Raw genomic sequence first — 112,493 nt, forward strand, 5'->3', positions numbered from 1 at the left:
CGATCGAGCTGCGCTACTACCTCGTCCAGTCGCACTACCGGTCGGTGGTGGAGTTCTCGTTCGAGGCGCTCGACGAGGCGGCGAAGAGCTTCCAGCGGCTGGAAGGGTTCGTCGACCGGGCGAGCGAGGTCACCGGCGGGGTCGAGCCCGCGGCCGAGCTGCCGTCGGACTTCGTCGCCGCGATGGACGACGACCTCGGTACTCCGGCCGCTGTCGCGGTCCTGCACAACACCGTCCGCGACGGGAACAAGCTGGTCGCGGACGGTGATTCCGAGGCGCTGCGGGAGGCGCTCGCTTCGGTTCGTGGGATGCTCGGCGTGCTCGGGCTGGACCCGCTGGCCGAGCCGTGGGTCTCGCGTGCCGGTGGCAGCGACGAGCTGACCGAGGTCGTCGACGGGCTGGTGAAGGCCCTGCTCGACCAGCGCCAGGCCGCCCGGGAGCGCAAGGACTTCGCCGCCGCGGACGCCGTCCGCGACCAGCTGAAGGCCCTCGGCGTCGTCATCGAGGACACCCCTCAGGGACCCCGGTGGTCCCTCATTTCTACAGAAGGAAACTGACGTGCCAGGCAGTAGCCAGCGCAAGGGAGCCGTCCGGAAGAAGCCGCGGGGCAACCCGACGGCCGGTTCCGGCGGCCGGGTCCGCCGCGGACTCGAGGGCAAGGGCCCGACGCCGAAGGCGGTCGACCGGGTCAAGCACCCCGCGCACAAGCGGGCGAAGGCGGCCGAGCGCGCCAAGGAACGCGAACAGCGCGGGCGTCGGCCGGCCCGCAAGGACGCCGACTCGACGGTCGAGTGGGTGTACGGGCGGAACCCGGTCGTCGAGGCGCTCCGGGCCGGCGTACCGGCGTCGGCGCTGCACGTCGCCGAGGGCACCGAGCGGGACGCCCGGCTGCGCGAGGCGCTGCTGGTCGCGGTCGAGACCGGTGTCTCGGTCCTCGAGGTGCCGCGCACCGAGCTCGACCGGGTCACCGCGGGCGGCGCGCACCAAGGTGTCGCGCTGCAGATCCCGCCGTACGAATACGCCCACCCCGACGACCTGCTCCAGCGGGCGTACGACGCCGGCGAGGTGCCGTTGATCGTGGCGCTCGACGGGGTGACCGACCCGCGCAACCTGGGCGCGATCACCCGCTCGGCGGCCGCGTTCGGCGCGCACGGCGTCGTCGTACCGGAACGCCGTACGGCGTCGATGTCGGCGTCCGCGTGGAAGACCTCGGCCGGTGCCGCGGCCCGGATCCCGGTCGCCCGCGCGACCAACCTGAACCGGGCCCTGAAGTCCTACAAGGACGCCGGCCTGCTGGTGATCGGCCTGGACATGAACGGCGCCGTCGACCTCCCCGACTTCGAGGCGGCCACCGAGCCGATCGTCCTGGTCATCGGCTCCGAAGGCAAAGGCCTGGCCCGCCTGGTCCGCGAGAACTGCGACCTGATCGTCTCCATCCCCATGACCAGCGCCACCGAGTCCCTGAACGCCGGCATAGCCGCCGGCGTAACCCTCTACGAAATCTCCCGCCGCCGCGGCTGAGCGCTTCCGGACGTAGATCGTCCGGAACATGCTCTAACGTCTCGGCTATGGAGAACTTCGAGCAGGCAGATCTGTCCGGGGCGCGCTTCCGTCAGGCGCGCCTCAACGAAGCACGATTCCACGAGGTGTATCTCAACGACGCACGCTTCCGGCTTGTCGACCTGTCCGGAGCCGTCCTCCGCCAGGTCCGCCTCACCGGCGTCTCGATCGACGGTGCCGACCTGCGCGGCTTGACCATCGACGGCGTCGCGATCGGCCCGCTCGTCGAGGCCGAACTGGTTCGCCGCCAACCGGCCAGGGCCCTTCGTCGCTCGACCGACCCCGCCGACCTGGGCAAGGCGTGGACGCTGATCCAGGAGGCGTGGCAGCAGACCTACGACCACGTGGCCACCCTTCCCGAAGGCACCACCGACATCTCGGTCGACGAGGAATGGAGCTTCACCCAGACGCTCCGCCACCTGGTCTTCGCCACCGACGCCTGGCTGGGCGCCGCCAAGCAGTCCACCGACTACCACCCCGCGGGCCTTGCCTTCACCGAGTTCGACGACCCCGCGTCGCTGGGCCTCGACCTCACCGCCACGCCGCCGTACGACGAAGTCCTGAAGCTCCGCGCGGATCGCGCCGCTGCGGTCCAGGCCTTCCTCCGCGACGCGACCCCAGCTCTCCTCGCCGAACCCCGCCAAGGCCCACCCTGGGCCGACGAACCCCTGACCACCCTCGCCTGCCTCCAGGTCATCCTCGACGAAGAACTCGAACACCACCACTACGCCACCCGAGACCTCACAGCAATCCACGCCCGATCTTGATGTAGCTACAAGATGTAGTTACATTGGAGCTATGAGAACAATCGGGCTGCGGGAGCTCAATCAGAACCCGTCGAAGGCGGTGGCTCGGGTGCGGGCCGGCGAGACGATCGTCGTCACCGACCGGGGTCGTCCGGTCCTTCGACTGGTGCCCGAAGATGCGCGGCCCGGTGTCCTGCAGCACCTGCTGGACTCGGGTGAAGTGAGTCCCCCCGCTGAGCTCGGGATGCCGGACCTGATGCTTGAGCTGGCGCCCGGGGTCGACAGCCTGTCCGACCTGCTGATCGAGGATCGCGACAAGGAGCGGCGCAGGTGATCTACCTGGACTCCTGTGCGCTGCTCAAGTTCATCAAACCCGAGGCCGAGTCGGCTGCGCTGCGTGCGTGGCGTACAGAGTTGTCGGAGGACACGGAACTGGTCACCAGCGAACTGGCGAGCCTGGAGATCACCCGGACCCTTCTCCGTGCCGGCGTCGACCATCAGCAGGTGCCGTACTTCGCCGCACAGGCGGTCCGCGGCGTGTATCTGGCCGATCTGACCTCGACGGTCCTCGGGCGCGCGATGGCTTATCGGACGGCGAAGCTCGGCTCCCTTGATGCAATCCACCTGGCGAGCGCGGAGCCATTCCGGCCCGAGCTGACCGAATTCGTCACCTATGACAAGGAACTGGGCGCGGCAGCCGAGGAACTCGGATTCCCGGTCCTGTCACCCACCTGACAGCAACTGCGGGCCCGGAGATCCAGGCCCGCAGCTGTCTGGATCAGTAGACGCTGACGCCGTAGCGGGAGAGGGCTTCGGTTACGGGTTGGAAGTAGGTGGTGCCGCCGGAGGAGCAGTTGCCGGAGCCGCCTGAGGTCAGGCCGAGGGCTACGGTGCCGGCGAAGAGGGCTCCGCCGGAGTCGCCGCCTTCGGCGCAGACGTTGGTCTTGATCAGGCCGGTGACGGTGCCTTCGGCGTAGTTGACGGTCGCGTTGACCGCCGTGACGGTGCCGCTGTGGACGCCGGTGGTGCTACCGCTGCGCTTGACCGCCTGGCCGACCGACGCGTTGCCGGCGGACGTGATGTCCTGCGAGGAACCGTTGTACAGGTCCACGGTCCCGGGGTGGTTCGTGTACGACGAGCTGTACTGCACGATCGCGTAGTCGTTGCCCGGGAAGCTCGACCCGTAGGTCGTCCCGAGCAGCGTGGTCTTGCTGGAGTTCGCGTACCAGCTGGACGCGATGTTCCCGCAGTGCCCTGCGGTCAGGAAGTAGTACGTGCTGCCGCTGCGCACGTTGAAGCCGAGCGAGCAGCGGTACTGCCCGCCGTAGATGGCGTCGCCGCCGGCGATGTACTTCGTCAGCTTGCCGGACATCTTCTCGAGCTTGATCCGGTCGCCGAACTGCTTGGTCACACGCGTCAGCTGCGCGAGCTTCGCGCCGGTTACGGTGCTGTCGTACGACACGATGATCCGGCCGTTCGGATCGGTCTCCCACGCCGTTCCCGGAATCGTCGCGTTCTCACTCAGCGTGGACGTGATCGCAGCTGTCGACAATTTGGACAGGGTGGACGGGTTGACCGGTGCGGCCGAGGCCTGGGTCGCCAGAAGTCCGGCGGCGGCAAGCCCGGCCGCGGCCAGGAGTGCGATGGTACGGCGGATTGGGGACAGGTTCATGGTTCAGCCTCCTCACGATGAAGACGCCTTCGGGGCGGGGCGTCCTTGACTTCACCGTGAGCCTGTCCTACCCACAATCTCCGTGAGTATTCAGTCAATCTCGGAGCGTAGGGGAAACCCTCACTCAGTAGATCGACACCCCGTACGCGTTCAGCGCCGCCACGACCGGCTGGAAGTACGTCACGCCACCCGACGTGCAGTCGCCGGAACCACCGGACGTCAGACCGAACGCGTACTGCCGGTAGAACAGCGGACCGCCCGAGTCGCCCGGCTCGGCGCACACGTTCGTCCGGATCAGGCCGACCACGCGCCCGTCGCCGTAGTTCACCGTCGCGTTCAGCCCGGTCACCCGGCCGCTGTGCAGACCACTGGTCGCGCCCGAGCGGTACACCAGCTGCCCGATCCCCGGGTTCATCGCACGGGTGATGTCCTGCGAGCGCTTGTTGTACAGGTACACGCTGCCGCCAGGCGGCTTGGTCTTGATGTCGGTCCGGTACACGACGAGGGCATAGTCGCGGTACGGGTACGTCGCGTTCCAGACCGCGCCGGTGTAGACGGCGTGATTCTGGTCCTGGTACCAGCGGGCCGCGGCGACCCCGCAGTGACCCGCGGTAAGGAAGTAGTACTTCCCGCGGCGCTGCACGTTGAAGCCGACGGAGCACTTGTACTCGCCGCCGTACGTCGCCATCCCGCCGCTGATGTACTTCTGCAGCTTGCCGGGCAGCTTCTCCATCGTGACGTTGCTGCCGAGCTGCTTGGTCAGGCCGGTCAGCTTGGTGAGCTTCGTGCCGGTGACTGTCGGGTCGTACGAGACGACGACGGTGCCGTCCGGCTTCGTCATCCACGCCGTACCCGGAGTGTGAATCTGGTCGTTCAGCGTTTCGGTGATCGCCTTCGCCGACAGCCGCGGCGGCTTCACCGGATCCGCCCCGGCCGGCGCGGCGGCACCGAGCGCGAGCGCGGCGGCCGTCACCACGGCAGCGGATCGTCGGAGGTATTTCATGGTCATCAGCCTTCCGGGGGCGTACGGCTCTGATGCACGAATCTGCAGCAAGAGGACGGAGCAACCCTAAAGGGCGCCCCGGTTCAGTCGAGCCGCAGGGAGTGCAGGACGAACGACGCGAGTTCGCGGTAGGCCTCGGCGTCGCTCAGCCCGGTACGGCGGGCGATGTCGCCGCGCTGGATCGCCTGCATCGTGTGCGCGATCATCTCGGCCGCGAACGCGATGTCGACCTGCCGGAACGTCTTGTGGTTGATGCCGTCCTCGATCAGCTGCCGGACCCGTTCCGCGGCGATCCGGGTGTTCCGCTCGTACACCGAGCGGGCCGGCGCGAACGTCGCGACGTCGTCGAGGAACGTCCGGCTGGCCGGCCGGAGCGCGTCCGCGACCGCGCCGAGGTACGCCGCGATCCGCCGGTCGTGCCGGGTCTGCCGAACGACTGCCGACTCCACCTGGGCGGTGGCATTCTTGAAGTAGTGCTTGACCACCTCGACGGCGAGCTGCTCCTTACTCGGCGCCAGCGCGTAGAGCGTCGTCTTGCTGCAGCGCAGCTCGGCGGCGAGGTCGTCCAGGGTGAACCGGCTGAACCCCTGCTCGAGGAACAGGGACAGCAGCCGGTCGAGCAGCTCGGACTGCCGGCGGGTACGTCGCCCCGGAACGACTGTTGTCATATCGAGACAGCATAGAACGATACTGCGTTAGGTGCTGCAGTATCGTTCGGAGTATCATCTGGGCAGCTGTTGAGAGGGGGTTCCTGATGGCTGTCGACCGGCTGCTGCCGACTGACGAATCCGAGGACCTGCTGGCCCTGGTGCGGGACCTGTGTGAGCACGAGCTCGCCCCGCATGCCGCGCACGCCGAAGAGACCGAGACGTTCCCGCGGGCCGCGTTCCGGACACTCGGCAAGGCCGGCCTGCTCGGCCTGCCCTATCCGGAGCAGTACGGCGGCGCCGAGCAGCCGTACGAGGTGTACCTGCAGATGCTCGAGGAGATCGCGTCCGCGTGGATGTCGGTCGGCGTCGGCGTCTCCGTGCACACGATGACGTCGTACGCGCTGGCCACCTTCGGCACTGCCGAGCAGAAGGACCGGCTGCTGCCGGACATGGTCGGCGGCGAGCTGCTCGGCGCGTACGCGCTGTCCGAGCCGCAGGCCGGCTCCGACATCACCTCGATGACCACCCGCGCGGTCCGCGACGGCGACTCCTACGTCCTGAACGGTACGAAGGCCTGGATCAGCCACGGACCGCACGCCGACTTCTTCACGACCTTCGCCCGTACGTCGGACGACCGCACGCACGGGATCTCCGCGTTCCACGTGCCGGCCGGCGTCGACGGCCTGAGCTTCGGGGCGCCGGAGCGGAAGATGGGCCTCACCGGGTCGACCACCACGCTGGTGAACTACGACGGCGTCCGGATCCCGGCGGCGAACCTGATCGGCGCGGAGGGTGACGGGATGCGGATCGCGCTGTCCGCGCTCGACTCCGGGCGGCTCGGGATCGCGGCGTGCGCGGTCGGCCTGGCGCAGGCGGCCCTCGACCTCGCGACGTCGTACGCGAAGGAGCGGCAGCAGTTCGGGCAGTCGATCGCGGACTTCCAAGGCGTGCAGTTCCTGCTCGCCGACATGGCTGCGGCGGTCGAGTCCGGGCGGGCGACGTACCTGCACGCCGCGCGCCGGCGCGACCTGGGCCGGACGTTCACCCGGCAGGCCGCGATCGCGAAGCTGGTCTGCACGGACGCCGCGATGAAGGTCACCACCGACGCGGTCCAGGTGCTCGGTGGGTACGGTTACACCCGGGAGTTCCCGGCCGAGCGGTACATGCGCGAGGCCAAGGTGACCCAGATCTTCGAAGGTACGAACCAGATCCAGCGACTGGTGATCAGCCGCGACTTGCTCAGGAGCGTGTGATGAAGTTTGGCCCGGCCGATGTCGCTCTCGTCACCGGTGGTGGTTCCGGGCTTGGGGAGGCGACCGTGCGGCGGTTGGCGGCGGACGGGCTCGGCGTGGTGATCGTCGACCTGCCGTCCTCGGCGGGCAAGGCGATCGCGGAGGAGCTCGGCGACCGGGTGGTGTTCGCGCCGGCCGACGTGACCGACGAGGCCGCTGTCTCGGCTGCCCTGGACGCCGCTGCTGAGCTCGGCACCTTGCGCGTTGCGGTGAACTGCGCGGGCGTCGCGACGCCCGGCCGGGTCGTGGGCCGGAAGGGCCCGTTGCCGCTGGCAACGTTCCGGCAGGTGATCGAGATCAACCTGATCGGCACCTTCAACGTACTACGGCTCGCCGCCGAGCGGATGATCGCGTCCGAGCCGACCGAGGACGGCGACCGCGGGGTCGTGGTGATGACCGCGTCGATCGCGGCGTACGACGGCCAGGTCGGGCAGGCGGCGTACGCGGCCAGCAAGGGCGGCATCGTCGCGCTGACGCTGACCGCCGCGCGGGACCTGGCCGACAAGGGCATCCGGGTGATGACGATCGCACCGGGAACGATGGAGACGCCGATGCTCGCCGGTCTCCCGGAGGAGACGCGGACCGTGCTCGAGCAGCAGGTCCCGCACCCGTCGCGGCTCGGCAAGCCGTCGGAGTACGCCGCCCTGGTCCGCCACATCCTCGACAACCAACTCCTGAACGGCGAAGTCATCCGCCTGGACGGCGCCCTCCGCATGCCACCCCGCTGATGCGTCCCGCCGCGATTTTGCTCCGCGCGGGATCGCCGTTCCTTCAGCTGTGGTGGCGGGTCCGCAGGCCCACGACCTTCGGAGTCAAAGCTCTGCTCCGGCTGCCGGACGGCCGGTTCCTGGTCGTCCGGCACTCCTATGCCGACACCCGCCGCTGGTCGCTCCCCGGCGGCGGCTACCGCCCGGCCCTCGAAACCCCCGCCCAAGCCGCCGCCCGCGAAGTCCGCGAGGAACTAGGCCTGGCCGTACCCCCAGAAGCCTTCACCGAGCTGACCACTGCGGTCACCACAGTGGAAGGCAAACACGATACCCTCACCATCCTCACCGCATTCACCACCGACGACCGATTGATCCTGTCGCCGGAGATCGCCGAAGCCCGCTGGGTGAAAAACCTTCAGGAACTCGGCGATTCGCCGCTCTCGAAGTGGTTGCTTTCGGCCCTCATCGAATAGCCGCGGGCCCTTTCGGGTGCTCCCGAAAGGCGGTGCGGGGTCGTGGTCGGACCGGCATGCTCGAAGTGTTCGGCCAAACCACGAAAGGTACGGATCATGAACATTCGCAGGGTTTTCTACGGTGTCCTGGCCGGTGGCGCGATCGCGGCCGGCGGCTTCGCCGTCCCCGCTGCTCAGGCAGTCGAAGCACCGGTGACCTCAACGGTTGTTGCCGCCGACAACTGGGAGTACGTCGGCGACTTCTTCTGGCAGTCCGACTGCCATGCCGCCGGTGCGGCCGGCACCAAGTGGACGAAGTACAAGTGCATCAACGGCTCGGCGTTCCCGGGTGACGACTACGAGCTGTGGGTCGTCTACAAGTAGGCCGTGCCGAGTCCCAGGTCCTGCTCGGACCCGGGACTCATCAGCTGAACTTCAACCAGCGCACCCCGTGTGCCGGCACGGGCGCCCCATCCGGCTTACCCCACAGGTCGTGTGGAGAACCGTGTGCGGCAAGGGATTCCAGCGGCACCGACACCTCGCGCGGTGCCGCTCCGGTCCAGAAGATCGCCGCGTACGAGCAGTTGTCTCCACGCGCCGTCCAGACGATCAGCTCGCCGTCGTCGAGCGGTTCGCGGATGATCTCGCGACCGTCGTACGAGGTGTTGAGCAGCTCGGCCAACGCCGGATTCTTCAACAGCGCAAGGGTTTCCGGTGAGCTCGTCGGCAGGTCGCCACCCATCATCAGCGGCGATCGGGCCATCGCCCACAGCGTGAGCAGCGTCTTCTGCTCGTCGAGAGTGAGCCGGCTATCCCGGTCGTCGCCGCGCTCGGCGCGGATGCCGATGTGACCGAGCGGCAGCATGTCCGCATCCGCCCAACCGCCGTCCTGCTGGAACGGAGCCCACCGCGCCAGCCGCGCGAACTGGGCGTGCACGTCCTCCCAGCGGTCCCACAGATCGTCCGAGATCCGCCACAGTTGCGCGTTCGCGCGCAGGTGATCGAGGTGATGCGTGGACAGTTGCGTGCCGGGCGACAACGACAGCACGATGTCGCGTCCGCTGCGCTCGATCGCCCGCGCGTACGCCGCGATCTCCCGGCCGTGGTACGGCGCGAGCATGTCGTCGGCCTTGACGAAATCCACACCCCATTCGGCGAACTGCGCCACTTGGGCGTCGTAGTACGCCTGCGCGCCGGGGTGGTCGTGGTTCAGCCCGAGGTTGTCCGGGTTCCACGGGCAGACGTGGTCCGGGTCGGCGACGTCGCGCGCCGTCCACTCGGTGCCGAACACGGGCAGATCGAGCTCGACCGCCCGGCGCGGGATCCCGCGCATGATGTGCAGCCCGAACTTCAGCCCGAGGCCGTGTACCTGCGCGGCGAGTGGCCCGAAGCCGGCGCCATCTGCGGCGGAAGGGAACCGTAAGGGCGCCGGCAGTTGACGGCCGTGGTCGTCCAGGACGACCGGGGCGTTCTCGTTGTAGCCGTGCGAGCGCGCGGTCGGGTCGTACCAGGCGATGTCGACGACGACCGTGTCCCACCCGAACGGCAGCAGCTCGTCGTGCATGACCCGGGCGTTGGCCAGCACCTCGGCCTCGGTGACGGTGGTGCCGAAACAGTCCCAGCTGTTCCAGCCCATCGGTGGGTTCACCATTCGGCGAACGATCCGTCGTCGTGCCGCAGCACGGGTGATCGCCAGCGGTGCGGCTCCGCGGCCGCTGCCCGGACGACGTCCTCGTTGATCTCGATGCCGAGCCCCGGACCGGTCGGCCGCAGCACGTGCCCGTCGGTGAACGCGAACACTCGCGGATCCACCAGGTAGTCGAGCAGCGCGTTGCCGCCGCCGTACTCGATGCCGAGGCTCTGCTCCTGGATCAGGAAGTTCGGGATCGCGAAGTCGATCTGCAGGCTGGCGGCCAGCGTGATCGGTCCGAGCGGGCAGTGCGGGGCGACGCTCACGTCGTACGTCTCGGCCAACGCGGCGATCCGGCGGACCTCGGAGACGCCGCCGGCGTGCGAGATGTCCGGCTGCGCGACGCCGATGCCAGTGGGCAGCACGTCGCGGAAGTCCCAGCGGGAGAACAGCCGCTCGCCGATCGCGATCGGGATACTCGTCGACTCGGTGATCCGGCGCAGGTCGCGGGAGTACTCCGGGGTGACCGGCTCCTCGACGAACATCGGCAGCAGCGGCTCGAGCAGCGGCAGGATCTGCCGGGTGGCCGCCGTACTGAACCGGCCGTGGAAATCGAGGGCGATGTCGATCCCGTCGCCGAGTGCCTCGCGGAGCACCTCGACCCTGCTCACCGCGGCCCGCAGCTGAGCCGCCGAGGGAATCGGCGGCAGCGCCTCGGACAGGTTGAGCTTCACCGCGGTGAAACCGCTGGCGACCTTGGCCTGCGCCTCGTCGACGAGCTCTGCGTTGTCGCGACCGTGCACCCAGGTGTAGACCCGTGCCTTGTCGCGCACCGGTCCACCGAGCAGCTCGTGCACCGGAACGTCGTGGAACCGCCCCTTGATGTCCCACAGCGCCTGGTCGATCCCGGCGAGTGCGCTCGAGAGCACGGGCCCGCCACGGTAGAAGCCGCCCTTGGCCATCACCTGCCAGTGCTCCTCGACCCGCAACGGATCCTGGCCGACCAGATACTCCATCAGGGCCGTGACTGCACCCTGCACAGCCTCCGCGCGCCCTTCGACGATCGGCTCACCCCACCCGCTGATCCCTTCATCGGTATCAACCCGCAAGAACTGCCACCGCGGCGCCACGAGAAACGTTTCGTAACCGACGATCTTCACACACCCTTTTACAACGATTACCGTTCACCGCGCCAGCGGGGTGATGGGTTTGGCCGGGTCGAACGTGGCGGCCGGCTCGAACTGCTGGTGCGGACCGAGCCGCAGCAGAGCGAGCGACCGTGGCAACAAGTGGGTGCAGACCGAGTAAGGGATCGTGAGCATCCACGTCTTGTCGCCTCCGTGGAGGATGACGACGTACGTACGCGCAGACGGGTCCTGACATCCGAACCCTGGCCCTACCGTGATCCCCGGCGGGATGAATACCTGGCTCGCCAACGTGAGCACCTTGTCGTCCGGGACGCTCGAGCCGGCGATCAGCGAACCCTGCCAGTACTCGCAGACCGAGGCGGAGGTGATCTGGACAGTCGGTGTGGTGGTCGGCGTCTTCGCGGGCTCCTCGGGTGTGCAGCCGTAGTGGTCGGTGCCGGTGATCGGCTGCGCGGAGTCGAGGATCCTCCGGCGGAGCGTGTCGTCCTTCGTGAGCACGCTGAGCTTCACGCCGCCGACCACGCGGGTCTCCTCGGTCCAGCCGCCGTCGTACTGCTTGATCCCCGGCGCCTGCGTGTCGTTGAACCAGAGGTACGGCTGGCGATGGGCGAGTGGGATCACCGGCGTCGTGCAGGTGTACTCGCGGCTCGCCGACCACCCGTTCACGCGGCCGATCGTCGGCACGGCCGTGTTCGCGAACGTCGTACAGGGCGCCGGGCCGGAGATGTACCGCGTCCAACTCGAAGGGACCTGCACCTGCACGGTTCTGAACGACTCCCAGCGCCAGGCGGAAGCCGCCCCTTGGGAGACCGGCGGAGAAGTAAGCCCTTGCGACGCGATGAGAACCGTGGCGACAGCCGCGGCCGCGACGAGGGCGCCGATCGTGCGGTGGGAGCGGCGGCGCAGGCGGGCGTGGACGATTACCAGCAGGCCGCTGTCCGTCGGGGCGTCCGCCGCGTGTTTTGCCAGACTCTCGGTGAGGGATCGTTCCTCCACACCCAGTTCACGCTGGTGAGGGGCGGAACGTTGCAGCTGTCAGTCGGGTTCGGACACCGGTGCTGTCGGCAGGGCGAGTTTTTCGTCGGGTTTTGCGGCGAGCACGTCGTTCACGTACGAGCGGGCCGCTTCCATCGTGTCGACCTCGTGGCCGGCCTCCTCGGACAGGAACCAGCGGTGTTCGAGTACCTCGTGGAAGATCTCCGCGGGCTCGAGCTTGCGGCTCAGGTTCCGCGGGACCGAGCGGACGACGGGCTCGAACACGTCGGTCAGCCACTGGTGGGCGACGATCTCCTCGTCCTCGTTCTGCTGGTCGGTCGCGGCCGCGAACGAGTCCAGGTCGTTGAGCAGCCGGCGCGCCTGGTTCTCCTCGACGTCCAGACCGGTGAGCCGGAGCAGCCGCCGCGAGTGGTGGCCGGCGTCCACGACCTTCGGCTGGATCCGGACCTGGCTGCCGTCCCAGTCGGTGATGATGTCGATCTCGGCGACGTCGAAGCCGAGCTCGTTCAGCCGCCGGATCCGCGAGTCCAGCCGGTGCATCTCGTCCCCGCCGAACTCCTCCGGCGCGGTCAGCTCGGCCCACAGCGCCTCGTACCGCTTCTGGATCGACTCGACGGTCTCCTGCGGGTCGATCGACTCGTCGAGCAGCCCGCCCTCCTGCAGGTCGAGGAGTTCGCCGAACAGGTTGATCTCCGCGGTGTACAGGTCGTGCGCGCGCTGCCCGTCGGAGATGTCCTGGTGCAGCTCGCCGGTCTCGGCGTCCACGAGGTACGCCGCGAACGCACCGGCGTCGCGCCGGAACAGCGTGTTCGACAGCGAGCAGTCGCCCCAGAAGAACCCGAGCAGGTGCAGCCGGACGATCAGCGCCACCAGTGCGTCGATCAGCCGGTTCACGGTGTCCGGGCGCAGGGTGCTGGAGAACAGGGCCCGGTACGGCAGTGAGAACTGCAGGTGCCGGGTGATCAGGATCGAGTCGATCGGCTCGCCGTCGCGATCGACGCGGTCGGTGATCACGCCGACCGGTTCGACCGACGGGGCCTCGAGCCGTTCGAGGTCGCGGAGCAGGCGGTACTCGTGCATCGCGAGGTGCTCGAGGACCTCCTTGATCGCGTACACGCTGCCGTTGACCCGGACGAAGCGGACCACGTGCCGCGAGATACCGCGCGGCAGCGCGACCAGCTGGTCTTCGGGCCAGTCTTCCAGCGGGATGTCCCACGGGAGCGACAGCAGTCCGGTGTCCGGGCGGGTGGCGACGAATCGAGGCACGGGTACCAGTCTGGCAGCAAGCTGACCTCGCAGGCACTCCCTCCGCATCGCGAACGGCGCACGCAAGTCCTTGCAAGAACTTGCGTGATCTGGCGTAGAGTTTGCGCCATGACACGACGACTTGCAGAGGTGGCCAAGAAGGTCGGCGTCAGCGAGGCCACCGTCAGCCGGGTGCTGAACGGGAAGCCCGGCGTGTCCGAGGCCACCCGCGAAGCCGTGCTCACCGCGCTCGACGTCCTCGGGTACGAGCGCCCGACCCAGCTGCGCGGCGACCGGGCGCGGCTGGTCGGCCTGGTGCTGCCGGAGTTGCAGAACCCGATCTTCCCGGCGTTCGCCGAGGTCGTCGGCGGCGCGCTCGCCCAGCAAGGTTTCACCTCCTTGCTCTGCACCCGGACGCTCGGCGGCGTGTCCGAGGCCGACTACGTCGACCTGCTCCTCCAGCAGCAGGTATCGGGCGTGGTGTTCGCCGGCGGGTTCTACGCACAGGCGGACGCGCCGCACCAGCACTACGAGCTGATCCAGGAGCGGAAGCTCCCCGCCGTACTGGTCAACGCCGCGGTCGACCACCTCGGGTTCCCGCAGGTCTCGTCGGACGACTATGTCGCCGCGGAGATGGCGATCGGGCACCTCCGGGCGCTCGGGCATCGCCGGATCGGCATGGTTCTCGGACCCCGCGACCACATCCCGTCGCGGCGGAAGCTGGACGCCTTCCTGGCCGCCGAGGAGGCGGATCCGGAGCTCGTCGAGCACGCGATGTTCTCGCTCGAGGGCGGGCACGCGGCCGCCACCAAACTCGTGAACCGCGGCGTCACCGGCATCGTCTGCGCCAGCGACATCCTTGCGCTCGGCGCGATCCGAGCGGTCCGGCGGGCCGGGCTGAGCGTGCCCGACGAGGTGTCGGTGATCGGGTACGACGACTCCGCGATGATGAACTGCACCGATCCGCCGCTGACCACCGTGCGGCAGCCGATCGACGCGATGGGCCGGGCCGCGGTCGACATGCTGGTCGCGCTGATCGAGCGCGCCGCCGTACCGGCCGACGAGCTGCTGTTCGAGCCCGAGCTCGTCGTCCGCGCCTCCACCGCCCGAGCCCGCATCTAACTGCGGCCACCCCCGAGCAGCCGCTGACCGACCAGGTCAGCGGCTGCTGTCGTTTGCCCGATAGCAGGCAATCTCCCATGAGCAGTCACGTTTTTGCAATCTCAGATCGAAGTATTGCGTTCATGGGTCCAATTCCCTACGGTGTCGGGCACCAGGGAAAGGGAGAGGGTGGAAATGACCACAGCGCGCCGCGGGCTCAGCCTGCTGCTGGTGATGGGACTCGGTCTGGCGGCCGCGTCCTGCGGTACGGACGACAAGAAGCCGGCGGGGGACGCGGCCGGCGGTCCGGTCACGATCACGGTCGGCTGCGAGCCGCCGAAGAGCAACCCGAAGGAGCGCGAGGCCTGGGAGGCCGACGTCGCCACGTTCCAGAAGGCGCATCCGAACATCACGGTCCAGGGCAAGGACGCCTTCCCCTGTATCAACCCCGACACGTTCCAGGCCAAGCTGGCCGGCGGGACGCAGGAGGACGTGTTCTACGTCTACTACACCGACGTCCGGAAGATCATCGAGAAGAAGCAGGGCGCCGACATCAGCCAGTACGTCGGCAGCGTGGGCGCGGTGAAGGACCTGCGGCCGGACGTGATGGGTGTGTTCAGGGACGGCGACAAGACGTACGGGCTGCCGCGGAACAACTACAACATGGGCCTGGTCTACAACCGGAAGCTGTTCACGCAGGCCGGTCTCGACCCGGACAACCCGCCGAAGACATGGGACGACGTACGGGCGGCCGCGAAGAAGATCGCCGCGCTCGGACCGGGGTACGTCGGGTTCGGCGAGTATTCGGCCGGGAACACCGGCGGCTGGCACTTCGCCGCGGAGCTGTACGCGCGCGGCGGGTCGATGGTGAGCGACGACGGCAAGACCGCGGCGTTCAACAGCGACCAGGGCCGGGCGGTGCTGGAGAACCTGAAGAAGATGCGCTGGGACGACAACTCCATGGGCAGCAAGCAGCTGCTGCAGTGGGCGGACCTGATGCGCATGCTGGGCGGCGGCAAGCTCGGCATGATGATCGGTGCGCCGGACGTCGTGCAGTCGGTGAACAACGACTTCAAGGGCAAGTTCGAGGACTACGGCGTGACCGCCGTACCGGAGTCGGGCGGGCAGTCGTCGCTGAGCGGTGGCGACGGGTACATGTTCAACCCGAAGGCGTCGCCGGAGAAGATCAAGGCGGGGCTGCAGTGGCTGGAGTTCCACGAGCTGACGCCGGGGCAGGGGCAGTTCAACTACCAGCGCGCGAAGGAGCAGGGCCGTCCGGTGGGGCTGCCGATCCCGGATCTGTACGGGAACAGTGCCCCGGGCAACCAGATCAACGCACTGCGGAAGCAGTACGCGACGGTGCCGGTGGACAACTTCGCACCGTACGTCGCTGCCCAGGGCAACATCACCAACAAACTCGAACCGCCGAAGGCGCAGGAGCTGTACGCGGTCCTCGACGTCGCGATGTCCGCGGTTCTGACCCGCAAGGACGCCGACATCAACAAGCTGCTCGCGGACGCAGAGTCCAAGGCCAACAAGATCCTCGCGAAGAACACGTAATGACGGTGACCGAGGAGCAGGTCCGTCGCCCCCAGGCTCAGGGGGCGACGGGCCCGCGATCGTCAGACGATCACGGCGCACTGCGGCGGGCGGTCGGGCGAAATCTGACTGCGTACGGCTTTCTGTGTGGGGCTTTGATCTGTTTCGCGCTGTTCTCCTGGTATCCGATGGTGCGGGAGATCGTGCTCAGTTTTCAGCAGAACAACTTCGTGGATCCGGGGAAGTGGGTCGGGTTCGAGAACTTCAGGACCGTGTTCGCGGACCCGGCGTTCGCGGCGGCGTGGTTGAACACAGCGGCGTTCAGTGGGTTGGCGTTGGTGATCGGGTCTGCCGTGCCGTTCGTACTGGCCGTCGTACTCAACGAGCTGAAGCACGCGAAGGCGTACCTGCGGTTCGTGGTCTACCTGCCGGTGATGCTGCCGCCCGCAGTCGCCGTCCTGCTGTTCAAGTGGTTCTACGACCCAGGATCGGGCCTGTTCAACCAGGCCCTGGACGTCGTACACCTCCCGCCGTTGAGCTGGCTCGACTCCACCAGCACCGCGCTGATCAGCCTGGTGATCGTGTCGACCTGGATGAACCTCGGCACCGGGACCTTGATCTACCTCGCCGCACTGCAGAGCATTCCGGGTGACCTCTACGAGTCGGCCGAACTCGACGGCGCCGGTCTGCTCAGGCGGGTCTGGCATGTGACGATCCCGCAGACCAAGCTCATCCTGCTGGTGATGCTGCTTCTGCAGGTCGTCGCGACCATGCAGGTCTTCATCGAGCCGTACCTGCTGACCGGCGGCGGGCCGGAGAACGCGACGGTGACGGTCGCGTACCTGATGTACCAGTACGCCTTCAACTTCGGCGACTTCGGCGGCGGCTCCGCCCTCGGGCTGATGCTGATGATCGTGCTGCTGGTCTTCTCCGCCGTCTACCTGCGGATCTCGCGCGAGGAGGCGGAACGATGAGAACCCTCGTGTCACCGCTGGCGCTGCGCACCCCACGCGGCCGGATCGTCTACTGGACGGTCCTCACGGTCACAGTGATCTGCTTCACCGGCGCCTTCGTGTTCCCGCTGTACTGGATGGTGACCGGCGCGCTCAAGTCGCCGGACGAGCTCGCGCAGATCCCGCCGAGCTTCTTCCCGAAGTCGTTCGACTTCCACGTGTACGCCGACGCGTGGGAACAACTGCAGCTCGGGGTGTTCCTGAAGAACACCGCGTTGTACGCCGGCGGTGCCTGGTTGTTCACGTTGGCGGTCGACGTCACCGCGGCGTACGCGCTGTCGAAGCTGCGGCCGGTACTCGGGAAACTTGTACTCGGTGCCATGTTGGCGACGTTGATGATTCCGCCGATGGTGCTGTTGCTGCCGACGTACCTGGTCGCGAAGGATCTGCCGATTCTGCATGCCGATCTGCTGAACACCCCGTGGGCGATCTGGTTGCCGGCGGCGGCCAACGGTTTCTTCGTGTTCCTGTTGAAGCGGTTCTTCGACTCGATCCCGAAGGAGCTGCTGGAAGCCGCGGAGATCGACGGCGCGTCACCGCTGCGCATCCTCTGGTCGATCGTGCTGCCGGTGTCCCGCCCGATCATCGGCGTGGTCTCGATCCTGTCGGTGGTCACCGTCTGGAAGGACTTCGTCTGGCCGCTGCTGGTGCTTCCGGAGACCGACAAGATGTCGATCAGCGTCGGCATCGCGTCGCTTTCCGCCCAGATGCCGCAGAACGTCCTGATTGCGTCGCTGGTGATCGCCAGCCTGCCGACAATCCTTGTTTTCTTCGTATTCCAGCGCAGCATCATGGCCGGCCTCACCGCCGGAAGTCTGAAGGGTTAAGGAGATTTGATGGCGGACGAGTGGTGGCGTGGGGCTGCGATTTATCAGGTGTATCTGCGGAGTTTCGCCGATGGGAACGGGGACGGGATCGGGGATCTGGCAGGTCTGCGGGAGAGGTTGCCATATCTGGCCGAGCTGGGTGTCGACGCGATCTGGTTGAACCCGTGGTACCCGTCGCCGATGGCCGACGGCGGGTACGACGTGGCCGACTACCGGGCGATCGACCCGGCGTTCGGGACGCTGGCGGCGGCGGAGACCTACATCGCGGAGGCGCACGCGCTCGGCATCCGGACGATCATCGACATCGTCCCGAACCATGGGTCGGACCAACAGGACTGGTTCCTCCAGGCACTCCAGGCCGGCCCCGGTTCCCCCGAACGCGAACGCTTCCTGTTCCGCCCCGGCCGCGACGACGGTCCGCCCAACGACTGGCAGTCGATCTTCAACGGACCGGCCTGGACGCAGGTCGAGGACGGCGAGTGGTACCTGCACCTGTTCGCCCCGGAGCAGCCCGACTTCAACTGGCGCAACGCCGAGGTCGTGGAGGAGTTCCACGACATCCTCCGGTTCTGGCTGGACCGCGGCGTCGACGGCATCCGGATCGACAGCGCCGCCGTCCTGTTCAAGGATCTGGACAGCGTCGAGGAGTCGTACACCGACCACGACGAGGTGCATGAGGTGTACCGCGGCTGGCGGCGGATCTCCGACCAGTACCAGGACCGGTTCTTCGTCGGCGAGATGTGGATGCCGGACCAGGAGCGGTTCGCGCTGTACCTGCGCCCGGACGAGCTGCACACCGCGTTCAACTTCGACTTCCTGTCCCGCCCGTGGGAGGCGGGCGAACTGAAGGCGTCGATCGACCTGACGCTGTCGACGCACGTGCCGATCGGTGCGCCGCCGACCTGGGTGCTGTCGAACCACGACGTGACCCGACCGGTGACGAAGTACGGGCGTGCGGACACGTCGTTCTCACATCAGGATCGCAAGCACGGGATGCCGACCGATCTCGTGCTGGGGGAGCGCCGCGCGCGGGCCGCTGCGCTGCTGGCGATGGCGTTGCCTGGTGGTCTGTACGTCTACCAGGGTGAGGAGCTGGGTCTGCCCGAGGTAGAGGATCTGCCGGACGACCTGCTCCAGGACCCGATCTTCACTCGCTCGAAGGGCGCCGATCGCGGACGGGATGGTTGCCGTGTGCCCCTGCCGTGGTCCGGGAAGGAGCCGCCGTTCGGGTTCGGGGACGGTACGCCGTGGTTGCCGCAACCGGCGGACTGGAAGAACCTGACGGTCGAATCGCAGTTCGATGATCAGAACTCGATGTTGGCCCTGTACCGCACCGGACTGCGGTTGCGGCGCGAGTTGCTCGGGGACGGGACTTTGTCCTGGGTGGACTCTGCTGCTGACGTGCTGGTGTTCCGGCGGGAGCGGTTGACGTGTGTCACCAACTTGAGCGCCGACGCGGTCGACCTGCCGCCGTACGAGGAGGTGCTGATCTCCAGCATTCCTCTCGACGACGGCAGGCTTCCGAGCGATGCGACCGCCTGGATCAGGTGAGCGGCTTGAACCGCCGTAGCCGCAGGCTGTTCGAGACTACGAAGACCGAGCTGAACGCCATCGCGGCGCCGGCCAGCATCGGGTTGAGCAGGCCGGCGGCGGCCAGCGGTAGGGCGGCCACGTTGTAGGCGAAGGCCCAGAACAGGTTGCCCTTGATCGTGCGGAGCGTGCTGCGGGAGAGCCGGATGGCGTCCGCAGCCGCCCGCAGGTCACCGCGTACCAGGGTCAGGTCGCTCGCCTCGATTGCGACGTCGGTACCGGTACCCATGCTCAGCCCGAGGTCGGCCTGGGCGAGGGCGGCCGCGTCGTTCACGCCGTCGCCGACCATCGCGACGACCCGGCCCTGGTCCTGCAGTTGCTTCACCGCGTCGACCTTGCCGGCCGGCAGCACCTCGGCGATCACGTCGTCGATGCCGACCTCGGCGCCGACCTTCGTCGCGACGGCCTCGTTGTCACCGGTCAACAGCACCGGCCGCAGCCCGAGGGACTTGAGTTGCCGGATCGCCTCGACGGACGTCGGTTTCACGGTGTCCGCGACCACCAGTACGGCTCGTGCTTCGCCGTCCCAGCCGACGGCGACCGCCGTACTGCCCTCGGCCTCCGCGTGCTCCTTCGCATGCGCCAGTTCGTCCGGCAGGTGCTGGCTCCACTCCTCCAGCAACCGCGTGCGCCCGACGAGTACCGCGTGCCCGTCGACGATCCCTTGCACACCAAGGCCCTCGACGTTCCCGAAGTCCTCGACGTCGGGCAGCCCGCCCTCGGCCGCAGCGGCCCGCGCCACGGCCTGCGCGATCGGGTGCTCACTCGAATGCTCGAGCGCGCCCGCCAACCGCAGTACCTCGGAACGCTGCTGACCGGGCGCCAGCAGTACGTCGACCAACTCCATCCGGCCCGTGGTGACCGTGCCCGTCTTGTCGAGTACGACGGTGTCGACCCGCCGCGTGGACTCCAGCACCTCCGGCCCCTTGATCAGGATGCCGAGCTGTGCGCCCCGGCCGGTACCGACCATCAAGGCCGTCGGCGTGGCCAGGCCCAGCGCACACGGGCAGGCGATGATCAGTACGGCGACCGCGGCCGTGAACGCGACCTCCACCGGCGAACCGTTGCCCAGCCAGAACCCGAGCGTGGCCAGCGCTAGGCCGATCACGATCGGTACGAAGATGCCGGACACCTTGTCGGCGAGCCGTTGGACGGCGGCCTTCCCGTTCTGCGCGTCCTCGACCAGGCGGGCCATCTGCGCGAGCTGCGTGTCCGCGCCGACCCGGCTCGCCCGGACCACCAGCCGGCCGCCGGCATTGACGGTCGCACCAACGACCGCGTCGCCTTCGCCGACCTCGACCGGTACGGACTCACCGGTCAGCATCGACGCGTCGACGGCACTGCTGCCGGTCACGATCACGCCGTCGGTGGCGATCTTCTCGCCGGGCCGGACGACGAACTCGTCACCCACGACGAGCTGATCGGCGGGGATCCGGGTCTCGGTACCGTTCCGCAGTACGGCGACGTCCTTCGCGCCGAGCTCCAGCAAGGCGCGCAGCGCGGCGCCCGAGCGGCGCTTGGCGCGTGCCTCGAAGTACCGGCCGGCGAGGATGAACGTGGTGACACCGGCCGCCACCTCGAGGTAGATCTCTTCGGCGCCGCCGCCCCGGGACGGGATCAGCGTGAACGGCATCTTCATCCCGGGCCGGCCGGCGCCGCCGATGAACAGCGCGTACAGCGACCAGAGGAACGCGCTCACCACGCCCAGCGAGATCAGCGTGTCCATCGTGGCGGCGCCGTGCCGCAGGTTCGTCCAGGCGGCCTTGTGGAACGGCCAGGCCGCCCACGTCACCACCGGGAACGCCAGCGTCAGCGACGCCCACTGCCACGACTCGAACTGCAGCGCCGGGATCATCCCGAACGCGATCACCGGCACCGCGAGCGTGATGCTCGCGATCAGCCGCTGCCGCAGCGGTTTCAGCTCGTCCGGCTCCTCGGCCTCCGTGGCGACGGCCGGCGTCGGCAGAGCCGCGGTGTAACCGGTTTGCTCGACGGTGGCGACCAGGTCGTCGGTCGAGACACCCTCCGGGAACGTCACCTTCGCCTTCTCAGTGGCGTAGTTGACAGTCGCAGTGACGCCGTCCATCCGGTTCAGCTTCTTCTCGACCCGGGCGGCGCAGGAGGCGCACGTCATCCCGCCGATGATGAGCTCAACGGACTGGCTCATGATCGTGTGCCTCCTCTGCTTCAGTGTGCGTAGGTACTGCGGCCGGTGGAACGATCGTGGTGCCGGTCCTGCCGACCTTCACCGTGAACTCCGCTGTGTGGACGGCGCCCGCGTGCTGGAAGTCCAGGAACAGGCTGTAGGTACCCGCGGTCGGGAAGGTCGTACCGAACGTGATCTCCGGACCGCCCTTCGACCCCGGCTCGGCGTGCTCCGCCGGGTGGTTGTGCAGGTACGCCAGGTCGCCGCCGCGCAGCGATACCAGGTGCCCGAAGGCGCCGAGGTACGGCTGCAGGTCGGTCACCGGTTTGCCGTTCTTGCTGACCTTGAACGTCAGCTCGGACTCCTTGCCCGCGACCGGAGTGCCCTGCAGCGTCACGTCGTACCCGTCGAAGCTGTAGACGCTCGTCGGGTCGGCGACCGGGACCGGGACGTACATGCCGGTGACGTTGACGTCCGTGCCGAGAGTGATCGTGGCGTCGTGGCCGGCCGGCTGGAAGTCGGTGTACAGCCGCCAGGTCCCGCCGGCGGTGAAGGTGAACGGGATGCTCCACGTCCCGTCCGGCGCCATCGTCGGGTGCACGTGGTGGAAGCCGGACAGGTCCCGCCGGACCACGATCAGGTGCAGGTCCTTCTCGTGGGTCTTCGTGTACTGCGTGACCGGTTTGCCGTCCGGCCCTTCGATCGTGAAGCGCAACTCGGTCCTGGTACCACTGGTGAAGAACGTCTGCACCGGCGCGAACGTGTACCCCGAGTCGGACACCGCCAGCCCTGGCAGTTGCCCACCTGCCGCGTGTCCTTGCATGCCACCCATCCCCTCTCCGTGCGGCTGCGTGCCCGCAGCCGCGGAGCTGCCGTCGGCCGCCGCGATCGGTTCGATCGCGGACCCGATGCCGAACGCCGCCCCGAAGGCCAACGCGACCGCACCGGCGAACGCGCCGAGCCGGAGCGCGGCGGCCCGGCTCACGACGCCGCCAGTTCGTAGCCCGCCTCGTCGACGGCCTCGCGTACGGCGGCCTCGTCGAGCGCGGACTCACTCGTCACGTGCACAGCAGACGTGCCACCCGCGACGAGGTCGATCTTGACCTCCTGCACACCAGCCAGCTTGCTGATCTCCTCGGTCACCGCCGAAGTGCAGTGCCCACAGGTCATACCGGCCACCGAATAAGTCGTCGTGGTGCTCATATCAATTCTCCTTGCTCAAAAGGGATTCTGCTTCTTTTCACCGATGGGAGATGGGTCAGCCGCGGGGACGACGGCCCGCTCCTCGAGCGCGGCGGCACGCCGAGGGAAGGACATGGGCAGATCAGCTGCGGACGAGGCGGGCGATGGCGTCGGACGCCTCGCGGACCTTCTCGTCGGCCTCCGCCCCACCCTTCTGCGCAGCCTCGACCACGCAGTGCGAAAGGTGCTCGTCAAGCAACTCCAGCGAGAACGACTGCAACGCCTTGGTCGCCGCCGACACCTGAGTCAGGATGTCGATGCAGTACTGATCCTCTTCAACCATCCGCTGCAGCCCCCGAACCTGCCCCTCGATCCGCCGCAACCGCTTCAGATGACTGTCCTTCTTGGCGCTGTAACCATGCACATGCCCAACACTGTCGGCCATCGCCACTCACCTCTCTCCCACCAACTACCCCCATGGGGTATCTCCAACACCCCAGAACGTACCCCCTATGGGTATCAAACGCAAGTCTCTTCAGGTACCGGGTAGGGGTATATCTCTCACCAGGGCGAATGCGGTCACCCCGTGCGTGCTACGCAGGCGCTCCGGCGGGGTGCGAGCTGCCGCTCGCGGGTGACTAATGGGCAGGCGCGCGCTACGTGATCTGCGCATCGTCAGGTGTTTCGTTGTCCAGGCGGGCGTGACGCGGACAGCCATGATGTGTTGCGGGGAACCCTTCCGTGCGAGTGGGTGATGCGTCCTTCGCACGGATGCGCGGGAACCCCGCGAGTGGCCATCCTGAGTCGGCGGTACACCGGGGATCAGGCTGAGGCGTCCCAAAGCGGGCTTTTGTAATGCCAGTCGCTGGGCGCACCCATATGCGCGATGGGGACCGCCTGGACGGACGGAAAGCTCTTCAGCACGGCGGGCAGGAGGGCCTTCCGTCCCACCTCGAGCTGGTTGAGAAGGAACTGGACCAACGTCAGCAAGCCAAACGTGCGGTGCCACTCGGTCGCCACCGCATCGAGGTTCGGGTGCCTTCCCAGCTTGGGCAGCTTGGGTGTGATCGTGTGAACGCGGTTGAAGAGGCGGCCGTGGTGCGCGCACGTGTTCCGCAGGAGGTTCAGTGCCTTGAGCCAGCTTGTCAGCTGCGGCGCGCTCAGCCCGCATACGTCGGCGACCCGGTCCTGAACGCCGCGAGTCGCGAAGCCGTACAGGTATGTCAGGCTTCCCCAGTCGAGAAGCTCGACCGCGGCCCAGACCGGAAGGCGTCCGCCGTACTTCTCGTGATGGTGTGCGACGAAGTCCTCGCGCGACTGCTGCAGCTCGAACTCGTACCCCGCGAGCCAGCGATCGTATCGCTCACTCCTCGCGGTCGGCCCGAGCTTGCTGCGGTCAAGATGCGCGCACGGATCGACGCGCCCCAACTCGTGCCCGAGGAGCGCGCGGATTGCGAGCTCGATCGGGCTGAGCGCCGCAAAAGTGGCTGCGCGCAGCCTTGCATCGAAGTCGTATAGCGCAACCACATCGCTCAACCGGGTGCCGGGATAGAAGTCGTCCTGGCGACCGTCGGCGGTCAGCTTGCGAAATGGATACCAGTAGCCGCTCAAGCGGTAGTAGTTGACGCGGCGCAGGACGGCCATCGCCTGACCGCGGTCCCCGACGTACATTCCCCGCCCTGCAAGCAAGTCTGCTTGCTGTTCGTACGAGCGGTACTCCTTGACTGCCCCGTGCAACTACACCGCCCGTATGCGCAGATAAAAATGAGGACCGGCCCTGGACCTACCGAAGTAGGCGGAACCGGTCTTGGTGTCACCACTTTACCTCAGAGTGACGGACGACCCGCAAGCTCACGCCGCCTACCTGTGGACAAAGAACCCTGGCCGTTCTTCACGAGCTGAGCACGGAAGGAGGCCGATCACGTCCACCACTCACCACATCCACCACTCGCGCAGCCCCTCCAACCAGCCCGCGCCACCCACCACACCCGGTATTGCCTAGTGCGTCCGCCAAGCAGTCACTCGCGAGCGCCAGCTCGCAACTCGTCGGCGCCAGCCGACAACACCCGGCGCCAGCCGGAACACCACGGCGGCAGCCGGAACACCACGGCGGCAGCCGGAAGAACCCGGCGGCAGCCGGAAACAGTAATGCCGGCGCTAAGCCGGAGGGTGGGTGGGGCGTGTGGAGCAGGCGCGGTGAGGAGCGCAGCGACGAAGTTAGCGCTTGCGGAGCACGCGCGGGCTCACCACATCCACCACTCACCACATCCACCACTCGCGCAGCCCCTCCAACCAGCCCGCGCCACCCACCACACCCGGCACCGCGTAGTGCGTCCGCCAAGCAGTCGCTCGCGAGCGGCAGCTCGCAACTCGTCGGCGCCAGCCGACAACACCCGGCGCCAGCCGGAAACACCCCCGGCGCCAGCCGGAAACAGTAATGCCGGCGCAAGCCGGAGGGTGGGTGGGGCGTGTGGAGCAGGCGCGGTGAGGAGCGGAGCGACGAGGTTAGCGGCTGCGTAGCACGCGGGGGGCTACTGGCGGCGGCGGCGTACGGCGCCGACAGTAGCGATTCCTAGTGTGAGCACCGCGGCTGCGGCGGCGATTGCTAGGCCTCGGCGGAGGCCTGGGGGGATGAAGGTGCAGTCGACGTGGTTTGTGGTGCCGGTGAGAGGGACGGCCATCAGGCCGCCGAAGTCGCTGGGGACCTGGGATTTGCCGCCGGCTTTGCAGGTCCAGCCGTCGATCTTCGGGACGGCGACGATCGCCCAGCCCTTGCTGTCCGCGGGCAACGTGGCGTGGATCGAGTGGCCGCCGACCTTCACGTCGGTCGCGCCGGTCGCGATTAGGCCAGTCACAGCCTTCTCCAGAGCCACGGGGCTCAGGCAGCCGATCGCGTTGTGGGCCGGGATGCCCTGGGGGTCCTCGCCGAAGTTGACCTCGATCTGTACCACCCCGGTGCTCGGTACGGTGCCGAGTTCGACCATCGCGCTGCTGGTGTTGATGCCGGGCCGACGGGTCGAGCTGAGTTCGTGCCAGTCGCCGCCGGTCAGTCGGGCGCGGCCGCCGACGCGGGGCATGTACAGGTACGCCATGCTCGTCGGCGCGCACCTTGCGACCAGCTTCACGTCACCGGTCGCCAACCGCGTGCCCTTGTACGGCGGGACCTGGTACACGGTCGAGCCGAGCAGCCGCTCCTGCGCGGCGTACGGGTTCGGTGTGTTCGTGCTCGCCAAGACCGCCGGGTCAAGCCGCCGGCGGACCGTGACGAGCGGTGGGACGGTGGCATGTGAGATCTGCGGGATGCCGTTGCCGACCAGTTCCATCCGGGCGCCGATCGAGAAGATCGCGTCGGTGACCGGGTTGTCGAGCGTCCGCGAGGCGCGCCCGTACCCGGACCAGCCGAAGCCGAGCGTGGTCATCATCTGGTTCACCGAGTGCGGCAGCAGACTGCTGTACAAGCCCGCGCCCTGACCGCCGAGGAGCATCGGGTCGTTCGGCGTCACCGACGTGCCTGGATCGGTCCGGTACTTCGGCCAGTCCTCCGCCTGCCGAACCGCGTCGGACTGCTTCGTCCGCGCCGCGTTCCACGGATCCGCCGACGTACTGAGCACCTTGCTGCGGTACTCGTCGGTGACGACCGCGGTCCAAGTGGTCTCGAGTGCGACCACCGCGAGCAGTACGGCGAACGCCGCCGCCACCGGCAGCCGCCGCGGACCGGGCTTGCGCCGCAGCAGCCAAATGATGCCGAACGCAACCAAAGTCGCCGCTCCGGAAGCGGTCAGCACCGGCTTCCAGTGCTCCTTCAGCAACGGGCTGCCGTCGGACAGTACGGCGATCAGCGCGAGCAGTGCGCCGCCGCCGAGCAGCGCGATTGGACCGGGCAGCTTGTGCGCGACCGAGACCCACGCGACCGCGACGAGCAGGCCGCAGAGCACGAACGCCTCGCGGTACTGGCTGCCGTTCGGCGTGTCGAACGCGTGCCAGAACTCCTGCGTCGGCGCCCACCGGAACGACAGTGCGACGCCGACGATCGTGATCACCCAGATCACCTTCGGGCGCCATGGGACGTACTTGTTGAACGGCATCGTCAGCGCGAGCAGCAGCGCGATCGTGCCGACGTACAGGCTCGCGGTCTTGCCGACGCCCTCGGTGATCGGCAGCAGCCGGGACAGGAACAGGTCGATCGCCGACGGGTGGAAGATCCCGGACGGGGACGGCGTTGCGGCGCGGTTCGCCAGGATGATCGGTAGCAGGATGGGCGCCACCAAGGCCATGCCGAGCGCGAACGAGACCCCGTGCCGGACGAGCGACCGGAGCCGCCACGACCAGCTCAGGTCGCTGCTCAGCACCCGGGCGAGTAGGTAGATCCCCCCCGCGAACGTTGCCATGTAGGCGGTGTAGAAGTTGGACAGCCAGAAGACGGCGACCATCAGCACGCTCAGCAGCCGGTTCGTCCGGCGCAGTGACCACTCCGCGACCAGGAAGAACATCGGCAGGGCGATCAGGCCGTCCAGCCACATCGGCACGTAGGATCCGTCGTCGAGCGCCCAGCCGCAGACGCCGTACGAAACACCGAGGATCGCCGCAACCCAGCGGGGGCCGGGACGCATCTTGAGTAGTGCGGCGGCCATCGCGGCCGCGGCGAGGCTCAGCTTGAGAGTGGTGATGACGAAGACGGCGAGGTCGACCTTGTCCCGCGGGAACAGGCCGACCAGCAGGGACAGTGGGCTACCGAGGTCGACGCCGTAGTCGGCGAGGAAGCCGACGCCGAAGGCGCTCTGCCAGTTGAACAGCAGGTCGCCCTGGCCCTGGCCGTGCAGGACGTCCCAGAGGTGGGCGAAGAAGGGGATGTACTGCGTGCCAAGATCGTTGGTACTGCGGGACAGCGAACCGAAGGGATAGGTACCGCGGATGATTCCGGAGGCGACGAACACCGCCGCCACCACCACAGCGGCGACGCCGGCGGGCAGGAGGGCTGATCGCCCCCGCCCGCTCTGTCCTTCGACAGCGTCCTCGGAAACCATTGGCCGCCCCTTCGTTCCGATCGTTCGGCCGCCAAAGCTAGCGGTTAGTTCTGGTCTGGACAAGAATCGCATCATGATCGACGGACGGGGCGGATGGGGACGACGATGCGGTTGAGTCTGGTGGTGCCGTGTTACAACGAGGTCGAGGTGATCTCCCGGTTCCATCAGGCACTGAGCCGGGAGCTGGCCGGGACCGGCCGTTCGTACGAGGTCGTCTACGTCGACGACGGTAGTTCTGATGGGACGCTCGACGCGCTCGTCGGGTTGGCAGCTACCGACGAGTCGGTGAGATACCTCTCGTTCAGCCGGAACTTCGGCAAGGAGGCCGCGATGCTCGCCGGCCTGCGGTACGCGACCGGCGACGCCGTGGTGATCATGGACGCCGACCTGCAGCACCCGCCGGAGCTGATCGGCCGGATGCTCGAGGAGTACGAGCGCGGCTTCGACCAGGTGATTGCCCGCCGCAACCGCACCGGTGACCCGGCCACCCGGACGCTGTTCTCGCGGGCGTACTACTGGCTGATCAACAAGTGGGCCGACGTCGAGTTGATGGACGGCGTCGGTGACTTCCGGTTGCTGTCCCGGCGCGCGGTCGACGGCCTGCTCGAGCTGAACGAGTACAACCGGTTCTCGAAGGGCCTGTTCGCCTGGATCGGGTTCGAGTCGATCCTGTTCGAGTACGACAACGTCAAGGCGCCGGCGGACCGGAAGAGCCGGTGGACGTTCCGGCGGCTGCTCGAGTACGGGCTGGACGGGCTGCTGTCGTTCAACAACAAGCCGCTGCGGGCCGCGATCTACGTCGGTCTGCTGCTCACCGCGGTCGCCGCCGGGTACGCCGTCTGGGTACTGGTGGCCGCGATCGTGCACGGCGTGGACATGCCGGGGTACGTCACGCTCATCGCCGCGATCACCGGGCTCGGCGGCCTGCAGATGGTGATGCTCGGCCTGATCGGCGAGTACATCGGCCGGATCTACTACGAGACCAAGCAGCGCCCGCACTACCTGCTCAAACAGTCCAACATGGATCCCGCCGACAGGCTGCAAAGGCCACCGGCCCCGGATGGACGAGCCACCCGAGGCCGGTAGGAGGTACTGCTGGCGAGGATCAGGCGGTGAGCCGCTCCTCGGTGGAGGTCGAGAACAGGTGCAGCTTCTCCGGCACCGCCGCGAGGCGGACCGTGGAGCCCTTCTCGACCGGCATCCGGGCGTCGATGCGAGCAACGATCTGCTGCGTCTCGCCGTCGTGCTCCGAGGTGCCGTACAGGTACGCGTCCGCGCCGAGCTCCTCGACCACGGCGACCTTCACCGGCAGGCCCTCGTCGGCGACCTTGAAGGCCTCCGGGCGAACACCGACGGTCAGGGTCTTGTCGCTACCGGCCTTGGCCAGTACGTCGCGGGCGATCGGGATCGTGTAGTCACCGACCTGGGCGCCACCCTCGGCGATGTTGGCGGTGATCAGGTTCATCGCCGGCGAACCGATGAAGCCCGCGACGAACTTGTTCTTCGGGTTGTCGTACAGGTTCAGCGGGGTGTCGACCTGCTGGAGCAGACCGTCCTTGAGGACCGCGACCCGGTCACCCATCGTCATGGCCTCGACCTGGTCGTGCGTGACGTACACGGTCGTGACACCGAGACGCTGCTGCAGCTCGGCGATCTGCGTACGGGTCTGCACCCGCAGCTTGGCGTCGAGGTTCGACAGCGGCTCGTCCATCAGGAAGACCTGCGGGTTACGGACGATCGCGCGGCCCATCGCGACGCGCTGACGCTGACCACCGGACAGCGCCTTCGGCTTGCGGTCGAGGTACTCCTCCAGGCCGAGCAGCTTGGCGGCCTCGCCGACACGCTTGGCCCGGTCCTCTTTGGAGACACCCTGCATCTTCAGCGCGAAGCCCATGTTGTCCGCGACCGACATGTGCGGGTAGAGCGCGTAGTTCTGGAACACCATTGCGATGTCCCGCTCCTTCGGCGGACGGTGCGTGACGTCGCGGTCGCCGATGTAGATCGAACCCTCGTTGACCTCTTCGAGGCCGGCGAGCATCCGCAGCGAGGTCGACTTACCACAACCTGACGGGCCGACGAGGACCATGAACTCGCCGTCCTCGATCTCGAGGTTGAGCTTGTCGACGGCGGGGGTGTCGCCACCTGGGTAGATCCGGGTTGCCGACTTGAATGACACAGTAGCCATGACGATAGTTCCCTTCACCGGCAGGAACGTGCCGGACGATCCGAGTAAAGGTTCCCCCGGGCGGGGGAGTCCGCCTATCCTCGCCCGGCGCGACTCGTCCTGACAAGGTTTGTGGCGTGTGACGTGTCCATTCTGTTCACGTTGTGGACATCTGCGTGCACTCAGAGCGTCCCCTGCAAGTTCTTGCAGGATCTTGCTGAAAAGGCAGCAGAGGTCTGGGTACAGTGCCGGACGTGAGCAGTGGTGTGGGTGGACGGGCACGGCTGGCGGACATCGCCGCCAAGGCGGGGGTCAGTGAGGCGACGGTCTCGCGGGTGCTGAACGGGAAGCCGGGGGTCGCCGAGGACACGAAACAGTCCGTGCTGACCGCTCTCGACGTACTCGGGTTCGAACGGCCGGCCCGGTTGCGGCGGCGGTCCGCCGGGCTGATCGGGCTGGTGATGCCGGAGTTGATGAACCCGATCTTCCCGGCGTTCGCGCAGGTGATCGAGTCGGCGCTGTCGCAGCGCGGGTACACGCCGGTGCTGTGCACCCAGACGCCGTCGGGCGCGACCGAGGAGGAGTACGTCGAGATGCTGCTCGAGCGCGGCGTCTCCGGAATCATCTTCGTCTCCGGTCTGCACGCCGACACCGGCGCGGACCACGAGCGGTACCAGGCGCTGGTCGAACGGCATCTCCCGGTCGTCTTCGTGAACGGCTGGCTGCCGTCGGTCGAGGCGCCGTTCGTGTCGTCGGACGAGTACGCGGCGATGGAACTCGCGGTGTCGCACCTGGTTGCGCTCGGCCACCGCCGGATCGGGTTCGCGTCCGGACCGGAACGTTTCATCGTGGTCCAGCGCAAGCTGGCCGGGTATCGGACCTCGATGAAGGCGCAGCTCGGCCTGTCCGACCAGGACCTGGACCCGATGGTCGCGCTGAGCATGTTCGGCGTGGAGGGCGGCGAAGCAGCCGGCCGCCAACTCCTCGACGCCGGCGTCACCGCCGTTGTGTGCGGCTCCGACATGATGGCGCTGGGCGTGATCCGAGCCGCCCGCCAGCGCGGCCTGACTGTGCCGGGCGACATCTCGGTGGTCGGCTACGACGACGCCCCGATGATGGAGTTCACCGACCCACCCATGACCACCATCCGCCAACCGGTCCAGGCGATGGGCCTCGCCGCAGTCCAGTCCCTACTGGAGGAGGTCCGCGGCCACACCACCCCCCACACCGAATTCCTCTTCCGCCCCGAACTAGTAGTCCGATCATCCACCGGCCCGACCCGCTAGAAGACAGCTCCGGCCCGGGCTGTCCCCTGCGAGACAGCTTCGGGCCGGAGGTTGTGGGGCTACTTGGCGATGTGGAACGGGGTGGTCGTGAAGCCGTTGGACCAGAGGGAGTTGACTCTGGAGCGTTCGGTGGAGTTGGGGTAGGCGTTGGTGCAGGAGGGGCCGGGGCCGCCGCCGGACATGAGTTCGGAGCAGGGGCCGGAGTAGTGGTCGGGGAGGCCCAGGACGTGGCCTGTCTCGTGGGCGACGATCCGGGTCTTGTTGTACTGCTGGGCCTGCGTGTAGTCGATGAAGACGTACCCGCTGCCGTGGCCGTCGGTCGACGCGTACGAGCCGCGGGAGTCGTTGCCCTCGGTGTAGTAGAAGTCGTAGTTGCTGCCCTCGACGAGCTTCACGTTGCTCACCGACGAGTTCCAGATCTGCGTACTCGAGGAGATCTGGGACGCGAACGTCGGCGCGTCGACGGCGTACGTCACGGTCACGGCGGTGACCTTCTGGCCTTTCGCGGACTGCTTGGCCATCTTGGCGCGGGCGGATTTCATCACGGCGTCGTAGAACGCCTTGGTGGCGGCTTCGTCCTGCGGTGAACCGACGTACGCCGCACGGCTGGCGGCGGTCGAGACGCTGGACACGTTGGCGGCCGGCGTTGCAGTCGAGGGGGACGCTGCGAACGCGGGTACGGCCAGTGCGGCGGCGGCGAGCCCCGCGAGACTGGCGAGGAAACGGCGATGCGACATGGAGGGCCTCACTCCGAATCGGTGGCGGACAGCGACGGGCGGATTACCGATCGCTACCACCGGATGCTGCCAAGACTCGGCCCGTTGCGCACCGCTTCCCGCGAAACCCTGGGGATAACCCGCGCTTCACGCCCACCGTTCTATGGCAGACATAGCACGACAGTTATGGGCGGTTCAGGCCTCGCCGGGGATGCCGACGTTGAGGAGGCGAGCGCCGGGGCCGCGGGTCGAGAGCCGGTCGTCCTTGTTGTAGAGGTTGCAGCGCTGCAGGCTCAGGCAGCCGCACCCGATACAGGAGTCGAGGTCGTCGCGGAGGCGCTCGAGCTCGGAGATCCGCTCGTCGAGACGGCTCCGCCACGACTTCGACAGCTTGCTCCAGTCCGCGCGGGTCGGTGTCCGGTCCTCGGGGAGCGAGTCGAGGGCCTGCTTGATCTCGGCCAGTGCGAGCCCGACCCGCTGGGCCGCCTGCACGAACGCGATCCGGCGCAACGTGCTGCGCTGGTACTGCCGCTGGTTCCCGGCGGTACGGCGGGACGTGATCAGGCCCTGGTCCTCGTAGAACCGCAACGCCGACGCGGCCACCCCGGACCGCTGCGCGATCTCCCCGATCGAGAGCCAGTGCTCCTTGCTCGGGACGTTCTCGTCCGACATACCGCCACCCTAGGACGGCAATCCAAAAACTCAACCTTGCTTGAAGTGTGTGGAAGTGCACCAGTCGCGGGAGTGGTCTGGTCGAGTCGGCGTGGTCGGAGTGGCCGTCACGATCGGTTATACTTTTCTGGTGTCGGTGCGCGACGTCGCGTCACCAGAGATTTCCAGGCGCTCCGACCCGTCGGTTTCAGCATCCCGCTGAAGACTCCGGCGACATGGGTGCAACGCGATAGCACCCGCAGGTCGATGCCCGTCTCCTGCTTGCACGTTGCTGTCCGGTCATGTTTCGTGACCGGGGCTTCCTTGCGGCTGCGATCCGGCGCCCCTCGTCCGTGAATACGAGAGAGAGTTTGCGTGACCCAGCACCACCAGTTCGACGCCGATTCCGCCGACGGGCGGGACAAGAAGCCCCGGCACAAGAAGCACCAGAACCAGTCGTACGGCGAGCGGATGGCCGCGGAGCAGACGTACGACGCACCCCGCAACGACAACCGCCCCGTGAGGGGCTACCGCTCCGAGCAGCCGCGCGCCGACCGTGGCCAGCGCCGCGACGACCGCCCGCAGTACAACCGCGACGACCGTCCGCAATACAACCGCGACGAGCGTTCGTCGTACAACCGGGACGAGCGGCCGCGGTTCAACCGGGACGATCGTTCGTCCGCCAACCGTGGTGAGAAGCCGTCGTTCCGCCGTGACGACCGCGGCCAGGACAACCGCCCGCGGTACAACCGTGACGACCGCCCGCAGTACAACCGGGACGACCGCCCGCAGTACAACCGCGACAACCGTTCGTCGTACAACCGCGACGAACGGCCCCAGTACAACCGGGACGACCGGCCGCAGTTCAACCGCGACGACCGGGGTTCCTACCGGCGTGACGACCGGCCGCAGGGCGACCGGACCGATCGGCCGCGGTTCGAGCGGGACGATCGTTCGGCGTACCGCCGGGACGACAAGCCGTTCGCCCGGCGTCCGTCGCAGGACGCCCGGCGCGGGGAGCCGATCCGCTCCGCGGAGCCGGTGCTGGATCTCGGTACTGTTGCCGAAGACAACCAGTTCGCCGCGCTCGGGCTCGCCCCGCGGCTGGTCCAGCGACTGGCCCGGGACGGCATCACCGCGCCGTTTCCGATCCAGGCCGCGACCATCCCGGACGCGCTGGCCGGCAAGGACGTGCTCGGCCGTGGCCAGACCGGCTCCGGCAAGACGCTCGGCTTCGGCCTGCCGACGCTGATGCGGCTGTCCGGCGGGCACACCGAGTCGCGCCGGCCACGCGGCATGATCCTGGTGCCGACGCGTGAGCTCGCGATGCAGGTGCACGACGCGCTCGAGCCGCTGGCGCACGTGATGAACGTGTCGCTGAAGTTGATCGCCGGCGGCCTGCCGTACCCGAAGCAGATCGAGGCGCTGCGTCGTGGCGTCGACCTGCTGATCGCCACCCCCGGCCGGCTGATCGACCTGTGCGAGCAGGGCGCCGCCGACCTGGGTGCGGTCGAGGTCGCCGTCCTGGACGAGGCCGACCACATGTGCGACATGGGGTTCATGCCGGCCGTCACCACGCTGCTCGACATGACGCCGGCCGAGGGTCAGCGGCTGCTGTTCTCCGCGACGCTGGACAACGACGTCGACAAGATCGTGAAGACCTACCTGAAGGACCCGGTGCAGCACTCGACCGAGTCCGGCCAGGCGACGGTCAGCACGATGGAGCACCACCTGCTGGTGATCGAGCCGGCGCACAAGCAGTCGCTGACCGCGGAGCTGGCCAGCCGGGACGGCCGGACCATCGTGTTCGTCCGTACCAAGCTGGGCGCCGACCGGATCGCGACGCAGCTGCGCGACCGTGGCGTGATGGCCGCGGCGCTGCACGGCGGGCTCACGCAGGGGATGCGGAACCGGACGCTGGACCAGTTCAAGGACGGCTCGGTTCCGGTGCTCGTGGCAACGGATGTCGCGGCCCGCGGTATCCACGTCGACGACGTCGGCCTGGTGGTTCAGGCTGACCCGCCGGCCGAGCACAAGGACTACCTGCACCGCGCGGGCCGGACGGCGCGCGCCGGTGGCAAGGGTGCCGTCGTCACGCTCGTGCTGCCGCACCAGCGGCGCGGGATGATGCGGATGGCCGAGTCCGCCGGTGTCAAGGCCGAGCCGGTTCGGGCCCGTCCGGGCGACGAGCTGGTCACCGAGTTGACCGGCGGCAGCAGGCCGTCCGGGTTCCCGGTGAAGCTGCCGGCGCCGAAGCCGCAGCGCTTCGGCAAGGGCGGCGGCGGCAAGCGGTTCGGCGGCAGCCGTCCGGGCCGCGACAGCCGCGGCGGCAGCGGTCCGCGCCGCAACGGCGGCGGCCCCCGTCGTACCGACGGAAAGTCCTACCAGCACTGAGGTCGATGACGGGTTGTGTCACCGGTGGCCTGCTACAAGGCGCCATCGGTGGCACAACCCGTCAGCCGTCCAGCACCGCCCAGAGCCGGGCCAGGACGGTGGCGATCTCGTCGGCGTCCAGAGGGATCAGCTCGAGCATCAGCTCGCCCTCGGACATCCGGTCCGTCATCACGTAGATCGGCGGCGTACCGGCTTCGAGCTCGGTGGCGACACGCTTGGCGTCGTCGACCTTGAGCAGGACCCGCGACACCTGCAGGCCGGTCGGATCCGGTACCGCCTCGACGGAGACGCCCGGCATCCGGGACACCGCGGCCACGAACGCGTCCACCTTCGCGTGCTCGTCCGCCTGCCACTTCACCCGGTCGAACGCCTGCCACTCCTCGAGCGCCGCGAGGACGCCGACGATCGCCTCCTTCGTCGGCTTCATCACCCGGCCGATGCCGTTCTCCTGCGCTCTCAGCGCCTGGACCAGCGACCACGTCCCGGCGGCCAGTCCGGCGGTCGGTGAACCGAGGTACTTCTGTCCGCTGACCAGCACCAGATCCGCGCCGGTCGCGAGCAGGTCCGCGATCCGCGGGAACTGCGCCGCCCCGTCGACGATCGCCGGTACGCCGCGGCGGTGCGCGGCCTTGATCGCCGCCGCCAGGTCGATCGGCTCGCCGCGGGTGAGCCGCGACGACACCAGCATCAGGCACGCCACGTCCGGCCCGTCGAGCTCGGCCTCCAGGTCGGCGATCGTGCAGCCGTCCTCGTCGCCGGCCAGGTCCACCTGCGCACCGGCGAGCCGGATGCCCTGCAGGTTCGAGTGCCCGTAGTCGACCACGTGGCAGGCCGGCAGTACGACGCGGTTGTGCATGTCGGTTGCGTCCGGCAACGCCGAGGTACGGCGTGGATCGCCACCCGTCATCGTGGCCGCGACCGCGAGCGTCACCCCGGCCGCGGTGCAGTGCACGACGGCACCCGCCTGCGCGCCGGTGACCTGCGCGATCGCTTCGCTGGCCCGATCGCCCAGCTCGTCCATCACGAAGAACTCAGGCAGCGCCTGTGCGACGGCCTGCGCCACTCCGTCGGAACTCCGCGACACCCCCAGTGGCGTGTAAGTCCCCTTGGCGTTGATCACCACACTCAATCGATAACGATCGTGGATGCTCATGGTGTAGCTGAGCGTAGTGGTCACGGACCGCAATTGGCGAGAGTCTGTCCGTACGAGTTCTTGACCCGAAGCTACTGGTGAGTCATCCTCACTTTTACCGACCTGAGGAGGGAACCGTGCTCCGCCCCGCACTTCGAACCCGCCTTCGGACCGCGCTCGCCGCGGTCGCCGTCACGGCCGTGCTCGCGGCCCTGCCCGCACCGACCCAGGCAGCTCCACAAGCCGTTGGTGCGACCCCCGATGACTATTGCCTAGGGCAATGTCGCGACATCCTCCCGCCGGGCCAGAACGGCAACGCCACCTTCACGGATCTCCTTGCTTTCAAGGCGTTGGGCGTCCGGCCGGCGCATTTCAGCGACAGCCTGAAGCCGTACCAGGACCTGGTCTGGAACTCGCAGGGCATCACCGACGACGGCCTCGCGCCGTACTTCGACGACTCCTCGTTCGGGGTGAAGCCGGACGACGTGGCAAGCACGGTCCAGCCGCGCAGCGACGTCACGATCGTCCGCGACAAGTCGCGCGGTATCCCGCACATCTTCGGCACCACGCGGCTCGGCACGATGTTCGGTGCCGGGTACGCCGGTGCTCAGGACCGGCTGTTCGTGATGGACGTGTTCCGTCACCTCGGGCGCGGTCAGCTGACCCCGTTCGCGGGCGGTGCCGCGGCGAACCGCGAGTTCGAGCAGGAGTTCTGGCGCACCGCGCCGTACACCGAAGCGGACCTGCAGCGGCAGTTCGACGACGCCGACGAGTTGTACGGCGCCGACGGCGTGAAGATGCAGCAGGACATCCAGGCCTGGGTCGACGGCGTCAACCACTACATCGACACGGTCGGCATCGCGTACCCGGGAGAGTACGTCGCACTCGGTTTGCAGTGGCCGACGCCGCACTGGAAGGTGACCGACGTGGTCGCCACCGCGGCCGTGGTCGCGGGCATCTTCGGTACCGGCGGCGGTTCCGAGGTCAACTCGGCGCTGGCGTTGCTCGAGGCGCAGGCGAAGTACGGCGCGGCCGAGGGCACCAAGGTGTGGGAGTCGTTCCGCTCGCAGAACGACCCCGAGGCCAGTACGACGGTGCACAACGGCACGACCTTCCCGTACGGGACCACCGGCCCGAACCCGGCCGGTCGCGCGATGCCGGACCGCGGCTCGGTCACCCCGGAGCCCGAGGTGATCGACCAGACCGCGAACGCGACGGCCGCCGCGAAGCCCGCGCCGACCGGTTCGCAAGCACTCAAGGGCATCTTCGACAAGGGTCTCTTCCCGGACGGATTCGGGAAGAAGGCGATGTCGAACGCGCTCCTGGTTTCCGGCGCGTACACGCAGTCCGGAAACCCGATCGCCGTCTACGGCCCGCAGACCGGGTACTTCGCTCCGCAGCTGCTGATGCGCCAGGAGCTGCAAGGTCCCGGCGTCAGTTCGCGGGGTATCGCCTTCGCGGGCCTGAACTTCTACACGCTGATCGGCCGCGGCCCGGACTATTCGTGGAGCGCGACGTCGGCCGGGCAGGACATCACCGACACGTTCGCCGTACCGCTGTGCGAGCCCGGTGGCGGAACGCCGACCAAGTCCTCGCAGTACTACGTCTTCCGCGGCCAGTGTGTACCGATCGAGCGGCTCGAGCGGCACAATGCCTGGTATTCCAGCCTCGGCTCGTCGGAGCCGGCCGGCTCGTACACGTTGGTTGCCTTGCGCACCAAGTACGGCATCGTCACGCATCGCGGGACGGTCGGCGGAAAACCTGTGCTGTTCACGAAGAACCGGTCGACGTACGGGAACGAGGCCGGTTCGGCGCTCGGGTTCATGCAGTTCAACGACCCGGACCGGATCCACTCGGCCGCCGATTTCCAACGGGCCGCGGCGAACATCGGGTACACGTTCAACTGGTTCTACACCGACAAGAACTCGATCGCGTACTTCAACTCCGGTGACAACCCGGTCCGCGCGGACGGCGCCGACCCGAACCTGCCGACCTGGAGCTCGTACGAGTGGAAGGGCTGGAACCCGGACACCAACCGCGCGACCTACACCCCGGCGGCCCAGCACCCGCAGGTCGTCAACCAGGACTACCTGACCAGCTGGAACAACAAGCAGGCACCTGGGTACTCGGCGTCCGACGGGCAGTGGGGGTACAACGCGGTCTACCGCAGCCAGCCGCTCGACGACCGGATCAAGGCGGTCATCAACAGCGGCCAGAAGTTCACCCGGGGCAAGCTGGTCGAGGCGATGGAGGACGCGGCCACCGTCGACCTCCGCGGCGACCAGGTGCTCCCGTACCTGCTGCGCGTCCTGAAGTCGGCGCCGATCGCGGACCCGGCCGTCGCGGACGCGGTCAACAAACTGACCACCTGGCAACAATCCGGCGCCCACCGCAAGACCCCCAACGCGTCGTCGCGCACCTACGACAGCGCGGACGCCATCCGCATCCTGGATGCCTGGTGGCCGCTCCTCATCCCGGCTGAGTTCAAGGACCTCGGACCAGACCTTTACAGCGCACTGACCGCCAACTTGAAGATCGACGAGCGCCCGAGCGCCCAGGGCTCGTCCTTCCAGAGTGGCTGGTGGGGCTTCGTCCAGCGAGACCTGCGGAAGGTGCTGGGTGATCCCGTGAAGGCGTCGCAACCGGTCACGTTCTGCGGCGGCGGCACCTTGGCGGGGTGTAGAGCGGTGCTGACAGACACCTTGTCGGCGGCAACGAAGGTGCCGGCAAGTACGACGTACCCGGCGACCGCGGACTGCGCCGCCGGAGACCAGTTCTGCGCCGACCAGATCGCGCACAGCCCGATGGGCGGCATCACCCAGGACCGGATCGCCTGGGTGAACCGGCCGACGTACCAGCAGGTGGTCGAGTTCCCGGCGCGGCGTGGCGACGACATCAGCAACCTGGCGGCCGGGAAGACGGCGACGGCGAGCAGCTACGAGAAGGGCTGGTACAACTCCCCGCCGGTCCAGGCCGTCGACGGCAAGCTGGACACCCGGTGGGCCAGCGACTGGTCGGATCCGCAGTGGCTGAAGGTTGACCTCGGCAACGAGCAGACCGTCGGCCGGGTGGTGTTGCAGTGGGAGGCGGCGTACGCGAAGGGGTACAAGATCGAGGTGTCGCGGGACGGGTCGACCTGGCAGCAGGTGTACGCCACGACGGCCGGGAACGGCGGGGAGGGCGTTGTCCGGTTCGCCGCCGTACCGGCTCGCTACGTCCGTGTCACCGGGACTCAGCGGGCGACGTCGTACGGCTATTCGCTGTATGAGCTCCAGGTGTTCAGATGGTGATGCCCCGCGGCCTGTCAGGATGAGCGCATGACACAGAACTATCCTCCGAACCCGCCGTATCCGCCGCAGCAGCCGGGCTACCAGCCAGGCCCGCCTCCCGGGTACCAAGGTCCGCCACCGGGATACCAGCCGGGGCCGCCGCCTGGCTACCAGGGCGGGTACCAGCAGGCTCCGTCCAACGTGCCGCATGTCGCGCCGCAGGGTTCGCCGTACCCGGTCCTGGTCTCGACGATGAACGACCTGCCCGGGTACACCGCGGAAACCGTGTTCGGCGAGGTGTTCGGGCTGACCGTGCGGACCCGGGACTTCGGGTCGAACTTCACCGCGAGCTTCCGGTCGCTCGGCGGTGGCGAAGTACCGGAGTACACGCAGATGCTGGCTGAGTCGCGGCACGTCGCGGTGATGCGGATGTGCCAGATGGCGCAGCAGATGGGGGCGAACGCGATCCTCGCGATGCGGTTCGACTGCAACGAGATCGCGCAGACGATGAGCGAGGTGGCGGCCTACGGTACGGCGGTCATCGTGCGGAAGGCCGAGCCGCCGCGGGTCCAGGACACCAAGCCCGATGAGGATGATGCGAATGACAGCTGACCTGAGGTTTCCGCCCGGATTCCGCTGGGGTGTCTCGACGTCGGCGTACCAGATCGAGGGCGCCGTGGCCGAGGACGGCCGCGGCACCTCCACCTGGGACACGTTCTGCGCCGAGCCCGGCAAGATCCTGAACGGCGACAGTGGCGCGATCGCATGCGACCACTACCACCGGTACGCCGAGGACGTCGCGCTGATGCGGGAACTGGGCGTGGACACGTACCGGTTCTCGTTCGCGTGGCCGCGGATCCAGCCGTCCGGGAGCGGACCCGGGAACGCGGCCGGGCTGGACTTCTACGACCGGCTGATCGACACGCTGCTCGGCGCCGGGATCCAGCCGGCGCCGACGCTGTACCACTGGGACACCCCGCAACCGCTCGAGGACGCCGGCGGCTGGCTGAACCGCGACATCACCGAACGGTTCGCCGAGTACGCCGCGCTCCTGGGCGCGCGTTTCGGCGACCGGGTACCGCTCTGGATCACGATCAACGAGCCGATGGTGCTGACGCTGATGGGGTATTCGCTCGGCGCGCACGCCCCCGGCAAGCAGCTGCTGTTCGACGCGCTGCCGGTCGCACATCACCAGCTGCTCGCGCACGGGCGCGCGGTGCAGGCGTTGCGGGCGGCCGGTGCCTTGGAGATCGGGATCGCCTCGAACCATGCACCGACGTGGCCGGCCAGTGAGAGTCCTGAAGACGTGGAAGCGGCGAGTCTGTACGACAACCTGATCAACTGGATGTTCGCCGATCCGATCATCCTGGGCGAGTATCCGTCCGGGATCGGTGACGGGATGCCGGGGCCGGTCGCGGACGATCTGGCGATCATCTCGACGCCGCTCGACTTCTTCGGCATCAACCACTACGCGCCGGTCTCCGTCGGCGTCGCGACCGGGGCCGGCGACACTGCGGCAACTGACGGCGTGCAGCTGCCGCCGGGACTGCCGTTCGAGCCGCGGACGCTGCCCGGGTACCCGACGACCGACTTCGGGTGGCCGATCGTGCCGGACGCGTTCGGCGAGACGTTGCGGATCTTCCGGGACCGGTACGGCGAGAAGCTGCCGCCGATCTACATCACGGAGAACGGCTGCGCGATCAACGACGGGGTGTCCGACCAGCGGCGGATCGACTATCTGTCTTCCTACCTGCGATCGCTGAAATCCGCCATTGACGACGGTATCGATGTCCGCGGGTACTTCCAGTGGTCGTTGCTGGACAACTTCGAGTGGGCGGCGGGGTATTCGCAGCGCTTCGGTCTCGTCCACGTCGATTTCGAAACACTCGAACGCACGCCGAAGGAGTCGTACTACTGGCTCCAGGCACTGATAGCTCAGAACCGCAGATGATTCCGGAGCCGGGGGTCGTCCCGTCGGCGTTGGCCGAACCGACGGTGCGGGTGCGGGGTCGCTGGACGGCGGCCGTCGTGCTGGCCAACGTCGGTGTGTTCGCTGCGTGGCTGGGACCGATCCAGGTCTTGTTGGCCAAGCAGTCGGAGGCAGTTGCTCCGGGCAACAAGGAGTTCGTCTTCGGGTTGGTGACCGGGGTCGGGGCGGCGGTGTCGGTGGTCGCGAATCCGGCGTTCGGGGCGATCTCCGATCGGACCGGCTCGCGGTTCGGGCGGCGGGTGCCGTGGGTGGTCGCGGGTGCTGTTGGTGGTGCCATCGGTTTAGGGATCCTGTCGGGCGCACGCGTGATCGCGTTGATGCTGATCGGCTGGTGCCTGATGCAACTGTTCGGCAACGCGCTGCTGGCGGCGGCGACCGCGGTGATCCCGGACCGCGTACCCGTCGCGCAACGCGGGGTCGTCGGCGGTTGGGTAGCCATCTCCCAGGTCCTCGGCGCCCTCGTCGGTACGGCGCTCGCGGCCGCCTTCAACAGCTATACCCTCGGATACCTCGCCTGCGCCGCGTTCCTCCTGCTCTCCGTCGTCCCGTACCTCCTGCGCAGCCACGACCAACCGCTGCTCGAACGGCCCGCGTTCGTCCTGCGAGACTTCCTGACGAGCTTCTGGATCAGCCCGCGCCGCTACCCCGACTTCGGCTGGGCCTGGCTGACCCGCTTCCTCTTCAACGTCGGCAACGCCCTCGGCACGCTGTACCTCTTCTACTACCTGCAGGACAAGGTGGGAGTCGCCGACCCCGACACCGGCGTCCTGATCCTGACCGCGATCTACAGCGTCTGCGTGCTGACCACCGCGATCAGCTTCGGCCGCTGGTCGGACCGCGCCGCTCGCCGCAAGGTGTTCGTCACCGCGTCGGGCTGGGTGATGGCGGCAGCGGGCGTGATCCTCGCATTCTGGCCGACCTGGCCCGGCGCGATCACCGGCGCGATCGTCCTCGGCGCCGGCTTCGGCGTCTACTTGTCGGTGGACTTCGCCCTGCTCACCGAAGTACTCCCGAACGCCCGCGACCGCGCCAAAGACCTCGGCGTCATCAACATCGCGAACTCCCTCCCGCAGGTACTGGCCCCGGTCATCGCCGCCCCGATCGTCAAACACCTCGGTGGCTACCCGGTCCTCTACCTGCTGGCGGCAGTCGTCACACTGCTGGCCGGCGTACTGGTCACCCGAGTCCGCTCTGTCGCTTGAGCGCCTTGCCGGCTTTCGAGGTCGCGGTCACCTGGATGTGGTCCAGGTCCAGCCAGCGCGCCATGTCGCGGAGCTCGGCCGCCAAGGGTTCGATGAAGTCGGGGGAGTCGGGTTCGGGGGTCAGGGTTGGGACGACCAACGTTGAGTTCTGGCGGTCGGACTTCAGGTCGACGCGGGCCACGAGGCGGTCGCCGAGCAGGAACGGGAGTACGTAGTACCCGTGGATGCGTTGCGGTGCGGGCGTGTAGATGCTGATCCGGTAGAAGAAGTCGAACAGGCGGTGGGTGCGGTCGCGGTTCCAGATCAGCGGGTCGAAGGGGGAGAGCAACGCCTGCGCCCCGACCGGGCGGTCCTGCGCTTCGTGCCACCGGTACGACTGTTGCTTCACGCCCTCGACGCGGACCGGGATCAGTTCGCCGGACTCGACCAGTTCGCGGATCACTTCACGACCGGTTGCTGCGGGCAACGAAAAGTGCGCCTGGCCGCTGCCGCCGCACAGCTCTTTCAGGGTCGCGACGCCCAGGCCGCGGGCCGCGATGCGGACGAGCTCGCGTCGTGCCTCGTCGGCGGGCGGCTCGGGTACGGCGAGTACGTCGGCCGGCAGCACCCGCTCGGTCAGGTCGTAGACCCGCTCGAAGTGCCGGCGTCCCGCGATAGTCACCAGTCCCGCGCAGAACAGGTACTCGATCGCGATCTTCGCGTCCTGCCAGTTCCACATCGCGCCGGTGGTCGGATCCGGGTCCGGGTCGCTGCGCTGCCGCCGTACCCCGTCCGGACTCGCCTCGCCCGCGGTCAAGGGTCCTCGCTCGGTGACGACTCGCAGCACCTGCTCGACGTACCCGGGCCGCTCCGCCGTCAGCCGCCGCATCCCAGCCACCACCGACCACGGCGCAGTCACGTCCGGGCTGAGTTCCTCGCCCCACACCTGCCGCTCGGCGGCCCGCATCCGCCAGCGCATCAACGGGTAGTTCTCGAGCGGAATCAACGCGGCCTTGTGCCCCCAGAAGTACTCGAACAACTCGCGCCCCGCGCCCCAACTCAACTCGTCGAGCCGCGCCCGCGAATAGCTCCCCACCCGCGAATACACCGGCAGATAATGCGACCGACACAACACATTGACCGAGTCCAACTGCAAAACCCCGGCCCACCCAACCGCCCGACGCACCGCCCGCACATCCCCCCGCCGCCCACGCCCCTCCCCAAACCCCTGCGCCACCAGCGCAAGCCGCCGCGCCACCTCCGTCGAGACCTCGTCACCCACGGCAGCCATAATCCGAACTTATCGCGCAACACTGGGATCATGCAGTTCGTCACGATCGGAAAATCCGAGGAATACCTCCGCCTCACCGCTGTCCGATGGCCGTCGGACAAAGCCCCGGAGCAGGTCCCGAGGGAGAAGCGCCGCTACCTGAATGCCGAGGTCCGGATGCGGGAATTGACCGCATCCGCGCGACTCGACCTCTGGTCCGACTACTCCGGACTTGCGCTGTTCTTCGACCAGGTCGTGACCAACTGGCCCCAGTGGGAGAACTCCTCGGCGACCTGGGGAAAGAGCAGCGCGCTCCAACTCGAGATCTACCGCGGGCCCCGACCCGCCCTCGGCCCGGACCATCTGATCGTCTGGATCAAACTGCAGAACGGCGGCATGCGCCGGCGCTTGTGGAAGGTCGAGACCTCGATCGTCGTCTCACCCGACGAGCTCTCTGCCTTCGCGCGTGACCTCCATCGGCTGACCGATTAGGTCATGAGCGCCTGGAGAGACTCGAAGTCTTCAGGCTCCAACGGGACCAACCCGCGGCGGAGTTGGTAGCCCCAGTTGGGGGATTTGGTGAGGTTGAGGGCGACTTCGGTCAGCGGGACGCGGTGCGCCGGGAGGAAGTCGATTCGGCGGCGCCAGGGTTGGATGGTGCCGCGGGGGCCCATTGACATGGGTTCGGCTTGGTAGGGGGCGTCGTCGGCGACTACGCCGAGTGCCGTGAAGGCGCGGAGCGGGCGTTTCTCGAGGTAGTGCTCGGTCGGGGAGTAGATGGCGAAGCCGTCGCCGCGGTGTAGGCGGGCGACGCCGTAGCGCTTGCCGTGGTTGAGTTGGATGAAACCGCCCTGGACGGCTCGTTGGGTGTGGTCGGCGGAGACCACACCCAACCAAGCCCTGTGCATCTCGTTCATGCACCTACTGTCAGCCCGAAACTATGACATCTTTCGTCATAATTCTCCGCCGGAGTTTCGCCAGCAGCGGCCAGGCGATCATCAACAGGATCACCCCGTAGATCACGTACGCGACCGGCCCGCCGACCAGCCCGGAAACGTCGCCGTTCGACAACTGCAGGGACATCCGCGCCTGGCGTTCGGCGATCGGGCCGAGGATCACGCCGATGATCAGCGGCAGCACCGGCAAACCGAACCGGCGCATCCCGAAGCCGAGCAGCCCGAGCAGCAGGAGCAGCAACAGGTCGAGCGGCTGCGCGTTCACGGCGTACGCACCCATCGAGGCGAAGAAGATGATGCCGGCGTACAGGTACGGGCGCGGGATCTGCAGGAGCTTCGCCCAGGCCGGCGCCAGCGGCAGGTTGAGCAGCAGCAGGAAGAGGTTGCCGATGAACAGGCTCGCGATCAGCGCCCACACCAGCTTCGGCTCGCGCTGGAACAGCAGCGGCCCGGGCTGGATGCCGTACGACGTGAACGCCGCGAGCATCACCGCCGCCGTCGCATTCGTGGGCAGGCCCAACGCCAGCATCGGTACCAGCGTCCCGGCCGCCGACGCGTTGTTCGCCGCCTCCGGTCCGGCCACGCCCTCGATCGCGCCGTGCCCGAACTCCTCCGGGTGCTTGGACAGCTTCTTCTCGGTCGCGTACGACAGGAACGTCGGGATCTCGGCGCCACCGGCCGGTAGCGCACCGATCGGGAAACCGAAGGCCGTACCGCGCAGCCAGGGTTTCCACGACCGCCGCCAGTCCGACTTGCCCATCCACGGACGCCCGACCGGGATCACCGTGCCCGGATTCCTTCGCAGATGCGCCGCCACCCAGAGCGCCTCGCCGACCGCGAAGATGCCGACGGCAACCACTACGACATCGATGCCGTCGGCAAGCTGTGGGATGCCGAGTGTGAGCCGTTGCTGGCCGGTCACCTTGTCGATCCCGACCAGCCCGATCACCAGCCCGAGCAGCAGCGCCGCGAACCCGCGGATCCGTGACGAGCCGAGCACCGACGTGGCACCGGCGAACGCGAGCAGCATGATCGCCAGGTAGTCCGGCGCGCCCAGGCTGATCGCGAACTTCACCACCTGCGGCGCGACCAGGACCAGCAGCAACGTCCCGATCGTGCCCGCGACGAACGACCCGATCGCGGCCGTCGCCAGCGCTTGCGCGGCACGTCCGGCTCGGGCCATCTTGTTGCCCTCGATCGCCGTCACCACCGATGACGACTCGCCGGGTGTGTTCAGCAGGATCGATGTCGTCGAGCCGCCGTACATGCCGCCGTAGAAGATACCGGCGAACATGATGAACGCCTGCACCGGTTCCAGCCCGTACGTGATCGGCAGCAGCAGCGCGACCGTCATCGCCGGACCGATCCCGGGCAGGACGCCGACCGCCGTACCGACCGTGACGCCGAGCAGCGCGAGCAGCAGGTTCACCGGGGCGAGGACGTCGCCGAACCCGTTCAGCAGGTTCATCAGGTTGTCCATCAGAGAATCCCTTGCAGTACGCCGGCCGGCAGGCCGACCCCGAGCCCGATCGCGAACCCGTAGAACGTGATCAGCGACAGCGCGACCGCGATCACCAGGTTGCGGACGTGGTGCCGGCTGCCGAGCGCGAACGCCGAACCCCAGAACAGCAACGTCCCGCTGATCACCCAGCCGAGCGGCTCGATCGTCACCAGATTGACCACGAACGCGGCGATCAGCAGCAGGACGGTGCGCCAGTCGACCTTGGACGTCACGTCGACGTCCTCACCCTCCTCGGCCTCACCGGTGCCGCCGCGCGCGACGTCCACGGCGTACAGCGCGGCGACCACGAGCAGCAGTACGCCGAGCACGATCGGGACCGGCTTCGGGCCGATCGGATCGTTGCTGGTGGCAATGTGCTGGAGCCGGGCGGCGTCGACGATCACCAGGACGCCGACCACCGCCAGGAACCCGCACACTCCGTACTGCGCCGTGTCCCGCCGCGTGGTAGCGGCGGCGGTCATGCCGCCAATCCGAGCTTCGTCAGGATGTCCGCGACGGCCTTGTCCTGGTCGGTCAGGAACTTGCCGAACTCGTCACCGGTGACGAATGCGTCGGTCCAGCCGTGCTTCTGCAGCTCGGCCTTCCACTCGGCCGAGTCGTGCATCTTGGTGAGCGCGTCGATCCAGACCTTCTTGTCCGCGTCGCTGATCCCGGGCGGCGCGACGATCCCGCGCCAGTTCGTGAACACCAGGTCGATCCCCGAGCCCTTCAGCGTCGGTACGTCCTTGAGCGCCTCGATCGGCTGCTCGCTGCTCACCGCGAGGACCCGGACCTGGCCGCTCTCGACCTGGTCGAGGAACTCCCCGAATCCACTCGTGCCGAACGCGATCTTGCTGCCGAGCAGCGCGGGCAGCAGTTCGCCGCCGCCGTCGTAGGAGACGAAGTTGACGTCCTTCGGGTTGATGCCGACCGCCTGCGCGAGCTGCATCGGCAGCAGGTGGTCCGGGCCGCCCGGCGACGAGCCGCCGCCGACCGCGAGGCCCTTCGGGTTCGCCTTCCAGGCGGTGACCAGGTCCTGGATCGTCCGGTACGGCGAGTTCTTCGGCACCACGATCGCGCCGGCCTCCTCGATCATCTTCGCGATCGGGGTGGTCTGGGTGAGCGTGGCCTTGGACTTCGACGTGTACGTCGCGCCGACGACGCCGAGGCCCATCTGCATCGCGAGCTTGCCGTTGCCCTTCTCGTTCACGATCCGCTGCAGGCCGACCGTCCCGCCGGCGCCCGGCAGGTTGAACACCTGGACGCCGGTCGCGATCTTCGCGTCCTCCATAGCCTTGGCTGCGGTCCGCGCGGTGGTGTCGTACCCGCCGCCGGCCGTGTTCGGCACCATCAGCCGCAGCCCGGTGGCCGGCTTCCCGCTGTCCTGTGTCGCGCTGTCCGACTTGTTCGCCGTCGCACCACAGGCGGTGAAGCCGAGCACGGCAACCAGGGCCGTCGTCACTGTGAGCAATCGCCTGGACCTCATTTGGCGGAGTCCTTTCAGGAGGGTTCAGGTGGCGACGATCGTGGACCTCCGGTTAGCTTCACGTCTGCGTTGTGGCCGCAGCGGTGGTTGAGTTCATTGTGGTCACGGGCGGAACCTGGCTGAAGTGTGGCACTCGGCCGCCCGAGGAGGTGATCATGCGATGCGGAAAGGGCGAGGAGGTGATCATGAGCGTACGACTGCGGACCCGGCCGACGTTGGCCGGCCAGATGTTGGTGCTGCAGTTGGCGATCGTGATCGTCGTACTGGTCGCCGTCGCCGCGGTCTCGCTCGCCCAATCGGCCGCCACGTTCAACCGGGTCGAGGGCCGGCGCGTGACGCTGCTGGCCGAGCAGCTGTCGTCGAGCCCTGCATTGCGCTTCAACCTCCGGAACCCGGCGCCGGAGGAAACCCTGGCGCCGACGCTGCAGACGAGCCTCGCGCAGTCCGGCGTCAGCTCGATCACCGTCGCGGACTCCGGCGGAAAGGTGGTCGCGGCAACGAACCCGACACTGATCGGCACCGATCTCACCTACGGTGATCCGTCCGGTGACAAGCGTCGCGGATGGTCCGGCCAGCTGAATGGCGAGCTGGTCGCGCAGGTCCCGGTGCTGAGCGACCAGCAGGAAACGCTCGGCGATCAGATCGGGACCGTGATGGTGGGCGAGCATTCGCCGTCCGTACTGCAGCGGCTCCGCGGCGCCTCGTCGTACCTGGCGATCTATCTCGGCATCGCCTGCGTACTGGGACTGCTGGGTTCCTGGCTGCTCGCCCGCCGGATCAAACGGCAGACGCTCGGGCTCGAACCGCGCGAGATCGCCGGCCTGGCCGAACATCGCGAGGCCATGCTGTACGGGCTGGCCGAAGGAGTCGTTGCCCTCGACCCCCATTCGCGGGTGACGCTGGTGAACGACGTCGGCCGGCGGCTGCTCGATCTCCCGGAAGACGCGGTCGGGAAATCCCTGAACGAGCTCGGGATCGAGGGCCGGCTGCGCGAGGTGCTGTCCGGCGACGACGAGGCCCGCGACGCGGTCGTCGTACGCCGGGGCCGGGTACTGGTAATGAACCGGATGAGCGTGCTGAAGGACGGGCGGTCGCTCGGATCGGTGACCACGCTGCGGGATCGGACGGAGCTGGCGCAGCTGGAGCGGGAGCTTGGGTCGTTCCGGTCGTCGGCGGAGCTGCTGCGGGCGCAGACGCACGAGTTCGCGAACCAGCTGCACACGATTTCCGGGCTGATCCAGATCGGGGAGTACGACGAGGTGGTCACGTACGTCGGCGCGCTGAACCGCTATCGTGAATCGCTCGACCTGACCGTGACCCGGCGGGTCCACGACACCACGGTCGCCGCCCTGCTGATGGCGAAGTCCTCGCTCGCTGCCGAACGCCGCGTCGAGCTCCGGGTGTCCGAGCGGACCACCCTGCTCCGGCTCGACCCGTCGCTGTCCGCGGACATCGCGACCGTACTCGGCAACCTGGTCGACAACGCGGTCGACGCCGCCGCGCAGTCCGGTACGCCGCTGTCGCCCGCCTGGGTCGAGGTCGAACTCAGGCAGGACGCGGCGTCGGTGGAGATCGTGGTTCGGGACTCCGGACCAGGCGTGGCGCCGGAGTTGGCGCAGGAGGTGTTCGCGCACGGGTTCACTACCAAGGCGGCGGCTGAGGGCGAGCGCGGGATCGGGCTCGCGATGACCCGGATGATCTGCCGCCGCCGCGGCGGTGAGGTCGCCGTGACGAACCTGGACGAAGGCGGCGCCGCGTTCATCGCCCGGATGTCCACCCAACGCACACCGGAAGGAGCCCGATGATCAAGGTCCTGGTCGTCGACGACGACTTCATGGTGGCGCGCATCCACCGCGGTTTCGTCGACCGCGTGGATGGCTTCGAGGTCGTCGGTACGGCGAACTCCGGCGACCAGGCCGTCGCCGCTCTGGAGTCGCTGGGACCTGATCTCGTGCTGCTCGACCTCTATCTGCCGGACGTCTTCGGGTTGGACCTGATCGCCCGGCTGCGCGCCGTACGACCATCGGTCGACATCCTCGTCATCACGGCCGCTCGGGAGGCGGATGCCGTGCGGGGTGCGGTGCGGCAGGGTGTCGTGAACTATCTGCTGAAACCGTTTGGTTTCGAGGATCTGCGGGTGCGGCTGCAGGAGTACGCCCGCCGCCGAGCCAGCGTCCCCGACCAGGTCACCAGCCAGGCCGACGTCGACCGCGTCCTCGCGCCCGCTCGCCCCGCAGTCAACCGCTTGCCGAAAGGCCTGTCGCAAGAGACCACCGACCTGGTCACCACGGCCCTGCGCAACACTCCCGACAACCTGTCGGCCGCCGAATGCGCAGAACTCGTGGGCATCTCCCGGGTGAGCGCCCGCCGCTACCTCGAATTCCTCACCACCCAAGGCCAAGCCGAAGTAACCCTCCGCTACGGCACCACCGGCCGCCCCGAACGCCGCTACACCTGGCGACCGTAGAAACCCCCGCCTGCTCCGCAGGCGGGGCTGGTTACAGGGGGCCGGTGGGGTTCAGCCGGTGTCGAGGATTGTGAAGTGTTGGCGGTAGCGTTCTGGGGTGGTGCCCAGGCGGCGGGCGAAGACGCGGTGCAGGGTTTCGCCGTGGCGGTAGCCGATCTGGCGGGCGATTGCTCCGACGGTGAGCTGGGTGGATTCCAGTAGCCGGCGCGCCGCCTCGACGCGGAGATCCTCGATGAACGCGGCCGGCGTGACGCCGGTCTCGGCGCGGAAGGCGCGCGCGAAAGCGCGTTCGCTCATCGCGGTACGGCGCGCGAGCGTGGCGACCGCGAGGTCCTCGCCGAGATGGTCGGGCAGCCACTGCTGAACGTCGCGGATGGTGGGCGTCTTGGCCGTTCGGGCGCGCAGTTGGGCACTGAACTGCGCCTGGCCGCCGGGCCGCCGGCTGAAGACCACGTACGCCCGCGCGATCATCGCCGTCACTTCGCGGCCGTGATCGTCCTCGACCAGCGCCAGCGCCAGATCGACGCCGGCCGACATCCCGGCCGACGTCCAGCGGTTGCGATCGCGGACGTAGATCCGGTCCGGCTCGACCGTGACGCACGGAAAGCGCTCGGCGAGGATGCCGGTGGAGGCCCAGTGGGTGGTCGCCCGGTAGCCGTCCAACAGCCCGGCCGACGCCAGCAGCAGCGCGCCGGCGCAGACCGACGTCACCCGGCGCGCCTTGCGGGCCAGCGCCGGCAACTCCGGTACGACGTCGGCGGCGCCAGGACCGAAGACATCGCCACCGACGACGACCATGGTGTCGAAGTCGTCGCCCGCGGCAATGTCCTGCAGCGAATGGCCGACCGCCAGCGTCAGGCCACCGTCGACCGTGATCGGACAGCCCCGAGGCGAGGCGATCAGCAAGCGGTACGGCGGTGTGTCCGGGTCACCCTCCGCCGCGGGAGCGTCCCATCGGAGCTCCTCGGGCAGTTGCTGGGCCGGCCGCGAGGCGAGGTCGTTCAGCAGCCCGAACACATCGAGCGGACCGGCCAGTTCGGAGATCCGCATGCCTTGGAAGACGACGAAGACGATGGTGCGAGGCGCCGACACCTCGCCATCATCGCAGTCGATGCCGTCCATCGGCACGGTCAATTTCCGGTCGCTTCCTTCGCGCTGTGGGCATCGAGGAACGGTACGACGAGCGCGGCGACCTCGGCCGGCAACTGGGCATGCGGATAGTGGCCGCCCTTGGCCACCATGGCGAGCCGGCCGAGCCCGGGCGGCAGCGCGGCCACGATCCGGCGTCCTTCTTCGTCGGGATGGGCGAAGTCCGGGTCTTCCGAGCCCATGATCACCAGCGCCGGACAGCGGACCTCAGCCGTCCGGGCCTGCGCGTCGGCGGGGGTCGTCTTGCCGGTCTTCATGAACTCGGCCCACCGTCCGGGCTGTCGCAGCAGGTCGCGCAATTCGGCGAGATAGCTGTCGTGGTCCGCGGGCCGGGTCGGGTACGCGACGCCGTTCAGGTAGCGGAACCACAGCCGGGGCGATTTCAGCAGTTGCGTACCAATCAGCTGCAGCAGCCCGCGGCGGTACCGGGAGATCGACAGCAGTGCACCGAAGTCGAGGCTCTGGGTCAGCGTGAACGGGTCGATCTCCACGATCGCCGACACCAGCTCCGGGGCTTCGGCGGCCGCGATGGTCGCCGAACCGCCGGACAGCGAATGCCCGACGATCACGGCCGGTCCGCCGAAATGACGGATGACCTCGAGCAGGTCGCGCGCCACATCGGTGCGGCTGATGGCAGCCTTGCCGGTCACCGACGGCCAGCCGATGCTGGATTCGCCGTGGCCGCGCATGTCGACGTTCGCCACCCGGTACCCGGCCGCGACCAGCGGACCGACCAGGTGCCGGAACTCCTGGCGCCATGTCCCCATGCCGTGTGACAGCACCACCAGCGGACCGTCACCGGCCACGTCACAGGCGAGCTGTCCGTGCTCGAGGGTCACAAACTCGGTCATTCCCGATCCTTTCCAGCGGTCCCCACCTCAGCCGCGGATTGCGGCACGCTGGAATTGAACGCCGGAAAGGCGGCGCTGCCGCGCTGCCGGGCAGGCCGGGTCAGTCGTCTGGCCGATCCGGTCAGTCCCTGACCGGGAGCATCATGCCGGGCAGCACCGCAGAGCGATGCGGCACGCACGTGGCGTCAGCCAGCGTCCCCGTCGACGAGTTCGACCGTGGCCGCGTGGCGTTCGGCGAGGGCGTGGTAGACGGCGGCGTTGTGGTCCACGAAGAGCTTCGCGGTGCCTTCGAGCGGGACGATCTTCTTGGCAGGGCTGCCCATGGCGACCGACTCCGGTGGGATCACCGCGCCCGGTGTGACGGTCGAGCCGGCTGCGACCAGCGAGCGGGTGCCGACGACCGCACCGTCCAGCACGATCGCGCCGTTTCCGACCAGGGCTTGTTCGCCTATCGTGCAGTCGTGGATCAGGCATTGGTGGCCGACCGTCGCGTTCGGGCCGATTTCGCAACCGTTGTGGCCGACGTGGATGACGGTGTTGTCCTGGATGTTCGCGCCCGCGCGGATCGTGATCGTGCCCAGATCGGCGCGGATCACAGCGCCGTACCAGATCGACGCCCCCGCCTCGACGACCACGTCCCCGACCAGTGTCGCGGTCGGGGCGATCCACGCGTCGGGGTGGACGGTCGGGCGCTTACCTTCGAACGAGTACAGCGGCATGCGGCTGAGACTAACCTGCACCGCCGTGAAACCGGTGGGAAAGGACCGGGTGCGCGGTTACCGTGGGCGGGGTCGAGCGAGGAGGGTGGCATGACGGAGATTGCGAAGTCGGGGGCCGCGGTGATCAACCGGGCCGACGGCCGGAACGACGGCGAGGAGTGGACCGAGAACTACACCGAGCTGCCTGGTGGTGCGGGCGTCTCGCTGATTCTGGAGTCGACCACGCAGGAGGGCGCCGGCCCGCGGTTGCACAAGCATCCGTACGCCGAGACGTTCATCATCCGGCGGGGTTCGGCGACGTTCACCGTGGACGGCGAGGAGATCGTCGGTACGGCGGGTCAGATCCTGGTGGTACCGGCCGACACCCCGCACAAGTTCCGGACCGGGCCGGGCGGCTACGAGGCCGTCCACATCCACGCGAACCCGACGTTCGAAACCATCTGGCTGGAGTAGTCAGTCCGGGACCCTTTCCCCTGGCGGTGTGTACGCCGCCAGCAGGGTCGCGGTGATGTACGGCGCTGCGTCGGCGGAGCTGATGCGTCCGGCGAGGATGTCGCTCGCGGCGCCGTGCATCACGTTGTGCATGATGCTGACCAGCCACGACGTCGGCAGGTCGGTCCGGAACGCCCCTTCGGAGCGCCCGCGTTCGAGCAGCCGCTCCACCCGCGCCATCGGGTCGGCGTGCAGTTCGCGCACCCGCCCGGGCGGCAGCGCCTCCTCGGCCGCGATCAACAGCGACCGGAACTGATCCACCAGTTGCCAGCTCGACTCGATCAACCTGGCCAGCGCCGCGCGCGGTTCGCCGGTCAGATCGACCTGACCGAGGGTCTCCTCGCCGGTCGCGATCGCCTGCACGAACACCGCGTCGACGAGTTCCGCGCGGGACGGGAAGTGCCCGTACAGCGTGACCCGCCCGACCCCGGCCGCCTTCGCGATCTCCGACGTACTCGCGGCCGGGTTCCGGCTCAGGCACTCGGCCGCCGCGGTCAGGATCGCGGCGATGTTGCGCTGCGCGTCGGCGCGCCTCGTCGTCGTTGCCATCCTGCGCCTCTCTGATCGCCCGGAGGATCTCGAACACGGCTGTACGAATTCCTCTTGTCGAACACCAGTGTACGAGTTAGCCTGACGAAACAACCCGTACACACCTGTTCAACTTAAGGACGAGCCGATGAATCAACCGGATCCCCGGCGGTGGTGGCTGCTGGGGCTGCTCGCGGTCGCGCAGTTCATGCTGATCCTCGACGTCACCGTGGTGGCGATCGCGCTGCCGAACATCGAGACCGACCTCGGGCTGCGGCGCGAGACCCTGACCTGGGTAGTCAGCGCGTACACGCTGATGTTCGGGGGACTGATGCTGCTCGGCGGTCGCGCGGCCGACCTGTTCGGTTCGCGACGCGTCGTCCTCACCGGCCTCGGCGTCTTCACACTGGCCTCGCTGGTCACCGGTCTCGCGAACGGTCCCGAAGTACTGCTGGCCGGCCGGGTCGCACAAGGTATCGGCGCCGCGATGCTGTCGCCGGCGGCGCTTTCCGTTGTGACGAAGACGTTCGAGGGCGAGGAGCGGAACAAGGCGCTCGGCATCTGGTCCGCGATGGGCGGCGGCGGGTCGGCGATCGGCGTACTGCTCGGCGGCCTGCTCACCGCGGGACCCGGGTGGCAGTGGGTGTTCTACATCAACCTGCCGATCGGGCTGGTCGTGTTCGTACTCCTGCTCCGGATGCTCCCCGCGGATCGACCGGCCGACCAGCAGGGCCGCCTCGACGTACCGGGCGCGCTGCTCGTCACCGCCGGCACCGGTACGGCGATCTACGCGCTGATCAACGCCGGCGACCGCGGCTGGCTGTCCGCCGTGACCCTCGGCACGCTTGCCGGTGCGCTCGTGCTGTACGGCGTGTTCGCTTGGGTGCAGAGCGCCGTACGGTCGCCGCTGATGAACCTGCGGATCCTCACCCGCCGACCCGTTGCCGCAGGCACCTTCATGCTGCTGGTCGCGACCGCGCTGATGATCTCGATGTTCTTCCTCGGATCGTTCTACCTGCAGCATTTCAAGCAGTACGGCGCTTTGCGGACCGGGCTGCTGTTCCTGCCGGTGGCGGTTGCCGCGATCGTCGGCGCGCACCTGGCCGGGAGCTTGGTCGGCAGGATCGGTGCGCGGCCGGTGGCGATCGCCGGGTTCGTGATCACTGCGGTCGGGGTCGCCGCTCCCGCGGTGTGGGAGGGCGCTGCGGTAGTCGTGACCGGGATGACTGTCGGCACGATCGGGCTCGGTGCGGCGTTCGTGGCGTCGTCGACCACGACGTTCGCGCAGATCAACCACCGCGAGGCGGGGTTGGCGTCCGGGATCCTCAGCACGTTCCACGAGTTCGGTGCATCCCTCGGGGTCGCGGTGGTGTCGAGTGTCGCGGCGGCCAGCCTGGCCGGGACCGTGACAACCGGTTTCACCCGCGGCTTCACCTTCGCCGCCGTCACGGGTGCGGTGGCCGCCGTGCTCGCACTCCTCGTCGTACCGTCGTTCAAACCCGCGAGAGGAGAGGTCCATGTCCACTGAGATTTCCCGAACGGGAAGCGAAAGCGCTCGAAGCTTTCCGGAACGGCATGGTCGCGCCGCAGTCGGTTCCTTAGCGTAGGTTGGGTGCGAAGGACCGTTCCGCCGCAGACGTACTTCGTCGTCAGCGCGGTGTTCCACTACCTGGGGCCGGCGCTCGCGGTGCTGCTGTTCACGCGCATCGAACCGCTCGGTGTGGCGTGGTTGCGGATCGCCGCGGCAGGTCTGATCTTCGCGGTCTGGCGGCGCCCGTGGCGGGCGTGGCAGATCCTGGACGCGAGGACGCGGTGGCTGGTGGTCAGGTGGGGTGCGGTGCTCGCGGTGATGAACTGCTGCTTCTACCTGGCGATCGACCGGGTTCCGCTCGGCACCGTCGCGGCGGCCGAGTTCGCTCCGGTGATCGTGCTGGCGGCGCTCGCCGTACGCAGCGTGCGCAACCTGCTCGCCGTCGTCCTCGCCGTGATCGGCGTCTATCTGCTGACCGACATCCGCCTGTCGCACGACTGGGTCGGGTTGGTGTTCACCGCACTCAACGCGATCCTGTTCGCGGCGTACGTCGTCCTCGGCCATCGGGTGTCGCGGGCCGCAGGACTCCGCCGGATCGACGGTCTGGCGTTGGCGATGGGGACAGCCACGGTGCTCGCGCTGCCTGTGGGCCTGGGCGCGGCGGTCCCGGCGTTCACAGATGCCCGGCTGCTCGGCGCGGCGGTGGCTGTCGGGGTGTGTTCGTCGGTGATTCCGTACGTCGCGGATCAGTTGGCGATGGCGCGCCTGAAGCGGTCGACGTTCGCGGTGATGCTGGCTTTGCTGCCCGCCACGGCGACGGTGATCGGTGCCGTCGTACTGCGGCAGATCCCGCGGGCTGTCGAACTCGCGGCGATCGCGATCATCGTCGTCGCGGTCGGGTTACAGCGCGAAGCTACCTAGCCTTCGCCGACAGGTCCTGCCAGTCGGACCACGTCTTCAGGCGGTCGGCGTACACCTGCTCGACGAGTTCGCGGCCTTGGCCGAAGAAGACGCGGAGTGGTGGATTGGGGGAGTCGGCGAGCTCCAGGATGGCCTGCCCGGCCGCGGCGGGATCGTCAAGCTCGACCGACGCTACGTACGACAGCAGAGCCGCGCGCTGCTCGTCGTACTGCGGTTTCGGAACGGCGGAATCGCCGCCGTTGAATCCGTCCGTCGCATACCCACCGGGCTCGATGATCGTGACCTGCACGCCGAAGCCCGCGACCTCCTGCGCCAGCACCTCACTCAGACCCTCGAGCGCCCACTTGGAGGCGCAGTACGCGCCGCCGAGCCCGAGTCCGACCAGGCCGGCCACCGAGGAGACCTGCATGATGTGACCGCTGCCCTGCTCCCGAAGGAACGGCAGGGCGGCCTGGACGACCCAGACCGGTCCGAACAGGTTCGTGTCGAGCTGGTTGCGAAGTTGGTGCTCGCCGAGTTCCTCGACGGCGCCGGACAGGCCGTACCCGGCGTTGTTCACGATCACGTCGAGCCGGCCGAAGTACGCCTGCGCCTGCTCGACGGCGTCGAAGACCGCCTTCCTGTCGGTCACATCGAGAACCAGCGGGAGGACCGCGTCGCCGTACTTCTCGGAGAGCTCCGTCAGACTCTTGCGGGTCGTCGCGGCCACCCTGTCCCCACGGGACAGGGCAGCCTCGACGAAGGCGCGGCCGAGGCCGCGGGACGATCCGGTGACGAACCAGACCTTGCCCGAGCTCATGCCGGCCGCACGTTGTGGTTGGCCGCGAACACGTTTTCCGGATCGTACTCACGCTTGATCTCCGCGAGCCGCTCGTACGTCGCGGCCGGGTAGATTCCCGTGACGTCGTCGTCGGACAGGAAGTTCGCGTAGGCGCCGTTGACGTGCGGAGCCAGCGCTTCCCACAGCTGCTCGCGCGCCGGCCGGGTCGCCTCGATCACCGGCGGCGGTCCGACCGTGGTGGTGATGAACATCAGCTCGGCCTGCCGGTACGCATACGCGGTCGCGTCTTCGGGAATCTCCGAAACCGCTCCGCCGACGCTGCGGATCGCGATGATCGGCGCGCCCTGCGAGGTGCCGGCCGCGGCGAGGATCCGCAGTACGTCCGGCACGGAATCCTTGTCGACAAAGGCACTTCGCGTCACCAGCCGGATCCCCGGCGGTGGTACGGCGCCGTCGACGAGCACCTCGGCGTACGGCGTCAGCGTGACGTCGTCGGCGAGCACGGTACCGAGCGCGCGGATCGGGTCGATCGCCTGCGCGGCCAGTTCCGGGTCGTCACCGTCGTACGCGACCTGGATCTCCAGCGGCGCCTCCGGCCCGCCGAGGAACGGATTCGCGAACGAGGCGATCGAGGTCAGCTCGACCGGCGCGGTCCGCAGGTACTCCGCCCAGCGCGGCAGCACGTCCGCGATCTCGCTCGCCGGGAACACGACCTTGCCGAAGTGGATATCGGTGGTCGGGTGCGCCGCGAACTCGAACCCGGTCACGACGCCGAAGTTCCCGCCGCCACCGCGGACCGCCCAGAACAGGTCCGGGTTCTCCTCCGCCGATGCGCGGACAAGGTCACCGGCCGCAGTCACGAGGTCCACCGCGACCAGGCTGTCGAGCGCGAGCCCGTACTTGCGGACCTTCCACCCGAGCCCACCGCTGAGCGTCAGGCCGCCGACGCCGACGCTCTTCGTGTCACCCGACGAGATCGCCAGGTTGTGCGGCGCCAATGCGGCCGCGACCTGCCCCCAGGTGGCGCCGCCGCCGATCCGCACGATGTGCTTGTCCTTGTCGACGATGTCCATCGCGGCCAGTCCGGACAGGTCGATCACCACGCCGCCGTCGTTCGTCCCGAACCCCGGGAACGAGTGCCCGCCGCCACGAACGGCCAGCGCCAGCCGGTTGTCCACGGCGTACCGGACAGCCTTCTGTACGTCGCTGACGTTCGCCGGCCGGAACACGTGTGCCGGACTGCCCTGCACCAGCACGGTCCGGCTCGCCGCCTCGTACCCTGTGTCCTGGGGCTCGACGATCTCCCCTGCAAATCCTTCGACCACTGCGCTCATGACGTTCCTTCGCGTTTGCCCTCATCGAACAAACACCTGACGTCCCCCGCCCACCCGATGTGACGTGAACAACCCCACATCACAAACCAACCCGCTATTCCGTCTGGTCGCCCGACGGCCGAGCGTCGCACTTGTGGGCGATCCAGGTGAACCCTCCTGTGAAGCGCGGGAGAGCGTGGATACTGAATCGATGTTCTTCCGGTTCGCGGTGGGGGTGCTCGAGTGTGTGGTGGTCAGCGACGGTCAGCCCGGGCCGCCGTGGGAGCCGGCGCTTTCCGACTTCTTCCCTGACGCACCGCCGGACGCGGAGCGCTCGACGCTGACGTGCGGGTACAACTGCCTGTTCGTGAGTACGCCGGACGGAATGGCCGTGGTCGACACCGGGCTCGGCGCGAGTTTCCTCGGGTACGGCGAGTACATCGAACCGCTGGTCGGTCGACTGGGTGACGGGATGAAGGCTTCGGGCCTGTCCCGCAGCGAGTTGGCCGCCGTCGTGTTCACGCACCTGCACCAAGATCACTCGCGCGGGGCGATCTGGTCGGGCCAGGTCACGTTTCCGGCGGCGACGGCATACGCGCACGCATCGGAGGTCGCGTTCTGGTCGGGGTCCGTCGACCTGCCGTCAGCGCAGCCGCACCTGGAGGCGGCGCGGGAGACCATCCGCCTGTACGGCGCGAAGCTGCGGCCGTTCGAGTACGACGCCGAGATCCTGCCCGGTGTCCGCGCAGTGGCCGCGGCCGGTCACACGCCCGGTCACTCCGCGATTCTGCTGCAGTCGCAGGGTGAACGGCTGCTGTGCGTGGGAGACACGTTCTACGACCCGCTCCAGCTCACCGATCCGACCTTGGCGACGCCGTGGGACCTGGACGTTCCCGCCTCTATCGCCTCGCGGCGCGTCCTCCTGGAACGCGCCGCCGATGAGCGTCTCCTCGTGCACGCTTACCACTTGCCGTTTCCCGGTCTGGGGCATGTTCAGCGTGCGGGCAACGGGTTCAGCTGGAAGCCACTGACCTGACCGCGTCGACCAGGCGGGTGGCGCGGGGGTCGCCGTGGCCGATCATCTTGTTGGTTGTGTAGGCGAAGGCGATGCCGTGGTCGGCGTCGGCGAAGGCGAACTGGCCGCCGGCGCCGTCGTTGGCGAGGCTGCGGGGGCCGAGCGTCGGGCGGAACGGTGAGTCGAGCAGGAAACCGGAACCCCAACGCGCGCCCGCGTCGAAGCCCAGGAAGCCTGCGCCGGAGGACAGCTCGCGCGCCGCATCGTCAACAGTCTCGTGAGAAAGCAACGCGGGCCGGCCGTCGAGACCAGTGATCGCGGCCGCGTACACCCCGGCGAGACCGGTCGCCGAAGCGACGGCGCCCGCTCCGGGCAGTTCCATCTGCAGCAGCGCCGGATCGTTCCAGCCGTGTGGTACGTCGAGACCGGGGAACTCCAGTGCCCCGTTCATGGTGACGATCCGCATCAGCAGGTGTTCCGGGTCCATCGCGGGCCGGCCCTCCGCCTCGGCGAGCCGCGCCAGCGTCGGCAGCTCCGACGCGGGCATCCCGATCCACGCGCGCAACCCGAGCGGGTCACCGATCACGGTCCGGAAGTATGCCCCCGGCAACTGTCCGGTGAGCCGGCGGACCACCTCACCGAGCACGAACCCGAACACGTGCCCGTGGTACTCGTACGTCGTCCCGGGCTCCCACAACGGCTTCTGCGCCTCGATCGCGGCGATCACCGGATCCCAGACCGCGATCTCCTCGAACGTCGGCGACCGGTCCAGCACCGGGATACCGGCCCGATGCCCGAGAACCAGCCGCGAGGTGATCGCTTCTTTGCCCTCAGCAACGAACTCCGGCCAGTAGTCACCGATCGGCGTGTCCAGGTCGAGGCGTCCTTGCTGAGCCAGCAAATGGACGACGACGCTGACAAGACCCTTCGCGCACGAGAACACCGGCACCAAGGTTTCCGCGGACCACGCCCGCCCCGGCGCCGCCTCGCCGTCCCAGAGCTCCACGACCTTGCGGCCACCCGAGTACACGGTCACGGCGGCCCCGAGCTCCGGGAACAACGAGAAGTTCTCCCGGAACGTGTCCGCCACCGCACCAAACCCGTTCTCCACCCATCCCTGACTCATGCGCCACACGATAGGTGTGTGGCGCCGTCCAGGACGATCGAATTACGGCAGCGCCCACCGCTGGTTCAGGCCGCCGTTACACGTGTAGATGATCAGCTTCGTGCCGTTCGCGGACGAGGCCCCGGCCGCATCCAGGCACAGCCCGGAAGCGGCGTTCGCCAGCGCGCCGCTGGTCTGCGGGATCCAGCGTTGCCCGGGCGACCCGTCACAGGTCCACAGCACCGCGGGCGTCTTGAGTGCCGTATCGCGCGCCGACAGGCACTTGCCCATCGACCGCACGGTCCCGTCGTCGGTCGACGGCGTCCACTGCTGGTTCTCGGAGCCCTTACACGTGTAGAGCGTCGTCGGCGTACCGTCCGTGCTCAGCGCCTGGTAGACGTCGATGCACTTGCCGCCGATGCCCACACTCGACCCGGTGTCCCCGAACACCCCGAACTCCCAGAACGAGTAGTAGCTCCCGGCAACGGCCCGCTTCGTCGCGACCATCCGGACGTACCGTGCGTAGATCGGCGAGAACGTCACGTCGTCCGTCCCGCCGTCCCCGCTGACCGTGGACGCGACCGTCTTCCACGTCCGCCCGCTGCCGGACACCTGCAGCTGGTACGACTTCGCGTACGCCGTCGACAGCCAGTTCATCAGCACCCGGTTGACCAGCTGCACCGAACCGAGATCCACCTGGTACCACTGCGAATCGGTCCGCGCGCTCGACCACGCCGTACTCATCGAGCCGTCGACCGCCTTCGCGGCCTCGCGTCCCGCGACATAGGTGCTCGAGGCAAGAGCGGTTCGCCCGCGCGCCAGGTTCCGCTTGGCGGCGTACATCGCCGTGTACGACGCCGGCTGGGTGGGAGCCACCAGGTTGTGGTCACGCGCCCCGCCGTCCGTCCAGGCCCCGAACCGGTAGACCTGGTTCGCCACCGGCTCCAGTGGATCGGCCGCCACGGACACGCTCGATCCGACGATCGTTGTCCCGGTCAACGGACTCTTCCCGCTCGTGTTCCCGAGCGCCACCGGCATCCCGGCCGGCCAGGAGCCGGCAGTCAGCTTGACCGTCTGCGGGTTCAGCAGCACGCTCTTGCTGTCGGTCAGCCCGCCGGAGTCGGTCGCCGTCAGCTTCAGCTCGAGGTACGACGGATACTCGTGATCAGGTGCCACGAACGAACCGCTCGCGCCGGTCATCGAGGTGATCGTGTGCGTATGGCAGTCGCTCGGGCAGTGGTGCATGATCAACGTCCAGGTCAGCGCCGACGCGGGCAACGTACCCTGCTCGGGATCCGTCGCGGTCCCGGAGAAGTTGATGGTGTCGCCAACCTTCCAGGTCGTCGCCGGACCGGGTGACGTGATCGTTGCCGTCGGCGCCGTGTTCGCCACGTTGATCTGGGTCGAGGTCGTGGTCGACGTCTTCCCGTCGGACACCCGCAATCGCACGGTGACGCTACCGGAGGTCGTGTACGTGTGCTGCACGGTCGCGGCCGTCGAGTCGCCGTACACGCCGTCGCCGTTCAGATCCCACGAGTACGTGATCGGATCGCCGTCGGCGTCGTTCGACGCGGTCCCGTCGAAGGTCACGGTCAACGGTGTCGGACCGCTCGCCGGATCGGCGTGGATGATCGCGGTCGGCGGGTTGTTCGTCCCGTTGTACACGTACCGCAGGATCCGGCCGTTGTCGTAGTCCACCGCGAACAGGTCGCCGCCCGGACCCGTCTGCAGCCGCGTCGCGCCGTACCCGGACGCGAACAGCTGGATGTCCGACGGATCGGGTAGCCCGTTGCTGCCCGGCATCATCGCCCACGTGCACTTGCGGCTGTAGTCGGTGAAGAACAGCGCGCCGTCGTACTGCGCCGGGTAGTTCCCGCCTTTGTAGAAGGACATTCCGGAGATCGACGAACTCCCGGTCGAGCACGTTCCGCCGACCTGGTCGGTGTGCTTGTACGCGTAGTACGGGGTCGCGACCGCGGACGATCCGGCGGCGTACAGGTTCTGGCAGATGTTCAGCTTCGCCGACGCGTAGCCGGGTTGCTGGGCCGGTCCCTCGTAGCACGGCCAGCCGAAGTTGGTGACCGCGGCCTTCGGGTCGGGGATGCGGTCGATCTCCTCCCAGGTCGAGTACCCGACGTCGCCGATCCACAGCTCGTTCGTGCCGGGCCGGAAGGTGAAGCGCATCGGGTTCCGCAGGCCTTCCGCCACGATCCGGCGCGCGTTCAGGTCCGCGCTGCTGGTCAGCGGGTTGCCCGGCGCGGCCTGTCCGGTGTCGGGATCGATGCGGATGATCGAGCCGTCGAGCGTCGTCGGGTCGTTCGGCGTCCGCAGGTCCTGAGCGCGCAGCGCACCCCCCTCGGCCGTCGGCGGCGTCAGCGTCGCGCCGACCGGTGCGGGACCGTCCCCACAAGGGTTGTCGGGCGTCGCGTCGGACGCGGGGTAGCCGTCTTGCCCGTAGTCCACGTAGTTGAAGCTCCCGCCGTCACCGCCACCGGCGTACAGCATCCCGTCCGGGCCGAACTCGATCGAGCCGATCGAGTGGCTCGGGAACACCTGGCACCAGTCCTCGACGAGCACCTGCTCGGCGCCGTTCGCGTTCAGTACCGAGAGCCGCGCGCTCGCCTGACAGCCATCGGCGGTCGGGCCGGGCGGCGACGGGCACGGGTCCGCGTCGGTGTCCGGCGTACCCCACTTCGGCGTCGTCCCGCCGATCAGCCCGTCGTGCGTGTACAGCACGTAGATGCGCGGATCGGCCGGGAAGTTGGGGTGCAGCGCGATCCCGAGCAGCCCGCGATCCCAGTAGTTGTAAACCTCGGTGCGCAGGTCGGCGTACACACTCGGCGTCGGGTCGTCGAGCGAGTCGAAGACCTTGATCAGTCCGCTCTTCTCGGCCACGAACACGCGACCGTCCGGCGAGAAGGCGACGTTCGTCGGACTGTTCAGTCCGCTGAACACGACCTGCTCACTGAAACCGGACGGCGTGACCGCGGCGCGTGCCGGTGCGATCACGGCGAGCGGCAGCAGCAGTACGACGCACAAAGCGGGCAGCGCACGGCGCAGCCACTGGGCAGATTTCCTCACAAAGCCCCCCAGGCCAACCCCGGTACTCGGCCTCACAACCCCCTGCGAGCACTCGGATCGCCCGTCAGAATGACGGCACGTCACGGCGTCGCGCAAGGCCTGCCTGGCATTCGTTTCAAACCTGCCGCCGGTCGGTCACCCGAACGATCGGACCGGGCACACTGGGCTGATGATCCGCAGCGTTCGCGAGCTCCCGGACGGCCCCGGCGTCTACCGCTTTCGCGACGACGCCGGCAAGGTGCTGTACATCGGCCGGGCCCGGAACCTGCGCCGCCGCGTGCGCTCGTACTGGGTGAACCTCGGCGACCGCCCGCACCTCGCGCGGATGGTACGGCGGATCGCCCGGGTGGAAGGCGTGTGGTGCGACTCGGAGCACGAGGCGGCCTGGCTCGAACGGAATCTGCTGGAGCACTCGAAGCCGCGGTGGAACCGGAGCGAGGGTGGCGCCGAAGTGGTCGGCTACATCCGGCTCGGCTCCGGTGCGCGGCCCGGCCTGCGCTTCGAGCACACGGTCAGCGGTACGGCGCGACACTTCGGGCCGTACCTCGGTGGGGTCCGGATCCGGCAGGCGATCTCCGGACTGCATCGCGTACTGCCGTTGCAGTACACCGTCGAGGGCGACGCGTCGGCCGAGGAGTTCGGCCGGCTGTTCGGGATCGGGCCGGGGGATCGGGAAGCGCTGGCGCGGACCGCGATCGCCGTACTGGAAAGGGATCCGGCGGCTGTCGGTGCGTTGCGTGCAGAGTTGGAACGGCGGCGGGATCGGGCGGCGGGGGAACTGCGGTACGAGTTCGCGGCGAAGGTGCAAGGCGAGATCGAGGCGCTCGACTGGATCGTTGCGGAGCAGAAGGTCGCGTGGCTCGAGCCTCAGGACGCTGATGTTCACGGGTGGGCGGACGGGGTGCTGGTTCGGTTCGAGCTGCGGGGCGGACGGATGTGCCGGTGGACGCAGCGGGCGGTGAGTGAGAATGCGGCGCGGGCGCGGGTGGAGGCGACGCCGGAGTTGTGGCGGGAGTTCGCACGGCGCAATGCGGAGCTTGCAGCGCGGTTGGTGACTTCCTGATTACTTAGGATGGTCGGCATGTCGCAGCCCCCGTACCAGCCGTCGCCGAAGCGTTCCGTACTGGCGCCGCTGCTCGTCATCGGGGGTCTCGTCCTGCTGCTCGCCCTCGTGATCGGCACTGCCGTCACCGTGGTCGTCCTCCGCACCGACGACAAGCCGTCCGCCACCGGCACCCCGGCCGTCCGTGCCAAGCCGTCCGAGCCGAAGGCGGTCGAGTTCCGTCGCGTCCTCACGTCCAAGCCCGGCACCTGCGCGACCCCGGCTCCGGACGGTACGGCGTGCGACGACAAGGGCATGCTCTACACCCTCGGCAAGGTCGAGCTCGACGGCAGCCACGTGACCGAGGTGAAGTCGGGACACGACTCCACGAACAACTACTGGTACGTGAACATCACCCTCGACCCCGAAGGCGAGCAACTGTTCGCGCACCTCACCGGTGCGCTCGCGAAACAGGTGCCGCCCGCGAACCTGCTCGCGATCGTCGTCCACGGTCGCGTCGTCTCGGCACCGTCCGTGCAGTCCGAGATCACCGGCGGTCAGGTTCAGATCACCGGCAACTTCGACCAAGCCGCCGTCGAGGCGCTCGCCAAGCAGATCACCGGTTAGTGACCTCGAACGCGACGATCGCGGCCGCGACCGCGACGTTCAGCGACTCGACACCGGCGTGCAGCGGAATCTGCAGGTCGGAATCGGTGGGAACCGTGATCCCGTTCGTTTCCCCGCCGAGGACGTAGACCGCGCGCGGAGCCAGCTCGGTCTTGAACAGCGAGTCCTGGGAACGGGCGGAGAGACCGTACACGTGGTACCCGGCGGTCCGTAGCAGGTCGACCGCTGCCTTCGCGGTCGACGTGTTGACGATCGGAGCCTGGAATGCGACCCCGGCCGACGCCTTGATCACCAGCGGGCCGACGTGCGGCGTACCGGCCCGGGGCAGGATCACGCCGTCGAAGCCGGCGCCGGTCGCGGTCCGCAGGATCATCCCGACGTTGCCCGGGTTCGTCACCCCGTCGAGCAAGAAGACGTTGGTCGGCCGTTTCCCGCGGTTCCGGACGAACTCCTCCAGCGGCGTCATCCGCGGCGCGTTCACGTCCGCGACCACGCCCTGGTCGTGCTTGCCGTTTCCGGCCAGCCACTTCACCCGGCTGGCCGTCGCCCGCTCCACCGGCGTACCGAACTTCTCCGCGGCCCGGAGGATCTCCTGCATCGAGTGGCCGGTCGCGTTGTCCGCGAGCACCACCTTCGCGACCGACAGTTTCGGGTCGTGCAACGCCTCCAGCACCGGCTTGCGGCCGTAAACGGTGATCCACTTGTCGCGCGGCGATGTCCTGTCTCCCACCCGCCTACCGTAGCGCCGGGTTCGTCGCCTTCCCATCCAGCCACAGCATGTTGCCCGGGTCGGAGTGCGTGCCCTGCGTACCGACGTGCTTGTCGCTGATGCCTGGGCCGTTCTTGATCACGTGCACCAGGGCCATCCCGTGGCCGCGGCCGAGTTCGTAGTCGGTCTTGAGCCACTCGAGGATGGTGCCGGCCTTCACCTCGGCAGCGCCGTACCCGCGCTGGTGCGCCTCGTCGACGAGCGTGCGCGGGGTCTTGCCGGTCTTTTCCTCGATCTTGTCCAAGTACGCCTGGAACGACATCGTTTCCTCCTGGGTGGTCGTCGTACCCCTGCGTCGACCGAGACCCCGGGAAATCGACACGGCCCCGGAATCAAACGGGCGTTTGATTCCGGGGCCGGACGGGCTTACTTGGTGATCGTCAGGTAGCTGGGCTTGCTCGCGACGCCCGCGACGACGACCCGGAACTGGAACTTTCCGACCCTCCCGCTGGAGACGTACACCGAGTACGTGCCCTTGGAGGTCACCGTGGTGCTCGCCGGGAAGGTGACCCACTTCTTGCCCTCGAGGCGCTGCACCTGGACCTTGGTGCCCTTGGCGATCCCGGTGGTCTTGCCGAAGTACCGGACCTTCGACCACCGCGGGACGATCCAGTCGCTGGCGTCCACCGTGACCGACTTCTTCACCACGACGGCCGCCGCGGCGGTGCTGGTGTGCTGGGTGGCGGCGTCCGCCTGCAGCGCGCCGATGCCGATGTACGCACCCGCGGCGAGGCCGAGACCGGCGCCTACGGCAACAATCCGGCGACCGAAAGACTTGTGCATGTTGGTGTTTCCCCTCCCGTACGGCGGCTCCTTGTGAGCCCGCCGCATCAAGAGACGCACCTAGTCACGGATTAGTTGGTCACGAATTTTCAGCACTGTCGCGGCGGAGCGGTCGATGTCGTCGGGGCCGGTGGTCCAGTTCGTCACCGAGATCCGCATCGCGGCGCGGCCCTGCCACGTCGTACCGGACATCCAGCAGGTCCCTTCGTCCTGCACGTCCTTGACCACCTGCCGGGTGATCGCGTCGTCGTCTCCGAACCGGACGAGGACCTGGTTGAGTACGACGTCGTTCAGCACGTCGGCGCCACCGTCGCGCAGCGCGGCGGCGAACCGGATCGCCATCGCGTGACACCGGTCGACGATCTCCGCGATCCCACTGCGGCCGAGTGCGCGGATGGCGGCGTACACGGGGATACCACGCGCGCGGCGCGAGAACTCGGGGTTGTAGTCGAGTGGATCGCGTTCACCGTCCTCGTCCTGGATCAGGTACGCCGCCCGCACCGACATCGCCGCCCGGTGGGCCTCTGGGTGAGCGCAGAACACCAGCCCGGAGTCGTACGGCACATTCAGCCACTTGTGCGCATCAGTCGCCCAAGAGTCCGCCAACTCGATCCCGTCCACCAAGCCCTCGAGTCGCTCACTCACCGCCGCCCACAACCCGAAGGTCCCGTCCACATGCACCCAAGCCCCGCGCTCATGAGCCGGCCCACACACCTCGCGAACCGAATCGAACGCGCCCGTGTTCACGTTCCCTACCTGCGCGCAAACGATCGTCGGAAGCATGGCGTTGTCGTCGCGCAGCACGGCTGCGAGCGCGTCGGGCCGCATCCGCCCCTGCCCGTCGACCGCGATCGGCTCGATGCAATCGGTCCCGAAGCCCAGGAACCTGAGCGCCCGGTCGACCGTGTCGTGCCGCTCGGCGCCGGCCAGCACCCGGACCCGTGGCGCACCGATCAGCCCTTGCCGCTCTACATCCCACCCGGCGCGCCGCAGTACCTCGTGCCGCGCCGCCGCCAACCCGGTGAAGTTCGCCATCTGCGCCCCGGTCACAAACCCCACCGACGTACCCAACGGCAACCCGAACAGCTCGTTCAACCACCTCGCCGTGATCTCCTCGACGACCGCGGCCGCCGGCGACGCGGCGTACAACCCCGCGTTCTGATCCCAGGCAGTCGTCAACCAATCAGCCGCGAGCGACGCCGGAGTGGCACCACCGAACACGAACCCGAAGAACCGCCCACTCCCACTGGGCAACAGGCCGTCCTCGACCCCCGCCGCCAGCCGTGCAACCACCTCCCGCGGCTCGGTCGGCCCGTCCGGTAGTGCCCCGCCAAGCGACGCCCGCAGTTCAGCGGCGTCGGCACGCGGACCGACACGCCGTTCCGGAAGCCCTGCCAGGTACGTTGTCGCCCGCTCGTACGCCTCGGTGAGCGGCCCCTCCCAATCCACCATGCTTCTTTTGTACGCCTCCTCTTCCGCCGCCGGGGCGCGTACAGTGCGCGCATGCAGATCCGGAGTCGGTGGTCGGCGATCGTCGGCTACTCCCTCGTCGGCGCGGCCACCCAGCTCGTCTGGCTGAACTTCGCCGGCGTCACCACCGTCACCGCAACGCGGTACGGCGTTTCCGAGAGCGCAGTCGGTTGGCTGGCGCAGGTCTTCCCATTGCTGTACGTCGTACTCGCGATCCCGTGCGGCCTCGCGCTGGACCGTTGGTTCCGCCCCGCGCTGGTAGCGGGCGCCGTACTGACCGCCCTCGGCGCCGCGGTCCGGCTGATCGGCAACGACTTCGGCTGGCTGCTCGCCGGACAGATCCTGGCGTCGATCGCCCAACCGCTCGTCCTGAACGCGGTCACCGGCATCACCGGCCGCTACCTCCAGGAGAAGGACCGGCCGACCGGAATCGCAATCGGCACCGCCAGCATTTTCGCGGGGATGGTGATCGCCTTCTTGCTCTCGGCAATCTTCACCACGTCGGCGTCCCTCCCGACGATGCTCATCATCACCGCGGTCTTCTGTGTAGCGGCAGCCGCGGTGCTGACGACCGCCCTCTACACCCTGCACCCATCCTTCGCCCCCACCTCCGCCACCTCCGCCTCCGCCGCGCCCGCCTCCGCCACCTCCACCCTTGCCTCCGCCGCCCCTGCCTCCGCCGTCCCGCCCGACGCGGCCGCGGGCGGCCCGGAGCCGCACCACCCGCCCGGCAGCGCATCAGCTGCCGCACAACCGGGCCGCCCGGACCGCGGGGCCTTGGCGGCCGCCTGGGGTGACCCGCTGATCCGGCGCCTGTGCGTGCTCGCGATCTTCCCGTTCGGCGTCTTCGTTGCCATGAGCACCTTCGCGCAGGCCCTGCTCGAACCAGCAGGCGTCTCCGGTGGCACCGCCAGCACGATCCTTCTCCTCCAGGTGGTCGCCGGCGTCATCGGCAGCGCGACGATCCCGATCCTCGTCGTACGACGCCGCGCCGAGTCCCTTCTCCTGGTGGTCAGCCTGATGATCACCGCCGCAGCCTGCGCCCTGCTGGCCGTTGCCCCCGGCACCTTCACAGGCTTCCTCTCGATCACGGTGATCGGCCTGCTCCTCCTCCCAGCCCTCCCGATCGTCCTGGAACTGGTAGAGCGCCGTACCGGAGAAGCCGAAGGCACCGCCGCCGGTCTGATCTGGATGTCCGGCAACCTCGGCGGCCTGCTGGTAGCCGTCGTCGTAGGCCTGCTCGTCGACCACCCGTACGCGGCCTTCCTGGTGATGGCCGCGATCGCGCTCATCGCCGTACCCGGAGCCCGCGCCCTTCGCCGCCCGATCGCCGAACTCCGAGCGCAGTCACAGCCGTAGCAACCAGCCCGCCCGCGCCGGCGGTCACGAACGTCGTCCGCGCGTCGGTGTGCTGCAGCAGCACCCCGCCCAGCACGTACGAAAGCCCCGCGGCGACACCGACAGCGCCGTACAGGTTCCCGAACACGCGACTGCGAAGGTGCGCCGGTACGACGCGCTGCAGGTGCGTGTTGACGCCGACGTCGATCCCCGCGATCCCGAGCCCGCGGATCACCTGCAGTGCGAGCGCGGCCCAGATCGCCCACGCCAGCCCGGTGACCAGGTTCCCGAGGCTGCTGACGGCGAACCCGAGGAGCATCAGTACCGGCATCCGCAGCCGGCTCGCGTACCGCGCCAGGATCGCGAACCCGGCGATCAGCCCGATGCCGACACCGGCGTACAACGTCGCTGACGCGGAATCGGTCCCGTGCAGCTCGTCCTTCGCGAGGAACACCATCGCGACGTCGTCCACCCCGTTGAACGCAACCACCGCGAAGAAACCGACCCCGATCACGCGGATCGCCGGCGTCCGAAGGATGTATCCGAGCCCCTCCCGCGCGTCCTTCACCACACTGTGGCTCGAGCGCTCGGACGGCGGAATGTTCGGCAACCGCCCGAGCAACACCGCGGACACGAAGAACGTGACCGCATCGATCAGCAGGATCCCGCGTACGTCGCTCACCAGGAACAACCCCGCCGCGACGATCGGGCCGATAGCCTCCAGCCCGTTGGTACCCACCCCGAGCGCGGAGTTCGCCGTCTCGAGCTGATCGTCGCGCACCAGGGCCGGCATCGCACTCCGCGAAGCCGCCTGAAACACCTCCGCCGCGACACCCCGAACCGCCACCATCACCAACAAGACGCCGAGCGGCGGCAACACCACCGCCATCCCGACCGTCAACACACCCTGCACAAGCTCACAAACCACCATCACCCGCCGAAGATCGAACCGATCCCCGACCACGCCCGCGAACGCACCGAACACCCCCGGCACGAAGTCCCCCGCCAACAACAACATCCCGACCGCCAGCGCCGCGCCGGTCGCCCCCTGCACATACAGCAGCAGAGCCACCAACCCCACCGAGTCCCCGAGAACCGAGACCCCCCGAGCCCCCCAAAGCCCCCGAAACGAGGCAGACCCCCGCAACAGTCCCCACACAATCCACTACTATGTACCCGCACACCCGCCGGTGTGGCGCAATTGGCAGCGCACCGCTCTTGTAAAGCGGGGGTTAGGGGTTCAAGTCCCCTCACCGGCTCTCTGGCCTGGGGAGATGCCCCGTGATGATGTTCCGGGGCGTTCTCCAGGTGTCTCGCGACCCGTGGGTTCACACGCCGCTGGTTGTGTTCGGTTGTGTTCGCTCAGTTGAAGTGAGCGTTTTCTGTTGGGTGGTGGACGGCCGGGCCTAGCGTCTCCTCGAATGCTCGTCGAGCTGTGAATCGAGGGACGTATGACGCTTGCTGATCTCCGGCTGCGTGACTTCAGGCCGGTGTCGATGATGACGGCACGGACCACGCGGGTGACCGAGCCGGCCGCGCCGGTCGTCGATGTGCACAACCATCTCGGGCGCCGGCTGACCGGTGTCTGGCGGGCGCCTGACGTGGAGGCGCTGGTCGCCCTGATGGATGCCGCCAAGGTGGCGGCGATTGTCAATCTCGATGGCGAATGGACCGGCGAACTCGAGGCCAACCTCGATCGCTACGACCGCGCCTTCCCCGGACGGTTCGTCACGTTCGCCCGGCTGGACTGGAGCGACACCAAGACCCCTGGCTGGGGGGACCGGATGGGTGCTTCGCTGACCGATTCGGTACGGCGGGGCGCTGCCGGCCTCAAGCTCTGGAAGGACATCGGGCTGCGGATCCGGGACGAGCGGGATCAGCTGATCTTCCTGGACGACGAGCGGCTGGAGCCGTTGTGGGACGCGCTCGCCGAGACGGGCGTGCCGGCGTTGATCCACACCGCCGACCCGGTCGCGTTCTTCCAGCCGCTGGACAACCGCAACGAACGAGTGGAGGAGCTCCTCCGGCATCCCGACTGGCACTTCTACGGTCCGGAGTTCCCGCCGCTGCAACGTCTGATGGACGCGCTGGAGGCGGTCGTCGCCAACCACCCGCAGGTGCGGTTCATCGGCGCGCATGTCGGCTGCCTCGCCGAGAATCTCGACTGGGTGGAGCAGATGCTCGACCGCTACCCGAACTATCGCGTCGACCTCGCCGCGCGGATCGCGGAGCTCGGCCGGCAACCACGACGTACCCGGGCGTTGATCGAGCACCACCCCGACCGGGTCCTGCTCGGCACGGACTGTGCTCCGCCCGAGACCGCCGACTACGAGCTCTACCTGCGTTTCCTGCAGAGCTCCGACGAGGCATTCCCGTACTCGTCCGAAGAGCCGCCACCGACCGGCCGCTGGACGATCTCCGGGCTCGGCCTGCCGGACGAACTCGCCGCTCGGGTCGAGGGAGACAACGCCCGCGCGTTCATTCCGGCCCTCGCGGCGGGGACGAGCGATGGCTGACTTCGACCTGATCGTCATCGGCGGCGGCATCGTCGGCGCGAGCGCCGCACTGGCCGGCGTCCGCAAAGGCGGCCGGGTCGCGCTCGTCGACGCCGGACTCGCCGGCCGGGCGACCGACGCGGGCGCCGGCATCGTGTCGCCGGTCGCGCTCGACCGCGGCGAACAACGGCCGGCGTGGACCGCGCTCATCACCGAGTGCGTCGGGTACTACGAAAGCCTGCTTGCCGAGCTCGACGCCGTAGACCCCGCCGGAGCCGGCTCAGCGACGTACGAGCAGGTCGGCGAGCTGGTGGTCGCTGACGATCCGGCAGCTCTCCAACCGGTCGTCGACCGGTTGTCGACCGCGGAAGGCCGGCGAGCCCACGGTGTCACCAAGCCGGTCGAGGTCGTCGACGACGTTCGCGGCTACTGGCCCGAACTGAACCCGGAGCTGCACGGAATCTTCATCACCGAGGTCGGACGGGTGGTCGGATCCAAGCTGCACGACCGCCTGCTGACCGCCGCCCGGCGGCGAGCAGCGGCCGACAAGTCGGCAGCGCTCGAACTGATCCCAGGCGCCGGAACCCTCGGGGCAACTCACGAGGTCCGGGTCGGTCATCGCGTCCTGACAGCTGACGCAGTTCTCTTCGCCACCGGGGCTTGGACTGCGGCCGATCTCGCACCGTACGGCGTCCAGGTCGCGGTACGACCGATCCGCGGCCAGCTCGTGCACCTGCGGCTCGACGGTCAGCAGACCGGGATGCGCCCGGTGGTGAACAGCCCGGGCGGCGGCTACCTGCTCGGGTTCGACGACCGCATCGTCGCGGGGGCGACGCACGAGGACGTCGGATTCGACGCGCGGGTCACCGCCGGCGGTCAGCACGCCGTACTGAAGACGGCGCTCGAGATGGCTCCGGGCCTGTCCGCGGCGACGGTGCTCGAGACCCGTGTCGGCCTCAGACCCGCGAGCGGCGACGGTCTGCCGCTGGTCGGCGCGGTGGCTCCCGGGGTCCACGTCGCGACCGGCCTCGGTGCCTGGGGTCTGACCCTCGGCCCGCTGCTCGGTGAGCTCGCGGCTCAGCACGCGCTCGGCGACCCGCTGCCCGAGCGCCTCGACTTCCTCAACCCAGGTCGTCCCCTCCCGAAGGAGTCCTGATGAAATCCGTACGACGCTGGACCAGTTTGTTGCTCATGGCACCTTTGCTTGCGGTCGCGGCCTGCTCCTCGAACTCGAAGGCAGGCGATGACCAGCCGGTCACCCTCACCTACGCGATCTGGGACCAGGCCCAGGCCGCCGCGATGAAGCAGATCATCAAGGAGTTCCACGCCCAGCACCCGAAGATCGACGTACAGGTTCAGGTGACGCCCTGGGAGAGCTACTGGACGAAGCTGCAGACCAGTATCACCTCGGGCACCGGGCCGGACCTGTTCTGGATGACGATGGTGTACGCGAAGTACTACGCCACCGGCGGCGGGACCGCCGCGCTCGACGACCAAATCAAGAAGTCCAAGCTGGACATGAGCGCCTACGTCCCGGCGGTCACCAAGGCGTACACGATCAATGGCAAGGTGTACGGCATTCCGAAGGATGTCAACGGCTTCGGCCTCTGCTACAACAAGTCGCTCTTCGACGCGGCGAAGGTGAAGCGACCGGACGACTCCTGGACCTGGAACGATGTCGTCTCCGCCGCCCAGAAGCTGACCAACAAGCAGAAGGGCGTCTACGGTTTCGTCGCGCCCGAGGCGGACGAGCTGAGCTGGTACCTGACCGTGCCCCAGGCCGGCGGACAGGTGATCTCGCCCGACGGCACGACCTCTGGGTACGACCAGGAGGCAACGATCAAGGGCATCCAGTTCTGGACCGACATGATCACGAAGTACCACGTCTCGCCGTCGCTGCAGCAGACCACCGACACCGACCCGCTGGCGATGCTGACGTCCGGCAAGGTCGCGATGCGGTACTGCGGTTCGTGGGAGCCCGAGGAGATCGCCGCCGTACCGTACGGCAAGGCGAACATCGACGTCGCGCCGCTGCCGGCCGGTCCGGACGGGAACCGGAACTACTACAGCAACGGCCTCGCGAACAGCATGTCCGCAAAGACGAAGCACCCTGACCAGGCATGGGAGTTCCTGCAGTTCCTCGGGTCGGACCGCGCCGCCGAGATCCAGGCGAAGACAGGCACAGTCATCCCCGCGTACCAGGGCCACGCGGACGCGTACGCCAAGGCGATTTCGGAGTTCCACCTGCAGGTCTTCGTGGACCAACTGAAGTACGCGCAACCGTTCCCGGCGTCCACCGACACCGCCGCCTGGCGCGATGCCGCGACGAAGCAGTTCGCTGACGCGTGGACCGGCAAGGCTCCAGTTGCCGAGGTGTCCAAGCGCGTCGCCGAAACGATGAACCAGGCGCTCGCGAAGGAAAAGAAGTGACCAGTTCAGGTACGGCGACTGCTCCGGCCGAGCCGGTCGCCGAGGAGATGGTCCGTCGCCGGCGACCGCGGCCGCCGACGCAGGACAGCGGCTGGTGGGCAGCGCTTCTGCTGCTCCCGGCCGCGGCCGGGCTGGCGATCTTCGAGATCTGGCCGACGTTCCAGACGATCTACTACTCGTTCACGAGTTGGGGCGCCTTCGGCGGACACGTCTGGTCCGGGCTGGAGAACTACCGGACCCTGATCGCCGACTCCGACGTCTTCCACGCGATCGTCAACACGGCGATCATCAGCGCGATCTCCATGCTCGCCGTACCGCTGTCGATCGTCGTCGCGGCGTTGATGAGTCTGCCCGGGATGCGCGGCGTCACGATCTACCGGACGCTGTACTTCCTGCCCGTGGTCACCTTGCCGGCGGCCGTCGCGCTGACCTGGAAGTACTTGTTCAACGGCGACTACGGGCTGATCAACTGGCTGCTCTCGAAGGTCGGCGTCGACGGGCCGCACTGGCTGTCGGACCCGGCGACGGCGATCTTCGCGATCAGCATCGTCGGCGTCTGGGGCTCGATCGGCTACAACATGGTGATCTTCCTGTCGGGCATCCACGGCATCCCGCTCGACTATTACGAGGCGGCGGAGCTGGACGGCGCAGGCCGGGTGTCGCAGTTCTTCCACATCACGGTCCCGCTGCTGACGCCGTCGATCTTCTTCGTCACGGTGATCACGGTGATCAACTCGCTGCAGGCCTTCGATCTGGTGTACCTGATGGTGGGCCAGACGAGTCCGGCGATCACCAGGACCGAGACGCTGGTCTACCTCTTCTACCAACGTGGGTTCGCCGAGCACGACGGCGGTTACGCGGCCGCCGTCGGCGTCCTGCTGCTGCTCGCAACGCTGATCCTGACCGCGGCACAGTTCCGGCTGCAGCGGAGGTGGGTGCACTATGGCTGAGTCGTCCAAACGGCGCGTCAGGCACCCGATCGCACACCTGGTGCTGTGCGTCGGCGCGATCTTCATGGTCGGACCGTTCCTGTGGCAGCTCTCGACCTCGTTGCAGACCTTCGGTGAGTCGGTCAGCGTGCCGCCGACGTTCGTCCCGCACTCGCTGCAGTGGTCGAACCTGTCGACCGTCTTCGGTGCCCTGCCGTTCGGCCGAGAGCTGCTGAATACCACCGCGATGACGATCGCGCGGACCGTCGGGCAGGTGTTGTTCAGCGCGCTGGCCGGTTTCGCGTTCGCGCGGATGCGGTTCCGCGGCCAGGGCGTGCTGTTCGCGGTCTTCCTGTCGGTGACGATGGTTCCGTACCAGGTGTTCCTGCTGCCGCAGTACCAGATCATGCAGCGGCTCGGGCTGCTGAACACGCTGGTGGCGTTGTTCCTGCCCGGCATGTTCAGTGCCTTCGGCACCTTTCTGCTGCGGCAGTTCTTCCGCCAACTGCCGCTGGAGATCGAGGAGGCGGCGCGGATCGACGGGGCGAACATCGGGCAGATCTTCTGGCGGATCATGCTGCCGATGGCGGCGCCCGGCATGATCGCGCTCGGCGTGCTCGTCGTGATCTGGTCCTGGAACGACCTGCTCTGGCCGCTGGTGGTGAACTCGGAACCGCGGCAAATGCCGGTATCGGCCGGCCTGGCCAGCCTGCAGGGTCAGTACACGACGAACTTCCCGGTGCTGATGGCCGGCTCGCTGGTCGCGAGCCTGCCGGTGATCGTGGTGTTCGTCGTCTTCCAGCGGCAGTTGATGAGCGGGATCGCGTTCTCCGGCGTCAAGGGCTGATCCGGGCCAGGTGCACGGTCACCCCGAGCGCCTTCAGCCCGGCCAGCTCGGCGGCGTCCGCCGACGCATCGGTCACCAGTACGTCGATGGCCGATGCGTCGGCGACCTTCGCGACGGTCGCCCGGCCGATCTTCGAGCCGTCGGCGACCACCATCAGCCGGTGCGCGTGCGAGACCATCGCGTGGTTGGTCCGCGCCTCGGTCGGGTCGTGAGTCGTCACGCCGTACCCGACGCTCACCCCGTCCGCGCCCAGGATCGCCAGGTGGACGCTGATCCCGTTGAACGCGCTCTCGGCCAGGCTGCCGACGAGCTCGAACGAGTCGCCCGGATCACACCGCCGGTCATGATCACCTGCAGGTTCGGCCGCGCGGCCACCGCGGCCGCGGTCGTCAGCGCGTTCGTCACGATCGTCAGCCGCCGGCGCCCGCCGAGCTCGCGGGCCACCTCGGCGGCGGTCGAGCCGCCGCCGATCGCCACCGCCAGCGGCCGGTTGGACGGCAGCAGCGCAGCGGCCGCGACACCGATGGCGTGCTTGATGTGCGGCTGCTTGGTGTCGCGGAGCCGGACCGGAAGTTCAGGGCCGGTCGCGGGCCGGGCGCCACCGTGGGTCCGGCAGATCAGGCCCTGCTCCTCGAGGTGGATCATGTCGCGGCGCAGTGTCGCCGGCGACACGCGAAGCTCGCGGCACAGACACTCGACCGACATCAGACCGCGTTCACTCAACAGGTCGAGGATCTCCACCAGCCGCTGCGAGCGGCGGGGCGACGGGTGCCAGGAGTGCACCGCCGGCGGAGCTGGCGAACTCATGGTGATCACCTCACTGGAGTCGTCTCCTGGCGTCTTGGCTCAGTGGTTCACCGACCAGGGCTGCGGCATAGAGGGCTGCTCCGATCACCGGGGTGTACTGCGGTTCGCGGAGCTCGTAGGCGGTCGGGAGCCGCGCGGTGAACGCCTTCAGGACCTCGGGTGCCGTCAGCACGCCGCCCGAGTACGACACCGGCACCAGGCCCGCGAAACCGAGACGCTTGCACGTCGTCTCCACCAACCGGACGAGCTCCGAGGCCGCATCGTCGACGATCTGCAACGCCGCGGTGTCGCCGAGTTGGGCCGCCTGTACGACGACCCGCGACAGCGCGGCCACCTCGCGCCGGCTCTGGCGCCACCGGTTCAGTACGACGTCGATCAGGTCGAGATCCGACGCGAGTCCGAGGTGCGCTCGCAGTACGTCGAGCAACGGGCCGGGCGGCAGCCGTCCGTCGCTCATCTGCGCGAACGCCTGCAGTCCACGCACCCCGATCCAGTAGCCCGAACCTTCGTCACCGAACAGCTCACCCCACCCACCGACGCGAACGCCGAGGTCGCCCAGCCGGCCGTACGTCATCGACCCGGTCCCGCTGATCACGTTGATACCGTCGGCAAGGCCGAGCGAGCCCGCCCAACCGCAGACCATGTCGTTGTCACAGCGGTACCGATCGTGTCCCAGCACGGCGCGCGGGATGGCGTCCAGCACCGGTACGTCGGCGGCGACCTCGCCGTACGCCGGAAGTCCGAGGAAGGCGAAGGTGATGTCGGCAGGCCGGATTCCTGCCAGCGCCGTGATCTCGTTGATCGCCGCTGTCAACGCGCGTTCGACCAGCGTGACGCCTTCGTCGGAGGCGGCATCGAGGTAGTAGCAGCTCGGAGCCTTCGTCTCGGCCAGCACCTCACCAGAACTGCCGACCAGGCACAACGCCGTACCCGAGCCGCCGCCGTCGACTCCCAGGTAGATGCTCACGGCTGCAGCGGGTGGATGGTCACGCCCTGGACGACGCGGTTCACCTCGCCGTCGGGGAAGGGATTGTCGGGCGTCCGGCCGAGCGCCACCGAGAAGCGCAGCGCGAGCAGTTGGGCGATCACGACGTACGGCAGGGCGAGCGGCGCGTCGTTCACGTCGGCCACGCCCTCGACCTGCAGGATGCTGTCCCGGTCGCTCGGTTGGGCGTCGACGACCAGGACGTTGTCCGCGCCGATCGCGGCATCCAGCTCGGTCGCGATGTCCTGGTCGTACTGCCGGGTGTAGGGATCGTTGGACAGGTAGACGACGGCGAGCGTGCGCTCCTCGAGCACCGCCTTCGGGCCGTGCCGGAAGCCGAGCGGAGTGTCGTAGTAGCTGACGATCTCCCCGGCGGTCAGCTCGAGGAGTTTCAGCGCCGACTCCCGGGCGAGACCGCCCAACGGACCGCTGCCGAGGTAGACGATCCGCTCGTATCCGCGCTCGGCGTACGGCGTCAGCTCATCCGCCCGGGCGAGGACACGTTCGGCCGCGTCGGCGAGCTGGTCGGCCAGCTGCAGGTCCTGATCGGGGGCCAGCACCAACCAGGCGGTCAGCAGCATCGAGGTGAAGCTGGACGTCATCGCGAACCCGCGGTCATTGGTTGCCGGAGGCATCAACAGTACGAGCGCGGACGGGTCGCCGGAATGGGTCCGCGCCAGGTGGCCGTCCGCATTGCAGGTGATGACGAGTTGGTGTACCGACCGCAGGCAGCTTGCCGCGAGCTCGGTGGCGGCGACGCTCTCCGGGCTGTCGCCGGACCGGGCGAACGAGACCAGCAGCGTCGGTACGTCTTCGGCGAAGATCTCCTGCGGGTTCGACACGATGTCGGTGGTGGCGATCGCCTCGACCCGGCGGCGCAGGCTTCTCGACAGCGCCGGTGCAAGGATCTGGCCGGCGAACGCCGACGTACCTGCGCCGGTCAGCACGATCCGCAGGTCCGGCGCGGCCAGGATCGGCTCGAGGAACTCCTTGATCGACGTCGATCTGGACGCCAGCATCGCGGCCGTTTCGCGCCAGACAGCAGGCTGCTGGCGAACTTCCTGACAGGTGTCGGTCATGCCGGTACCTCCGCCGCCGCGAACCGGTCGAGCAGTGGGCCGTGCGCCTCGATCGCGTCGTCGAGGATGCTGGTGGCAACAGTCAGGCCGTTGACGAGCGGGTCGAGAACCAGTGCCTGCAGGGCGAGCGAGCGATCGCCGGTCAGCGCCGCCCGGACGGTGATCTCCTGCTGCTGAGCGCGCGCGGACAGGACCGCGGCGATGCCGTCGGGCAGCGGTCCGACGCCGAGGCCGATGATGCCTGCGGCACCGACGACGGCGGGTACCTCGACCACGGCCGTGGGCGGGAGGTTCGGGATCTTGCCCTCGTTCGGCAGGTTGACCGCGAGCTCGACGTGGTCCTTGCCGGTGACGATCGCTTCGGCGATCCCGACCAGCCGCTCGGCTTCCTGGTTGTCGGTCCGGGGGAGTGGCGCCTTGCCGTCGGCCTGGGCGTGCAGTTGCTCCCAGAGGGCGTCCTTCTGACCGATGTACCGCATGGTGGCGTCGCGGCCACCCTGCAGGCCCCAGGGCAGGTCGGTCTCGTCGGCCGGGCTGCCGTCGGCGGCCCGCAGATACCCCGCGAAGAACTCGGCGACGTGCCGGTCGCCCGGTGCGGGATAGCGGCCGAAGGTACGCATCAGATCTGCCGAAACCGCAAGGTGGACGCCTTCCTCACCGGTCGACGGAGCGTCGACGCCACCGGCCCGCTCCTCGACGAGCTTGCGCAGGGCCGGGTACACGTCCTCGGCGCCGTGGCGGAGGTCGAGCAACCAGCAGAGATGGTTCAGACCGGCGAAGATCGCGCTGAGGTCGCCGTGGTTGTAGCCCAGGTCGGCGGTCAGCTTGGACAGGGTGTGCATGGTGCCGTGGCACAGGCCGACCGCGTCGAGGCCGGTTTCGGCCGTGATCGCGCGGACGTTGGCGGTGAGCGGGTTGGAGTAGTTGATCAGCTGGGCCTGCGGCGCGAGGTCGGCCACGTCATCGGCGATCGCCACGAGCTCGGGCACGTGCCGCAGTGCGCGCAGTACGCCGCCTGGTCCGACGCTGTCGCCGACGGTCTGAGCGATGCCGTACTTCGCCGGCACCTCGACGTCGGCGCGCCAGCCGGCCGCGGCGCCGACCGCGATCGTGGTCGTCACGAACCGCGCGTGCGGCAGCGCCTCACGACGGTCGACGTGCGGGACGAACTCGAGGTCGGCGCCGCGCTCGGCCGCGATCCGGCGTCCGACCTTGGCCATGGTCTCGGCGGCCTCACCGTTGAGGTCGACCAGGTGGACCGTCCAGCCGTCGAACGTCCGCGAGGCCGCGAGGTCGGTCATCAGGCCCGGAGTGAAGACCGTGCTGCCGGCGCCGATCAGGACGATGGAGTTGTCGCTCACGAAGCTCCCCTTCACTTGGTACTTCCGGCCAGCAGGCCGTTGACGATGTAGCGGTTGAAGGCCAGCGCCAGCGCGGCCGGGACGATGATCGCGAGAATCCCCGCGGCATTCAGCAGCGTGGACGGGACCACGTGCCGGCCTTGCAGCGCGGCGATCACGACGGTCAGCGGCTGGGTGGACAGGTCGCTGGACAGCACCAGCGGGAACAGGAACTGGCCCCAGGCGAACAGGAACGTGATCAGCGCGGTCGAGATGATGCCCGGCCTGGCCAACGGCAGCAGCAGGTGCCACAACACCTGGAGCCGGCGGGCGCCGTCGACCAGTCCGGCCTCCTCGATCCCGTCCGGCAGACTGGCGAAGTAGTTGTGCAGGATCCACGTTGCCAATGGCAAGAATCCGGAGACGTAGACCAGCACGATGCCGGTGTAGGTGTTCACCAGGCTGAAGTCGCTCATGATCCGGTACAGCGGGATCAGCGTCGTGTACGCCGGGAACGCCATCGTGGCCAGTACCGCGTAGAACAGCACGTTCCGCCCACGGAACCGCATCCGGGCGAAGGCGTACGCCGCGAGTGTCGCCAGCACCACCGTCACGATCGTCGCCGCGCCGCACTCGACGACGATGTTGACCGCCGACCGCCGGATCTGGCTCGGGATGTCGCTGTCGCCGGACAGCAGCGTGCCGTAGTTCTGCAAGGTGGCGTTGGTCGGCAGGTAGTGCGCGGGCCGCGCGCGGGCGTCGGTTTCGGTCTGCAGGCTGGTCTTGAGCGCCCAGTAGACCGGCCCGAGGGACCAGATCAGCAGCAGTGCGATCCCGATGCCGCGGACGCCGTTGCGCCGCTTGGTCACAGTTCGACCCTCCGGTAGACGAGGCGGACGACCACCAGCGAGACGAGCAGCGTGACGATGGTGATCAGCAGCGACAGGGCATAACCCTTGCCGAAGTCGAGATCCTGGAAGCTGATGAAGTACGTCTGCATGGTGACCGACGATCCGGTGCTCGCGGCCCCGTTCAGTACGTAGGGCTGGTCGAAGACGTTCAGGGTCGCGATCACCGCCTGCACCATGGTGACCGCGATCCCCGGCCGGGCCAGCGGCAGCGTGATCCGCCGGAACGCGCCCCACGACGTACAGCCGTCGATCTGGGCGGCCTCGTAGAGGTCGCTCGGGATCAGCTGCAGGACCGCCAGGATCAGCAGCACCGACAGCGGCGCGATCTGCCAGACCTGGACGAGCTCGATCAGCGCGATGGTGAGGAACCGGTTCTGGCCGAGCAGTACGGCGTTGCCCTCGCCGAGGTGCAGCGACGACAGCACGCTGTTGATCAGGCCCGCGTTCGGGTCGAAGATCCCGCTCCACAGGATGCCCTCGACCACGCCGGGCATCGCCCACGGCAGGATCAGGATCGCGATCACCAGGCTGCGGCCGCGGAACGGCCGCTGCAGGACGACTGCGGCCCCGATCCCGATCAGCGTGGACAGTGTCACGCCGATCACGACGTACAGCGCGGTGTTCCCGAGACTACCGACGACGGCATGGTCCCTGGCGAGCCGGACGAAGTTGCCCAGCCCGTCGAACCGGGTGGGTGGGTCCAGCGGGTCGACCTTGTAGAACGACTGCACGATCGTGAAGACCGCCGGGACCAGGGCCAGGCAGGCGATGAAGATCATCACCGGCGCGACCAGCAGGTAAGGCAGGAGATCGACGCGGGACCGGCGTACCGGCTTGAGGCCTCGGGCCGGTCCCGTGGTGCTGACCTCGGCCGTGGTGGTCACCGTCACGACCCGGACGCCAGCTGGTCGGCGGTGTCACCGATCGTCTTGATCGCCTGCTCGACCGACATCGAGCCGGTGGCCGCGGCGTGCAGGTTGGTGTAGACCGCGTTCGAGAACTTCGGGTACCAGGACGGGGCACCGCCGTCGAAGACCGGCTTGGAACCCTGCAGCATCGGCACCAGCTCGGCGCCGCCGATCAGGTTGCCCTTGGCGGTCATCTGCTTGACCGCTGACAGGTGGGACGGGATCGGGTACGTCGCGAACGTCTTCTCCGGGCCGTTCACGCCGGCGAAGTCGGCCTGCTGCTGGGTCGCGGTGAACCACTCGATGAACTTCGCGGCGGCGTTCGGGTACTTGGCCTGCTTCGGGATGCCGATCCCGTCGGGGTTGCTGAGGTTCGCGGCCGGACCCGCGGCGCCCGGGGTGGGGATGTACTTCACCTGGCCGACCACCGAGGACGACTTCTTGATGTTGTACAGCGTGCCGACGTTGCCGGAGTAGTCGGAGAACGTGCTCGCGACCTGGCCGCGCGCCATCAGGTTCTGCATGCCCTGCGAGTCGGTGACATTGATGTTGCCCGGCGGCACCAGGCCGGTCTTCAGCGCCTTGATCATCCAGTCGGCGGCCTTGTAACCGGCCGAGTCCGGACTGGTGAACTGCGGCTTGCCGGACTTGTCGAGCACGGTCCCGCCGAAGGCGCCGGTGGTCTCGTACCAGTACGTCGAGAGCCCTTCCGCCGCGGCGAACGGGATGTTCAGCGGGTACTGGGCGATGCCCTTGGCCTTGATCGTTCTCAGCGCGGCGGTGTACTCGTCGATGGTCTTCGGCGCCGGGTTCACACCGGCCTTGCGGAACATCTCGGTGTTCACCGTGGTGACCATGAAGGACGCGTCGTACGGGAGGCCGACGACGTGCCCGTCGACCGTGAACGACGCCAGCTGCGGGACGTCGGCCTGCATCGACTTGGTGTCGAGGTAGGAATCCACCGGGTAGAACCAGCCGAGCTTGCCCAGCTGCCCGACCCGGGACCAGTCGACGTTGGTGGCGTCGGCGAAGTACGTCTTCGCGGTGGCTGCCGCGGAGATCTTGTTCTGCAGGCTGTCCCAGTCGAGGTTCACCCAGTTGACGGTGATCCCGGTCTGCTTGGTGAAGGCGTCCATCGCCGCCTTCGGCGGGGCGTCCGAGGCGAGCGCGACGGTGATCGTGACGCCGCTGGTCTGCGTCGATCCGCCGCTGCTCTGCTTGTTTCCCGAACCGCCGCAGCCGGCGACGACGAGGGTCAGGCTCGCGATGCCTGCCAGCAGTTTGGTGCTCCTCAGCATGGGTGGCTCCAAGGGGTTGCGAGGTTGCGCAGCTGCGCATTGCTCCATGCGCGAATGTGTGGCGAAGGTAGTTCGAAAGAAAACTAACGGTCAAGGATTTTGTATACATGCGCAAAAACTTGAGCGAGTGCGCACTTGATGCGCACCTTGTTCCATGCTTGTAGGGTGCGAGCTGTGCGCAAGGCGGAGCGGTGGAGCGAGATCCTCGATCGAGTCGGCCGGCACGGCACTGTGGACGTTCGCGCCCTGGCCGTGGAGCTCGGCGTCTCGGGTGCCACCATTCGCCGCGATCTCCAGACGCTGAGCCGCAACCAGTTGCTCGTCCGCACCCACGGCGGTGCCCTGTCGAGCGAATCCGGTGACGAGAAGCCGACCCGGGTGAAGGCAGCGATCCGGCATCTGGAGAAACGCAGCATCGGCCGCGCCGCCGCGGCGCTGGTCGAAGACGGTGCGGTCGTCGGCATGACCGGCGGTACCACGGCGCTCGAGTTGTCCCGTGCACTGGCCCAGCGTCGCGGGATCACAGTCGTCACGAACGCGATCAACATCGCCTCCGAGCTGGTCGGCCACTCCGGGATCCGCCTCGTTCTGGTCGGCGGTGTCGCGCGGTCGACGTACGAGCTGGTCGGGCCGGCCGCGGAGGCGATGCTCGCCAACTACCACTTGGACATCGCCTTCATCGGCGTCGACGGCCTGACACCGGAGGAGGGCTGCACGGCGTACGACGAGATGGAGGCGCAGACCGATCTCGCCTTCCTGCGCCGGGCCGCGCGCAGCGTGGTGATTGCCGACAGCTCCAAGATCGGCCGGGTGACCTTCGCCCGGATCAGCCTGCTCTCCGGCGTCTCCGACATCGTCACCGACCGCGGCGCACACCCCGACCAGATCGAAGCCTTCCGGCGCGCGGGCGTCCGCGTGACGACCGTCGGCTTACCGAGCGATGCCTGACTTGCACTGTTGGTGATCGGACCGACACACAACGCTCGACAAGCGTGTGCTCGGGGGCCGGAAGTCTGAATCGGGGGATTCGCGGTGCATCATGGGAGCAACACCGGCTCCCGCCGGCTTTCACAGAGGAGGGGCCGATGGACGGATCTGCCGTCGAGGCAATCACACAGATCGCGCTGGCGCTGCACACGCAGCCGGACACCGATGCCACGGTGCAGGCAGTCGCTGACATTGCCCCGGCCATGGTCGGCGCCGACCACGCCGGGGTCATGCTGGTGTACGGCCGGCAGCGTGTGGAGATCGCCGCCACCACCGGACCCATCGCCGACCGCGCCGACCAGCTGCAGCTGGAACTCGGTGAGGGACCGTGCCTGTCGGCGATCGAGGTCGGTGCGACGTTCCTGATCCCGGACACCCGGTCCGAGCCGCGCTGGCCCCGCTGGTGTGCCGAAGTCAGCGAACTCGGGATCGGCAGCGTGCTCAGCATCCGATTGGCCACCGACGAATCCAAGGTCGGGGCGCTGAACCTCTACGCCAACACCCCCAACCGGTTCAGCGATCCCGATGACGTCGTCGTGGGGCAGATCCTCGGCCGGCACGCCTCGATCGCCCTGGACTCCGCCCGGCAGCTGGACACCCTGTACCAGGCCGTCGACGGCCGCACGGTCATCGGCCAGGCGCAGGGCATCCTGATGGAACGCTTCGATCTCGACGCCGACCAATCCTTCGCGGTCCTGCGCCGCTACTCACAACAAACCAACACCAAACTCGGCGAGGTAGCACGAAAACTGGTCGCCACCCGCCAACTCCCCCAGTGGGCCCAGTAACCGGCACCGGCCATCGTTCGGGCCGGGGTCAGCGGTCTGAGGGGTGGCGGCGTTGGGTTATGTCGGTGAGGGAGGGGGGATCGGCGGCCCAGACTGCCTGGTAGAGGTCGGTGCCTGGGGGCACGATCTCGTCGATGCGGTCGAGGGTCTTGTCGTCGAGGGTCAGGTCGGCGGCCTTGAGGAGGCCGGTCAGCTGGTCCATCGTGCGTGGGCCGGAGATGACGGAGGTGACGGCGGGGTGGCTGGTCACGAAGGCGAGCGCGAGTTCGGGCAGCGTGACGCCGAGGTCCTCGGCCACCGTGAGCAGCTGCTCGACCGCGTCGTACTTGGCGGCGTTGCCGGGTAGCGACGGGTCGAAGCGGGCCGGGAACATGGCGGCCCGGCCGGTGCTGAGGTCGATCGGCTGGTCCTTGCGGATCTTGCCGGACAGGAAGCCGAAGGCCAGCGGGCTGTACGTCAGGACGCCCATCCCGAGCCGGTGGCAGACCGGCAGGATGGTGCGCTCGATCCCGCGGGCGATCATCGAGTACACCGGCTGGTTGGTGCGGAACCGGCCGTAGCCGCGGCGCTCCGACACGTGGTACGCCTCGACGAGTTCCTCGGCCGGGAAGGCCGAGCATCCGAAGGCGCGGATCTTGCCGGCGGAGACGAGATCGCTCAGCGCCCACAGCGTTTCCTCGAGGTCCGTGGTGTGGTCCGGCCGGTGCACCTGGTACAGATCGATCCAGTCGGTGTCCAGCCGCCGCAGGCTGTCCTCGACCGCGCGGGTGATCCAGCGCCGCGAGTTGCCGCGCCGGTTCCGCACGTTGTCGTCGTCGAGCGGGAAATGGCCTTTGGTCGCGAGGATGACGTCGTCGCGCCGTCCTTTCAGCGCCGCCCCGACGATCTCCTCGGACTCACCGGCGGAGTACATGTCGGCGGTGTCGACGAAGTTGATCCCGGCGTCCAGGGCGGCGTGGATGATCCGGATGCTGTCCTCGTGATCGGGGTTGCCCGCACTGCCGAACATCATCGTCCCGAGGCAGTGCGAGCTGACCTCCATCCCGGTCCCACCCAGCGTGCGATAGCGCATGAAGCCTCCTGGTCCAGTCGGTGGTGCATACCGGACCGGACCCTAGGAGCTAGACCGCTGTCTAGGTCAAGCCGTACGTCGCCTCTCGGCCTGCTGCCCGTCAGGGGAGGGGGCGGCCGCCGGTGGCGCCGATGCGTTCGCCGGTGATGTAAGTGGAGTCGTCCGAGGCCAGGAAGACGAAGATCGGGGCCAGTTCGGCTGGTTGTCCGGCTCGGCCGAGCGGGGTGTCGGCGCCGAATTCACCGACCTTCTCGGCGGGCATGGTGGCTGGGATCAGCGGCGTCCAGATCGGGCCGGGGGCCACCGCGTTGACGCGGATTCCCTTGGGGGCCAGTTCCTGGGCGAGGCCTTTGGTGAAGTTGAGGATGGCGGCCTTGCTGGTGGCGTAGTCGAGGAGGTTCGGCGACGGTTCGTACGCCTGGATCGAGGTGGTGTTGATGATCGCGGAGCCCTCGGACAGGTGCGGCAGCGCGGCCTTGCAGAGCCAGAACATCGCGTACACGTTGGTCTTCAGGACCCGGTCGAACTGCTCGGTGGAGATGTCCGCGATGCCTTTGCGGGACATCTGGTACGCCGCGTTGTTGACCAGGATGTCGAGACCGCCGAGCTCCTGCACGCACTGGTCGACGAGCTGCGTGCAGTGCTCTTCGGACTGGATGTCGCCGGCCATCGAGGCCGCGGTGGTCCCGGATTCGCGGACGAGACGGCAGGTTTCGCGAGCGTCGTCTTCCTCGGCATCGAGGTACGAGATCATCACGTCGGCGCCTTCACGGGCGAACGCGAGCGCGACGGCACGGCCGATGCCGGAGTCGCCTCCGGTGATCAAGGCCCGCTTGCCGGTCAGTTTTCCGCTGCCACGGTAGGTCTTCTCGCCGTAGTCGGGCTCAGGCGTCATCGCGTCGCTGTGCCCGGGATGTTCCTGCTGCTGCGGTTCCTGCTCGTCCGGTCCGGCGTACCTGTTCGTCGGATCGCTACTCATCGTGTGCCTTCCTGTACTCGAGGCCATCGGCTGCTCTGCCGGTGCCCGGTGGAGGGCGATTCAATCCCGGGTACCGGGCGTCCATGGAGCGTGAAGAGCTGGAGCGGTTCTACCGGAGCTATCTGCAGCGGTGTAACGAGCGCCGGTTCGACGAGTTGGGTGACTTCGTCGCTGCGAAGGTCGACGTGAACGGGACGCCGTGCGAGCTGCGGAGCTACTGCGAGGGGGTGCAGAACGTCGTCCAGGAGTACCCGGACTTCCACTGGGAGCTGCAGCAACTCCTGGTCGACGGCGACTGGCTCAGCGTGCGGTTGGTCGACACCTATACGACGACCGCCGGACGCGCGGCGAGCCTGCAGGAGCTCGCGATGTACCACGTGAGCGACGGCAAGATCGTCCAGGTCTGGGGCGACCTCGAACACAGCCGCCTCGCGCGGTAGACCGGCTCAGTCGGAAGTAACTCTCTGTTACTGAACCAGCGAGTCCGAATCGAAAAGTCTCAACGGCGGACCAGGACGCGGTCGCCTTCGATCTTGAGCTGCCAGGCCGGCTCGTCGGCGGTGGCGGGGCCGCGGACGACGGACCCGTCGTCCAGGCGGAAAGTACTTGAGTGCCATGGGCAACGAATGCAGCCGTCGACGAGCTGGCCCTCGTCGAGTGGACCGCCCGCATGCGTACAGGTCGCGGACAGGGCATGCAGTTCCCCGTTGTGCCGCACCAGCATGACCGGTACGTCGCCTGCCGTGACTCGCAGCGGCTTGTCGTCCTGGATCGCGGAAACTGCAGCCACATCGGTCCAGTCCGTCACCGCTGACTGGAAGGCGGTGTGGTCGACGCCGACACCGCGCGTGAACGAAAGGTAGCCGCCGAGGTAGGCGGCACCGAGGGTGATGCCGAGGCCGGTCGCGCTGAGCGCGACACCCGTGGCCCGGTGCCCTCCGCGCCGGGCGAACCAGGCTGCGACCTGCAGAACCGTTCCGGTCGAATTCGCCAGCGCGTGCACGATTCCGACGCGTTGTTCACCGCCGTACGTCTCCGACCAGTCGGAGGCTCCCGCGGCCGCGGCAGGCACAGCGGTCAGTACGCCGATACCCACCAGCCGGCGGGCCGCGTCGTCCGCTCGCCGCCCTGCGGTCAGGTCAAGGGCGGTGGCCATCGTCCAGGCCCCGATGGGCAGATCGGTGAGTACCGGATGCAGTTGATGGCCGAGCCAGGTGCCGGACAGCACGTTCTTGACGGGGTCGGACGCAGTTAGTCGCCGAACGAATGCCGCTGTCGGCCGACCGGCCCGATCGATGGGGGTCAGCTCCTCGAGGCGTTGCACGAGTTTGCGTAATCCGGTCACTTCAGGTCCTCCGGTTTAGGCCGGCTATCGGCCGAGCGACCAGCCGCAGGGTGGTGCGCGGCTGGTCGCTGCCGTCGGTGTCGACGTCGAGTTCGGTCAGTCCTTGAAGGCGTCCTTGACCTTCTCGCCGGCCTGCTTCAGATCGGCCTTGGTCTTCTCGGCCTGCCCTTCGGCCTGCAGGTCACGGTTGTCCGTCGCGTCGCCGGTCGCTTCCTTGACCTTGCCCTTGGCGGCTTCGGCGGCGTTCTCCATCTTCTTACCGGTATCCATCGGAATCTCCTTCGATTCGCTCGTACCAACCAGGTGCCCATCCGGTGGTCTTCGAAGCACCCCTTCATCGGGTTGTGGCCGCCAACAGCGGGTACCGGGCGCGGATGCTGATCGCGCAGCGGTACCGGTTGGACGCGTCTCTGGGGCGTGGTGGCATGGGGCAGGTGCACCGGGCCAGTGACGAGGTCCTCGGGCGCCCGGTGGCGGTGAAGATGTTGCTGCGGCCGAACGACGCTGCTGCGGCCGAGCGGTTCCAGCGGGAAGCCTGCGCCGCCGCCCGACTGAGCGATCCGCACATCGTCGCCGTGTACGACTTCGGCCAGCACGAGGACAACTCCTACTTGGTGATGGAGTTGGTCCAAGGCCGCTCGGTGGCCGCCGAACTCGCCATGAACGGCCGACTGTCGTGGGAACGTGCGGTCGCCATCGTCGAACAGGCCGCGGCCGGGCTCGCCGCCGCGCATGCCCAGGACGTCGTTCATCGCGACATCAAGCCCAGCAACTTGCTGATCGCCGCGGATGGGACCATCAAGGTCGCAGACTTCGGGATCGCCCAGTTACTCAGTGCCGAGCCGAGCAGACTCACCGCGACCGGCCAGCTCTTGGGCAGCCCGCACTACCTGTCGCCAGAGCGGGCCCGAGGCCTGCCGGGCGGCCCGGAAGCCGATGTCTACGCGCTGGGATGTGTGCTGTACGAACTGGTGACCGGGCATCCCCCGTTCACCGGGGATCATCCGGCCGCGATCCTGTACCAGCACGTCGACAAACAGCCGATCCCGCCGGGGAAGCTGCGTCCTGAGCTCGCGAGCCCGTTCGAGGGTGTGCTGCTGAAGATGCTGGCAAAGGCCCCGGAGGATCGGCCGACGGCTGCCGAGCTCACCGCATTGTCCGAATGGCGCGACAGACCCCGCCCGGCACCGCTGCTGCCTGCCGCGCCGCCAGTGTCTGCCGCGCCGCCAGTGCCTGCCGCGCCGCCAGTGTCTGCCGCGCCGCCAGTGCCTGCCGCGCCGCCAGTGTCTGCCGCGCTGCCAGTGTCTGCCGCCAGGACGCCGTTGCTGGTCGCGGTCCTTGCGCTGCTGGCTGTCGGCAGCGCTGTCGCCGCCGGAGTCGTACTGCGCAACGTCGACGGCGACCTGCCGACGACCGGGGACGTCGGCCCACGGCCCAGCACGAACGTCCATCCGCAGAGAACCGCGGCGACGGTCGGCCCGACGCCGACTCACCAGACCGGCGACGTCACGCGAACGACGACAGGCCGAACCAGCTCCTCGACGACCCGCACCGTCAGCCCAGGAACTCCTGCCGCGACACCTTCGGCAAGTACGCCGCAAACACCGCCGGCAACCACCAGCACACCGACAGCCGCCGCTACCGGGCCCACCTTGTCGAATACTCCGTCGACGCCGCCTCCGTCGTCGACCAGCGCCGCACCGTCGACCACCGCACCGTCGACGACCGCCCCGTCAGCTACCTCGACATCACCGTCGCTTGCGGATTCGCCCAGCCCGTCGAGCACCCCGCCGGCTTCGAGCACCCCGACCCCGTAGCAACAGCGTCACCTGTTAACAGGTCTGCTGCTGTGTTCGTGCCGGCAGCAGGTCAACTCCTCGATCAGGTCGCCGCCGCGGGTGACGCCGAGCGGTCGTGAATGTGGAGCGCCGCGAGTACAACCCGGATGCACGCAGTAAACGCCCGCCTCAGGAACGCAGGCGCCGTGCCGGGACCACGGAAGTCGCATGGCCGCGCCGGTACCCACGCGTGTGCCCGCCGATACCGGGGCGTCGAAATTGAATTGGTTATTTCAAGTATTCGTTTATTTGAACTGCTACGTAATGCGTGCGAACCGCCGCTGAAAGTAGGCGTGGTTTTGCTGTGATTGGCGTGGGTACCGCATTCCTAATCCAATTTCGGAACGGGGCAGGCCGTTAGGAGAAACCAATGGGAATCGGGACGTCCGTATTCCTGCTGGCGCTGGGCGGAATTCTGGCGTTCGGGGTGTCGGACCACATCAGCGGTGTCGACCTGACCGTCGTCGGATACGTGCTGATGGGCGCCGGCGCCATCGGACTCGCTGTCGTCCTCGCGCTGGCAGGCCAGCGGAACAGAACGACACGCACCACCGTCCACGAACGCCGCGACATTCGCGACGACCTCTGACACGCCGGGAGTGAGGATGCCTGAAGACGACCGCCATGCGCGCGAACTGCTGCTGGACATGTTGTTCGAAAAGACCGCGAAGTACCGCTTCCCGTCGATCTCGATGCTGGACATGATCGAGGACCTGCTCGAGCCGGACGAAGTGGACGTCTACGCGCGGCTGCTGTTGCGGCGGATCAGTGAGGAGAACTACCCGAGTCTTCCGATCCTGCGCCGGATCGCCGCGCTCACGCAGTGACCAGCTCGTCGCTGATCGTTGCCCAAGGCCACTTCGAGGAACCGCCGAGAGCGGTCCCACTGTAGGGAGAACCAATGAACAACACCGCCAAGGTAGCGGCCGCGGTCGCGAGCGGCTACCTGCTCGGCCGCACCAAGAAGCTCAAGCTGGCGATCACCGTCGGCGGGCTGCTGGCCGGAAAGCGGATCGCCACCGATCCGCGCGCCATCGTGCAACAGCTCGCGGAGGTGGTCGAGCAGAACCCCGAGCTGTCGAAGTTGTCCGATCAGGTGCGCGGCAAGCTCGTCACCGCCGGTCGCGAGGCTGCGGTAGCCGCGGCGAGTAGCCGGCTGAACAAGGTGAGCGACTCGATCAGGGATCGCACCGACCGGATGCTCTCCACCGGTAGCCGGCAGGACAAGGGCGCGGACAGGAGCGCGGACGAGGGCGAGGGCGCGGAAGAGGAACGTCCGCGGCGGCGCAGGCGTCCGGGCAGCCGTCCGGAGGGCAGTCGTCCCGAGGGCAGCCGGCGGCCGCGCCGGAGCAGTTCTGACGCCGAATCATCGGGCGACAGCACCAGCTCGTCCGGCGACAGTGGCCGCAGCTCGTCGCGTGAGGGTGGCCGTAGCTCATCCCGTGAGGGTGGCCGTAGCTCGTCTCGTGAGGGTGGGCGTAGTTCGTCCGGGGACACCGGTCGTAGTTCGTCTCGCGGCAGCGGCGGCAGCTCGTCCGGTGACGGCGAACGCAGCTCGTCCGGCGGCAGTGGTCGCGGGTCGTCTGTGAGCAGTGCCCGTGGGTCGTCCGGTGGTGGCTCACGCAGTACGAGCAAGCGGACCTCGGCGCGGGCGGCGAGCAGCAACGGCGGATCTTCGGGACGCAGCAGCTCCGGTTCGGGCTCGGGGCGTAACAGTTCTGGTTCGAGCTCGTCGCGGAACGGATCCGGTTCGAGCAGCTCAGGGCGCAGCAGCTCAGGTTCGAGCAGCGGTTCGGGGTCGAGCGGCAGTTCAGGGTCGAGCAGCAGCTCTGGTTCGGGTACGCGGAAGACCGCCGCCGCGAAGAAGAGCACCGCGCCGGCCAAGAAGGCTGCCGCGAAGAAGGCCACGGCGAAGAAGAGCAGCGCACCGGCCAAGAAGGCCGCCGCGAAGAAGACGGCGGCGAAGAAGACCGCCGCGAAGAAGAGCGCGCCGGCGCGGAAGCGTGGGTGATCGGTGATGGCCGAACGATCGAACGGCGAGGAACAGAACGGCCTGCGGTCGATCCTCGACGAACTCCCGGTCGACCGGTTGAAGAGCGAGCTGCAGGAGGCGCTGTCGGTCGCGGCGAAGCGGACCGCTGAAGCGGCCACCGACAAGATCTCCGACCTGACCGACCGGCTGGTCGAGGGGGCGGCCGGCGGCGGCATCGCGAGCAAAGCCATGGCCGAGGGCGGAAAAGCAGCGGTCACCGGCGGTTCGCCGTTGCTGGGTGCGTTGAAGGGCGGAGTCATGGGAGCCAAGGACAAAGCGGCAGAGGTGCTCAGCGGCGGATCCGGTGGCAGCGGGGGCGGCAAGAAGAATCCGCTCAAGGCGACGACGATCATCGAGTCGGTCGACGTCGGTGTGCCGATCGAGGTCGCGTACAACCAGTGGACCCAGTTCCAGGACTTCTCCGGATTCATGAAGAAGGTCGAGCGGGTCGAGCAGAAGTCCGACGAGAAGCTCGATTTCAAGGCGAAGATCCTCTGGTCGCACCGGAGCTGGGAGGCGACCATCCTCGAGCAGGTGCCGGAGGACAAGATCGTCTGGCGCTCGAAGGGCGAGAAGGGACACGTCGACGGAAGCGTCACGTTCCACCGGCTCGCCGACAACCTCACCCGGGTGATCGTCGTCCTGGAGTACTACCCGCAGGGTCTGTTCGAACGGGTCGGCAACATCTGGCGCGCGCAGGGCCGGCGGGCGCGGGTCGAGTTGAAGCACTTCCAGCGGCACGTGATGACCGACGTGATCCTGCACCCCGACGACGTCGAGGGCTGGCGCGGCGAGATCCATCAGGGCCGGGTCAGTTCCGACGGCCAGGAGTCCGACGAGTCCGACGAGTACGACGAGGACGAGGAGTCCGGCGACGAGGACTCCGGCGACGAGGATTCCGGCGAGGACGAGTACGGCGACGACGAGTACGAGGACGAGGGCGAGGGTGACGAGGACCTGCCCGAGGACGAGGACGAGTACGACGACGAGGACGAGGGCGAAGAGGACCTGCCCGAGGACGAGGACGAAGAGCCCACCGACGAGGCGGAAGAGGACGAAGAGCCCGCCGACGAGGCCGAAGAGCCCGTCGATGAGGACGAAGAGCCCTTGGACGACGACGAAGAAGAGCCCGTCGACGAGTACGAGGACGAAGAAGAGGACGAGGAAGAGCCGGCCGACGAGTACGACGAGGACGACGAGTACGAGGACGACGAGGCCGACGATGACGTCCCCGAGGACGAGGACGAGGACGACGAGTACGACGACGAGTACGAGGACGAGGACGAGGGTGAAGAGGACCTGCCCGAGGACGAGGACGAGTACGAGGACGAAGACGAGTACGACGAGGGCGAAGAGGACGTGCCCGAGGACGAGGACGAATACGAAGACGAAGACGAGTACGAGGAAGAACCCGAGGAAGAACCCGAGGAAGAACCCGAGGAAGAACCCGAGGAGCGGCCTCGCCGCCGCGCGAGCTGATCGCGTCGACTGGAAGGAAGAGCCATGACCGTTGCGGCCACCGGCGGCGGACGCCGATCCGGCGGAGGATACCTGAGCCGTCCCGCACCGAGCGGACTTGCCGATGTCATCGACAGCATCCTCGACAAGGGCCTTGTGATCGATGCCTACGTCCGGGTCTCGCTGGTGGGCATCGAGCTGCTGACCATCGACGCACGGATCGTCGTGGCCAGTGTCGACACCTACCTGCACTTCGCCGAAGCGACGAACCGGCTGGATCTGTACGAGAAGAGCAAGGACCTGCCCGAGGTGATCTCGGAGATGACCGAGAGCGGTGCGGCAGGCAAGTCGCGGGGCATCCTGACCGGCGCGAAGCAGGCGTTGTTCGGCTCGGACAACAACGACAACCAGGACCAGGACGAAGAGCCCGAGGAGCAGTACGAGGAACGTCCGCGTCGCCGTCGGCCGGCCAAGAAGGCGGTCGCCCGGCGCCGGAGGGATGAGGAGTGACCGTGACCGCACCGGGCGAGGTCAGCCTGGGCTGCTACGTGTACGGGATCACGTCCGCGGATCTGGCCGTACCGGCGGAACTACGAGGCGTCGGCGATCAGGCCGTCGACCTGTTCCCGCTCGGGGAACTGGCCGCGGTCGTGAGCCCGGTGGACCCCGACTGGACGCGCGCGGGCCGCGCCGATCTGTTGGCTCACGGCCGGGTCCTGGACACGATCGCCGAACTGGGGCCGGTGGTCCCGGTCCGGTTCGGGTCGGTGCTCCGGGATCACGACGCCGTGGCCGGCGAGCTGCTCGAGCCGGGGCAGGAACGCTTCGCGACCATGCTGCAAGAGCTCGCCGGGCGCGCGCAGTTCACGGTCCGTGCCAGGTACGAGGAGCAGCAGGTCCTGACCGAGATCGTGGCGGAGAACCCCGCGATCGCCCAGCTCCGCAAGCTCACCCGCGACCGGCCGGGCGACTCGTCGTACGGCGAACGCGTCCGGCTGGGCGAGCTGGTCGCGGCGGCCCTGGAGGCGAAGATCGCGACGGACAGCGACGTGATGCTGGCCGAGCTCGAACCGCACGTGGTCGGGATCAACATCCGGGAGAGCGTCGGGATCGACCGGCTGCTCGATGTCGCGGTCCTGGTCGAGGACCAGCATCGCGCCGAGTTCGAGCAGGCGGTCGAGGACCTGGCCGCGGCGTTCGCCGGCCGGGCCCGGCTGAAGCTGATCGGCCCGACGGCGGCGTACGACTTCGTGTCGGCGGAGGAGTCATGGGCCTGATGACCAACCTGCTGACGCTGCCGCTCGCGCCGCTGCGGGCGACCGTCGCGCTGGCCGAGCAGATCCGGCGCCAGGCGGAGGCCGAGTACTACGACCCCGCCCGGATCCGGCTGCAGCTCGAACAGATCGACGAGCTCCGCGAGCGTGGCGAGATCGACCCGGATCAGGCCGCGGCCTGGGAGGACGACCTGGTCAGCAGGCTGTACGAGCACCGCGAGGAGACCTGAGGAACCGATGGCAACCACGCGCAAGGCAACCCAGGGACAACCCACCAACGGCCGGCCGAAGACCGCCCGGACCGCCCGCAACGGATCGTCGCAGGCTCCGCGGCGGACGAAGCCGCAGCAGTCGTTGCGGAGCATCGCGATCGCCGCCGCCCGGGAACTCTCGCAGCTGATCGGGCAGCCGCCGGAAGGAATCGTGGCCGTGGAGAAACGCGACGAGAGCTGGTTCGTCCAGGTCGAGGTGGTCGAATCGCACCGGATTCCTTCGACCACGGACATCCTCGCGGTGTACGAGGTGGAGGTCGACGCCGACGGTGCGGTGACCGGGTACTGGCGCAAGGACCGTTATGTCCGCGGGCGAATCCAGGAGTGACGCGATGAGCGAACCGACGATTTCCGCCCGCCGTGGCCAGCTGGACCGCTACGGGTCCCTGTCGCCGGCGCCGCGTCCGGAGGGCCTGGCCGACATCCTCGAGCGGGTTCTCGACAAGGGCATCATCATCGCCGGCGACATCCGGGTGAATCTGCTCGACATCGAACTGCTGACGGTCAAGATCCGGCTGCTGGTGGTCTCGGTCGACAAGGCGATGGAGATGGGCATCGACTGGTGGCGCCACGATCCGATGCTGTCCACCGAGGCCCAGGGGCTGGCCGAGGAGAACCGCCAACTGCGCGAGCGGGTCGAGGAGCTGGAGCGCGAACGTGAGTGAGACCGGAACCTACGTGTACGCCGTGGCGCGCAACCTCGACGGCGAGCTGCTGTCCGGTTTGGAGGGGTTCGGCGACAACCCCGTCCGCGTGATCGGCCACCGCGAGCTGTCTGCCGTCGTGTGCACCGTCGACCTGGACGAGTTCGGCGAAGCCGCACTGCGCCGCAACCTCGAGGTGCTCAGCTGGGTGGAGAAGACGGCCCGCCGGCACGACGAGATCGTCCGGCGGGTGGCGGCGATGACGACGGCCCTGGCCCCGTTCCGCCTCGTCACGATCTACCGTTCGGACGACGCGGCCCGGGACCGGATCGAGGAGTTGTACGACGATCTGGTGGGCGCGCTGGACCGGGTCGAAGGGCGGACCGAGTGGAGCGTGAAGGCGTTCTGCCGGCCGCAACCGGCGCGCTCGGTACCGGCGGAGCCGATCAACTCCGGGGTCGCCTATCTGGAACGCCGCCGGGCCGAGATCCGTAGCCGGCAACAGGACGCCGTCGAACAGGAACTGCTGGCCGACCAGCTGTTCTGGGATCTGGTACCGATCGCGGCCGCGACCCGTCGGCTCGCGGCCCAGGACCAGCGGCTGAGCGGACGCCGGGACGCCATGGCGCTCAACGCGGCGTTCCTGGTCGACGACGACCGCAGTACGGAATTCCTCGAGCTGGTGGACGTGGTGCGCACCCGGTACCCGTCGCTCGACCTCGACGTGAACGGGCCATGGCCGCCCTACTCCTTCGCCGTACTGGACAAGTCATGAGCGTCGAGACGTACACGACGACGGCCACCGAGCCGAGCCTGGTCGATCTGCTCGACCGGCTGCTCGGCAAGGGCGTCGTGATCACCGGCGACGTGGTGATCTCGCTGGCCGAGGTCGACCTCGTCCGGATCCAGTTGTCGGCCGTGATCGGCTCGGTGCGCAAGGAGATGGGGATGTATGACTGAGCTGCTACCGCTGACCGACCGGATCGAGGCCAACGCCGGCAACGTCGAACGCGAGTTGCTCAAGCTCGTCCTGACGATCGTCGAACTGGTCCGGCAGGTGATGGAACGTCAGGCGATCCGCCGGATGGACGAAGGCGACCTGAGTACGGGGCAAGTCGAGGAGCTCGGGCTCGGCCTGATGCGCCTCGAGGAGGCCATGACCGCACTGCGCGAGCAGTTCGGCCTGAGCGCGGCCGATCTCAACATCGACCTCGGCCCGCTCGGTTCACTCCTGCCTGAATAGGTCTGGACGTGGTGATGATGAAGATTCTTCGAGGACTCGGTGCGGCGGTCATCTGGCTGCTCGCGACGGTCGTGATCATCGTGGCGGCGGTGCTGTGCGTCACGCTCCTGCTGCTACCGCTCGGTCTGCCGCTGATGGCGCTCGGGCTCCGCTTGTACGGGTACGGCGTACAACTGCTCGTGCCGTCGGGGCATGAGGTGAAACGCGGGATGCGCAAGCGTCTCGGGCTGCGTGCGCACGGAAGCGTCCAGGGCGACGTGAAGCGGGCCGGCAAGCGCGGGAAGAAGTCGGGACGCAAGTTGAAGAAGCGGGCCGGCAAGACCGCACACCGCGGCCGGAAGCGCTTGGCCGGTGTGTTCGGAGGTTGACCATGAAGTTGTTGATGAGGCTGATCGTGAACGCCATCGCACTGGCGGTCGCGGCCTGGCTGCTCCGCGGTATCGCGGTGAACGGTTCGACGACGACCGTTCGAGTGATCACGTTGGTCGTGGTCGCGACGATCTTCGGGCTGGTCAACGCCGTGATCAAGCCGCTGGCGACGATCCTGTCGCTGCCGTTCATTGTCCTGACGCTCGGTCTGCTGATCTTCGTGATCAACGCGCTGATGCTGCTGCTCACCTCCTGGATCAGCGGCGGCCTGAACGTTCCGTTCGTCGTGCACGGGTTCGGTACGGCACTGGTCGGCGCGTTGATCATCACGGTCGTCAGCTGGCTGATGAACGTCATCCTGCCGGACAAGCTGGAAACGAACTGAAGGAGTCGCCATGGCCAAGAAATCTCTGGGCGGCAAGGTCGAGCGGCAGGTGGGCAAACTCAAGGACGGCCTCAAGGACGCCGCCGAGAAGCTCACCGCCGAAGACCCCGAACCACGCACCCAAGGCATGGCCGGCCACATCACCGGCCCCAATTACAAACGAGCGCCGTCCAGGACCAGGGACGAGCTGTACGCCGACGCCAAACGCCTGGACATCAAAGGCCGCTCGAAGATGACCAAAGCCCAACTGGAGAAAGCCATCCGGCGCGGGTGAATCGGGCCCGCCTATGCTGGCGGGCATGAGTGCGAGTGTGGAAGACGTTCGGGTCGAGCTCGAGCGGCTTCGCGGGAGTATCGACAACATCGATGCGGCGATCGTCTACATCCTGGCTGAGCGGTTCAAGTACACCCAGCAGGTCGGGCGGTTGAAGGCCGAGCACGTCCTGCCGCCGGCCGACGCCGAGCGGGAGGCCAGCCAGATCGCGCGGTTGCGGCGGCTGGCCGAGGACGCGAAGCTCGATCCGGCCTTCGCGGAGAAGTTGCTCGGGTTCATCATCAGCGAGGTCATCCGCCACCACGAGCAGATCGCGGCCGACTCGGTGAAACGCGCCTAGCCGGACGGCACACCGCTGCACCGGGCGGGCCGAGTGGACGGTCGGTAGCGTGAGCGGGTGACCCGCCCCGGTGATGCATCGTCGATGGAGCCCGCGACCTACGGAGAAGTCTTCGCCGTAGCCGAGTTCAGGTGGCTCTGGTTCGCCCAGTTGGGGTCGGTGGCCGGCGATCAGTTGGCCCGGGTCGCGCTCGCCGTACTGGTGTTCGACCGGACCGGCTCGGCCGGGTTGTCGGCGGTCACGTATGCGTTGACATTCCTGCCCGACATCGTCGGCGGGCCGTTGCTGGCCGGTCTGGCGGACCGGTACCCGCGGCGCCGGCTGATGATCCTGTGCGACATCGGACGGACGTTGCTCGTGGCGGCCATGGCGTTGCCTGGGGCCCCGTTGTGGGTGTTGTGCGTCCTGTTGGTCGCGGTGCAGTTGCTGGCGTCTCCGTTCCAGTCGGCGCGGGCCGCGCTGCTGCCGTCGATCCTGACCGGCGACAAGTTCGTCCTGGCGAGTTCGGTCTCGAACATCACCGCGCAAGCGGCGCAGCTCGCCGGGTTCGTCACCGGCGGCACGTTGGTCGCGGCGTTCGGCGCCGGTAACGCCTTGCTCGTGGACGCCGCCACCTTCGCGTTGTCCGCGCTGCTTCTCCTGGCCGGCGTCCAGGAACGCCCGTTGCCGGCGGTGAACGAGGCACGTAAGGGCTGGTGGGCGTCGTTGTCAACCGGTGCGCGGCTCGTCTGGACCGACCGGACGTTGCGGTACCTGGTCGCGCTCGCTTGTGTGGCAGGGTTCTACGTGAGCATCGAGGGACTCGCAGCGCCGTACGCCGCCTCCGTCGGTGGTGGTCCCGCCGCGGTCGGGATCCTGCTGGCGGCGAATCCCGCGGGGCAGATGGTCGGGATGTTGTTGCTGACCCGCGCGGCGCCGCAGCGGCGGCTCACATTGATGGGTCCGTTGGCGGTCGGGTCGTGTGCCCCGCTGATCGGCTGCATCGTGCAGCCCGGGCTGTGGGTGACCGTGGCGTTGTGGATGTTGTCGGGGCTATGTGCGTCGTACCAGCTGGCCGCGAGCGCGGCGTTCGTGCTGAACGTCCCCGACGCACAGCGCGGGCAGGCGTTCGGCCTGGCCCGCACTGCGCTGATCGTGTCGCAGGGGATAGGTGTCCTGGCCGCTGGGGCCGCGGCGGATCGATGGGCGCCGGCCTCCGTGGTGGCAGCGGCCGGCGTCTTCGGTGTTCTCGTTGCGGCGGGAGCGGCGTACGGATATGCGCACGCGACGCGGCAGCCCGCCGGGTGATCGTCACCAGTCGTTGTTCTGCATGGAGGGCGGCCTCCTCTCGCGAATCTGAGGCAGTAACAGGGTCGCCGTGACATTGCGTTAATGCGGCAGCTACTCTGTGACAAGGACCGACTGTGAGGCGGGGGTCTTGTCATGAGTATCAGGCATCGGCTGGCGCAACGTCGCTTCCGCCGGCGCACCGATGATGGCTGGGCTCCGACTCGCTGGGCGCTGTGGAAGCAGCCGCGGATCGTTCTCGGCTACGTGCTGGCCGTCGAGTTCCTGACCGCGATCGTGCTGGTGTCCACCTTCGGTCTGGTCTCGGTGACGGTGAGTGACTGGATCCGGTTCGGCGTCCTGCTGGTCGGATCGGCGATCCATCTGGAGGCCGCGCGGGACATCGAGCGGCTGCGCAAGGTCGGCGCCGAGGGCATCCCGTACGTGAATCTCAAGGGGATGTGGACGTTCGCCGGCGTCCTGCTGCTGCCGCCGCCGATGGCGGTCGCGCTGATCTTCTGCACCTACCTGCACTCCTGGCTTCGGGTCCGGCGGGTTCCGCCGTTCCGCTCCGTGTTCACCGCGACGACCCTCGTACTGGCCGGTGCCGCGGCCGCGGTCGTCCTCGCCGCGATCCGGCCCGGTGTGTACCCGGGCTACCCGTCCGGTCCGCTCGGGCTCGTCGCGGTGGTCGCGGCCGGGCTGGCGTACTGGTTCGTGAACTACGCGCTGATCGTCGGCGCGATCATGCTGTCCAACCCCGACGCCCCGGGCCGGAACGCGGTCGGCCGGCTGTCCGATCAGCTCATCGTCGCGGGTTCGCTGGGCCTCGGTGTCGCTACCGCGGCGTTGCTGCTCAGCCAGCCGTGGGCGGTCGCCGTTCTGCTGCTGACGATTCTCGGCCTGCACCGGGCGCTGCTCGTCGACCAGTTCCAGACCGAGTCCCGGACGGATCCGAAGACCGGCCTGGCCAACGCGCGGTTCTGGCACGAGATCGCCCGGCGCGAGTTCGCCGGCGCGGAGCGGACCCATTCGCCGCTCGGTGTGCTGTACCTCGATCTCGACCACTTCAAGACGATCAACGACACCTACGGCCACCGGGCCGGCGACGAAGCGCTCAAGGCTGTGGCGGACGAGCTGCGCCACGAGGTGCGCGACGACGACCTGGTCGGACGGCTCGGTGGCGAGGAGTTCGCGATCCTGCTGCCGCAGACGTCCGCGGAGGACACCGCCCTGGCCGCGGAACGGATCCGGCGCCGCGTCGCCGCGCTCGCGATCACCATCACCACGAGCAACGGTCCGGTGGTCTGCGACACCATCACGTGCTCGATCGGCGCCGCGACGTACCCGGACTCCGGCAACACCCTCGACGAGCTGCAAATGGCGGCCGACCTGGCCATGTACCAGGCCAAAGACACCGGCCGAAACCGCGTCATCTCCGCCCCGACCGGCAAGACCGAGTCCTGACCAACCTTGGTTGGGGACAGTCAGTCGACTGCGGTGATGTGGTGCTCTGTGGTGTTGAAGGTGAAGGTGTCGCCGGGGTGTAGGCCCTTGATTGCTTTGTAGAGGGGCGCGTCGGTGGTCATGCCCTCGTAGGTCACGCCGTCGCTCTCGAACGGGGAGCTGGCTACGCCGACGACGTAGTGGTTGTCGTCGAGTACGACGATGGCGCCCGGTCCGACCTCGTCCGTGGGGCCGAAGTCGAGCTGCTCGGCCAGGGCGACGGTGCCGTGTTGCCGCTCCTCGACATGTTCGAACAGGCTACCGAGGTCGGCGGCCTCGTCGGACTGGGACCGCTCGTCGGGCGCGAAGACGGTGTCCTGATCGAGCCGGGCCGCCGAGTCCTCCCGGTCGACGGCGGCGCCGGTCGCGCGCAGGTGCGCCTCGAGGTGTGCCAGCAGAGCATCCTTCACGCGCAGTTTCGCGTTGCTGTCCATCGCGGAACCTCCTCGATCGTTGCCCGACCCGTACCAGTGTCGCGCACGCAGTTCGCGACGAGTTCTCGACGTGCGCTGGATCGGGTTCGAGACTTGGCGCATGGGTGGGGGAATGGTGGCGATGTTGTTCTCGGACATCGAGGGGTCGACGATGCTGCTGCGCCGGCTGGGCGACCGGTATCTCGAGGCGCTCGAGGCGCACCGGCGGATCCTGCGCTCAGTGTGGACGGCGTACGGCGGTACCGAACTGGGCACCGAGGGCGACAGCTTCTTCGTGGTGTTCCCGACCGCAGGCGACGCGGTCCGCGCGGCGGTCGACGGGCAACGCGGGCTCGAGACGCACACCTGGCCGGACGCGGAGCGGCTGCGGGTACGGATCGGCATCCACACCGGTACGCCTGGCGTGCACGACGGCGACTACTGGGGCATGGACGTTCATCTTGCGGCGCGCATCGCGGCGGCCGCGCACGGTGGCCAGATCGTGGTCTCCGCGGTCACCAGGGAACTCGCGCACGGCATCACGGTCCGCGACCTCGGAACCCATCATCTGAAGGACATTCCGGAACCCGAACGCCTGTACCAAGTCACTGCCGACGGCCTGCAGACCGACTTCCCGGCACCGCGGACGCTCGGTACGGCGACCAGCCTCCCGGCCCCGGCGACGCCACTCCTCGGCCGCGACCACGACGTCGAGCGCATCAGGGCGCTGCTCGCGGATCCGGACGTCCGGCTCGTCACGCTGACCGGACCGGGTGGCGCGGGCAAGACCCGGCTCGCGATCGGCGCCGCGGCCGAGCTCCCGGCCAGGTTCCCCGGCGGTGTGTACTTCGTACCGCTCGCAGCAGCCACGTCCGGGCAGGTGCTGTGGTCGACGATCGCCGAGGTCCTGGACATCCCGCCGCGCGAGCGCGGCCGGGTGGTCGCGTACCTCGCCCAACGCACGCTGCTGCTGGTCCTCGACAACCTCGAACAACTCCAGGACGCCGGCCAGATAGTTGCCGAGATCATCGAAGGCGCCGGACAGGTGAAACTGCTCGTCACGTCCCGGCGCGCACTCGGGCTGCCTGGCGAGTACCGGCATCCGGTGGTTCCGCTGCAGGCCGGCGATGCTGACTCGGCCGCCGTACAGCTCTTCGTGCAACGTGCTCGAGCGGTGCGGCCCGAGTTCACGCTGACACCGGAGAACACGGCCGATGTCGTCGAGCTCTGCCGGCGACTCGACGGGCTGCCACTGGCGATCGAGCTGTGTGCGCCGCGCGTACGCCTGCTGAGCGTCAAGGAGCTGTCCGCACGGATCGGTCAGGCGCTGGACATCGCATCGACGAGTTCGGCGACGCCGGAACGTCAGCGCACGCTGCGCGCCACGATCGCCTGGTCGGATGCGCTGCTCACCCCCGAGTACCGGCGTACGTTCCGGCAACTCTCGGTCTTCGCCGGCGGCGCCGGGCTGGCCGCTGTCCAGAAAGTTGTCACCGGCATCGATCCGCTGGACGCGATCGCCGAGCTGTGCGACGCCAACCTGATCACGCTCGTCGAGGGACCGGACGGCACGCGCATCCGGCTCCTGGAGACCGTGCGGCAGTACGCCGCCGAGGGACTCACCGCCAAGCACGAAACCGCCCATGCCGTCTATTACGCCGACCTGGCTGAGGAGCTCGAACGCACGAAGCAGACCTCGCCCGACTACCCGATCGAGCGCGCCGAGGCCGACCTGGACAACTTCCGGGCGGCGCTCGCGTGGTCGACCGAGAACGACGTACCGACGGCTCTGCGGCTGTGCTCGGCGCTCGGCTGGGTCTGGATGCTCGGCGGCTACCTGGCCGAGAGCCGCGCCCGGCACGAGGAGGTCGTGGCTGCCGCCGGTACGACAGCCTCGCCGGAGCTGGCCGCGTGTCTACGTGGCCTGAGCAACCTGCTGCTGGTCCAGGGCGAGATCGAGCGCGCGCACGAGGTGACGACCCGCAGTCTGCAGCTGGCCCGGGACCTCGGCGATCCGGCCGGCGTCGCGTTCGGGCTGACCGTTCTCGGTTCGGTACAACGCGCGCAGGGCGACTTGGAGGCGGCTCGGACGACGCTGACCGACGCGGTGGGCCGGCTGCGTGCTCTCGACGAGCCGTGGCGGCTGGCCCGGGTGCTCGGCCATCTCGGCGGGATCGAGGAGGAGCTCGGGAACTTCGGGCCCGCGGAGGAGCTGTTGCGCGAGGCACTCACCCGAACCGAGGAACTCGGGGACGTGCACGAGATCGCCGCTCAGGGACAGAACCTGGCCTACCTGCTGATCCTCGCCGGGCGGCTCTCCGAAGCCGCTGACCTGGTCCTCGAGCTGCGGCCGACCGTGCTGGCGCTCGGCAGCCCGGGCCTCACGATGGCGTTCTCGAACACCGCGATGAATCTGTTGCTCCGTCGCGGCGATCCGGTCGGCGCGGCGCGCTTGTTCGGTGCGGAGGAGGCAATGGGCGAGCGCCTGCAGATCCCCAATCCGTACCTGGCCGAGGAGCTCGCCGAGGCGCTCGAGCTGGTCGGCGACACGCTGTCCCGCGCCGATTGGGAGGGGTATCGCCAGGCGGGGCGGGCGGAGCGGGTCGAGGATCTGCTGGACCGGTTGACGTTTCCGGCCGGTTGACCACCGAGAGTACGGAACTACATACTGCTTCCACCGCCGTCGGCGGGCTGCTGTGGGGGCAGCTGGGGACTCATGGGGAAACGAGGGGGGCACGCTGTGCATGCCTTGAAGTTGTTTCGTGCTGCGCTGATCACGGGGATTCTCGGTACGTCGCTGGCGGTTCCGGCGACCGCTATGGCCGAGGACCCGCCGCCGACCAGCTCCGTCGACGTCAGTTCGACGACATTGAACCCGGGGGACACCTTCACCGTCACCGAGACGGTGTACAACAAGATCGCGATCCCGATCGAGGGCGGCAAGGCGGCCCTGTACGCCCAGGGCGCCAACCTGACCGACTGGGTCGACCTGGTCAGTTGCACGGGGGCAACGATCTGCTATCCGTTCAACGGCCAGCACTTCCGCGGTGACGTCGGCGACGTACCGCCGGGCGAGAGCCGGACCGTGGTGTTCACGTTCCGCGTGAAGGACGACCCGGCGGCCGGTCCGTTCGTACTGGTGGACCAGTTCATCGGCGACAACTACTCGTTCGATGCCTACACCGGGCCGACGATCACGATCACGCCGCGAGCGGCCGATGTCGCGGTGTCGCTGACCGCGTCGGCGCGGAGCCTGCTCACGACGCGGATCACGTACACGATCACCGTCAAGAACAACGGACCGGGCGACGCGACCGGGATCCGGGTGGTCGGCACCTATCCGGCCGGCCTGGTCTGGGCGGGCTCGACCTGTACCCGCGTGGGTACGACGAGATCCGTCAACTGCGACATCGCCTCGCTGGCGGCCGGCGCGAGTACGACGCGCACGCTCTCGGCGGACACCACGCTGCTCACGGTCGGATCGTTGACCGCGACGGCGCAGCGGACGGCGAGCTCGCCGGACGATCCGGTGGCGGCGAACGACAAGGCCAGCCGCACCTGCAACGCGCTGACCGGGTTGATCGTGCACTGCTGACGTACTGAGGTTTCGCTGACGGCCGGCGGCCGCGGGTTCTCGAGTCCCCGCGGCCGCCGGCTTCTGTTGTGTGTCTTGCGTCGAGGGGTGGCAGAGGTTTACGGTCCGGGTTAACGTTTAAGTGAGTGTTAGTGAGCACTTCTTCGAAACTTGGAGCAACTATGATCAGTCGGCGGCGGTTTCTGCAGGTGAGCGGGGCGGCCCTCGGCGCCTCGACGCTGGCAGCCTGCGGGGACGGTGGAGCAGCAGGAGGCGGTGCGAAGGCGTCGAGCGAGCTCAAGCTACCGACGTACAAACCGTTCGAAGGGCTGCACCCGGACCTGCCCGGGGCCGCGTCCGGCCTCGAGCCCGGCTTCCTGAGGTTCCCGGCGGACGCGGTGGCGAGCGTCAAGGCGCCGCCGCTGAAGAACGCGGTGACCGCGCTCACCGAAACGTTCGCGACCCCGCCGCCGCCGATGGGCAGCAACCCGATGTGGCAGGCACTCAACCAGGCGCTCGGCGCCGAGCTCAAGCTCACCATCGGCACCGACCCGGGCTATCCGGAGAAGTTCGCCACGCTGCTGGCCAGCGATTCGCTGCCGGACCTGATGTGGCTGCCGCCGAACCAGGGCATCCCGAACATCGGCCCGATGCTCGAGGCGAAGTTCCAGGACCTGACCAAGTACCTGTCCGCCGACGCCGTGCTGGAGTACCCGAACCTGGCCGCGCTGAAGCCGGCCTCCTGGCGGACGGCTGTTGTCAACGGCAAGATCTGGGGTGCGCCGATCCCGTCCACACCGTTCGGCCAGGTGATGATGGGCAATCCGAAGACCTGGGCGAAGGTCGGCGGTCTGCAGTGCAGCACGGCGGACGAGTTCTTTGCCAAGTGCAAGGAGCTGACCAACGGTACGAACTATGCGCTCGAGCCGGCCATCATCAACATGCTGCACATGTTCGGCGAGTGGTTCGGTGCCCCGAACTCCTGGCGGGTGAACCAGGACCGGTCGCTGACGCACCTGTACGAGACCGACAACTACAAGGCCGCCGTCGAGTACGCCGCCAAGCTCTGGGCCGCGAAGGTCTTCTACCCCGACCTCAACCTCGCCGACGCGACGCCGAAGACCGTGAACGGGCAGATCGCCGCGCAGGTCGTGGTCGGTCCGCGAGCGACCGCGGACTTCCGCAATCTCGACCCGACGCTGTTCGTGGACACGATGATCCCGTTCGGCCACGACGGCAAGGCGAAACCCACCTACGACATGGGCTACGGCACGGTCGGGTTCACGCCGTTCAAGAAGACCGGCGAGGGCCGGATCCGCGAGCTGCTCGCGCTGATGGACTACCTGTCGGCGCCGTTCGGCACCAAGGAGTACCTGGTGAAGAACTTCGGCGTCGAGGGCCAGCAGTACCAGCTGGACGCGCAGGGGAACCCGGTGCTCACCAAGGCCGGCAACCAGCAGGCGCCGGGCCTGGTCAGTGCGCTGCAGATCATGAACTCGCCGGAGAGCGTGATCTTCAACCCGGCGTACCCTTCCGACACCCAGAAGATCTACGCGACCGAGCAGAAGCTGCTGAAGTACGCGATGCGGAACCCGACCGCCGGCACGTACTCCGACACGTCGAGCAAGGTCGGCCCGAAGCTGACCGCGGCGTTCCGGGACACCATCGTCGACATCGTCACCGGCCGGCACAAGATGGACGCGTACGACGCGGCGCTGAAGCGCTGGAAGTCCGGCGGCGGTGACAAGATGCGGGACGAGTTCGCGGCCGTACTGCCGGCGAGCGTTCCGGTCACCGGCTCGTGATGCTGAAGCCGAGCGCCCCGAAGCGGCAGGCCAGGAACGGCCTGCCGCTGAAGGCGAAGTGGGCCCGGGACTGGCAGATGGTGCTGCTGATGATCCCCGGTGTGCTGTTCCTGCTGGTGTTCTTCTACCTGCCGGTGATCGGCAACGTGGTCGCGTTCCAGGACTTCCAGCCGTACCTCGGGATCATGCACAGCGAGTGGAACGGCCTGCAGAACTTCGTCAATCTCTACGACAACCCGGACTTCTGGGACGCGCTGCGGAACACGCTGCTGCTGGCCGGCGTCCAGCTGCTGCTGTTCTTCCCGGTGCCGATCGGGCTGGCGCTGATCGTCGACTCGCTGGTCAGCAACCGTTTCCGGAAATGGTTCCAGACGATTGCCTACCTGCCGCACTTCCTGTCCTGGGTGCTGGTCGTGACGCTGTTCCAGCAGTCGCTGGGCGGGGCCGGCTTCGTCAACAACCTGCTCCGGCACGCGGGCCTGGACCCGATCCCGTTCATGACGAATCCGGACACGTTTCCGCTGCTGGTCGTCGCGCAGCTGATCTGGAAGGACGCCGGCTGGGCGATGATCATCTTCCTGGCCGCGCTGACGACTGTGGACGTGTCGCTCTACGAAGCGGCCGCCGCGGACGGCGCCGGCCGCTGGCGGCGGATGTGGCACATCACGCTGCCGTCGCTGCGCACCGTCATCGTGCTGCTGCTGATCCTGCGGATCGGCGACATCCTCAGCGTCGGGTTCGAGCAGTTCATCCTGCAACGCGACTCGGTCGGCCCGGGCGCTGCCGAAGTACTGGACACGTTCACGTACTACGCGGGTGTGGTCGGTGGTGACTGGAGCAGCGGCGCCGCGGCCGGGTTGGCCAAGGGCGTGGTCGGAGCCCTGCTGCTGTGGGGCGCGAACTCGCTCGCGCACCGGTTGGGCGAACCGGGCATCTTCCAGAAACGAGGCGTTTCATGAGGCCGGTGTGGAAGGAGAGCCCGTCTCCTGGCTACCAGGCGATCAAGGCGGTGATCCTCGGCGGCTTCGCGCTGGTGATCGTGATCCCGATCCTGGTCGTGATCTCGACGTCGCTGGCCAGCGACAAGGACATCATCAACGCCGGCGGATACGTGCTGTGGCCCTCGCATCCGACGTTCAAGGCATACCAGACGCTGTTCTCCGGTGGGCTGATGGGCCGGGCGATCCTGGTCAGCGTGTTCGTCACCGTGGTCGGTACGGCGATCGCACTGGCGGTGACGATCGCGCTCGCGTACGCCACCTCGCGGCCGGTGCTGTTCGGCCGGCCGGTGTTGCTGATGGTGCTGTTCACGTTGCTGTTCGCGCCCGGCATCATCCCCATGTTCCTGGTGGTGAAGCAGCTCGGGCTGCTCGACAGCCTGTGGTCGCTGATCCTGCCGGGCGCGCTCGGTGCGTTCAACTTCGTTGTCCTGCGCACCTTTTTCATGAACGTGCCGGGCGAACTGCTGGAGAGCGCGCGGATCGACGGCGCCAGCGACTTCACGATCCTGCGCCGGATCATCATGCCGCTGTCGAAGGCGGTGATCGCGGTCGTCGGGCTGTTCTACGCGGTCGGGTTCTGGAACGCGTTCTTCAATGCGTTGCTCTACCTGAACGACACGTCGAAGTGGCCGGTGCAGGTGATCCTGCGGACGTACGTGCTGCAGGGCAAGTCGCTGTCCGCGGATCAGCTCGGCGTACACCCGCCGCCGCAACCGCAGTCCCTGCAGATGGCCGTCGTGGTCGTCGCGCTGGTACCGATCGCGATGGTCTACCCGTTCCTCCAGCGCCACTTCACCAAGGGCGTCATCACCGGCGCAGTCAAGGGCTAGGGCATAAGCTCGCTCTATGTCCTCACCTTTGGCGGAGCGGCCGACGCTGCGGATGGTGGCGAAGGAGGCGGGTGTCTCGGTCGCGACCGTGTCGTACGTGCTGTCCGGGCGGCACCGCAGCCACACGATCAAGGACTCGACCGCGGACCGGGTCCGCGAGGCCGCGTCCCGCCTGGGTTACCGGCGCAACGACGCGGCCCGCGCGATCCGGACCGGCAAGTCGGACTTGGTCCTGCTCTCGCTGAGCGTGCTCGCGGACCCGTGGTCGCAGGCGGTCGCGGCCACCGTCAGTTCGGCGGTGAGCCCGCTCGGCAAGACCGCGCTGATCGTCGCCGACGGCGACTGGCGGACGGTACTGACGAACCGGACGCCGGACGTGATCTTCATCGACAGCATCAAGCCGGATCCTTCGCACGCCGAGGAGCTCGCCGCCTTCGCCGCGCAGGGTGTGCAGATCGTCGTGTTCAGCGAAACCCTGGAGCCGCAAGGCTTCGACGTGATCCGCTCCGGTGCAGAACCGCGCTGTCACCTCGCGGTCGAGCACCTGCTCGAACACCACGACCGGGTCGGCGCACTGACCTCGCGGACGACGGGGTTCGCGCGCTTCGACGCGTACGTCAACACGCTGCGCGCGGCCGGCAAGCCGATCGACAGCAACCAGATCGAGGTCTTCGAGCAGCACCCCGAGGGCGCGTACCGGGCCGCGATGGCGTTGCTGTCCAAGCCGGATCGGCCGACCGCGCTCTACTGTACGACCGACTTCGCCGCGATCGCCGCGGTCCGGGCGGCGCACCGGCTGCGGATCGACGTACCGCGGGACCTGGCCATCGTCGGCGTCGGCAACACGCCCGAGGGCGAGACGCTGGACCCGTCGCTGTCCACCGTCGGCCCGGTCGGCTTCAACGAGGCACTCGCGAACATCATCGTCGGACGCTTGACCGATCGAGAGGGTGCGCCTGGTGAAGTGTTCGACTTCCCCTGGCAACTGATCGTCCGGGAATCTTCTTGAGCGAACCGAAGCTCGTACCGCCGGGTCAAGGCTGGACCGTCGTCGACGTCGGCGAGTCCGATACGACGGTCTACTGCCGAGGAAACGTCTACGCCAAGTGTTGCGCCGCGCCCGGCGTAGCCGAACTGTCTGCCGAACGCGACCGGATCAGCTGGCTGTCCGGCACCGGGGTGCCTGGGGCAACAGTCATGGATTGGTCGGAGTCGGACGAAGGCGCGTGCTTGCTGACGTCTGCGGTGCCGGGGGTCCGTGGTGATCTCCTACCCAGCAGCTCGCACGAGCGGGCGATGTGGAGTCTGGGGCGGGTGTTGCGGGAGCTGCATTCGCTGGAGGGCTGTCCGTTCGAGCGGCCGTTGGCGGAGGTGATTGCTACCGCGGCGGACGTCGTACGGCGGGGTGCTGTCAATTCGCAGTTCCTGACCGACGAGTGGCGCAGGGTTCCGCCGGAGGAGTTGCTGGCGGAGGTCGTTGCTGAGAGCGCCTACGTGGAGAAGGTGCTGGAACCGGTCGTCTGTCACGGGGACGCCTGCCTGCCGAACATCTTCTTCGATCCGGACACGCTGGAGGTGACCGGGCTGATCGACCTCGGGCGGCTCGGGATCGCCGACCGGTACGCCGACCTCGCGCTCACCACGATCCAGCTGCACGACGAGTGGTCCGCGGACCCGGCGCCGTTCCTCCAGGCATACGGCGTACCCGATCCGGACCCGCGCCGCCTACACTTCTTCCGCCTTCTCGACCCACTGACCTGGGGCTGACCATGACCGAAGTCGACATCGTCGCGTTCGTCGTATCCCGTGAGCACGCGTTCGACGGCCGCCCCGGCGACGGTCCGCGCCCGGACCCGGCGCCGGTCGACCGTGCGGAGATCGAGGTCCGCGCCGGCCTCGGCATCGTCGGCGACCGGTACTACGGCCAGACCATCCACAAGAACGCCGCCGTCACCTTCATCGACGAGGCGTCCCTCGACGAGGTGGTCCGCGTACTCGGCCTGCCCGGCCCGCTCGACCCACACCTGACCCGTCGCAACATCACCCTCCGCGGCTTCCCGATCGACGAACTCGCCGCCCGCCGGACCCCCGACGGCACCCGCCACCCGGGCCGCCGCTTCACTCTCGACGGCATCACCTTCCAGGCCAACCGCCCCGCCAACCCGTGCGCCTGGATGGACGAGGTCCTCGCGCCCGGCGCCATGAAGGCCCTCCGCAAGCGCGGTGGCATCCGCGCCACCCCGCTCACCTCAGGCACCCTCCGCCTCGGCCCAGCGACCCTCACCGTCCTCGACTGACCGGAACCTCGGACCCGAGCTCCCGGATCAACGTCGTCGGCTTCCCCGCGATCGAACGACGCAGTCCCGGCATCCGCAGTACTTTCAGCAACATCCGCCGCGCAACCAACTCCCAGCGGCTCCTCGGCAAGAACCACCGCGCGGTCGACCGCGCAACCTTCTGCTTCTCCTCGACCACCGGCCGCCAAATGCGTTCGTACTCGGCCATGCCGGCCTCGACCGACGACGCCGCAACCAACTTCTCCGCCAGCAAGAAGGCACCGGCAATCCCCAGCGACGCGCCTTGCCCGGCCAGCAACGACACCGCGCCGCACGCGTCACCGACGAGCACGACCCGTCCCGAACTCCATCGCGGCATCACCACCTGCGCGACCTGGTCGTAGTAGATCCGCTCCGGCTCCGGACACAACGCCAACGCCCGCGGCACCACCCACCCCAGCCCCGAGTACGCCGACCTGATCGCGGCTCGGGTGTCCGCCGGTACGTCGGGATCCGCCGTCCGGTGCACCGCGAACGACGCCACCCGCCCGTCCCGCAACGCGTAGAACCCGAACTGGCTGCCCCGCGTGTCGGTCAGGCAGAACCGCCCGCCGATCTCGTCGTGAATCTCCGGCGCGTCGAAGCTGTACGCCGCCGTGTGGAACCCGAGGAACCTGACGTACGACGAACCGAACACCTCCCGGCGTACGGCGGAATGGATGCCGTCGGCACCTATCAGGGCATCCCCGTCCAGCGACGACCCGTCCGCGAGCTCCACCCGAACGCCGTCGGCGCGCGACGTGACGCCGGTGAGCGTCGCGCCGTACCGCAGCTCCACTGTGCTGGGCAGGTGATCGCGCAGTACCTTCTCAAGGTCCGGCCGCATCACGCTGAGCAGGTCGCCCTCGGCGAACTGCTTGATGTCGATCCCCGCCTGCCGGCGGCCGCGTTCGTCGACGAGGACCGCCTCGTCGACGTGGTACGCGACCTCC

113 protein-coding genes, 1 tRNA gene and 1 pseudogene (2 of these 115 only partly in view) are annotated in these 112,493 nt (G+C 68.2%); 67 read left to right on the forward strand and 48 right to left on the reverse strand.

All coding sequences use genetic code 11. The features are described from left to right. The 5 genes in view from cysS to FB475_RS20445 are tightly spaced (at most 47 nt apart) and all read left to right on the forward strand, a layout consistent with a single transcriptional unit that may run on beyond the window. Positions 1-557: the 3' portion of a cysteine--tRNA ligase gene (gene cysS / locus FB475_RS20425; protein ID WP_141858179.1), read on the forward strand. Its footprint begins 868 nt before the window's first position; only the last 557 of its 1,425 coding nucleotides appear in the window; its start codon lies off the left edge, out of view; its stop codon occupies positions 555-557. A 1-nt stretch (position 558) separates the two neighbouring features. Then, positions 559-1,521, forward strand: a complete 963-nt coding sequence (gene rlmB / locus FB475_RS20430; RefSeq protein WP_141858180.1) for a 23S rRNA (guanosine(2251)-2'-O)-methyltransferase RlmB — start codon at positions 559-561, stop codon at positions 1,519-1,521. A 47-nt stretch (positions 1,522-1,568) separates the two neighbouring features. Next, entirely contained in the window at positions 1,569-2,327 is a 759-nt protein-coding gene (locus tag FB475_RS20435; protein ID WP_141858181.1) for a DinB family protein, read from the forward strand. Positions 2,328-2,358: 31 nt separating this feature from the next. Beyond that, a complete protein-coding gene (locus FB475_RS20440) occupies positions 2,359-2,640 on the forward strand; it encodes a type II toxin-antitoxin system Phd/YefM family antitoxin (RefSeq protein WP_141858182.1) in 282 nt (93 codons plus the stop codon). Further along, on the forward strand, positions 2,637-3,041 hold the full coding sequence (locus tag FB475_RS20445) for a type II toxin-antitoxin system VapC family toxin (RefSeq protein WP_141858183.1): 405 nt from the start codon (positions 2,637-2,639) through the stop codon (positions 3,039-3,041). The genes FB475_RS20440 and FB475_RS20445 overlap by 4 nt, the downstream gene beginning before the upstream one ends. A 43-nt stretch (positions 3,042-3,084) precedes the next feature. Here FB475_RS20445 and FB475_RS20450 read toward each other — a convergent pair whose 3' ends face one another. From FB475_RS20450 to FB475_RS20460, 3 genes are all read right to left on the reverse strand, one after another. Then, positions 3,085-3,978 (reverse strand): S1 family peptidase, encoded by an 894-nt coding sequence (locus FB475_RS20450; protein WP_141858184.1) that lies wholly within the window; start codon positions 3,976-3,978, stop codon positions 3,085-3,087. Positions 3,979-4,102: 124 nt separating this feature from the next. Then, a complete protein-coding gene (locus FB475_RS20455) occupies positions 4,103-4,981 on the reverse strand; it encodes a S1 family peptidase (RefSeq protein WP_202878452.1) in 879 nt (292 codons plus the stop codon). Between the two features lie 83 nt (positions 4,982-5,064). Beyond that, positions 5,065-5,649 (reverse strand): TetR/AcrR family transcriptional regulator, encoded by a 585-nt coding sequence (locus tag FB475_RS20460; protein WP_141858186.1) that lies wholly within the window; start codon positions 5,647-5,649, stop codon positions 5,065-5,067. 86 nt (positions 5,650-5,735) lie between these two features. Here FB475_RS20460 and FB475_RS20465 point away from each other — a divergent pair, with 86 nt between their 5' ends. The 4 genes from FB475_RS20465 (at position 5,736) to FB475_RS20480 (ending at position 8,466) form a co-directional block, all read left to right on the forward strand. Continuing rightward, positions 5,736-6,884 (forward strand): acyl-CoA dehydrogenase family protein, encoded by a 1,149-nt coding sequence (locus FB475_RS20465; protein ID WP_141858187.1) that lies wholly within the window; start codon positions 5,736-5,738, stop codon positions 6,882-6,884. After that, positions 6,884-7,651, forward strand: coding sequence for an SDR family NAD(P)-dependent oxidoreductase (locus FB475_RS20470; RefSeq protein WP_141858188.1), 768 nt, complete (start codon positions 6,884-6,886; stop codon positions 7,649-7,651). Before FB475_RS20465 ends, FB475_RS20470 begins: the two co-directional genes overlap by 1 nt. Beyond that, on the forward strand, positions 7,651-8,103 hold the full coding sequence (locus FB475_RS20475; protein ID WP_141858189.1) for an NUDIX domain-containing protein: 453 nt from the start codon (positions 7,651-7,653) through the stop codon (positions 8,101-8,103). Before FB475_RS20470 ends, FB475_RS20475 begins: the two co-directional genes overlap by 1 nt. A 96-nt stretch (positions 8,104-8,199) precedes the next feature. Then, complete coding sequence (locus tag FB475_RS20480) at positions 8,200-8,466, forward strand: hypothetical protein (RefSeq protein ID WP_141858190.1); 267 nt, start codon at positions 8,200-8,202, stop codon at positions 8,464-8,466. A gap of 40 nt (positions 8,467-8,506) precedes the next feature. On the opposite strand, the gene FB475_RS20485 is transcribed toward FB475_RS20480, so the two are convergent. From FB475_RS20485 to FB475_RS20500, 4 genes are read right to left on the reverse strand one after another with little or no spacing between them, the layout of a single operon-like run. Then, entirely contained in the window at positions 8,507-9,733 is a 1,227-nt protein-coding gene (locus tag FB475_RS20485) for a glycoside hydrolase family 27 protein (RefSeq protein ID WP_202878453.1), read from the reverse strand. After that, the gene (gene dgoD / locus FB475_RS20490) at positions 9,727-10,872 is read right to left on the reverse strand and encodes a galactonate dehydratase (protein WP_141858191.1); all 1,146 of its coding nucleotides are present in this window, start codon (positions 10,870-10,872) and stop codon (positions 9,727-9,729) included. Before dgoD ends, FB475_RS20485 begins: the two co-directional genes overlap by 7 nt. A 24-nt stretch (positions 10,873-10,896) precedes the next feature. Beyond that, positions 10,897-11,856 (reverse strand): hypothetical protein, encoded by a 960-nt coding sequence (locus FB475_RS20495; protein ID WP_141858192.1) that lies wholly within the window; start codon positions 11,854-11,856, stop codon positions 10,897-10,899. A 39-nt stretch (positions 11,857-11,895) separates the two neighbouring features. Next, positions 11,896-13,170: a DUF4032 domain-containing protein gene (locus tag FB475_RS20500; RefSeq protein WP_238332306.1), complete on the reverse strand. Its 1,275-nt coding sequence runs from the start codon at positions 13,168-13,170 to the stop codon at positions 11,896-11,898. 60 nt (positions 13,171-13,230) lie between these two features. Between FB475_RS20500 and FB475_RS20505 the strand changes: the two genes are divergently transcribed. The 5 genes from FB475_RS20505 to FB475_RS20525 all read left to right on the forward strand — a co-directional run bounded on the left by FB475_RS20505 (position 13,231) and on the right by FB475_RS20525 (position 19,132). After that, complete coding sequence (locus FB475_RS20505; RefSeq protein WP_141858194.1) at positions 13,231-14,223, forward strand: LacI family DNA-binding transcriptional regulator; 993 nt, start codon at positions 13,231-13,233, stop codon at positions 14,221-14,223. A gap of 174 nt (positions 14,224-14,397) precedes the next feature. Further along, a complete protein-coding gene (locus FB475_RS20510; protein ID WP_141858195.1) occupies positions 14,398-15,762 on the forward strand; it encodes an ABC transporter substrate-binding protein in 1,365 nt (454 codons plus the stop codon). Between the two features lie 167 nt (positions 15,763-15,929). Continuing rightward, complete coding sequence (locus tag FB475_RS20515) at positions 15,930-16,715, forward strand: carbohydrate ABC transporter permease (RefSeq protein ID WP_238332307.1); 786 nt, start codon at positions 15,930-15,932, stop codon at positions 16,713-16,715. After that, the gene (locus FB475_RS20520; protein WP_141858197.1) at positions 16,712-17,581 is read left to right on the forward strand and encodes a carbohydrate ABC transporter permease; all 870 of its coding nucleotides are present in this window, start codon (positions 16,712-16,714) and stop codon (positions 17,579-17,581) included. Before FB475_RS20515 ends, FB475_RS20520 begins: the two co-directional genes overlap by 4 nt. Before the next feature lie 9 nt (positions 17,582-17,590). After that, positions 17,591-19,132 carry a glycoside hydrolase family 13 protein gene (locus tag FB475_RS20525; RefSeq protein WP_141858198.1) on the forward strand — a complete coding sequence of 514 codons (1,542 nt, stop codon included), beginning with the start codon at positions 17,591-17,593 and terminating at the stop codon, positions 19,130-19,132. Here the strand turns inward: FB475_RS20525 and FB475_RS20530 are convergent. The 6 genes from FB475_RS20530 to FB475_RS20555 all read right to left on the reverse strand — a co-directional run bounded on the left by FB475_RS20530 (position 19,125) and on the right by FB475_RS20555 (position 27,523). Continuing rightward, positions 19,125-21,338, reverse strand: coding sequence for a heavy metal translocating P-type ATPase (locus tag FB475_RS20530; RefSeq protein ID WP_141858199.1), 2,214 nt, complete (start codon positions 21,336-21,338; stop codon positions 19,125-19,127). The genes FB475_RS20525 and FB475_RS20530 overlap by 8 nt on opposite strands. Then, the gene (locus FB475_RS20535; RefSeq protein WP_141858200.1) at positions 21,322-22,302 is read right to left on the reverse strand and encodes a hypothetical protein; all 981 of its coding nucleotides are present in this window, start codon (positions 22,300-22,302) and stop codon (positions 21,322-21,324) included. Before FB475_RS20535 ends, FB475_RS20530 begins: the two co-directional genes overlap by 17 nt. Then, positions 22,299-22,520 (reverse strand): heavy-metal-associated domain-containing protein, encoded by a 222-nt coding sequence (locus FB475_RS20540; protein WP_141858201.1) that lies wholly within the window; start codon positions 22,518-22,520, stop codon positions 22,299-22,301. The genes FB475_RS20535 and FB475_RS20540 overlap by 4 nt, the downstream gene beginning before the upstream one ends. A 121-nt stretch (positions 22,521-22,641) precedes the next feature. Beyond that, entirely contained in the window at positions 22,642-22,944 is a 303-nt protein-coding gene (locus tag FB475_RS20545) for a metal-sensitive transcriptional regulator (protein WP_185759372.1), read from the reverse strand. A 377-nt stretch (positions 22,945-23,321) separates the two neighbouring features. After that, complete coding sequence (locus tag FB475_RS20550) at positions 23,322-24,143, reverse strand: Abi family protein (protein ID WP_238332308.1); 822 nt, start codon at positions 24,141-24,143, stop codon at positions 23,322-23,324. A gap of 887 nt (positions 24,144-25,030) precedes the next feature. Next, a complete protein-coding gene (locus FB475_RS20555) occupies positions 25,031-27,523 on the reverse strand; it encodes a YfhO family protein (RefSeq protein WP_185759373.1) in 2,493 nt (830 codons plus the stop codon). A 93-nt stretch (positions 27,524-27,616) separates the two neighbouring features. On the opposite strand from FB475_RS20555, the gene FB475_RS20560 reads away from it, so the two are divergent. Then, positions 27,617-28,609: a glycosyltransferase family 2 protein gene (locus FB475_RS20560; protein ID WP_238332309.1), complete on the forward strand. Its 993-nt coding sequence runs from the start codon at positions 27,617-27,619 to the stop codon at positions 28,607-28,609. A 19-nt stretch (positions 28,610-28,628) separates the two neighbouring features. Here the strand turns inward: FB475_RS20560 and FB475_RS20565 are convergent, their stop codons facing one another. Then, the gene (locus tag FB475_RS20565; RefSeq protein ID WP_141858205.1) at positions 28,629-29,708 is read right to left on the reverse strand and encodes an ABC transporter ATP-binding protein; all 1,080 of its coding nucleotides are present in this window, start codon (positions 29,706-29,708) and stop codon (positions 28,629-28,631) included. A 245-nt stretch (positions 29,709-29,953) separates the two neighbouring features. On the opposite strand from FB475_RS20565, the gene FB475_RS20570 reads away from it, so the two are divergent. Next, complete coding sequence (locus FB475_RS20570; protein WP_141859599.1) at positions 29,954-30,973, forward strand: LacI family DNA-binding transcriptional regulator; 1,020 nt, start codon at positions 29,954-29,956, stop codon at positions 30,971-30,973. A gap of 59 nt (positions 30,974-31,032) precedes the next feature. Here the strand turns inward: FB475_RS20570 and snpA are convergent, their stop codons facing one another. Both snpA and soxR read right to left on the reverse strand, forming a co-directional pair. Then, on the reverse strand, positions 31,033-31,710 hold the full coding sequence (gene snpA / locus FB475_RS20575) for a snapalysin (protein WP_141858206.1): 678 nt from the start codon (positions 31,708-31,710) through the stop codon (positions 31,033-31,035). Between the two features lie 174 nt (positions 31,711-31,884). Continuing rightward, positions 31,885-32,361 carry a redox-sensitive transcriptional activator SoxR gene (gene soxR, locus FB475_RS20580; protein WP_141858207.1) on the reverse strand — a complete coding sequence of 159 codons (477 nt, stop codon included), beginning with the start codon at positions 32,359-32,361 and terminating at the stop codon, positions 31,885-31,887. A gap of 354 nt (positions 32,362-32,715) precedes the next feature. Between soxR and FB475_RS20585 the strand changes: the two genes are divergently transcribed. Beyond that, complete coding sequence (locus FB475_RS20585; protein ID WP_141858208.1) at positions 32,716-34,734, forward strand: DEAD/DEAH box helicase; 2,019 nt, start codon at positions 32,716-32,718, stop codon at positions 34,732-34,734. 61 nt (positions 34,735-34,795) lie between these two features. On the opposite strand, the gene FB475_RS20590 is transcribed toward FB475_RS20585, so the two are convergent. Beyond that, complete coding sequence (locus FB475_RS20590) at positions 34,796-35,887, reverse strand: aminotransferase class V-fold PLP-dependent enzyme (RefSeq protein WP_141858209.1); 1,092 nt, start codon at positions 35,885-35,887, stop codon at positions 34,796-34,798. Positions 35,888-36,003: 116 nt separating this feature from the next. On the opposite strand from FB475_RS20590, the gene FB475_RS20595 reads away from it, so the two are divergent. Genes FB475_RS20595 through FB475_RS20610 form a run of 4 tightly spaced genes read left to right on the forward strand, consistent with a single transcriptional unit; the run spans position 36,004 to position 42,327 of the window. Next, positions 36,004-39,156, forward strand: a complete 3,153-nt coding sequence (locus FB475_RS20595) for a penicillin acylase family protein (RefSeq protein WP_141858210.1) — start codon at positions 36,004-36,006, stop codon at positions 39,154-39,156. A 27-nt stretch (positions 39,157-39,183) separates the two neighbouring features. Beyond that, positions 39,184-39,747: a YbjQ family protein gene (locus tag FB475_RS20600; protein WP_141858211.1), complete on the forward strand. Its 564-nt coding sequence runs from the start codon at positions 39,184-39,186 to the stop codon at positions 39,745-39,747. Then, positions 39,737-41,086, forward strand: a complete 1,350-nt coding sequence (locus tag FB475_RS20605; RefSeq protein WP_141858212.1) for a GH1 family beta-glucosidase — start codon at positions 39,737-39,739, stop codon at positions 41,084-41,086. Before FB475_RS20600 ends, FB475_RS20605 begins: the two co-directional genes overlap by 11 nt. Then, entirely contained in the window at positions 41,083-42,327 is a 1,245-nt protein-coding gene (locus FB475_RS20610; RefSeq protein WP_141858213.1) for an MFS transporter, read from the forward strand. Before FB475_RS20605 ends, FB475_RS20610 begins: the two co-directional genes overlap by 4 nt. Here the strand turns inward: FB475_RS20610 and FB475_RS20615 are convergent. Continuing rightward, complete coding sequence (locus FB475_RS20615; RefSeq protein ID WP_141858214.1) at positions 42,302-43,597, reverse strand: winged helix-turn-helix domain-containing protein; 1,296 nt, start codon at positions 43,595-43,597, stop codon at positions 42,302-42,304. The two genes, FB475_RS20610 and FB475_RS20615, sit on opposite strands and share 26 nt — an antisense overlap. 30 nt (positions 43,598-43,627) lie before the next feature. Between FB475_RS20615 and FB475_RS20620 the strand changes: the two genes are divergently transcribed. Further along, positions 43,628-44,068 (forward strand): hypothetical protein, encoded by a 441-nt coding sequence (locus FB475_RS20620; RefSeq protein WP_141858215.1) that lies wholly within the window; start codon positions 43,628-43,630, stop codon positions 44,066-44,068. Here FB475_RS20620 and FB475_RS20625 read toward each other — a convergent pair. Genes FB475_RS20625 through FB475_RS20640 form a run of 4 tightly spaced genes read right to left on the reverse strand, consistent with a single transcriptional unit; the run spans position 44,065 to position 47,519 of the window. Next, positions 44,065-44,493 (reverse strand): EVE domain-containing protein, encoded by a 429-nt coding sequence (locus FB475_RS20625; protein WP_202878454.1) that lies wholly within the window; start codon positions 44,491-44,493, stop codon positions 44,065-44,067. The genes FB475_RS20620 and FB475_RS20625 overlap by 4 nt on opposite strands. A 10-nt stretch (positions 44,494-44,503) precedes the next feature. Beyond that, positions 44,504-46,012 carry a tripartite tricarboxylate transporter permease gene (locus tag FB475_RS20630; RefSeq protein WP_141858216.1) on the reverse strand — a complete coding sequence of 503 codons (1,509 nt, stop codon included), beginning with the start codon at positions 46,010-46,012 and terminating at the stop codon, positions 44,504-44,506. Next, on the reverse strand, positions 46,012-46,515 hold the full coding sequence (locus FB475_RS20635) for a tripartite tricarboxylate transporter TctB family protein (RefSeq protein WP_141858217.1): 504 nt from the start codon (positions 46,513-46,515) through the stop codon (positions 46,012-46,014). Before FB475_RS20635 ends, FB475_RS20630 begins: the two co-directional genes overlap by 1 nt. Then, a complete protein-coding gene (locus tag FB475_RS20640) occupies positions 46,512-47,519 on the reverse strand; it encodes a Bug family tripartite tricarboxylate transporter substrate binding protein (protein ID WP_141858218.1) in 1,008 nt (335 codons plus the stop codon). The genes FB475_RS20635 and FB475_RS20640 overlap by 4 nt, the downstream gene beginning before the upstream one ends. A 185-nt stretch (positions 47,520-47,704) precedes the next feature. Here FB475_RS20640 and FB475_RS20645 point away from each other — a divergent pair, with 185 nt between their 5' ends. Both FB475_RS20645 and FB475_RS20650 read left to right on the forward strand, forming a co-directional pair. Beyond that, a complete protein-coding gene (locus tag FB475_RS20645; protein ID WP_141858219.1) occupies positions 47,705-49,324 on the forward strand; it encodes a sensor histidine kinase in 1,620 nt (539 codons plus the stop codon). After that, complete coding sequence (locus FB475_RS20650) at positions 49,321-49,986, forward strand: response regulator (protein ID WP_141858220.1); 666 nt, start codon at positions 49,321-49,323, stop codon at positions 49,984-49,986. Before FB475_RS20645 ends, FB475_RS20650 begins: the two co-directional genes overlap by 4 nt. Before the next feature lie 51 nt (positions 49,987-50,037). On the opposite strand, the gene FB475_RS20655 is transcribed toward FB475_RS20650, so the two are convergent. The 3 genes from FB475_RS20655 to FB475_RS20665 form a co-directional block, all read right to left on the reverse strand. Continuing rightward, positions 50,038-51,078, reverse strand: a complete 1,041-nt coding sequence (locus FB475_RS20655; protein WP_202878455.1) for a GlxA family transcriptional regulator — start codon at positions 51,076-51,078, stop codon at positions 50,038-50,040. A 38-nt stretch (positions 51,079-51,116) separates the two neighbouring features. After that, a complete protein-coding gene (locus tag FB475_RS20660) occupies positions 51,117-51,986 on the reverse strand; it encodes an alpha/beta fold hydrolase (protein WP_141858221.1) in 870 nt (289 codons plus the stop codon). Positions 51,987-52,171: 185 nt separating this feature from the next. Next, positions 52,172-52,705, reverse strand: coding sequence for a gamma carbonic anhydrase family protein (locus tag FB475_RS20665; protein WP_141858222.1), 534 nt, complete (start codon positions 52,703-52,705; stop codon positions 52,172-52,174). 90 nt (positions 52,706-52,795) lie between these two features. Between FB475_RS20665 and FB475_RS20670 the strand changes: the two genes are divergently transcribed. Beyond that, entirely contained in the window at positions 52,796-53,158 is a 363-nt protein-coding gene (locus FB475_RS20670) for a cupin domain-containing protein (RefSeq protein WP_141858223.1), read from the forward strand. Here FB475_RS20670 and FB475_RS20675 read toward each other — a convergent pair whose 3' ends face one another. Then, a complete protein-coding gene (locus FB475_RS20675) occupies positions 53,159-53,746 on the reverse strand; it encodes a TetR/AcrR family transcriptional regulator (protein ID WP_141858224.1) in 588 nt (195 codons plus the stop codon). A 127-nt stretch (positions 53,747-53,873) separates the two neighbouring features. Between FB475_RS20675 and FB475_RS20680 the strand changes: the two genes are divergently transcribed. Then, positions 53,874-55,253 (forward strand): MFS transporter, encoded by a 1,380-nt coding sequence (locus FB475_RS20680; protein WP_141858225.1) that lies wholly within the window; start codon positions 53,874-53,876, stop codon positions 55,251-55,253. Positions 55,254-55,337: 84 nt separating this feature from the next. Further along, complete coding sequence (locus tag FB475_RS20685) at positions 55,338-56,177, forward strand: EamA family transporter (protein ID WP_141858226.1); 840 nt, start codon at positions 55,338-55,340, stop codon at positions 56,175-56,177. Here FB475_RS20685 and FB475_RS20690 read toward each other — a convergent pair. After that, positions 56,170-56,976: an SDR family NAD(P)-dependent oxidoreductase gene (locus FB475_RS20690; protein WP_141858227.1), complete on the reverse strand. Its 807-nt coding sequence runs from the start codon at positions 56,974-56,976 to the stop codon at positions 56,170-56,172. The genes FB475_RS20685 and FB475_RS20690 overlap by 8 nt on opposite strands. Next, the gene (locus tag FB475_RS20695; protein ID WP_141858228.1) at positions 56,973-58,292 is read right to left on the reverse strand and encodes an FAD-binding oxidoreductase; all 1,320 of its coding nucleotides are present in this window, start codon (positions 58,290-58,292) and stop codon (positions 56,973-56,975) included. The genes FB475_RS20690 and FB475_RS20695 overlap by 4 nt, the downstream gene beginning before the upstream one ends. Positions 58,293-58,482: 190 nt before the next feature. Between FB475_RS20695 and FB475_RS20700 the strand changes: the two genes are divergently transcribed. After that, a complete protein-coding gene (locus tag FB475_RS20700) occupies positions 58,483-59,307 on the forward strand; it encodes an MBL fold metallo-hydrolase (RefSeq protein WP_141858229.1) in 825 nt (274 codons plus the stop codon). Here the strand turns inward: FB475_RS20700 and FB475_RS20705 are convergent. Continuing rightward, on the reverse strand, positions 59,285-60,412 hold the full coding sequence (locus tag FB475_RS20705; protein WP_141858230.1) for a serine hydrolase domain-containing protein: 1,128 nt from the start codon (positions 60,410-60,412) through the stop codon (positions 59,285-59,287). The two genes, FB475_RS20700 and FB475_RS20705, sit on opposite strands and share 23 nt — an antisense overlap. A 42-nt stretch (positions 60,413-60,454) precedes the next feature. Continuing rightward, positions 60,455-63,472 (reverse strand): PQQ-dependent sugar dehydrogenase, encoded by a 3,018-nt coding sequence (locus FB475_RS20710; protein WP_141858231.1) that lies wholly within the window; start codon positions 63,470-63,472, stop codon positions 60,455-60,457. Positions 63,473-63,641: 169 nt separating this feature from the next. Between FB475_RS20710 and FB475_RS20715 the strand changes: the two genes are divergently transcribed. Continuing rightward, complete coding sequence (locus FB475_RS20715) at positions 63,642-64,535, forward strand: GIY-YIG nuclease family protein (protein WP_141858232.1); 894 nt, start codon at positions 63,642-63,644, stop codon at positions 64,533-64,535. A gap of 18 nt (positions 64,536-64,553) precedes the next feature. Continuing rightward, the gene (locus tag FB475_RS20720) at positions 64,554-65,141 is read left to right on the forward strand and encodes a SecDF P1 head subdomain-containing protein (RefSeq protein WP_141858233.1); all 588 of its coding nucleotides are present in this window, start codon (positions 64,554-64,556) and stop codon (positions 65,139-65,141) included. On the opposite strand, the gene FB475_RS20725 is transcribed toward FB475_RS20720, so the two are convergent. The 4 genes from FB475_RS20725 to FB475_RS20740 form a co-directional block, all read right to left on the reverse strand. After that, positions 65,131-65,871, reverse strand: a complete 741-nt coding sequence (locus FB475_RS20725; RefSeq protein WP_238332310.1) for a TrmH family RNA methyltransferase — start codon at positions 65,869-65,871, stop codon at positions 65,131-65,133. The genes FB475_RS20720 and FB475_RS20725 overlap by 11 nt on opposite strands. Positions 65,872-65,875: 4 nt before the next feature. Further along, positions 65,876-66,172, reverse strand: coding sequence for a DUF4287 domain-containing protein (locus tag FB475_RS20730; RefSeq protein WP_141858235.1), 297 nt, complete (start codon positions 66,170-66,172; stop codon positions 65,876-65,878). A gap of 104 nt (positions 66,173-66,276) precedes the next feature. Then, positions 66,277-66,693 (reverse strand): hypothetical protein, encoded by a 417-nt coding sequence (locus FB475_RS20735; RefSeq protein ID WP_141858236.1) that lies wholly within the window; start codon positions 66,691-66,693, stop codon positions 66,277-66,279. A 60-nt stretch (positions 66,694-66,753) separates the two neighbouring features. Beyond that, the gene (locus FB475_RS20740; RefSeq protein ID WP_141858237.1) at positions 66,754-68,145 is read right to left on the reverse strand and encodes a pyridoxal phosphate-dependent decarboxylase family protein; all 1,392 of its coding nucleotides are present in this window, start codon (positions 68,143-68,145) and stop codon (positions 66,754-66,756) included. Between the two features lie 51 nt (positions 68,146-68,196). Between FB475_RS20740 and FB475_RS20745 the strand changes: the two genes are divergently transcribed. Then, positions 68,197-69,522, forward strand: coding sequence for an MFS transporter (locus tag FB475_RS20745; RefSeq protein WP_141858238.1), 1,326 nt, complete (start codon positions 68,197-68,199; stop codon positions 69,520-69,522). Here FB475_RS20745 and FB475_RS20750 read toward each other — a convergent pair. Next, a complete protein-coding gene (locus tag FB475_RS20750) occupies positions 69,452-70,660 on the reverse strand; it encodes an MFS transporter (RefSeq protein ID WP_337678219.1) in 1,209 nt (402 codons plus the stop codon). The two genes, FB475_RS20745 and FB475_RS20750, sit on opposite strands and share 71 nt — an antisense overlap. A 27-nt stretch (positions 70,661-70,687) precedes the next feature. Between FB475_RS20750 and FB475_RS20755 the strand changes: the two genes are divergently transcribed. The 6 genes from FB475_RS20755 (at position 70,688) to FB475_RS20780 (ending at position 76,202) form a co-directional block, all read left to right on the forward strand. After that, positions 70,688-70,760, forward strand: a tRNA-Thr gene (locus FB475_RS20755). 192 nt (positions 70,761-70,952) lie between these two features. Beyond that, positions 70,953-72,017, forward strand: coding sequence for an amidohydrolase family protein (locus FB475_RS20760; protein ID WP_141858239.1), 1,065 nt, complete (start codon positions 70,953-70,955; stop codon positions 72,015-72,017). Next, on the forward strand, positions 72,010-73,152 hold the full coding sequence (locus tag FB475_RS20765) for an NAD(P)/FAD-dependent oxidoreductase (RefSeq protein WP_141858240.1): 1,143 nt from the start codon (positions 72,010-72,012) through the stop codon (positions 73,150-73,152). The genes FB475_RS20760 and FB475_RS20765 overlap by 8 nt, the downstream gene beginning before the upstream one ends. Further along, on the forward strand, positions 73,152-74,426 hold the full coding sequence (locus FB475_RS20770; RefSeq protein ID WP_141858241.1) for an ABC transporter substrate-binding protein: 1,275 nt from the start codon (positions 73,152-73,154) through the stop codon (positions 74,424-74,426). Before FB475_RS20765 ends, FB475_RS20770 begins: the two co-directional genes overlap by 1 nt. After that, positions 74,423-75,376: a carbohydrate ABC transporter permease gene (locus FB475_RS20775; protein WP_238332312.1), complete on the forward strand. Its 954-nt coding sequence runs from the start codon at positions 74,423-74,425 to the stop codon at positions 75,374-75,376. Before FB475_RS20770 ends, FB475_RS20775 begins: the two co-directional genes overlap by 4 nt. Next, positions 75,369-76,202, forward strand: a complete 834-nt coding sequence (locus FB475_RS20780) for a carbohydrate ABC transporter permease (protein WP_141858242.1) — start codon at positions 75,369-75,371, stop codon at positions 76,200-76,202. The genes FB475_RS20775 and FB475_RS20780 overlap by 8 nt, the downstream gene beginning before the upstream one ends. Here the strand turns inward: FB475_RS20780 and FB475_RS20785 are convergent. From FB475_RS20785 to FB475_RS20815, 7 genes and pseudogenes are all read right to left on the reverse strand, one after another. After that, positions 76,192-77,009, reverse strand: a pseudogene (locus tag FB475_RS20785) (DeoR/GlpR family DNA-binding transcription regulator). The gene FB475_RS20780 and the pseudogene FB475_RS20785 sit on opposite strands and share 11 nt — an antisense overlap. Positions 77,010-77,019: 10 nt before the next feature. After that, positions 77,020-77,976, reverse strand: a complete 957-nt coding sequence (locus FB475_RS20790) for an N-acetylglucosamine kinase (RefSeq protein ID WP_202878456.1) — start codon at positions 77,974-77,976, stop codon at positions 77,020-77,022. Then, positions 77,973-79,073, reverse strand: coding sequence for an SIS domain-containing protein (locus FB475_RS20795; protein WP_141858243.1), 1,101 nt, complete (start codon positions 79,071-79,073; stop codon positions 77,973-77,975). The genes FB475_RS20790 and FB475_RS20795 overlap by 4 nt, the downstream gene beginning before the upstream one ends. Further along, positions 79,070-80,434: a family 4 glycosyl hydrolase gene (locus FB475_RS20800; RefSeq protein ID WP_185759374.1), complete on the reverse strand. Its 1,365-nt coding sequence runs from the start codon at positions 80,432-80,434 to the stop codon at positions 79,070-79,072. The genes FB475_RS20795 and FB475_RS20800 overlap by 4 nt, the downstream gene beginning before the upstream one ends. An 11-nt stretch (positions 80,435-80,445) precedes the next feature. Further along, on the reverse strand, positions 80,446-81,282 hold the full coding sequence (locus FB475_RS20805; RefSeq protein ID WP_141858245.1) for a carbohydrate ABC transporter permease: 837 nt from the start codon (positions 81,280-81,282) through the stop codon (positions 80,446-80,448). Next, positions 81,279-82,214 (reverse strand): carbohydrate ABC transporter permease, encoded by a 936-nt coding sequence (locus tag FB475_RS20810; RefSeq protein WP_141858246.1) that lies wholly within the window; start codon positions 82,212-82,214, stop codon positions 81,279-81,281. Before FB475_RS20810 ends, FB475_RS20805 begins: the two co-directional genes overlap by 4 nt. Continuing rightward, on the reverse strand, positions 82,211-83,530 hold the full coding sequence (locus tag FB475_RS20815; RefSeq protein WP_185759375.1) for an ABC transporter substrate-binding protein: 1,320 nt from the start codon (positions 83,528-83,530) through the stop codon (positions 82,211-82,213). The genes FB475_RS20810 and FB475_RS20815 overlap by 4 nt, the downstream gene beginning before the upstream one ends. Positions 83,531-83,695: 165 nt before the next feature. Here FB475_RS20815 and FB475_RS20820 point away from each other — a divergent pair, with 165 nt between their 5' ends. Both FB475_RS20820 and FB475_RS20825 read left to right on the forward strand, forming a co-directional pair. Further along, positions 83,696-84,478: a DeoR/GlpR family DNA-binding transcription regulator gene (locus FB475_RS20820; protein WP_202878457.1), complete on the forward strand. Its 783-nt coding sequence runs from the start codon at positions 83,696-83,698 to the stop codon at positions 84,476-84,478. 137 nt (positions 84,479-84,615) lie between these two features. Then, the gene (locus FB475_RS20825) at positions 84,616-85,305 is read left to right on the forward strand and encodes a GAF and ANTAR domain-containing protein (RefSeq protein ID WP_141858249.1); all 690 of its coding nucleotides are present in this window, start codon (positions 84,616-84,618) and stop codon (positions 85,303-85,305) included. Between the two features lie 28 nt (positions 85,306-85,333). Here the strand turns inward: FB475_RS20825 and FB475_RS20830 are convergent, their stop codons facing one another. Then, positions 85,334-86,377 (reverse strand): aldo/keto reductase, encoded by a 1,044-nt coding sequence (locus FB475_RS20830; protein WP_141858250.1) that lies wholly within the window; start codon positions 86,375-86,377, stop codon positions 85,334-85,336. 100 nt (positions 86,378-86,477) lie between these two features. Beyond that, positions 86,478-87,356, reverse strand: coding sequence for an SDR family oxidoreductase (locus tag FB475_RS20835; RefSeq protein WP_141858251.1), 879 nt, complete (start codon positions 87,354-87,356; stop codon positions 86,478-86,480). An 83-nt stretch (positions 87,357-87,439) separates the two neighbouring features. On the opposite strand from FB475_RS20835, the gene FB475_RS20840 reads away from it, so the two are divergent. Further along, on the forward strand, positions 87,440-87,796 hold the full coding sequence (locus FB475_RS20840; RefSeq protein ID WP_141858252.1) for an ester cyclase: 357 nt from the start codon (positions 87,440-87,442) through the stop codon (positions 87,794-87,796). A 59-nt stretch (positions 87,797-87,855) separates the two neighbouring features. Here the strand turns inward: FB475_RS20840 and FB475_RS20845 are convergent, their stop codons facing one another. Then, positions 87,856-88,701, reverse strand: a complete 846-nt coding sequence (locus FB475_RS20845) for a Rieske 2Fe-2S domain-containing protein (RefSeq protein WP_202878458.1) — start codon at positions 88,699-88,701, stop codon at positions 87,856-87,858. A gap of 96 nt (positions 88,702-88,797) precedes the next feature. Then, positions 88,798-88,971 (reverse strand): CsbD family protein, encoded by a 174-nt coding sequence (locus FB475_RS20850; protein WP_141858253.1) that lies wholly within the window; start codon positions 88,969-88,971, stop codon positions 88,798-88,800. A gap of 74 nt (positions 88,972-89,045) precedes the next feature. Here FB475_RS20850 and FB475_RS20855 point away from each other — a divergent pair, with 74 nt between their 5' ends. The 19 genes from FB475_RS20855 to FB475_RS20945 all read left to right on the forward strand — a co-directional run bounded on the left by FB475_RS20855 (position 89,046) and on the right by FB475_RS20945 (position 101,563). Beyond that, positions 89,046-90,518: a serine/threonine-protein kinase gene (locus tag FB475_RS20855; protein ID WP_238332314.1), complete on the forward strand. Its 1,473-nt coding sequence runs from the start codon at positions 89,046-89,048 to the stop codon at positions 90,516-90,518. Between the two features lie 391 nt (positions 90,519-90,909). Then, positions 90,910-91,128, forward strand: a complete 219-nt coding sequence (locus tag FB475_RS20860) for a DUF6458 family protein (protein WP_141858254.1) — start codon at positions 90,910-90,912, stop codon at positions 91,126-91,128. A gap of 16 nt (positions 91,129-91,144) precedes the next feature. After that, complete coding sequence (locus tag FB475_RS20865; protein ID WP_141858255.1) at positions 91,145-91,366, forward strand: hypothetical protein; 222 nt, start codon at positions 91,145-91,147, stop codon at positions 91,364-91,366. Between the two features lie 74 nt (positions 91,367-91,440). Further along, on the forward strand, positions 91,441-92,550 hold the full coding sequence (locus FB475_RS20870; protein WP_141858256.1) for a hypothetical protein: 1,110 nt from the start codon (positions 91,441-91,443) through the stop codon (positions 92,548-92,550). A 6-nt stretch (positions 92,551-92,556) separates the two neighbouring features. Then, positions 92,557-94,050: an SRPBCC family protein gene (locus FB475_RS20875; protein WP_141858257.1), complete on the forward strand. Its 1,494-nt coding sequence runs from the start codon at positions 92,557-92,559 to the stop codon at positions 94,048-94,050. Positions 94,051-94,074: 24 nt separating this feature from the next. Further along, positions 94,075-94,539 (forward strand): gas vesicle protein GvpJ, encoded by a 465-nt coding sequence (gene gvpJ / locus FB475_RS20880; RefSeq protein WP_141858258.1) that lies wholly within the window; start codon positions 94,075-94,077, stop codon positions 94,537-94,539. Between the two features lie 2 nt (positions 94,540-94,541). Next, on the forward strand, positions 94,542-95,306 hold the full coding sequence (locus tag FB475_RS20885) for a GvpL/GvpF family gas vesicle protein (RefSeq protein ID WP_185759377.1): 765 nt from the start codon (positions 94,542-94,544) through the stop codon (positions 95,304-95,306). Beyond that, positions 95,306-95,533, forward strand: coding sequence for a gas vesicle protein GvpG (locus FB475_RS20890; protein ID WP_238332315.1), 228 nt, complete (start codon positions 95,306-95,308; stop codon positions 95,531-95,533). The genes FB475_RS20885 and FB475_RS20890 overlap by 1 nt, the downstream gene beginning before the upstream one ends. 7 nt (positions 95,534-95,540) lie before the next feature. Continuing rightward, entirely contained in the window at positions 95,541-95,903 is a 363-nt protein-coding gene (locus tag FB475_RS20895) for a gas vesicle protein GvpO (protein ID WP_141858261.1), read from the forward strand. Positions 95,904-95,907: 4 nt separating this feature from the next. Next, the gene (gene gvpJ, locus FB475_RS20900; protein ID WP_141858262.1) at positions 95,908-96,240 is read left to right on the forward strand and encodes a gas vesicle protein GvpJ; all 333 of its coding nucleotides are present in this window, start codon (positions 95,908-95,910) and stop codon (positions 96,238-96,240) included. Further along, positions 96,233-96,994 carry a GvpL/GvpF family gas vesicle protein gene (locus tag FB475_RS20905; RefSeq protein ID WP_185759378.1) on the forward strand — a complete coding sequence of 254 codons (762 nt, stop codon included), beginning with the start codon at positions 96,233-96,235 and terminating at the stop codon, positions 96,992-96,994. Before gvpJ (FB475_RS20900) ends, FB475_RS20905 begins: the two co-directional genes overlap by 8 nt. Next, positions 96,991-97,179, forward strand: a complete 189-nt coding sequence (locus tag FB475_RS20910) for a gas vesicle protein (RefSeq protein WP_202878459.1) — start codon at positions 96,991-96,993, stop codon at positions 97,177-97,179. Before FB475_RS20905 ends, FB475_RS20910 begins: the two co-directional genes overlap by 4 nt. Beyond that, complete coding sequence (locus FB475_RS20915; protein WP_141858265.1) at positions 97,172-97,462, forward strand: gas vesicle protein K; 291 nt, start codon at positions 97,172-97,174, stop codon at positions 97,460-97,462. The genes FB475_RS20910 and FB475_RS20915 overlap by 8 nt, the downstream gene beginning before the upstream one ends. Before the next feature lie 17 nt (positions 97,463-97,479). Beyond that, the gene (locus tag FB475_RS20920; RefSeq protein WP_141858266.1) at positions 97,480-97,830 is read left to right on the forward strand and encodes a hypothetical protein; all 351 of its coding nucleotides are present in this window, start codon (positions 97,480-97,482) and stop codon (positions 97,828-97,830) included. Positions 97,831-97,832: 2 nt separating this feature from the next. Then, on the forward strand, positions 97,833-98,216 hold the full coding sequence (locus FB475_RS20925) for a phage holin family protein (RefSeq protein WP_141858267.1): 384 nt from the start codon (positions 97,833-97,835) through the stop codon (positions 98,214-98,216). 10 nt (positions 98,217-98,226) lie between these two features. Further along, on the forward strand, positions 98,227-98,490 hold the full coding sequence (locus FB475_RS37695) for a hypothetical protein (RefSeq protein ID WP_238332316.1): 264 nt from the start codon (positions 98,227-98,229) through the stop codon (positions 98,488-98,490). Positions 98,491-98,515: 25 nt separating this feature from the next. Then, entirely contained in the window at positions 98,516-98,830 is a 315-nt protein-coding gene (locus FB475_RS20935) for a chorismate mutase (RefSeq protein WP_141858268.1), read from the forward strand. 57 nt (positions 98,831-98,887) lie between these two features. Next, on the forward strand, positions 98,888-100,117 hold the full coding sequence (locus FB475_RS20940; protein ID WP_238332317.1) for an MFS transporter: 1,230 nt from the start codon (positions 98,888-98,890) through the stop codon (positions 100,115-100,117). 135 nt (positions 100,118-100,252) lie between these two features. Beyond that, a complete protein-coding gene (locus tag FB475_RS20945; RefSeq protein WP_202878460.1) occupies positions 100,253-101,563 on the forward strand; it encodes a GGDEF domain-containing protein in 1,311 nt (436 codons plus the stop codon). A gap of 20 nt (positions 101,564-101,583) precedes the next feature. Here FB475_RS20945 and FB475_RS20950 read toward each other — a convergent pair whose 3' ends face one another. Next, positions 101,584-102,036: a hypothetical protein gene (locus FB475_RS20950; protein WP_141858269.1), complete on the reverse strand. Its 453-nt coding sequence runs from the start codon at positions 102,034-102,036 to the stop codon at positions 101,584-101,586. Positions 102,037-102,136: 100 nt separating this feature from the next. Between FB475_RS20950 and FB475_RS20955 the strand changes: the two genes are divergently transcribed. From FB475_RS20955 to FB475_RS20990, 8 genes are all read left to right on the forward strand, one after another. Continuing rightward, entirely contained in the window at positions 102,137-104,659 is a 2,523-nt protein-coding gene (locus tag FB475_RS20955) for an ATP-binding protein (RefSeq protein WP_141858270.1), read from the forward strand. A 105-nt stretch (positions 104,660-104,764) separates the two neighbouring features. Further along, a complete protein-coding gene (locus FB475_RS20960) occupies positions 104,765-105,610 on the forward strand; it encodes a DUF11 domain-containing protein (protein ID WP_202878461.1) in 846 nt (281 codons plus the stop codon). Positions 105,611-105,771: 161 nt separating this feature from the next. Then, positions 105,772-107,394 carry a type 2 periplasmic-binding domain-containing protein gene (locus FB475_RS20965; RefSeq protein WP_141858271.1) on the forward strand — a complete coding sequence of 541 codons (1,623 nt, stop codon included), beginning with the start codon at positions 105,772-105,774 and terminating at the stop codon, positions 107,392-107,394. After that, a complete protein-coding gene (locus FB475_RS20970) occupies positions 107,394-108,353 on the forward strand; it encodes an ABC transporter permease (RefSeq protein ID WP_238332318.1) in 960 nt (319 codons plus the stop codon). Before FB475_RS20965 ends, FB475_RS20970 begins: the two co-directional genes overlap by 1 nt. Further along, positions 108,350-109,225 carry a carbohydrate ABC transporter permease gene (locus FB475_RS20975; protein WP_141858272.1) on the forward strand — a complete coding sequence of 292 codons (876 nt, stop codon included), beginning with the start codon at positions 108,350-108,352 and terminating at the stop codon, positions 109,223-109,225. The genes FB475_RS20970 and FB475_RS20975 overlap by 4 nt, the downstream gene beginning before the upstream one ends. Before the next feature lie 16 nt (positions 109,226-109,241). Further along, the gene (locus tag FB475_RS20980; RefSeq protein ID WP_202878462.1) at positions 109,242-110,234 is read left to right on the forward strand and encodes a LacI family DNA-binding transcriptional regulator; all 993 of its coding nucleotides are present in this window, start codon (positions 109,242-109,244) and stop codon (positions 110,232-110,234) included. Beyond that, positions 110,231-110,992, forward strand: coding sequence for an aminoglycoside 3'-phosphotransferase (locus FB475_RS20985; protein WP_141858273.1), 762 nt, complete (start codon positions 110,231-110,233; stop codon positions 110,990-110,992). The genes FB475_RS20980 and FB475_RS20985 overlap by 4 nt, the downstream gene beginning before the upstream one ends. 2 nt (positions 110,993-110,994) lie before the next feature. After that, on the forward strand, positions 110,995-111,522 hold the full coding sequence (locus FB475_RS20990) for an MOSC domain-containing protein (RefSeq protein WP_141858274.1): 528 nt from the start codon (positions 110,995-110,997) through the stop codon (positions 111,520-111,522). Here the strand turns inward: FB475_RS20990 and FB475_RS20995 are convergent. Beyond that, positions 111,506-112,493, reverse strand: the 3' portion of a protein-coding gene (locus FB475_RS20995) for an FAD-dependent monooxygenase (protein ID WP_141858275.1). It continues 185 nt past the right edge of the window; only the last 988 of its 1,173 coding nucleotides appear in the window; the start codon falls outside the window, past its right edge — the gene reads right to left on this strand; the stop codon is at positions 111,506-111,508. The genes FB475_RS20990 and FB475_RS20995 overlap by 17 nt on opposite strands.

Source organism: Kribbella jejuensis, from assembly GCF_006715085.1.
In the GTDB taxonomy this organism is placed as follows: Bacteria; Actinomycetota; Actinomycetes; order Propionibacteriales; family Kribbellaceae; genus Kribbella; species Kribbella jejuensis.

Coding starts and splice junctions, on each gene's coding strand:
- FB475_RS20435 (WP_141858181.1), top strand. CDS start 1,569: ATGGAGAACTTCGAGCAGGCAGATCTGTCCGGGGCGCGCTTCCGTCAG.
- FB475_RS20440 (WP_141858182.1), top strand. CDS start 2,359: ATGAGAACAATCGGGCTGCGGGAGCTCAATCAGAACCCGTCGAAGGCG.
- FB475_RS20450 (WP_141858184.1), bottom strand. CDS start 3,978: ATGAACCTGTCCCCAATCCGCCGTACCATCGCACTCCTGGCCGCGGCC.
- FB475_RS20455 (WP_202878452.1), bottom strand. CDS start 4,981: ATGAAATACCTCCGACGATCCGCTGCCGTGGTGACGGCCGCCGCGCTC.
- FB475_RS20460 (WP_141858186.1), bottom strand. CDS start 5,649: ATGACAACAGTCGTTCCGGGGCGACGTACCCGCCGGCAGTCCGAGCTG.
- FB475_RS20465 (WP_141858187.1), top strand. CDS start 5,736: ATGGCTGTCGACCGGCTGCTGCCGACTGACGAATCCGAGGACCTGCTG.
- FB475_RS20470 (WP_141858188.1), top strand. CDS start 6,884: ATGAAGTTTGGCCCGGCCGATGTCGCTCTCGTCACCGGTGGTGGTTCC.
- FB475_RS20475 (WP_141858189.1), top strand. CDS start 7,651: ATGCGTCCCGCCGCGATTTTGCTCCGCGCGGGATCGCCGTTCCTTCAG.
- FB475_RS20480 (WP_141858190.1), top strand. CDS start 8,200: ATGAACATTCGCAGGGTTTTCTACGGTGTCCTGGCCGGTGGCGCGATC.
- FB475_RS20485 (WP_202878453.1), bottom strand. CDS start 9,733: ATGGTGAACCCACCGATGGGCTGGAACAGCTGGGACTGTTTCGGCACC.
- FB475_RS20500 (WP_238332306.1), bottom strand. CDS start 13,170: ATGCGGAGGGAGTGCCTGCGAGGTCAGCTTGCTGCCAGACTGGTACCC.
- FB475_RS20505 (WP_141858194.1), top strand. CDS start 13,231: ATGACACGACGACTTGCAGAGGTGGCCAAGAAGGTCGGCGTCAGCGAG.
- FB475_RS20510 (WP_141858195.1), top strand. CDS start 14,398: ATGACCACAGCGCGCCGCGGGCTCAGCCTGCTGCTGGTGATGGGACTC.
- FB475_RS20515 (WP_238332307.1), top strand. CDS start 15,930: ATGGTGCGGGAGATCGTGCTCAGTTTTCAGCAGAACAACTTCGTGGAT.
- FB475_RS20520 (WP_141858197.1), top strand. CDS start 16,712: ATGAGAACCCTCGTGTCACCGCTGGCGCTGCGCACCCCACGCGGCCGG.
- FB475_RS20525 (WP_141858198.1), top strand. CDS start 17,591: ATGGCGGACGAGTGGTGGCGTGGGGCTGCGATTTATCAGGTGTATCTG.
- FB475_RS20530 (WP_141858199.1), bottom strand. CDS start 21,338: ATGAGCCAGTCCGTTGAGCTCATCATCGGCGGGATGACGTGCGCCTCC.
- FB475_RS20540 (WP_141858201.1), bottom strand. CDS start 22,520: ATGAGCACCACGACGACTTATTCGGTGGCCGGTATGACCTGTGGGCAC.
- FB475_RS20545 (WP_185759372.1), bottom strand. CDS start 22,944: ATGGCCGACAGTGTTGGGCATGTGCATGGTTACAGCGCCAAGAAGGAC.
- FB475_RS20550 (WP_238332308.1), bottom strand. CDS start 24,143: ATGGCCGTCCTGCGCCGCGTCAACTACTACCGCTTGAGCGGCTACTGG.
- FB475_RS20555 (WP_185759373.1), bottom strand. CDS start 27,523: ATGGTTTCCGAGGACGCTGTCGAAGGACAGAGCGGGCGGGGGCGATCA.
- FB475_RS20560 (WP_238332309.1), top strand. CDS start 27,617: ATGGGGACGACGATGCGGTTGAGTCTGGTGGTGCCGTGTTACAACGAG.
- FB475_RS20565 (WP_141858205.1), bottom strand. CDS start 29,708: ATGGCTACTGTGTCATTCAAGTCGGCAACCCGGATCTACCCAGGTGGC.
- snpA (WP_141858206.1), bottom strand. CDS start 31,710: ATGTCGCATCGCCGTTTCCTCGCCAGTCTCGCGGGGCTCGCCGCCGCC.
- soxR (WP_141858207.1), bottom strand. CDS start 32,361: ATGTCGGACGAGAACGTCCCGAGCAAGGAGCACTGGCTCTCGATCGGG.
- FB475_RS20590 (WP_141858209.1), bottom strand. CDS start 35,887: ATGAGCATCCACGATCGTTATCGATTGAGTGTGGTGATCAACGCCAAG.
- FB475_RS20600 (WP_141858211.1), top strand. CDS start 39,184: ATGACACAGAACTATCCTCCGAACCCGCCGTATCCGCCGCAGCAGCCG.
- FB475_RS20605 (WP_141858212.1), top strand. CDS start 39,737: ATGACAGCTGACCTGAGGTTTCCGCCCGGATTCCGCTGGGGTGTCTCG.
- FB475_RS20610 (WP_141858213.1), top strand. CDS start 41,083: ATGATTCCGGAGCCGGGGGTCGTCCCGTCGGCGTTGGCCGAACCGACG.
- FB475_RS20615 (WP_141858214.1), bottom strand. CDS start 43,597: ATGGCTGCCGTGGGTGACGAGGTCTCGACGGAGGTGGCGCGGCGGCTT.
- FB475_RS20620 (WP_141858215.1), top strand. CDS start 43,628: ATGCAGTTCGTCACGATCGGAAAATCCGAGGAATACCTCCGCCTCACC.
- FB475_RS20625 (WP_202878454.1), bottom strand. CDS start 44,493: ATGAACGAGATGCACAGGGCTTGGTTGGGTGTGGTCTCCGCCGACCAC.
- FB475_RS20630 (WP_141858216.1), bottom strand. CDS start 46,012: ATGGACAACCTGATGAACCTGCTGAACGGGTTCGGCGACGTCCTCGCC.
- FB475_RS20635 (WP_141858217.1), bottom strand. CDS start 46,515: ATGACCGCCGCCGCTACCACGCGGCGGGACACGGCGCAGTACGGAGTG.
- FB475_RS20640 (WP_141858218.1), bottom strand. CDS start 47,519: ATGAGGTCCAGGCGATTGCTCACAGTGACGACGGCCCTGGTTGCCGTG.
- FB475_RS20645 (WP_141858219.1), top strand. CDS start 47,705: ATGAGCGTACGACTGCGGACCCGGCCGACGTTGGCCGGCCAGATGTTG.
- FB475_RS20650 (WP_141858220.1), top strand. CDS start 49,321: ATGATCAAGGTCCTGGTCGTCGACGACGACTTCATGGTGGCGCGCATC.
- FB475_RS20660 (WP_141858221.1), bottom strand. CDS start 51,986: ATGACCGAGTTTGTGACCCTCGAGCACGGACAGCTCGCCTGTGACGTG.
- FB475_RS20665 (WP_141858222.1), bottom strand. CDS start 52,705: ATGCCGCTGTACTCGTTCGAAGGTAAGCGCCCGACCGTCCACCCCGAC.
- FB475_RS20670 (WP_141858223.1), top strand. CDS start 52,796: ATGACGGAGATTGCGAAGTCGGGGGCCGCGGTGATCAACCGGGCCGAC.
- FB475_RS20675 (WP_141858224.1), bottom strand. CDS start 53,746: ATGGCAACGACGACGAGGCGCGCCGACGCGCAGCGCAACATCGCCGCG.
- FB475_RS20680 (WP_141858225.1), top strand. CDS start 53,874: ATGAATCAACCGGATCCCCGGCGGTGGTGGCTGCTGGGGCTGCTCGCG.
- FB475_RS20690 (WP_141858227.1), bottom strand. CDS start 56,976: ATGAGCTCGGGCAAGGTCTGGTTCGTCACCGGATCGTCCCGCGGCCTC.
- FB475_RS20695 (WP_141858228.1), bottom strand. CDS start 58,292: ATGAGCGCAGTGGTCGAAGGATTTGCAGGGGAGATCGTCGAGCCCCAG.
- FB475_RS20700 (WP_141858229.1), top strand. CDS start 58,483: ATGTTCTTCCGGTTCGCGGTGGGGGTGCTCGAGTGTGTGGTGGTCAGC.
- FB475_RS20705 (WP_141858230.1), bottom strand. CDS start 60,412: ATGAGTCAGGGATGGGTGGAGAACGGGTTTGGTGCGGTGGCGGACACG.
- FB475_RS20715 (WP_141858232.1), top strand. CDS start 63,642: ATGATCCGCAGCGTTCGCGAGCTCCCGGACGGCCCCGGCGTCTACCGC.
- FB475_RS20720 (WP_141858233.1), top strand. CDS start 64,554: ATGTCGCAGCCCCCGTACCAGCCGTCGCCGAAGCGTTCCGTACTGGCG.
- FB475_RS20730 (WP_141858235.1), bottom strand. CDS start 66,172: ATGTCGTTCCAGGCGTACTTGGACAAGATCGAGGAAAAGACCGGCAAG.
- FB475_RS20735 (WP_141858236.1), bottom strand. CDS start 66,693: ATGCACAAGTCTTTCGGTCGCCGGATTGTTGCCGTAGGCGCCGGTCTC.
- FB475_RS20740 (WP_141858237.1), bottom strand. CDS start 68,145: ATGGTGGATTGGGAGGGGCCGCTCACCGAGGCGTACGAGCGGGCGACA.
- FB475_RS20745 (WP_141858238.1), top strand. CDS start 68,197: ATGCAGATCCGGAGTCGGTGGTCGGCGATCGTCGGCTACTCCCTCGTC.
- FB475_RS20760 (WP_141858239.1), top strand. CDS start 70,953: ATGACGCTTGCTGATCTCCGGCTGCGTGACTTCAGGCCGGTGTCGATG.
- FB475_RS20765 (WP_141858240.1), top strand. CDS start 72,010: ATGGCTGACTTCGACCTGATCGTCATCGGCGGCGGCATCGTCGGCGCG.
- FB475_RS20770 (WP_141858241.1), top strand. CDS start 73,152: ATGAAATCCGTACGACGCTGGACCAGTTTGTTGCTCATGGCACCTTTG.
- FB475_RS20780 (WP_141858242.1), top strand. CDS start 75,369: ATGGCTGAGTCGTCCAAACGGCGCGTCAGGCACCCGATCGCACACCTG.
- FB475_RS20795 (WP_141858243.1), bottom strand. CDS start 79,073: ATGACCGACACCTGTCAGGAAGTTCGCCAGCAGCCTGCTGTCTGGCGC.
- FB475_RS20815 (WP_185759375.1), bottom strand. CDS start 83,530: ATGCTGAGGAGCACCAAACTGCTGGCAGGCATCGCGAGCCTGACCCTC.
- FB475_RS20825 (WP_141858249.1), top strand. CDS start 84,616: ATGGACGGATCTGCCGTCGAGGCAATCACACAGATCGCGCTGGCGCTG.
- FB475_RS20830 (WP_141858250.1), bottom strand. CDS start 86,377: ATGCGCTATCGCACGCTGGGTGGGACCGGGATGGAGGTCAGCTCGCAC.
- FB475_RS20835 (WP_141858251.1), bottom strand. CDS start 87,356: ATGAGTAGCGATCCGACGAACAGGTACGCCGGACCGGACGAGCAGGAA.
- FB475_RS20840 (WP_141858252.1), top strand. CDS start 87,440: ATGGAGCGTGAAGAGCTGGAGCGGTTCTACCGGAGCTATCTGCAGCGG.
- FB475_RS20850 (WP_141858253.1), bottom strand. CDS start 88,971: ATGGATACCGGTAAGAAGATGGAGAACGCCGCCGAAGCCGCCAAGGGC.
- FB475_RS20860 (WP_141858254.1), top strand. CDS start 90,910: ATGGGAATCGGGACGTCCGTATTCCTGCTGGCGCTGGGCGGAATTCTG.
- FB475_RS20865 (WP_141858255.1), top strand. CDS start 91,145: ATGCCTGAAGACGACCGCCATGCGCGCGAACTGCTGCTGGACATGTTG.
- FB475_RS20870 (WP_141858256.1), top strand. CDS start 91,441: ATGAACAACACCGCCAAGGTAGCGGCCGCGGTCGCGAGCGGCTACCTG.
- FB475_RS20875 (WP_141858257.1), top strand. CDS start 92,557: ATGGCCGAACGATCGAACGGCGAGGAACAGAACGGCCTGCGGTCGATC.
- gvpJ (WP_141858258.1), top strand. CDS start 94,075: ATGACCGTTGCGGCCACCGGCGGCGGACGCCGATCCGGCGGAGGATAC.
- FB475_RS20890 (WP_238332315.1), top strand. CDS start 95,306: ATGACCAACCTGCTGACGCTGCCGCTCGCGCCGCTGCGGGCGACCGTC.
- FB475_RS20895 (WP_141858261.1), top strand. CDS start 95,541: ATGGCAACCACGCGCAAGGCAACCCAGGGACAACCCACCAACGGCCGG.
- gvpJ (WP_141858262.1), top strand. CDS start 95,908: ATGAGCGAACCGACGATTTCCGCCCGCCGTGGCCAGCTGGACCGCTAC.
- FB475_RS20910 (WP_202878459.1), top strand. CDS start 96,991: ATGAGCGTCGAGACGTACACGACGACGGCCACCGAGCCGAGCCTGGTC.
- FB475_RS20915 (WP_141858265.1), top strand. CDS start 97,172: ATGACTGAGCTGCTACCGCTGACCGACCGGATCGAGGCCAACGCCGGC.
- FB475_RS20920 (WP_141858266.1), top strand. CDS start 97,480: ATGAAGATTCTTCGAGGACTCGGTGCGGCGGTCATCTGGCTGCTCGCG.
- FB475_RS20925 (WP_141858267.1), top strand. CDS start 97,833: ATGAAGTTGTTGATGAGGCTGATCGTGAACGCCATCGCACTGGCGGTC.
- FB475_RS37695 (WP_238332316.1), top strand. CDS start 98,227: ATGGCCAAGAAATCTCTGGGCGGCAAGGTCGAGCGGCAGGTGGGCAAA.
- FB475_RS20935 (WP_141858268.1), top strand. CDS start 98,516: ATGAGTGCGAGTGTGGAAGACGTTCGGGTCGAGCTCGAGCGGCTTCGC.
- FB475_RS20945 (WP_202878460.1), top strand. CDS start 100,253: ATGAGTATCAGGCATCGGCTGGCGCAACGTCGCTTCCGCCGGCGCACC.
- FB475_RS20950 (WP_141858269.1), bottom strand. CDS start 102,036: ATGGACAGCAACGCGAAACTGCGCGTGAAGGATGCTCTGCTGGCACAC.
- FB475_RS20955 (WP_141858270.1), top strand. CDS start 102,137: ATGGGTGGGGGAATGGTGGCGATGTTGTTCTCGGACATCGAGGGGTCG.
- FB475_RS20965 (WP_141858271.1), top strand. CDS start 105,772: ATGATCAGTCGGCGGCGGTTTCTGCAGGTGAGCGGGGCGGCCCTCGGC.
- FB475_RS20970 (WP_238332318.1), top strand. CDS start 107,394: ATGCTGAAGCCGAGCGCCCCGAAGCGGCAGGCCAGGAACGGCCTGCCG.
- FB475_RS20975 (WP_141858272.1), top strand. CDS start 108,350: ATGAGGCCGGTGTGGAAGGAGAGCCCGTCTCCTGGCTACCAGGCGATC.
- FB475_RS20980 (WP_202878462.1), top strand. CDS start 109,242: ATGTCCTCACCTTTGGCGGAGCGGCCGACGCTGCGGATGGTGGCGAAG.
- FB475_RS20990 (WP_141858274.1), top strand. CDS start 110,995: ATGACCGAAGTCGACATCGTCGCGTTCGTCGTATCCCGTGAGCACGCG.